The organism is Leptolyngbya iicbica LK (assembly GCF_004212215.1).
Classification (GTDB): domain Bacteria; phylum Cyanobacteriota; class Cyanobacteriia; order Phormidesmidales; family Phormidesmidaceae; genus Halomicronema; species Halomicronema iicbica.
Genome location: NZ_QVFV01000004.1, coordinates 229,793 through 345,135, shown reverse-complemented (window position 1 = coordinate 345,135; position 115,343 = coordinate 229,793). Strand labels below are relative to the sequence as shown.

The 115,343-nt window shown below is 54.6% G+C and carries 105 protein-coding genes, 1 tRNA gene and 2 riboswitches (2 of these 108 running past the window's edge); of the genes, 57 read left to right on the top strand and 49 right to left on the bottom strand.

Annotation, left to right across the window (positions count from 1 at the left end; translation table 11 throughout):
- The 6 genes from DYY88_RS17315 to DYY88_RS17295 form a co-directional block, all read left to right on the top strand.
- Positions 1-661 carry the 3' portion of a glutamine amidotransferase-related protein gene (locus DYY88_RS17315; protein WP_039726556.1) on the top strand. It extends 65 nt beyond the left edge of the window, so only the last 661 of its 726 coding nucleotides appear in the window; the start codon falls outside the window, past its left edge; the stop codon is at positions 659-661.
- Positions 662-738: 77 nt separating this feature from the next.
- Positions 739-1,602: an NAD(P)-dependent oxidoreductase gene (locus DYY88_RS17310; protein ID WP_039726555.1), complete on the top strand. Its 864-nt coding sequence runs from the start codon at positions 739-741 to the stop codon at positions 1,600-1,602.
- 183 nt (positions 1,603-1,785) lie between these two features.
- A complete protein-coding gene (locus tag DYY88_RS24520) occupies positions 1,786-2,355 on the top strand; it encodes a hypothetical protein (protein WP_039726554.1) in 570 nt (189 codons plus the stop codon).
- 105 nt (positions 2,356-2,460) lie between these two features.
- Positions 2,461-2,589 carry a hypothetical protein gene (locus DYY88_RS24930; protein WP_302849254.1) on the top strand — a complete coding sequence of 43 codons (129 nt, stop codon included), beginning with the start codon at positions 2,461-2,463 and terminating at the stop codon, positions 2,587-2,589.
- Positions 2,590-2,694: 105 nt separating this feature from the next.
- Positions 2,695-3,210, top strand: coding sequence for a hypothetical protein (locus DYY88_RS17300; protein WP_039726553.1), 516 nt, complete (start codon positions 2,695-2,697; stop codon positions 3,208-3,210).
- 25 nt (positions 3,211-3,235) lie between these two features.
- Positions 3,236-5,056 carry a peptidoglycan D,D-transpeptidase FtsI family protein gene (locus DYY88_RS17295; protein ID WP_084607041.1) on the top strand — a complete coding sequence of 607 codons (1,821 nt, stop codon included), beginning with the start codon at positions 3,236-3,238 and terminating at the stop codon, positions 5,054-5,056.
- A 296-nt stretch (positions 5,057-5,352) separates the two neighbouring features.
- On the opposite strand, the gene DYY88_RS17290 is transcribed toward DYY88_RS17295, so the two are convergent.
- The gene (locus tag DYY88_RS17290) at positions 5,353-6,573 is read right to left on the bottom strand and encodes an aminotransferase class V-fold PLP-dependent enzyme (RefSeq protein ID WP_039726550.1); all 1,221 of its coding nucleotides are present in this window, start codon (positions 6,571-6,573) and stop codon (positions 5,353-5,355) included.
- 650 nt (positions 6,574-7,223) lie between these two features.
- Between DYY88_RS17290 and DYY88_RS17285 the strand changes: the two genes are divergently transcribed.
- The 5 genes from DYY88_RS17285 to pgeF all read left to right on the top strand — a co-directional run bounded on the left by DYY88_RS17285 (position 7,224) and on the right by pgeF (position 12,123).
- Positions 7,224-8,765: a TM0106 family RecB-like putative nuclease gene (locus DYY88_RS17285; RefSeq protein ID WP_242517636.1), complete on the top strand. Its 1,542-nt coding sequence runs from the start codon at positions 7,224-7,226 to the stop codon at positions 8,763-8,765.
- 73 nt (positions 8,766-8,838) lie between these two features.
- Positions 8,839-8,912 (top strand) — tRNA-Asp (locus DYY88_RS17280).
- A gap of 280 nt (positions 8,913-9,192) precedes the next feature.
- A complete protein-coding gene (mltG, locus tag DYY88_RS17275; protein ID WP_039726549.1) occupies positions 9,193-10,263 on the top strand; it encodes an endolytic transglycosylase MltG in 1,071 nt (356 codons plus the stop codon).
- Between the two features lie 149 nt (positions 10,264-10,412).
- Complete coding sequence (locus tag DYY88_RS17270; RefSeq protein ID WP_039726548.1) at positions 10,413-10,931, top strand: YqeG family HAD IIIA-type phosphatase; 519 nt, start codon at positions 10,413-10,415, stop codon at positions 10,929-10,931.
- Between the two features lie 400 nt (positions 10,932-11,331).
- Positions 11,332-12,123, top strand: a complete 792-nt coding sequence (pgeF, locus tag DYY88_RS17265) for a peptidoglycan editing factor PgeF (protein ID WP_039726546.1) — start codon at positions 11,332-11,334, stop codon at positions 12,121-12,123.
- On the opposite strand, the gene DYY88_RS17260 is transcribed toward pgeF, so the two are convergent.
- Entirely contained in the window at positions 12,113-14,239 is a 2,127-nt protein-coding gene (locus DYY88_RS17260; RefSeq protein WP_063776175.1) for a cation:proton antiporter, read from the bottom strand. The genes pgeF and DYY88_RS17260 overlap by 11 nt on opposite strands.
- An 832-nt stretch (positions 14,240-15,071) precedes the next feature.
- Between DYY88_RS17260 and DYY88_RS17255 the strand changes: the two genes are divergently transcribed.
- The gene (locus DYY88_RS17255) at positions 15,072-16,184 is read left to right on the top strand and encodes a histidinol-phosphate transaminase (RefSeq protein ID WP_039726543.1); all 1,113 of its coding nucleotides are present in this window, start codon (positions 15,072-15,074) and stop codon (positions 16,182-16,184) included.
- A 4-nt stretch (positions 16,185-16,188) separates the two neighbouring features.
- Here DYY88_RS17255 and DYY88_RS17250 read toward each other — a convergent pair whose 3' ends face one another.
- Both DYY88_RS17250 and DYY88_RS17245 read right to left on the bottom strand, forming a co-directional pair.
- On the bottom strand, positions 16,189-16,665 hold the full coding sequence (locus DYY88_RS17250) for a hypothetical protein (RefSeq protein WP_044151173.1): 477 nt from the start codon (positions 16,663-16,665) through the stop codon (positions 16,189-16,191).
- Positions 16,666-17,442: 777 nt separating this feature from the next.
- A complete protein-coding gene (locus DYY88_RS17245) occupies positions 17,443-18,198 on the bottom strand; it encodes a HEAT repeat domain-containing protein (RefSeq protein ID WP_039726542.1) in 756 nt (251 codons plus the stop codon).
- 156 nt (positions 18,199-18,354) lie between these two features.
- Between DYY88_RS17245 and DYY88_RS17240 the strand changes: the two genes are divergently transcribed.
- Both DYY88_RS17240 and DYY88_RS17235 read left to right on the top strand, forming a co-directional pair.
- Positions 18,355-19,047, top strand: coding sequence for an SH3 domain-containing protein (locus tag DYY88_RS17240; protein WP_039726541.1), 693 nt, complete (start codon positions 18,355-18,357; stop codon positions 19,045-19,047).
- A 657-nt stretch (positions 19,048-19,704) separates the two neighbouring features.
- Positions 19,705-20,181, top strand: coding sequence for a hypothetical protein (locus tag DYY88_RS17235; protein WP_130199493.1), 477 nt, complete (start codon positions 19,705-19,707; stop codon positions 20,179-20,181).
- Between the two features lie 75 nt (positions 20,182-20,256).
- On the opposite strand, the gene DYY88_RS17230 is transcribed toward DYY88_RS17235, so the two are convergent.
- From DYY88_RS17230 to DYY88_RS17220, 3 genes are all read right to left on the bottom strand, one after another.
- Complete coding sequence (locus DYY88_RS17230; protein ID WP_039726538.1) at positions 20,257-21,888, bottom strand: dipeptide ABC transporter ATP-binding protein; 1,632 nt, start codon at positions 21,886-21,888, stop codon at positions 20,257-20,259.
- 124 nt (positions 21,889-22,012) lie between these two features.
- Entirely contained in the window at positions 22,013-23,098 is a 1,086-nt protein-coding gene (mraY, locus tag DYY88_RS17225) for a phospho-N-acetylmuramoyl-pentapeptide-transferase (RefSeq protein WP_367889305.1), read from the bottom strand.
- Positions 23,099-23,437: 339 nt separating this feature from the next.
- Complete coding sequence (locus tag DYY88_RS17220) at positions 23,438-23,683, bottom strand: DUF3134 family protein (protein WP_044151172.1); 246 nt, start codon at positions 23,681-23,683, stop codon at positions 23,438-23,440.
- Between the two features lie 250 nt (positions 23,684-23,933).
- On the opposite strand from DYY88_RS17220, the gene DYY88_RS17215 reads away from it, so the two are divergent.
- Positions 23,934-24,533, top strand: a complete 600-nt coding sequence (locus DYY88_RS17215; RefSeq protein WP_039726535.1) for a PAP/fibrillin family protein — start codon at positions 23,934-23,936, stop codon at positions 24,531-24,533.
- A gap of 121 nt (positions 24,534-24,654) precedes the next feature.
- On the opposite strand, the gene gifA is transcribed toward DYY88_RS17215, so the two are convergent.
- Positions 24,655-25,104 (bottom strand): glutamine synthetase inactivation factor IF7A, encoded by a 450-nt coding sequence (gifA, locus tag DYY88_RS17210; protein WP_039726534.1) that lies wholly within the window; start codon positions 25,102-25,104, stop codon positions 24,655-24,657.
- 44 nt (positions 25,105-25,148) lie between these two features.
- Positions 25,149-25,222: riboswitch (Glutamine riboswitch) on the bottom strand.
- A 199-nt stretch (positions 25,223-25,421) separates the two neighbouring features.
- Entirely contained in the window at positions 25,422-26,018 is a 597-nt protein-coding gene (locus tag DYY88_RS17205; RefSeq protein ID WP_242517635.1) for a 2'-5' RNA ligase family protein, read from the bottom strand.
- A gap of 183 nt (positions 26,019-26,201) precedes the next feature.
- Here DYY88_RS17205 and DYY88_RS17200 point away from each other — a divergent pair, with 183 nt between their 5' ends.
- Both DYY88_RS17200 and smpB read left to right on the top strand, forming a co-directional pair.
- Entirely contained in the window at positions 26,202-26,468 is a 267-nt protein-coding gene (locus tag DYY88_RS17200; RefSeq protein WP_039726533.1) for a YciI family protein, read from the top strand.
- 9 nt (positions 26,469-26,477) lie between these two features.
- On the top strand, positions 26,478-26,948 hold the full coding sequence (gene smpB, locus DYY88_RS17195; protein ID WP_039726532.1) for an SsrA-binding protein SmpB: 471 nt from the start codon (positions 26,478-26,480) through the stop codon (positions 26,946-26,948).
- 212 nt (positions 26,949-27,160) lie between these two features.
- Here smpB and DYY88_RS17190 read toward each other — a convergent pair whose 3' ends face one another.
- The 7 genes from DYY88_RS17190 to DYY88_RS17160 form a co-directional block, all read right to left on the bottom strand.
- A complete protein-coding gene (locus DYY88_RS17190) occupies positions 27,161-28,090 on the bottom strand; it encodes an isoaspartyl peptidase/L-asparaginase family protein (RefSeq protein WP_039726531.1) in 930 nt (309 codons plus the stop codon).
- A 137-nt stretch (positions 28,091-28,227) separates the two neighbouring features.
- Positions 28,228-28,755, bottom strand: a complete 528-nt coding sequence (locus DYY88_RS17185; protein WP_039726530.1) for a VUT family protein — start codon at positions 28,753-28,755, stop codon at positions 28,228-28,230.
- 67 nt (positions 28,756-28,822) lie between these two features.
- On the bottom strand, positions 28,823-29,866 hold the full coding sequence (locus DYY88_RS17180; protein WP_039726529.1) for an AI-2E family transporter: 1,044 nt from the start codon (positions 29,864-29,866) through the stop codon (positions 28,823-28,825).
- 121 nt (positions 29,867-29,987) lie between these two features.
- Positions 29,988-32,321: a Tex family protein gene (locus DYY88_RS17175; protein WP_039726528.1), complete on the bottom strand. Its 2,334-nt coding sequence runs from the start codon at positions 32,319-32,321 to the stop codon at positions 29,988-29,990.
- 250 nt (positions 32,322-32,571) lie between these two features.
- Positions 32,572-33,543 (bottom strand): glutathione synthase, encoded by a 972-nt coding sequence (gshB, locus tag DYY88_RS17170; RefSeq protein ID WP_039726526.1) that lies wholly within the window; start codon positions 33,541-33,543, stop codon positions 32,572-32,574.
- A gap of 139 nt (positions 33,544-33,682) precedes the next feature.
- A complete protein-coding gene (locus tag DYY88_RS17165) occupies positions 33,683-34,720 on the bottom strand; it encodes a DMT family transporter (RefSeq protein ID WP_039726525.1) in 1,038 nt (345 codons plus the stop codon).
- A 112-nt stretch (positions 34,721-34,832) separates the two neighbouring features.
- Positions 34,833-36,269 carry a dihydrolipoyl dehydrogenase family protein gene (locus DYY88_RS17160; RefSeq protein WP_039726524.1) on the bottom strand — a complete coding sequence of 479 codons (1,437 nt, stop codon included), beginning with the start codon at positions 36,267-36,269 and terminating at the stop codon, positions 34,833-34,835.
- 206 nt (positions 36,270-36,475) lie between these two features.
- On the opposite strand from DYY88_RS17160, the gene DYY88_RS17155 reads away from it, so the two are divergent.
- From DYY88_RS17155 to DYY88_RS17120, 8 genes are all read left to right on the top strand, one after another.
- Complete coding sequence (locus DYY88_RS17155) at positions 36,476-36,865, top strand: allophanate hydrolase-related protein (protein WP_039726523.1); 390 nt, start codon at positions 36,476-36,478, stop codon at positions 36,863-36,865.
- Between the two features lie 174 nt (positions 36,866-37,039).
- Positions 37,040-38,014 (top strand): class I SAM-dependent methyltransferase, encoded by a 975-nt coding sequence (locus DYY88_RS17150; protein WP_044151171.1) that lies wholly within the window; start codon positions 37,040-37,042, stop codon positions 38,012-38,014.
- 380 nt (positions 38,015-38,394) lie between these two features.
- Positions 38,395-38,640 (top strand): hypothetical protein, encoded by a 246-nt coding sequence (locus tag DYY88_RS17145; protein WP_039726521.1) that lies wholly within the window; start codon positions 38,395-38,397, stop codon positions 38,638-38,640.
- 1,229 nt (positions 38,641-39,869) lie between these two features.
- Positions 39,870-41,066, top strand: a complete 1,197-nt coding sequence (locus DYY88_RS17140; RefSeq protein ID WP_039726519.1) for a sodium-dependent bicarbonate transport family permease — start codon at positions 39,870-39,872, stop codon at positions 41,064-41,066.
- A gap of 85 nt (positions 41,067-41,151) precedes the next feature.
- Positions 41,152-41,484 (top strand): P-II family nitrogen regulator, encoded by a 333-nt coding sequence (locus DYY88_RS17135; RefSeq protein WP_039726518.1) that lies wholly within the window; start codon positions 41,152-41,154, stop codon positions 41,482-41,484.
- A gap of 287 nt (positions 41,485-41,771) precedes the next feature.
- Positions 41,772-42,095, top strand: a complete 324-nt coding sequence (locus DYY88_RS17130) for a Mo-dependent nitrogenase C-terminal domain-containing protein (protein ID WP_039726517.1) — start codon at positions 41,772-41,774, stop codon at positions 42,093-42,095.
- A 50-nt stretch (positions 42,096-42,145) separates the two neighbouring features.
- Positions 42,146-42,718, top strand: coding sequence for a phosphate-starvation-inducible PsiE family protein (locus tag DYY88_RS17125; protein ID WP_044151170.1), 573 nt, complete (start codon positions 42,146-42,148; stop codon positions 42,716-42,718).
- Positions 42,719-43,097: 379 nt separating this feature from the next.
- Complete coding sequence (locus tag DYY88_RS17120; RefSeq protein ID WP_039726516.1) at positions 43,098-43,973, top strand: DUF6671 family protein; 876 nt, start codon at positions 43,098-43,100, stop codon at positions 43,971-43,973.
- A gap of 113 nt (positions 43,974-44,086) precedes the next feature.
- Here DYY88_RS17120 and DYY88_RS17115 read toward each other — a convergent pair whose 3' ends face one another.
- Positions 44,087-44,353 carry a hypothetical protein gene (locus tag DYY88_RS17115; protein WP_039726515.1) on the bottom strand — a complete coding sequence of 89 codons (267 nt, stop codon included), beginning with the start codon at positions 44,351-44,353 and terminating at the stop codon, positions 44,087-44,089.
- A 357-nt stretch (positions 44,354-44,710) separates the two neighbouring features.
- Between DYY88_RS17115 and DYY88_RS17110 the strand changes: the two genes are divergently transcribed.
- Together DYY88_RS17110 and DYY88_RS17105 are read left to right on the top strand one after the other, a co-directional pair.
- Positions 44,711-46,444 (top strand): diflavin flavoprotein, encoded by a 1,734-nt coding sequence (locus DYY88_RS17110; RefSeq protein ID WP_039726513.1) that lies wholly within the window; start codon positions 44,711-44,713, stop codon positions 46,442-46,444.
- A gap of 211 nt (positions 46,445-46,655) precedes the next feature.
- Positions 46,656-48,410 (top strand): diflavin flavoprotein, encoded by a 1,755-nt coding sequence (locus tag DYY88_RS17105; protein ID WP_039726512.1) that lies wholly within the window; start codon positions 46,656-46,658, stop codon positions 48,408-48,410.
- A 128-nt stretch (positions 48,411-48,538) separates the two neighbouring features.
- On the opposite strand, the gene DYY88_RS17100 is transcribed toward DYY88_RS17105, so the two are convergent.
- The 5 genes from DYY88_RS17100 to rimI all read right to left on the bottom strand — a co-directional run bounded on the left by DYY88_RS17100 (position 48,539) and on the right by rimI (position 54,094).
- The gene (locus tag DYY88_RS17100) at positions 48,539-49,213 is read right to left on the bottom strand and encodes a Mo-dependent nitrogenase C-terminal domain-containing protein (RefSeq protein WP_039726511.1); all 675 of its coding nucleotides are present in this window, start codon (positions 49,211-49,213) and stop codon (positions 48,539-48,541) included.
- A 122-nt stretch (positions 49,214-49,335) separates the two neighbouring features.
- Positions 49,336-49,845 (bottom strand): YdcF family protein, encoded by a 510-nt coding sequence (locus tag DYY88_RS17095; RefSeq protein ID WP_236146343.1) that lies wholly within the window; start codon positions 49,843-49,845, stop codon positions 49,336-49,338.
- Positions 49,846-50,130: 285 nt separating this feature from the next.
- On the bottom strand, positions 50,131-50,580 hold the full coding sequence (locus DYY88_RS17090) for a hypothetical protein (RefSeq protein WP_052288365.1): 450 nt from the start codon (positions 50,578-50,580) through the stop codon (positions 50,131-50,133).
- A gap of 274 nt (positions 50,581-50,854) precedes the next feature.
- Entirely contained in the window at positions 50,855-53,323 is a 2,469-nt protein-coding gene (locus tag DYY88_RS17085; protein ID WP_039726508.1) for an ATP-dependent Clp protease ATP-binding subunit, read from the bottom strand.
- A 237-nt stretch (positions 53,324-53,560) separates the two neighbouring features.
- Positions 53,561-54,094 (bottom strand): ribosomal protein S18-alanine N-acetyltransferase, encoded by a 534-nt coding sequence (rimI, locus tag DYY88_RS17080; RefSeq protein ID WP_236146342.1) that lies wholly within the window; start codon positions 54,092-54,094, stop codon positions 53,561-53,563.
- A gap of 143 nt (positions 54,095-54,237) precedes the next feature.
- On the opposite strand from rimI, the gene lysA reads away from it, so the two are divergent.
- The 3 genes from lysA (at position 54,238) to uppS (ending at position 57,495) form a co-directional block, all read left to right on the top strand.
- Positions 54,238-55,659 carry a diaminopimelate decarboxylase gene (gene lysA / locus DYY88_RS17075; protein ID WP_039726504.1) on the top strand — a complete coding sequence of 474 codons (1,422 nt, stop codon included), beginning with the start codon at positions 54,238-54,240 and terminating at the stop codon, positions 55,657-55,659.
- 160 nt (positions 55,660-55,819) lie between these two features.
- Complete coding sequence (gene cdaA, locus DYY88_RS17070; RefSeq protein WP_039726503.1) at positions 55,820-56,749, top strand: diadenylate cyclase CdaA; 930 nt, start codon at positions 55,820-55,822, stop codon at positions 56,747-56,749.
- Positions 56,746-57,495 carry an undecaprenyl pyrophosphate synthase gene (gene uppS, locus DYY88_RS17065; RefSeq protein WP_039726502.1) on the top strand — a complete coding sequence of 250 codons (750 nt, stop codon included), beginning with the start codon at positions 56,746-56,748 and terminating at the stop codon, positions 57,493-57,495. Before cdaA ends, uppS begins: the two co-directional genes overlap by 4 nt.
- Before the next feature lie 246 nt (positions 57,496-57,741).
- Here the strand turns inward: uppS and DYY88_RS17060 are convergent, their stop codons facing one another.
- Both DYY88_RS17060 and DYY88_RS17055 read right to left on the bottom strand, forming a co-directional pair.
- Complete coding sequence (locus DYY88_RS17060; protein ID WP_039726500.1) at positions 57,742-58,293, bottom strand: META domain-containing protein; 552 nt, start codon at positions 58,291-58,293, stop codon at positions 57,742-57,744.
- A gap of 231 nt (positions 58,294-58,524) precedes the next feature.
- On the bottom strand, positions 58,525-58,992 hold the full coding sequence (locus tag DYY88_RS17055) for a tetratricopeptide repeat protein (protein WP_039726499.1): 468 nt from the start codon (positions 58,990-58,992) through the stop codon (positions 58,525-58,527).
- Positions 58,993-59,507: 515 nt separating this feature from the next.
- Here DYY88_RS17055 and DYY88_RS17050 point away from each other — a divergent pair.
- A complete protein-coding gene (locus tag DYY88_RS17050) occupies positions 59,508-59,702 on the top strand; it encodes a hypothetical protein (protein ID WP_039726498.1) in 195 nt (64 codons plus the stop codon).
- Between the two features lie 51 nt (positions 59,703-59,753).
- Here the strand turns inward: DYY88_RS17050 and pyrR are convergent, their stop codons facing one another.
- From pyrR to DYY88_RS17035, 3 genes are all read right to left on the bottom strand, one after another.
- Positions 59,754-60,299, bottom strand: coding sequence for a bifunctional pyr operon transcriptional regulator/uracil phosphoribosyltransferase PyrR (gene pyrR / locus DYY88_RS17045; RefSeq protein WP_039726497.1), 546 nt, complete (start codon positions 60,297-60,299; stop codon positions 59,754-59,756).
- 160 nt (positions 60,300-60,459) lie between these two features.
- Positions 60,460-61,455 carry an adenosylcobinamide-phosphate synthase CbiB gene (gene cbiB / locus DYY88_RS17040; RefSeq protein ID WP_039726495.1) on the bottom strand — a complete coding sequence of 332 codons (996 nt, stop codon included), beginning with the start codon at positions 61,453-61,455 and terminating at the stop codon, positions 60,460-60,462.
- Positions 61,436-61,879 (bottom strand): Rrf2 family transcriptional regulator, encoded by a 444-nt coding sequence (locus tag DYY88_RS17035; RefSeq protein ID WP_039726494.1) that lies wholly within the window; start codon positions 61,877-61,879, stop codon positions 61,436-61,438. The genes cbiB and DYY88_RS17035 overlap by 20 nt, the downstream gene beginning before the upstream one ends.
- Before the next feature lie 639 nt (positions 61,880-62,518).
- Between DYY88_RS17035 and DYY88_RS17030 the strand changes: the two genes are divergently transcribed.
- The 3 genes from DYY88_RS17030 (at position 62,519) to DYY88_RS24280 (ending at position 65,517) form a co-directional block, all read left to right on the top strand.
- The gene (locus DYY88_RS17030) at positions 62,519-62,911 is read left to right on the top strand and encodes an AbrB family transcriptional regulator (RefSeq protein WP_039726492.1); all 393 of its coding nucleotides are present in this window, start codon (positions 62,519-62,521) and stop codon (positions 62,909-62,911) included.
- Between the two features lie 331 nt (positions 62,912-63,242).
- Positions 63,243-64,784: a hypothetical protein gene (locus tag DYY88_RS17025; protein ID WP_130199492.1), complete on the top strand. Its 1,542-nt coding sequence runs from the start codon at positions 63,243-63,245 to the stop codon at positions 64,782-64,784.
- Positions 64,785-65,245: 461 nt separating this feature from the next.
- A riboswitch (Glutamine riboswitch) is annotated at positions 65,246-65,337 on the top strand.
- 33 nt (positions 65,338-65,370) lie between these two features.
- Complete coding sequence (locus tag DYY88_RS24280) at positions 65,371-65,517, top strand: hypothetical protein (protein WP_165390129.1); 147 nt, start codon at positions 65,371-65,373, stop codon at positions 65,515-65,517.
- 435 nt (positions 65,518-65,952) lie between these two features.
- On the opposite strand, the gene DYY88_RS17020 is transcribed toward DYY88_RS24280, so the two are convergent.
- On the bottom strand, positions 65,953-66,114 hold the full coding sequence (locus DYY88_RS17020; protein WP_130199491.1) for a family 2 glycosyl transferase: 162 nt from the start codon (positions 66,112-66,114) through the stop codon (positions 65,953-65,955).
- Positions 66,115-66,473: 359 nt separating this feature from the next.
- Between DYY88_RS17020 and DYY88_RS17015 the strand changes: the two genes are divergently transcribed.
- Complete coding sequence (locus DYY88_RS17015; RefSeq protein WP_039726489.1) at positions 66,474-67,598, top strand: geranylgeranyl reductase family protein; 1,125 nt, start codon at positions 66,474-66,476, stop codon at positions 67,596-67,598.
- A gap of 129 nt (positions 67,599-67,727) precedes the next feature.
- Here the strand turns inward: DYY88_RS17015 and DYY88_RS17010 are convergent, their stop codons facing one another.
- Complete coding sequence (locus DYY88_RS17010) at positions 67,728-68,225, bottom strand: GNAT family N-acetyltransferase (RefSeq protein ID WP_039726488.1); 498 nt, start codon at positions 68,223-68,225, stop codon at positions 67,728-67,730.
- 416 nt (positions 68,226-68,641) lie between these two features.
- Here DYY88_RS17010 and dnaK point away from each other — a divergent pair, with 416 nt between their 5' ends.
- The 3 genes from dnaK to DYY88_RS16995 all read left to right on the top strand — a co-directional run bounded on the left by dnaK (position 68,642) and on the right by DYY88_RS16995 (position 73,152).
- Complete coding sequence (gene dnaK, locus DYY88_RS17005; protein WP_039726487.1) at positions 68,642-71,188, top strand: molecular chaperone DnaK; 2,547 nt, start codon at positions 68,642-68,644, stop codon at positions 71,186-71,188.
- Between the two features lie 77 nt (positions 71,189-71,265).
- Positions 71,266-72,252 (top strand): DnaJ C-terminal domain-containing protein, encoded by a 987-nt coding sequence (locus tag DYY88_RS17000; RefSeq protein ID WP_039726485.1) that lies wholly within the window; start codon positions 71,266-71,268, stop codon positions 72,250-72,252.
- A 126-nt stretch (positions 72,253-72,378) separates the two neighbouring features.
- Positions 72,379-73,152, top strand: a complete 774-nt coding sequence (locus DYY88_RS16995; RefSeq protein WP_039726484.1) for an ADP-ribosylglycohydrolase family protein — start codon at positions 72,379-72,381, stop codon at positions 73,150-73,152.
- 105 nt (positions 73,153-73,257) lie between these two features.
- Here DYY88_RS16995 and DYY88_RS16990 read toward each other — a convergent pair whose 3' ends face one another.
- Entirely contained in the window at positions 73,258-74,016 is a 759-nt protein-coding gene (locus DYY88_RS16990) for a tetratricopeptide repeat protein (protein WP_044151169.1), read from the bottom strand.
- 202 nt (positions 74,017-74,218) lie between these two features.
- Between DYY88_RS16990 and DYY88_RS16985 the strand changes: the two genes are divergently transcribed.
- Positions 74,219-74,824 (top strand): peroxiredoxin, encoded by a 606-nt coding sequence (locus tag DYY88_RS16985; protein WP_039726483.1) that lies wholly within the window; start codon positions 74,219-74,221, stop codon positions 74,822-74,824.
- 83 nt (positions 74,825-74,907) lie between these two features.
- Here the strand turns inward: DYY88_RS16985 and ybaK are convergent, their stop codons facing one another.
- Both ybaK and DYY88_RS16975 read right to left on the bottom strand, forming a co-directional pair.
- On the bottom strand, positions 74,908-75,384 hold the full coding sequence (ybaK, locus tag DYY88_RS16980; RefSeq protein ID WP_039726482.1) for a Cys-tRNA(Pro) deacylase: 477 nt from the start codon (positions 75,382-75,384) through the stop codon (positions 74,908-74,910).
- Between the two features lie 364 nt (positions 75,385-75,748).
- Positions 75,749-76,786, bottom strand: a complete 1,038-nt coding sequence (locus tag DYY88_RS16975) for an aromatic ring-hydroxylating dioxygenase subunit alpha (RefSeq protein WP_039726481.1) — start codon at positions 76,784-76,786, stop codon at positions 75,749-75,751.
- 267 nt (positions 76,787-77,053) lie between these two features.
- Here DYY88_RS16975 and DYY88_RS16970 point away from each other — a divergent pair, with 267 nt between their 5' ends.
- On the top strand, positions 77,054-78,919 hold the full coding sequence (locus tag DYY88_RS16970; protein WP_242517634.1) for an ArsA family ATPase: 1,866 nt from the start codon (positions 77,054-77,056) through the stop codon (positions 78,917-78,919).
- A 190-nt stretch (positions 78,920-79,109) separates the two neighbouring features.
- Here the strand turns inward: DYY88_RS16970 and DYY88_RS16965 are convergent, their stop codons facing one another.
- The 6 genes from DYY88_RS16965 to DYY88_RS16940 all read right to left on the bottom strand — a co-directional run bounded on the left by DYY88_RS16965 (position 79,110) and on the right by DYY88_RS16940 (position 86,184).
- Entirely contained in the window at positions 79,110-79,592 is a 483-nt protein-coding gene (locus DYY88_RS16965) for a DUF4079 domain-containing protein (protein WP_039726479.1), read from the bottom strand.
- A 65-nt stretch (positions 79,593-79,657) separates the two neighbouring features.
- Positions 79,658-80,545, bottom strand: coding sequence for a glycine--tRNA ligase subunit alpha (gene glyQ, locus DYY88_RS16960; protein WP_039729775.1), 888 nt, complete (start codon positions 80,543-80,545; stop codon positions 79,658-79,660).
- 129 nt (positions 80,546-80,674) lie between these two features.
- Positions 80,675-82,015, bottom strand: a complete 1,341-nt coding sequence (locus DYY88_RS16955) for a D-alanyl-D-alanine carboxypeptidase (protein ID WP_039726478.1) — start codon at positions 82,013-82,015, stop codon at positions 80,675-80,677.
- Positions 82,016-82,208: 193 nt separating this feature from the next.
- Entirely contained in the window at positions 82,209-82,952 is a 744-nt protein-coding gene (locus tag DYY88_RS16950; protein WP_052288364.1) for a DUF4114 domain-containing protein, read from the bottom strand.
- 540 nt (positions 82,953-83,492) lie between these two features.
- Positions 83,493-84,317: an ATP-dependent sacrificial sulfur transferase LarE gene (gene larE, locus DYY88_RS16945; RefSeq protein WP_039726477.1), complete on the bottom strand. Its 825-nt coding sequence runs from the start codon at positions 84,315-84,317 to the stop codon at positions 83,493-83,495.
- Between the two features lie 337 nt (positions 84,318-84,654).
- The gene (locus DYY88_RS16940) at positions 84,655-86,184 is read right to left on the bottom strand and encodes a peptidoglycan-binding protein (RefSeq protein WP_039726476.1); all 1,530 of its coding nucleotides are present in this window, start codon (positions 86,182-86,184) and stop codon (positions 84,655-84,657) included.
- A gap of 506 nt (positions 86,185-86,690) precedes the next feature.
- On the opposite strand from DYY88_RS16940, the gene DYY88_RS16935 reads away from it, so the two are divergent.
- From DYY88_RS16935 to DYY88_RS16925, 3 genes are all read left to right on the top strand, one after another.
- Positions 86,691-87,473: a M15 family metallopeptidase gene (locus DYY88_RS16935; protein ID WP_242517633.1), complete on the top strand. Its 783-nt coding sequence runs from the start codon at positions 86,691-86,693 to the stop codon at positions 87,471-87,473.
- Positions 87,474-87,714: 241 nt separating this feature from the next.
- On the top strand, positions 87,715-88,419 hold the full coding sequence (locus DYY88_RS16930) for a M41 family metallopeptidase (protein ID WP_039726475.1): 705 nt from the start codon (positions 87,715-87,717) through the stop codon (positions 88,417-88,419).
- Between the two features lie 473 nt (positions 88,420-88,892).
- On the top strand, positions 88,893-89,636 hold the full coding sequence (locus DYY88_RS16925) for a substrate-binding periplasmic protein (RefSeq protein ID WP_084607037.1): 744 nt from the start codon (positions 88,893-88,895) through the stop codon (positions 89,634-89,636).
- Between the two features lie 90 nt (positions 89,637-89,726).
- Here the strand turns inward: DYY88_RS16925 and DYY88_RS16920 are convergent, their stop codons facing one another.
- Positions 89,727-90,053: a hypothetical protein gene (locus DYY88_RS16920; protein WP_052288363.1), complete on the bottom strand. Its 327-nt coding sequence runs from the start codon at positions 90,051-90,053 to the stop codon at positions 89,727-89,729.
- A gap of 76 nt (positions 90,054-90,129) precedes the next feature.
- On the opposite strand from DYY88_RS16920, the gene DYY88_RS16915 reads away from it, so the two are divergent.
- On the top strand, positions 90,130-90,597 hold the full coding sequence (locus DYY88_RS16915; protein WP_044151166.1) for a GNAT family N-acetyltransferase: 468 nt from the start codon (positions 90,130-90,132) through the stop codon (positions 90,595-90,597).
- A 46-nt stretch (positions 90,598-90,643) separates the two neighbouring features.
- On the opposite strand, the gene DYY88_RS16910 is transcribed toward DYY88_RS16915, so the two are convergent.
- Complete coding sequence (locus tag DYY88_RS16910) at positions 90,644-91,336, bottom strand: NUDIX hydrolase (RefSeq protein WP_039726471.1); 693 nt, start codon at positions 91,334-91,336, stop codon at positions 90,644-90,646.
- Between the two features lie 126 nt (positions 91,337-91,462).
- Here DYY88_RS16910 and DYY88_RS16905 point away from each other — a divergent pair, with 126 nt between their 5' ends.
- From DYY88_RS16905 to DYY88_RS16860, 10 genes are all read left to right on the top strand, one after another.
- Entirely contained in the window at positions 91,463-92,281 is an 819-nt protein-coding gene (locus tag DYY88_RS16905) for a protein phosphatase 2C domain-containing protein (RefSeq protein WP_039726470.1), read from the top strand.
- An 11-nt stretch (positions 92,282-92,292) separates the two neighbouring features.
- Complete coding sequence (locus tag DYY88_RS16900) at positions 92,293-94,176, top strand: hypothetical protein (protein ID WP_044151165.1); 1,884 nt, start codon at positions 92,293-92,295, stop codon at positions 94,174-94,176.
- A 64-nt stretch (positions 94,177-94,240) separates the two neighbouring features.
- A complete protein-coding gene (locus DYY88_RS16895; protein ID WP_039726468.1) occupies positions 94,241-95,260 on the top strand; it encodes a cysteine hydrolase family protein in 1,020 nt (339 codons plus the stop codon).
- A gap of 203 nt (positions 95,261-95,463) precedes the next feature.
- The gene (locus DYY88_RS16890) at positions 95,464-96,261 is read left to right on the top strand and encodes a hypothetical protein (protein ID WP_039726466.1); all 798 of its coding nucleotides are present in this window, start codon (positions 95,464-95,466) and stop codon (positions 96,259-96,261) included.
- A gap of 133 nt (positions 96,262-96,394) precedes the next feature.
- Complete coding sequence (locus DYY88_RS16885) at positions 96,395-98,737, top strand: tetratricopeptide repeat protein (protein WP_052288362.1); 2,343 nt, start codon at positions 96,395-96,397, stop codon at positions 98,735-98,737.
- 62 nt (positions 98,738-98,799) lie between these two features.
- On the top strand, positions 98,800-99,039 hold the full coding sequence (brnA, locus tag DYY88_RS16880; protein ID WP_039726465.1) for a type II toxin-antitoxin system BrnA family antitoxin: 240 nt from the start codon (positions 98,800-98,802) through the stop codon (positions 99,037-99,039).
- A gap of 64 nt (positions 99,040-99,103) precedes the next feature.
- The gene (locus DYY88_RS16875) at positions 99,104-99,583 is read left to right on the top strand and encodes a cupin domain-containing protein (protein WP_052288361.1); all 480 of its coding nucleotides are present in this window, start codon (positions 99,104-99,106) and stop codon (positions 99,581-99,583) included.
- A 128-nt stretch (positions 99,584-99,711) separates the two neighbouring features.
- Positions 99,712-100,581, top strand: a complete 870-nt coding sequence (locus tag DYY88_RS16870) for a hypothetical protein (RefSeq protein ID WP_160299536.1) — start codon at positions 99,712-99,714, stop codon at positions 100,579-100,581.
- A 178-nt stretch (positions 100,582-100,759) separates the two neighbouring features.
- Positions 100,760-102,151, top strand: coding sequence for a threonine synthase (thrC, locus tag DYY88_RS16865; RefSeq protein ID WP_201278983.1), 1,392 nt, complete (start codon positions 100,760-100,762; stop codon positions 102,149-102,151).
- A 162-nt stretch (positions 102,152-102,313) separates the two neighbouring features.
- A complete protein-coding gene (locus DYY88_RS16860) occupies positions 102,314-102,577 on the top strand; it encodes a DUF2584 family protein (protein WP_039726463.1) in 264 nt (87 codons plus the stop codon).
- 226 nt (positions 102,578-102,803) lie between these two features.
- On the opposite strand, the gene DYY88_RS16855 is transcribed toward DYY88_RS16860, so the two are convergent.
- On the bottom strand, positions 102,804-103,079 hold the full coding sequence (locus tag DYY88_RS16855) for a gas vesicle protein GvpG (protein WP_039726461.1): 276 nt from the start codon (positions 103,077-103,079) through the stop codon (positions 102,804-102,806).
- 419 nt (positions 103,080-103,498) lie between these two features.
- On the bottom strand, positions 103,499-103,819 hold the full coding sequence (locus DYY88_RS16850; RefSeq protein WP_039726460.1) for an STAS domain-containing protein: 321 nt from the start codon (positions 103,817-103,819) through the stop codon (positions 103,499-103,501).
- Between the two features lie 313 nt (positions 103,820-104,132).
- On the opposite strand from DYY88_RS16850, the gene DYY88_RS16845 reads away from it, so the two are divergent.
- Positions 104,133-104,339 carry a hypothetical protein gene (locus tag DYY88_RS16845; RefSeq protein ID WP_039726459.1) on the top strand — a complete coding sequence of 69 codons (207 nt, stop codon included), beginning with the start codon at positions 104,133-104,135 and terminating at the stop codon, positions 104,337-104,339.
- A 156-nt stretch (positions 104,340-104,495) separates the two neighbouring features.
- Here DYY88_RS16845 and cphA read toward each other — a convergent pair whose 3' ends face one another.
- The 4 genes from cphA to DYY88_RS16825 form a co-directional block, all read right to left on the bottom strand.
- Positions 104,496-107,189 (bottom strand): cyanophycin synthetase, encoded by a 2,694-nt coding sequence (cphA, locus tag DYY88_RS16840; protein WP_039726458.1) that lies wholly within the window; start codon positions 107,187-107,189, stop codon positions 104,496-104,498.
- A gap of 477 nt (positions 107,190-107,666) precedes the next feature.
- On the bottom strand, positions 107,667-108,500 hold the full coding sequence (locus DYY88_RS16835; protein WP_039726457.1) for a cyanophycinase: 834 nt from the start codon (positions 108,498-108,500) through the stop codon (positions 107,667-107,669).
- A gap of 118 nt (positions 108,501-108,618) precedes the next feature.
- Entirely contained in the window at positions 108,619-110,790 is a 2,172-nt protein-coding gene (recQ, locus tag DYY88_RS16830) for a DNA helicase RecQ (RefSeq protein WP_039726455.1), read from the bottom strand.
- A gap of 142 nt (positions 110,791-110,932) precedes the next feature.
- The gene (locus DYY88_RS16825) at positions 110,933-111,295 is read right to left on the bottom strand and encodes a tetratricopeptide repeat protein (RefSeq protein WP_052288360.1); all 363 of its coding nucleotides are present in this window, start codon (positions 111,293-111,295) and stop codon (positions 110,933-110,935) included.
- A gap of 555 nt (positions 111,296-111,850) precedes the next feature.
- Here DYY88_RS16825 and DYY88_RS16820 point away from each other — a divergent pair.
- Positions 111,851-112,033 (top strand): DUF2256 domain-containing protein, encoded by a 183-nt coding sequence (locus DYY88_RS16820; RefSeq protein ID WP_242517631.1) that lies wholly within the window; start codon positions 111,851-111,853, stop codon positions 112,031-112,033.
- A 10-nt stretch (positions 112,034-112,043) separates the two neighbouring features.
- Here DYY88_RS16820 and DYY88_RS16815 read toward each other — a convergent pair whose 3' ends face one another.
- The 3 genes from DYY88_RS16815 to DYY88_RS16805 form a co-directional block, all read right to left on the bottom strand.
- A complete protein-coding gene (locus tag DYY88_RS16815) occupies positions 112,044-113,696 on the bottom strand; it encodes a glycoside hydrolase family 3 N-terminal domain-containing protein (protein ID WP_044151163.1) in 1,653 nt (550 codons plus the stop codon).
- Positions 113,693-114,142, bottom strand: a complete 450-nt coding sequence (gene rbfA / locus DYY88_RS16810; protein WP_039726453.1) for a 30S ribosome-binding factor RbfA — start codon at positions 114,140-114,142, stop codon at positions 113,693-113,695. The genes DYY88_RS16815 and rbfA overlap by 4 nt, the downstream gene beginning before the upstream one ends.
- A gap of 104 nt (positions 114,143-114,246) precedes the next feature.
- Positions 114,247-114,450, bottom strand: a complete 204-nt coding sequence (locus DYY88_RS16805) for a DUF751 family protein (RefSeq protein WP_039726452.1) — start codon at positions 114,448-114,450, stop codon at positions 114,247-114,249.
- Between the two features lie 219 nt (positions 114,451-114,669).
- On the opposite strand from DYY88_RS16805, the gene DYY88_RS16800 reads away from it, so the two are divergent.
- Positions 114,670-115,343, top strand: the 5' portion of a protein-coding gene (locus tag DYY88_RS16800; protein WP_039726451.1) for a DNA adenine methylase. Its footprint extends 178 nt past the window's final position; the window shows 674 of its 852 coding nt (coding positions 1-674); it begins with the start codon at positions 114,670-114,672; its stop codon lies beyond the right edge, outside the window.

Sequence of the window (115,343 nt, the reverse complement as noted above, 5' to 3'; positions counted from 1 at the left end):
CGATAAGCTGCGATCGCAGGGCTATCACCTCGATATTCGCTGTCCGGCCCTGGGCGATCGCCTCCCTCACACCCTGGCTCATCATCGCGGCGCGATCGTCTTTGGCGGGCCGATGAGTGCCAACGATGACAACACGTTGCCCTTTATCCGCACCGAGTTGGACTGGATTGCCCTGGCCCTCGCCTCCGGCAAGCCCTATTTGGGCATCTGCTTGGGCGCTCAGATGTTAGCCCGCGTCCTCGGGGCTCAAGTAGCCCCCCATCCGGCCGACCAGCGCGAAATTGGCTACTGTGACCTAAGTCCGGTGACGACGGGCCGCCCTTACTTTACGCAGCCCATGGCGGTGTATCAATGGCATAGCGAAGGGTTTGATTTGCCTAGCGGTGCCGTGCATTTAGCCACGGGGCAGACCTTTCCCCACCAGGCCTTTCGCTACGGTGATGCGGCCTTTGGGCTGCAGTTTCATCCCGAAATCACGACTCCCCTGATTGATGAGTGGACGACCCGCGGAGCCGATCAACTCGACTTGCCGGGTGCCCAACCCCGCGATCGCCACTTTGCCGCCCACCACCACCACGGCTCCCACGTCGATCGCTGGTTAGAGGGATTTCTATCCCGCTGGCTAGACAGCGCGGCTTGGCCAGCATCCAAGTCGGCTTAGAGAGGCACCACAACCACTCGCTGCCTCGACAGCAGCACGAAGTTGGACTGCCCGAAACATAAACAGGAGGCTACGGCATGAAAATAGGCATGATCGGCACTGGCCTGATGGGGGCCCCCATGGCGCTGACGTTACAACAGGGCGGCCACACCGTCGTGGCCTACAACCGCTCAGCAGACAAGTTGCAACCCCTCGCCGCGCAGGGAATTCCAACAGCTTCGACGCCAGCAGCGGTGTTAGCGGCTGGTGACTGCACCATTTTGATGTTGGCGGATGCGGCCGCGATCGCGGCCACCCTTTTCACCCCCGAGACCCAAGCCGCCCTGAGCAATCACACGATCATCCAAATGGGCACCATTGCGCCGGACCAGAGCCGGGATTTGCAAGCACAATTGCAAGCCGCTCAGGGGCATTACCTCGAAGCCCCCGTGCTGGGCAGCCTGCCCCAAGCCCGTGACGGCAGTTTGATTTTGATGGTGGGCAGCACCCCAGACGAATTTACCCAGTGGCAGCCCGTGTTCCAGACCTTAGGCGAACAGGTGCTCCACATTGGCCCGGTGGGGACGGGCGCGGCGGTGAAGCTGGCGATGAATCAGCTCATTGGCTCGCTCACCACCGCCTTTGCCCTCAGTTTGGCCCTCGTGCAGCGCGAGCAGATTCCCGTCGAGACGTTTATGGAAATCGTCCGGAATAGTGCGCTGTATGCGCCCACCTTCGACAAAAAACTCAGCCGCATGTGCGATCGCAACTTTAGCAATCCCAACTTTCCCACCAAGCATTTGCTCAAAGATATGCGGTTGTTTGCCCAGGCTGCCGAGGCTGCGGGTCTGGAGCCCGCTCTAGCCGACACCGTAGCGACTGTGGTGCAACAGGCGATCGCCCAAGGCCTAGCCGACGCCGATTACTCCGCCCTCTACGCAGCGGTGAATCCTGACTCCTAATGAGGCGGTCAGCGATCGCCTCATTGCGCCTTGAGGGTCTCCCCGCATTAAACCAACCTTGAGGAGACCGAACTTTTTGCGACCAATGACGTCTACCGCCTTGTGAAGTCTTGGGATCCGCCGGAAAAATTCCGCGCTAAACTGCTAACCCCATAACCATGATCCAACGATCAGGAGGCTGTGATGTTGACTCGGGCAATGACTGTACTACCGCTGTTGGTGACCCCATTACTCCCCTTGGCGCTGCCGCTCACCGCACGGGCGCAAACCTCCACCGTGCAAACCACGAATCAATTGCGGGTGGTGGCGCAAACGGAGGAAACCCTCTATTTCAATCCGGATACGGCGTATGAATTGCCCCTGGTCGTCGAGTCGGCCACCACCATTAACGGGCGTCAATTTCCTGCTGGCACGGTGATTCAAGGACGGCTTGATCCGGTATCGGGGGGCTTGCAGTACACCGCGACAGGCATTGCTGCCGGGGGCCTGGTGGAGCCCTTTGCCGCGCTGTCGGATTTGCTGCCCGATGTCAAAGATCCGCGAGAAACATCGGGCGGCGCGATCGCCACTGATGCGGCCATTGGGGCAGCGGGCGGTGCCGTACTGGGAGCCGTGATCGGCGACGGCGTGAACTGGTGGGAAATTCTCGGCGGTGCCGCCGCAGGCGTGGCAGTCGGCAATGTCACCGCTCAGCGGGTCGTCATTGTGGAACCTGACGTGCCTATCGTGCTCAACGTCCCCACCCCCCGCTAATGGCCGCCCCTGGATCGCCCATTCACCTTGATTGATCGTCAAGCCGCTCGGCGAGGTTGAGCGTTAACCCCGCCGAGCGGCTTGGTGTATGGCGATGCGGACACCATGAGCAAATGGAATGCGGGCATGGGCGCGATCGCAGCAAAATATTTCGCAAAAGCGTCGCAATTTTTCACCCTTGAGCTATTTTATGGAAGCCAGTGGCAGAATCTTGGCCAAATAGTGGCAAAATAACTTGCTGACTGCGGTTGAGAGCGCTACTATGTCGCTGAATCTAGGGTGAACGGACAAGCTGCTTCCCCTAACGGTAGTGTGCATGTTCGATGTGAGAGTGAATCTATGTCTGCGGCCTTAAAATCTGAACCGTTAGAATTGCGACCCCGGTCTGCCCCTGCCGCGACGGCTCAACCGCGAGAGCGACGGCTCACCGTCGTGCCCACGACCCCGGCATCGCCCTTAGCTTTTCCCCCTGCTGACCGTGCCCATCGGCCCCTGTGGCTCAAGCTCCTGTCGGCGGGACAGCGCGTTTCGGTGGTGGTGGCTGGGATGACGATCGCGGCCGCCCTGTCGGCCTATGCCGTTACGGTCGATACCAATCGTCGCCTCGCCGTCGCGACCACCTCTCTGGGACAGTTACAAGACCAGCAGCAACAGCTTGTTACTGCGAATGCTGTGTTTAAGAACCATCTGGCCCAGACGGCACTCGCGGCCATGGATAACGGGACTCTGCATCCCAAAGATGTCATTTTTCTGGAAATCACAGAGCCATCACCAGCGGCGGTGGCGTCGCCCCCAGCCACTCCTGCGAAAGCCGCGATCGCCCCTGATCGGCGTTTTTTCCCCAAGGGCTACTAACTGTCCCTGCGCTTGAGGTTTGCCCATGGGATCTGCCCATACCGCTAGACGTCATCGCCGCCCGCCATCGCGAGTCGGCCAACGGCGACCATCGACCCCGCCTCCCCCAGTGACGCGATCGCGCTACAAGCGTCAGCAATTGATGCGCCGGGTGGCTCTAGTGTGGTGCCTGTTGCTGTTAGCGGTGCTGGGCCTATCGGTTCGCCTCGGTTATTTACAACTGGCTCAGGGTGCCATTCTTAGCGAAATGGCCCACACCCAACAAGCGCGGCGGCTCAATTTGAACGAGACGCGCCGCCCGATTGTTGATACCCAGGGCACTCCCCTGGCGGTCGATCGCGTGGTGTATACCCTGTACGGCCATCCGGCCCTGTTTCGGCAACCGATTGGCGTAGTGGCCCAAACCCTGGCCCCCGTACTCGACTTGCCAGCGGCGGCTCTAGTAGACGAGCTTAAGAGCCAGCAAACGGGCGTTCGCCTGATCGATGATTTGTCCGAAGACACCGCTCGCCGCATTCAACAGCTGCGCTTAGATGGCTTAGAGCTGATCCCCGTCCAACAGCGCTTTTACCCGCAACAAGACCTGTTTTCACAGGTGGTCGGCTTCATTAATGTCGAAGGCGAAGCTCAAACGGGTCTGGAAGCCGAGTATCGCGATCGCATCAAGCTGCCCGAGCCCAAACTGCCCAGCGTGATCGGACCGGCCTTACCAGTCTCCAACTTGCCCACAGAGTCGGCTCCGCAACAAATGCGGCTGACCCTCGACAGTCGGCTGCAACGGGTTGCCCAAGAAGGTTTACGCAAAACCCTGCGGCAGTTTGCGGCCAAACGCGGCACCGTCATGGTCATGGACGTTCACACTGGGGCGTTACGGGCCTTAGCGGTCGAGCCCACCTTTGACCCCAATCGCTACTTTGATGCAGATTTAGCCTGGCTCAAAAATTGGGCGATCACCGATTTGTATGAACCGGGCTCGACCTTTAAACCGATCAACATTGCGATCGCCCTTGAAGCCGGCGCGATCGCCCCCGACGATACGGTCTATGACGAAGGCCAAATTCAAATTGGCGAATGGACCATTCAAAACTCTGACTATGAAGCGTCAGGTCGTAGCGGCACCCTGAGCATCACCGAAGTGCTGAAATATTCCAGCAACTTGGGCATGGTGCACATCATGGAGCAGATGCCCGCCGCAGACTTTTATCGCTGGTTGGAAAAACTGGAGCTCGATCAGCCCACGGGCATTGGCCTCTCAGCCGAAAATGCTGGGCCGCTCAAAGATCGCGATCAGTTCGTCAACAGCTATGTTGATGCCGCCACGGCAGCGTTTGGGCAAGGAATTGTGATTACGCCGATTAAACTGCTGCAACTGCAAGCAGCCCTGGCCAATGGCGGCTATTTGGTGACGCCCACAGTGGTGGAGGGTATGACTGACGACCAAGGCAATCTCACCTGGCAGCCCACCCCCAAAACCCCCAAACCAGTCTTTTCTAGCGAGACGACGGACGCCGTCTTGAAAATGATGGAAGCTGTCGTGGCTGACGGCACTGGCAAGCCCGCCCAGATTCCCGGCTATCGCATCGCTGGCAAAACCGGGACGGCTCAAAAGGTGAATGAATTTGGGGGGTATGGGTCCGGTCGGGTCACCAGTTTTGTGAGTCTGTTGCCCGTTGAACAGCCCCGTTTTGTCGTCTTAGCAGTCATTGATGAACCCGCTGGGGATGATGCCTATGGCTCTACCGTAGCCGCCCCGCTGGTGAAAACGGTGATGGAATCGCTGGTGGTGTTGGAAGGTGTACCGCCTTCAGCTCCGCAAGCCTTAAACGGCGTCCTGTCGCCAGACTAAAAAATGGGCATCTCTAGCCGTTATCGCAATCCGCAGTCAGGTGCCGAGAGCCCAAAAGTTTAAAGCATGGGTACTGAATCTCAGTGTGGACAGCCGTCTCGGCTGTCCTTAAGCAAGCAAGATGCCTGCCCAACAAGGCTTGTAATTTGATCAAGTCCTGCTTCCCGGGTCTGTCGTTTTTCTGCCAAAGCGATGAACGGAGCTATCTACACAACGCTATGACAGTGAGATCCCGACTGTTTGCAGCCAGGCAATCGGGCGAATTTGGTGATGAGCGGTGATGTCGGAATCGACACTCAGAGGGCATCAACCCATTGGCAAAGGCGATCGCCCAACGCCTGCACCTCAGATTCCAGCGTGAAATAGTGGACACAGGCCCGCACACAGTGGGGATGCAGCAAAGTCCGCAGTAGTATATTTTCGGCTTCCAAATCTTTGACCAGTTGGGTGTGATGCATTGGACTCGGCTGTCCACTGCCATCCAAAATTTCAAACGAGATGAGGCCCGATGGCGGCGGCGTAGCGGAAACCGGCCGAATTTTGGGATGGGCTTGCAACCGTTCCCAAAGCGCGTGACTCAGGTCGCAGAGACGTTGCCAACGCTCGGCGGCGGTGCCCCATTGCTGATGCCGATCCAGCGCCGCTTGCAGACCCGCCATCAGCGGATAGTCGGAAGTCGCGACTTCGTAGCGCTGGCCGTTAGGCTGCCAACCTGTCGGATTGGCCTGGGCGTCGGTGTTGATGCTGCGCCAACCGATGAACGTGGGGGCGATCGCATCCCTCACTTCAGGCCGCACGTAGAGGCCGCCCAGACCCGCTGGCCCGCAACACCACTTGTGCCCCGTAAAGGCATAGAAATCCACCTCGGTGGCCGTCAAATCAAGGGGCATCATCCCTACCGACTGGGCCGCATCCACCAATACCCAGACGGGTTCAGGGGTGTGGGCATGGCAGAGCTGCACGATTTCCGTCAGCGGCAACAGTTGCCCCGTATTCCACAAAATATGGCTGACCACGAGCATCCGAGTGCGGGGCTGCAGCGCCGCCTCAATCACCGCCACCGGATCGCCTCCCTGCGCCGTGGCCAACACCGGGCACACATCCACCGCGACCTGAAAGCGACGGCTGATTTCCTGCACGGCAGCAATCACACCGGGATGTTCACAATCCGTCAGCAAAATGCGATCGCCCGCCCGCCAGTCCACCCCCCAGAGGGGAATGTTGCAGCCCACCGTCACATCTTCCGTCAGGGTCATGGCCTCAACAGGCACCGTCAACAACTCGGCTAACGTTTGCCGCATTGCCATCGCCGACTGCTGAATCCACCGATTCACGCCGTTGGAAAACGGGCCTTCGGTTTGCAGCGTCAAGTGGGCGTCAGTCATCGCGGTAAGCGCACTGTGTGGCATCGGCCCCTGCCCCCCAAAGTTGAAATAGCGCTTGTTGGCCAGGGCCGGAAACTCCGCACGGAGGGTCTGCAAACGGGCGGTCAGGTCAGAGGAAGCGCTCAACACCATGCTGCTCAGAAGAATCGACTTATTTACTCTACCAGGCGAATTTGGCCGACCTCGATGCGGCGATCGCACCCCCGTCACCCAGCGCCATGCCGACACCCAGCCCCCACGGACTGATGTAGCTCAGAGCTGAGAGCGGTCATCAGTCCCCAGAGCAGTCAAGGACCAGTACGGGTTGGGCAGTGCCCAACCCCAACGATTGCAGCGGCGATTGGCCGGTCACTCCTTAGTCTCGCGATCTCTGGGCCGTCATCCCGCTCAAGGTTCGTCATCCGGGCAGCGGGGAGGATAAAACCAGCACGATCGCCCGCAGCCAACCCATAATGCGGTATAACTGTCAATAGATTGGATTCCACATCTCAAATGAATCGGGATGCGGAAATCGGGCAATCTTTCAGTTTTGTGTCAATTCAGTGTTGTCATGGTGCTTTGGAAGCGATGCGATCGCCAAACTACGGCTCATCGGCCTTGTCAGGTCACGATGACAGTGGTGTGTGGGCAACCGAATCGCCCATTCCGCCTGCCTCAGCTCCGGCTGCAACGCTTGAAATCATTCCACCCTCATCAGTTTCACTTTGTCAGCTAGCGGCCCCTTTTTACACCACATGATGGCGGGGGGTGGCACCTTAAGGCCCCTCGTTGAGTCGCGTCGCTTGACTACCCATCCTGCCCCCGTGCTGGCCGAGCCCAAGTCCTATTGGGTCACTGACTTTTTGATGCTGCAATATCAGCGCTGCTCACGCCGGGCCTATCTCGACACCCATCGCGATCGCGCCGAGGCCGATCCGCCCAGCGATTATTTACAAAAAATCAAGCAAGACAGTGCCGAGCATCGGCAGGCAGTGTTAGAAGACTACGAAGGCTTTCAGCGGCCTCAATATGCTCCGGGAGACTGGCGTGCTGGAGCCCAAGCCACGGCTGCGCTGATGGCCGCTGGCGTGGAATATATCGTCGGTGGGGTACTGATTGGGGCGATCGAGCCCGACATTTACCTCGTGAGCTGCCCTGATCTGTTGGTCAGGCAGCATGGCTGGTCGCTGTGGGGCGACTGGCAATATGCCCCGGTAGACATCAAACTGGGCAAAAAGCCCAAGCTCGACTATCAAATTGTGGCCACCTATCACGCCTACGTGCTGGCCCACACCCAGGGCAACTGGCCCCACGAAAGCTGGTTGGCCCTGCGTGAAGGTCGATATCACTCGGTGGATCTGGAACAGCAGTGGCCCAAGTTTGGCACGGTGCTGCATGACTGTTTAAGCGATTTGCGCAGTCCCGCCGCCCCGGAAGTCTTTATCGCCCACAGTCGCTGTGACCTGTGTCATTGGTTTAGCCAGTGCTATCAAGCCGCGACCACTACCGCCCACCTGTCTTTGCTGCCAGGGGTGACGCCCGCCCGCTACACCCATCTCAAATCCCAAAACCTCACCACTCTCAGCGAACTGGCCCAGGCCCATCCCAAGCAGCTCGCCTACTTGCCCGGATTTGGCGATGCCGTAGCCGAAAAGCTGATTCACCAGGCCCAGGCTACGCTGTATAACCAGGCGATCGCCCGCACGCCGCCCAACGACGACACCTTTATTCTGTCGCCCCACGACCTGCCCAGCAGCGAGGTGGAGCTGTACTTTGACATCGAAGCAGCGCCCGACGTGGACGTCATTTATCTGCATGGCGTGTTAGTGGTTGACCATCGTCAGCAAACTGAACAGTTCCACGCCCTATTGGCCGAGTCACCGGAGTATGAGCAAGACGCCTGGGAACAGTTTTTGGCCCTAGTGCTGCAATATCCCCAGGCCCCGATTTATCACTTTTGTCCCTATGAGGCGCAGACGGCCCGCAAGCTGACCCAGCATTACAACTGCTTGGGGTCGGCAGACTTACAAAAGCTGCTGCGACGCTTTGTGGATATTCACTGGTGCGTTACGGAGGCCGTAACCCTGCCGGTCGAAAGTTATGCGCTGAAGCATATTGCCCGCTGGATGGGCTTTGAATGGCGCGACAGCGAGGCCAACGGTGCCCAGTCGATCTGCTGGTATAACGACTGGCTGACGACGGGCGATCGCACTCATTTGGACGCGATTCTGCGGTACAACGAAGACGACTGCCGCGCTACTTATCACGTCAAACACTGGCTGGCAGAATTCGCCAAACCCCACTGGCAAGCCGCATCCATCTCGGATCTGACCGTGTCGGCATAACCCCCCAAAAATCTTTTCCAAAACGTTTGACAAAGTGTCCATTCAAAGACAAGATATAGATCGCCCAATCCAAGGGCCTGTAGTTCAATTGGTTAGAGCACCGCCCTGTCACGGCGGAAGTTGCGGGTTCGAATCCCGTCAGGCCCGTTTTCAGAACTCACTTTCTCTTACACGTTTAAGCTATCGGCTGGTTTTGGTTGTCTAGCTATATTGCTTTGCGAAGGTGACCACAAAGGTCGGTAATTCTTGAACGATCTGCAATTATTTAGCTGCCGATCGTGTCGGTTCTCAGAGAGATTTGGAGCGATCTCCCCCTCATATATCGTCTCACAGCGCCCCCATCAACAGAGTTGCCTTGATTAGCCCCTATAACGGGCTAAAATAGCCGACGTTGGCACGTCGCATTCATTCGCTAACGGCAAACGCAATGGCTTCTCGTCTTCCCAAGCTTCTATTTTTCTTTTTACTGCTGCCTGTGGCCTTGGGCTTGGCGGGTTGGCAGGGCTGGGCTTGGTGGAGCTGGGCCACTGCACCGATCGCCCCGGCAACCGAATCCGAAACCGACAGTACCACTGATACCGTACAGATTCAGATTTCGCCAGGCACCTCTGGTCAACAAATTGGTCGTGATTTAGAGGCAGCGGGGCTGATTCGCTCTCACGTCGCGTGGAACTTTTGGAGCCGCTGGCAAGATTTGCAGCAAGATGTCACCTACCAGGCGGGCACTTACGCCCTATCGCCCACGCAATCGCTACAAGAAATCGCCAGCCAAATTCGCTCCGGCGATGTGTTGCAGACGGCGTTTACCATTCCCGAAGGTTGGACGCGCGAGCAGATGGCGGCAGCGTTTGAAGAGCGCGGTGCGTTCTCGGCTCAAGCTTTTCTCACCGCCACCGAGCAGGTGCCCCGCGATCGCTTTCCCTGGCTGCCCCAAGCCATCCCCCATTTAGAAGGGTTTCTCTATCCCGATACCTATTTGCTACCGGCAGAATCCGTCACCCCCGAAGGGATGCGCGATTTGATGTTGGAACGGTTTGAGGCGATCGCCCTGCCTGTATACCAACAAGGCAACTCCGACTTTTCGTTGCTGGAGTGGGTCACCCTGGCCAGCATTGTCGAACGCGAAGCCGTGATTCCTGAAGAGCGGTCAGAAATTGCGGCAGTCTTCAATCGACGTCTCGCCGAGGAAATTCCACTGGGGGCTGATCCGACCGTAGAATATGGCTTGGGCGTGACGCAAACGCCGGAGCAGCCGCTCACCCTGGCCCAAGTCAACACGCCTTCGCCTTACAACACCTATATCAATGTCGGGTTGCCGCCGACGCCGATCGCCAATCCGGGCCTACCCAGCCTAGAAGCGAGTCTGAATCCGCCCCCGACGGAATTTTTGTATTTTGTGGCTCGTTACGACGGGACCCATGTGTTTAGTCGCACGTTGGCCGAACATGAGGCGGCTCAGGCCCAGATTCGGGATGCGATCGATGGCATCAATCCTTAGTGTCGGTCAGGCCATGAGTCGATATGCTGAGGACACACATGGTCAACAACATTTCGTTTTTGGAATTTAATCAGTTAGAATCGCCGTCGCGGCCATTCACTGACCAATTTTATGTATTCTTGAGTCCTTAAGATGGGAGCCCGAGTGTGATGTGCAGTCATAAATTGCAGCCTAATCTGGTGCTGGGTCAGCCAGTGTTAGGCATTAGCCTGGAGCTAATTGAACAGCATCGCCTCAAAGGGCTCGTGCTCGACGTTGACGAAACTCTGGTCCCCATTCGAGAAGCTGAGACCACCGACGAAGTTCAAGCCTGGTTTGCGACGCTGCAGGCACAAGTGCCCATTTGGCTCGTCAGCAACAACTTAAACGAAACCCGCATTCGCCGGATTGCCGAAAGCTTATCCGCGCCTTACATCACTGGGGCGCGCAAACCCTCACGCCGCAAGCTCAGACGCGCCGCCGAGGCCATGCAGTTACCCATCGAACACATTGCCATGGTCGGCGATCGCCTCTTTACCGACGTGTTGGCGGGGAATCGCCTCGGCATGTTTACGATTCTGGTCGAGCCGATGGTGCCCCCTATGGGCAAACCGGGCAAATATTTGGTGCGATCAACAGAGGTGTGGCTCTCTCAAATTCTTGGAGTATCCTTGCATTCCGAACCTTGAATCTTGACTTAAGAAATCTTAAGAGCCTTTGCAGTAAGTCACCGATCTTTGCAAACCTTCGCAAAGGCGAAATATAAAGACAAAATTACAAAACCTTCGACACACGGCCAGCATCGGTGATTATAGGGTCAATAATATGGAGTCAAGCGCAATAAAGACTCTAGCTCATAAGAAAAGTTTGATGGGGATGCAGCCTAGTTTCGGCGGTGTCCCCATCACTATTTTAAAGTTAGGCCTCAGCCATCCGTTAACTGCGATGATGCCTTTGAAGAAGACTGGCCCCTTGCTATCACGATGGCGGCAATTGATAGCCCAACAGTGAGGCAGGCGGCGATCGCGACTGGTCAGGTGAGCAGCAAGATTACCGTTACACTGGTGAAGTTTTGATTTCCAGGGGTTTATGAATCATTCGTGGCATTGGTCTGAAGACACTGAACATGCTTACCTGACCACATCCCTGCTGAGTCGTTGGCCCCATGGCTTTTTTACGCGGCAATCTTGGCCTCACCTGCCCGATGCCTTGAGTCAGCAGTTAGGCAGCGATCGCCCGGCCTATCGCGCCAAACAGGTGCATGGCAATCATGTTTTAACGCCGCCAGAGTTGCCCGCCGTCAGCGACGAGAGTGAAGAGTTGCCGGCTGCTGATGCGGTCATGAGTTTGGCACCCCACCAAGCGGTTTGGGTCTGCACCGCCGACTGCACCCCCGTCTTAATTGCCGATACACAAACGGGACAAGTCGCGGCCGTTCATGCGGGTTGGCGTGGCACTGCGCTCAGCATTGTGCCGACGACGATCGCCAAAATGCAGGCCCAGGGCAGTGAGCTGTCACATTTACGCATTGCGATGGGTCCCGCGATCGCAGGCACGGTGTACCAAGTGACCACCCATGTCGCAGCTGAAGTCGGGCGATCGCTGGTGGGCCTGGATACCGAGATCGCCTCGCTAGATGACCAAGACCTGATCGCTTATTTACAAGATCTCCCAGAGCCGCCAGTGTTGCCAGATCCCCAGGAAGGACGGGTGCGGCTTGATGTCAGACGCATCAATGCGTTGCAACTTACGGCCCTGGGCATTCCGGATGAACACGTGGCGATCGCCCCTCACTGCACGTTTCAGGAGCCTGAGCGCTTCTTCTCTTATCGCCGCACCCGTGAAAAAAAGGTGCAGTGGTCTGGCATCGTTAGCTGCTAGGGTCTGGCGTCTTTTCAGCTGATGACGTGTCCGGGGGCGGCGGCGGTGCCCCCCCATTCCCAGCATTGGTTTCCCCGTCAACATTTTTGTTAGCGCGAGCGATTGCCGCCTTCGCCCCATTCGTCGACTTGGCCTCAGCCCCCATCACAGCGGGGTCAGGCGGTGGCGCTTCGCTCACTTTAGTCGGCAACGGCACGTCTTCCACCGCAGGCAGAATTTCAACATTGAGTGTGTTGGGTCGGCTGCCCCCCGAGAGGCGCTGCAGCAGCTTCGGCTTCGGATCATGCAGCAGATAAATCAAGCGATCGCCCGCCTTCCAGTTATCTTCTTCCGTCAGGGCCACCCACATGCGGTTGTTCCGCTTCACCACCAGGGGAATCAACTCGCCACTGCGAATGAGCGCCCGCAGGTGAGCGCGCTGCATCAACGCCCCATCCGATCGCAGCTGGGTCTCTCCTAACCGCACCGCACCAGTCCGCAAGTGATTGTTCCACAGCTTCAGGGCGATGGTTTTGGGGGCGATCGCTTTGCCTGATGCCGCTTTTTGAGCGCTACTGCTTTTACTCTTTTTCGCCGACGCATTCGCCGTCGCCCCGTCTTTCTCCAAATCTTCCTTGGGCATCACCGCCACAATGCGCGGCAGCTGAAACTCTTCCTGGGCTTGCTGAGCCACTAATACATTGACATCGCCATTGTTCGTAATGGTCAGCAAAGTTGCTGCCGAACCGATCCCCGCCTCCTCCAGCACTTCAGTATCCAGCGCACTATTCACAAAGACCGGCAGGTTTTCTTGCGCTGCCGGTTCGCAAGCCTCGGGATTGGTGTCAATGAGCGTCACCGTTTCGCCACTTTCTTTGAATAACCGAGCGATGAGCAAACTGAGGGGATTGCACCCGACAATAACAGCCCCGCTGCCATCACGATGTCCGGTTAGCCCTAACCCTCTGGCCAAAAGCCCTGCTGTGAGGCCTTGCGCCAGCACCGTAATAATGATGGTCAGAAACACTAGCGCCTTGATGGCATCTCCACCGCTAATACCCCGCTCCGTCAACAAGATGGCAAATAAAGACGCCACCGAAGCGGAGACGATGCCGCGAGGCGCGATCCAGCCTAAAAAGGCTTTTTGCCGCCAGTTGAGGTCACTCGGGGCCGTGCAGATGGCGATATTGAGAGGACGCACCACCAGCATTAACACGGCCACAGTCAACACAGCGCCCCGACCCAGCGCAAAGATACTGGCGATCGACAAATCTGCCGCAAGCAAAATGAACAGCACCGAGACGGCCAAAATGGTCAATTGCCCTTTGAATCGTCGCAGCAATCGCTCATCAGGAATCGACAGGGCTCGCAGAATAATCCCGGCCACCACCGCGGCCATCAAGCCCGATTCCCCCTGAATTTCTTGCGCCAGGCCATACAGGCCCCAGACGCTGGCTAACACCAAGAGGTTGCGGAGCTCTTCTGACAAAAACAGCGTTTGCTTGAGGAAGATTCCCAATAACACGCCCCCCAGGCCACCGATGAGCGCACCTGTGCCCAGGCGAACGGTCAACCCTGTGATGATCAATAGCGGATCGGCATCCCCGTTCAAAATAATGTCGAGCACAACCACCGCTAAAATCGCCCCGACGGGGTCGATGAGCACCCCTTCCCCTTCGAGCAGAGTGGCGACTTTGCGATCAACGGGCACTTGTCGCAACAGCGGGTTGATCACTGTAGGTCCTGTGACCACCACCAGCGAAGCGTACAAAAATGCCAGAGACCAAGGAAACTCGCCTAGCCAATGGGCCGCCATGCCACCCCCCAGCAGCGTCACGAACACACCCGTAGTGACCAAATTCCGGAGACTCGTGGAAACTTTGTCGAGTTCTTTGAGTTCTAAACTCAGGCCCCCTTCGAAGAGAATCAGGGCAACACTCAGAGACACCAAAACTTCGAGACCGATGCCTAAATCTGACGGTCGGATGAGGCCAGCACCATCAGTGCCTAACCCAATCCCAAACAGCAGCAAAAAAATAATGCTGGGAACTTTGAGGTACTCACCAATAACCTGTGCGCTGATGCCTGCCAACACAGTTAGGACAATTTGAATCGTAATGGCAAATGAGTTGTCCATAAGGGGGGTGCTGCCTGGGCTAGAGACCGACTAGCGGCAGCAGGTGGCAGAACGATCAATAATCGGAGCGGTCACTGCTGACCATTCCGATCTCACCCCGATGGGCAATTCAAAGCCAATTGATTGATGTCTCACAAGCACAATCCACATTCATCAATGCCAGCCAGTCGCGGTCAACTTAACTGTAATGTTTGGTCCGGTCGGGCGGCATCCCCCTGCTGGAATTAGATGAGTCTACTGATGTCGCTGTCAGCGGATCAGCGATCGCTTTATTGAGTCACGAGTGCTTCGTCAAGACGGCATTTTAGGGTGAGTCAGCCTCGCCAATAGCCGTCAACCAGCCAAGATGAGCGGACTTTATGCATTCGGGCTAAGCCCGTTGCTGCCCCAGTTGATCGCCTTGACGCCACACTAGGCGGTTTCAACAAAGTCTACCTAGCATAACATTTGATTTCAACGGCCCCAGCAATGCCGCCTTGGGATGCGGCTTCCAAAGGTGGTTTTGCCCATGGTTTACAACTTAGGAGATTGCTGGAAAAGCATGGCCCACTCGTAGGGGGTCATGAGCGCAGCGTCATACACCGCAGCCGAGTATTTTGGTTTCTGGAGATCTCCCTAAGCAGTGGGAATATCCTCAGTTAGCCCCCTCCTCTCAGCCATTCACTAGCAGATGCTGTTATTTTGCTAAACGGAATTAGATTCCAGATCATCCGGCATAGCCTATCTGCCACTAGCATGAACTGAACCTCAGCAAATGCCACCCCGACAAAAGCATCTTGGTCGGGTGAGGGGTGAGCGATAATATAACTCTGCTGTCCGTCACCTTTGTTTTATGTCAGCCTTTATTCGTCCTGATTTGCAAGCCTTTGCCGCCTACAGTGCTCACGCAATCACTGACGTCCAAACCCAACCGGCCAGGGTTGATCATCTCGATACCAACGAGTCTTCTTATGATTTGCCCACGCCGCTCAAAGAAAAGCTGGCCTGGGAATATCAACAGGTCATTCAGGCAAATCGTTATCCCGACGGCGGGCATGAAGAATTGCGGGCGGCGATCGCCAACTACGCGAGTCAGGCCATTGCTGAGACCAAACTGCGGGTGACGGCGAATCAAGTCACGGTGGGCAACGGGTCTGACGAACTGATCCGCTCATTGTTGATTGCCACTTGTGTGGGGCGTTCAGGGTCAATTTTGGTGGCTGAGCCGACTTTTTCGATGTACAAGGTATTGGCCCAAACGTTGGGGGTGGATGTGGTGTCGGTGGGGCGCGATGCCGCAACGTTTGAGATGGATCTGGCGGCAGCTGACACAGCGATCGCCACCGCCACCACCCCAGTACGGATGGTCTTTATGGTCTCCCCTAACTCCCCCACGGGCAATGGCTTAACCCCCGCCGAATTAGACTGGCTCCGCAATTTGCCCACCGACATTCTCGTCGTCGTCGATGAAGCGTATTTTGAATTCAGTCAGGCCAGTACCTTGGCAGAGGCGTTGAACCGCCCGAACTGGCTGATTACCCGCACGTTTTCCAAAGCGTTTCGGTTAGCCGCTCATCGGGTGGGCTATGCGATCGCTCCGTCAGAGATCATCGCCATTCTCGAAAAAGTACGACTGCCCTACAATCTGCCTAGCTTTTCGCAAGCCGCCGCCCTGATTGCCCTACGCTACGCCCCCGACATCCTGACGACCGTAGCAGAAGTGCAAACTGAGCGCGATCGCTTATGGCAAGCTTTGCAAAGCCTACCCGGCCTGCAGACCTGGCCCAGTGCTGCTAACTTTCTCTATTGCCGCCCAACGACTCAGCGTCTCGATGACCTGTTTCAGCAACTCTACGCTCGGGGGACGCAAATCCGACAAACGGGGGGTGGCTTACGCATTACGATCGGGACTCCCGCCGAAAATGAACGCACCTTAGCAAATTTGCACCAAGCTTTAGAGTCCTGACACCCTATCGACGACGGGCTTGACGCACCGTACGAGGAAACACCCCCACCAACATCGAAAACGCCTCATCCGGCACGCTATCAACGATGGCCTGGTCGAAGTAGGTCTTAAACTGCTCCAGAATCATCTGTGCCCGTTCTACTGGAATAGGTTTATCCGTAAAGTTTTGAGTTAACCGCACCCACTGCAACCGGATGCGGATCGCTTTTTGCTGCTCTTCGTAAGACTTTGGCTCCACCAAAGACAAGTTACCCAGGGGAGCGATGCCCTGACAGTTTGTGTCCAGTGCCCCTCCCACGGCGGCTCCTGGCCCAGCAAACTCAGCATGAAATTTTTTATAAACAACAATACCGTTGCGTCGCCGACTATTAACGACCCAAAGCTTGCCACTGTTAATTTTGTCCAAAACGATGTCTAGATCAGAATCAGATTGCTGCTTCACAGGGGGGGTAGCCACATCGTCTCGATAAGTCTGGGGCATGGTAGCTAATTCGAAGAAACTAGGGCTATGGGCAAATGAGCTTCACATGTAACCTAACAAAACTCTAGTAGCGATTTTCAGGTAGCAATAAGCCAGGGAGTTAAACCGTCCGGCTTAAAGTTCCACACTATTTTAGGGGACACAGCTAAGAAAACCGCGATGAACTCCGTGTTCTCTCTAAAGTTGCAGTAAAGTTCTGGTCAAAATTTGATGATGTCTATGTAAATCTGTCGAAAGCATTTGCAGGTCAGTCTATTCATCGCCATTTCGACGCGGCAATTTCACAATCCTGATTGTGGCTGCGAAGACAACAGCAAACCAACCAACATCAAGCCCTTGAGCTTGGCCCAACCAGACTGACAGCCTCCGGGAACAGCGGGTAACGGGTCTAGGGGATGCATCCCTACGGGAATTTGCGGTTATATTGCCCAAGGAACACCAAGCAGTAACAGTCAGCGCGCAATATTGATTTTGCATTCCCTGACAATGACAGGGCACCGGAGTCTTGTCACAACTGGCTTAGCGTCTCAACAGCAAACACACTCAGTCGATAAAAGTCTCTCACAGCCAAGGCTGCTGTAATCCCACCTGGCTGCCAAGCGTCCCTCACGGATAAGCCTAAAGCTGAAAAAACAGCTGACAGTGTTCATCGCGGCCCCGCGATTTGCAATCAGTAGCACGCTTGAGAGGTTCATCGAGACTTTATTGACAACTCAGGGGGCTTGGGTCACCATCACGACGTCACATCATTGGGTTTACACCAGCTCTTAGCAGCGGCTAAAACCAGCCGTCTTGTTCCAGTTCTTCAATAATTTGCAACCCCCGTGGATCACCGACATTTAAGATAGCGGTGCGCGCATCTTCCCGAACGCCGAGGTCATCTTCTTCAGCAAAGGTCTCAATCAATGCATCGATCGCAGTCGCATACACCACATTGGACGGTAATTCGCGACAAAGTTGCCCGATCGCCCACGCACAGTTGCTCCGTACCGCGGCGATCGGATCGCGACGCATCACCTCAATAATCGGCGGCAAGGCAGCCACCACAGTTTCATAATTCACGTTAATCATTTGCGCCAGGGCACTCGCCGCCCAGAGTCGCACCGCCGGAATATCATTTTTTAGCGCTTCGATTAAAGGCTGCAAAGCGGCGGGGGTATGACTATTGCCCAAAGCCCAAACCACGCCTTTGCGGACATAACCATTCCAGTCATAGAGTTGTTCGATAAGGGGAGCGATCGCGGTTGCATCGGAGTTGCGCCCCAGGGCATAGGCTGCACTCACCCGCACCAACGGACAGCTATCTTTCAGCAATTCAATTAAACGAGGCACCGCCCGGGGCTCTTCGAGCTCACAAAATGCCCGGGCCGCTAACATCCGCTGCTGGGCCTGAGACGAATTCAGCAACTGCAACATTTCCTCAGGATCGACCTGAGGCTCTTCAGTGGCTTCCCCAGCTGGCGCAATCTGATCAAGCGGATCGTCAAACTCAGCGTCTGGATCAATGATTGTGAGTTCGTCTTCGTCATACATATGACCACTTTACAGCACTGTTTTACGTCAATCGAGTCCCTCGATTGGGCAATTAGGGCTGACACCCACCCGCCTTAAAAAAGTGTCATCTTTGCCCCTCATTGACCGCAAAGTCTGCTTCACTTAAAAACCGTCACCCTTAGAGGAACAAAAAGCATGGCTGGGATATGGGGAAAAATCGGACGGAGTGGTAGTGCGATCGCGATCAGTTGCCTGCTGCTCACCAGTGCGTGTCAGTCATCTACAGAGCCCGAGACGACCAGCTCAACCGATGACACCGCAGAAGAGCCCACCACAGACTCCTCAGCATCTTCCCCAACGACGCTCGACACAACACCAGAAAGCAACGATGAGACTGGCCCCAGTGATGCTGACACCCCCCCGGTTGCCACCACACCCGCTCAGTCCTGTTCTGCCAGCGCCTTTATCGTGGATACCGACCCGGCTGGCTTGAATGTGCGCGGTGGTCCCAGTAGTGATTACGCGGCGCAGGACACCCTATCCACAGCGGAGCCGATCCAGGTCTCAATTGTCGGAGCCACAGGAGACTGGTTCTTAATCAACGAAGCCTGGAGTCCGGAGCAGCAGGAATTGCAGCAGCCCGGATGGGTCTATGCGCCTCTTTTGGGCGTCAGCACCACCAGCTTGAATATCAACAACCCAGAAGCCCCGACGACCCTTTATGCAGAGCCGGATGGCAGCGCCGCAGTCGTGGCTGAAATCCCTAAATATTCTGAAGTGACGCTGCTGAGCTGCTCCGGCAATTGGCTCCAGGTGCAAGCGCCCGATACGACGGGTTGGCTCGCGGTGGGCGAACAGTGCAGTAATCCGGTCTCAACCTGTCCGTAGATAACCGGCACAGCACTCTAGCTCAGGACTCAGGGTTTTATTAAATACAAGATTCGTCGGGCAGGCGTCTTCCCTAATCTTGAACAGCCTTCTCGGCTACCCACACTTAATTCAAACCCCATTGCTGAGTACGCTAATCCCTCCTGAACATTCCAAGGGTTCGGTCGATAAAACAGAATTACCGGATTAATTGCGTGGAAGCTAGACATGATTGAACTCTTAGCGATGCCTAACGATCGCGTCATCGGGATCAAAATCGACGACACCACCACAAACAACTTGACCAGCAGTCATTTGAGGACACAGACAAGCATTCAACATTGAGCCTTTTCTTGGCAAGTCATGAATAGAAGTCAATAATTTCAAATGTGTTGATAGGTGCTTTGCCTAGGGCGTGTCATTAATTCATTCCAGAAAGCTTGAAAGACCAGCAGTTCCACGCCCGCACTCGCCGAATAAACTAGGGGCTGGAATCCTTACAGGAAGAGTATTGCATCGATAATTGATGACAGCCCCTAGTATTTGGCGTCACAATGGAAATATTAGGGAGCAGCTAAGTTACTCATGGCGACTGACAACGGCTCGCGGCAGCGATCGCCTGACAGCAGCACGCATCGCAACTCAAGATGATCACTAGTCTCTAGGAGGAGGTGAATGATGACTCGGTTAGGTTTCTGGTCGGCACTGATGGTCGTCGGGGCAATCTCGGGTTCAGCAGAAATCACCCAGGCCCAGTGTATTCGCAGCAGCAACTCAATCCTTAACCGCAGTGCGGTCGAGGAGGATACTTCCTTTGTGAGATCCAGCCCTGCGAATAGTGACTCCAATTTCAAGCTAGAACTCGACCTCAACAATGGCCTCGATTTTCTGGAAACCGAGCCAGAAGCAGATGAGATGACCACTGAGGGAGGCATGGAGACGGATACGGTTGCCGTTGAGGAAAATGCCGCAACGGATGAGTTAGCGACTACCAGCGAGATTGACGAAGAGGCAGCTGAAGCCAGTGCAGTAGGGGCAGATAGCAGCAGTTCGGCAGCAGACTTGGACACGATCGATCTGCAAGCCCAGATCGAGATGTCTCGCGCAGATTATTTGAACTCACGCGCTAGTGAAATTAACGGCTGCGTTGAATAAGGCAGATATCTCGGCTGTTGAGATTAGCTCTGCCGACGACGTTAGTTGCTGCATAGTTGGGTTATTGTCGCTGGGCTAGGCAGACTGGGCAGCTAAAAAAGGTGCCGCTCCTAACAACTCTTGGGTGTAAGGATGCGCAGGCTGGTTGAAGATCTTTTCCGTGGAACCCATTTCGACAATTTTGCCTGCCTGCATCACGGCAATGCGATCGCATAAATACCGCGCCACCCACAGATCATGGGTGATGAAAAGATAGGTCAGGTCAAATTCGTCCTTGAGTTCCAGCATGAGGGAGAGCACCTGAGCTTGAATGCTGGCATCTAACATGCTGACGGGCTCGTCACAAATCACCAATTTAGGGCGCGTGATCAGGGCTCGGGCGATCGCGACTCGCTGCTGCTGTCCGCCGGAGAGATCGCCGGGATAGCGATCAATGTAGTCATCCACCGGAGTCAGCCCCACCCGTTCCATCATGGCGCGGACTTGCTGGTCAATTTCAGCGGCAGTGCCCAGCTGATGAATGCGCAGGGGATCGCCAATGCCTTGCCCCAGGGTCATCATCGGGTTCAGACAAGCATGGGGATCTTGAAACACCATTTGCATATCGCGCCGCTGCTTTTGCAACTGCGATCGCGATAACTGGGTGATGTCTTTGCCCAATAGTCTGACTTGCCCCGCTGTCGGGGGCACAATCTGCACAATCGTGCGAGAGAGAGTACTCTTGCCACAGCCCGACTCACCCACCAGGCCAAACACCTCACCGTGATACAGGTCAAAGGACACCCCATCGACCGCTTTGATCACTTGATTCGACTGCCCCCCTAAGAGGCGAGCCAGTGGGTTGGCGGAGAGGGTGTAGTGTTTTTGCAAGTTTTGCACTTCGAGCAGGGGCGCTGCGGTCTGTTCGACGACATCGCGAATGGCGGCCTGCTGCAAATCTAGCGCCGATTGCAACAGCGACTTGGTGTAGTCATGCTGAGGCTGCTGCAGCACCTGCTGCGAGGTGCCCAGTTCGACCAATTCGCCTTGGTACATGACGGCAACGCGATCGCAATATGCCGCCACGAGTGCCAGATCATGGGAAATCAGGATCAGGCCCATGTGGCGATCGCGGCACAGCCGGGTGAGTTCATCCAAGATTTGCGCCGAAACAGTGACATCCAAACTGGTCGTCGGTTCGTCAGCCACAATCAGCTTGGGATTCAAGACTAATGCAAGGGCGATCGCCACCCGTTGGCGCATACCGCCACTGAATTCGTGGGGATACTGCCCCCAGCGATCGGCGGGAATGTGAACGGCTTCGAGGGCCGCCAGCGATCGTGCTTTCGCCTCCGCTTTCGACAAGGTCGGCTCATGGGCCAACAGCGTCTCCAAGCAGTGATCTCCGATCGTCATCAGCGGATCGAGCCGCGTCATCGGATCCTGAAAGACTAGCGATACCGCCTCACCCCGAAAATGGCGCAGTTCTTGAGCCGACATCGCCGGAATCGAACGGCCTTCAAACGTGGCGTCTCCCGCAATGCGCGTGCCTTTGGGCAAGAGTCGCAGCGCCGCACGGCCCAACGTACTTTTGCCGCAGCCCGACTCGCCCACCAGGCCCAAAATATCGCCCGGTGCCAAGCTCAGCGACACATCATCCACCGCCCAAGCTAACTGTCCGGGATAGGAGACACGAAACTGATTCAGCGACAGCAAGCTTTCAGGCATCGGGGTTCAGCAGTCCAACAGTTCAACAAGCAAAAAGAGCAGGGAGGCTAACACTCCTTGCTCTTTTTGCAGTATGCCATGGTGTTCGGATGATTTAGGCAGTGAGGATTTAAGCAGTAAGGATTTAAGCAGTAAGGAGGGCGATCGCGACCAAACCAGCCGTGACCGCATAAAAGACGCCCACCACCTGTAGTTCTGACCAACCCGACAGTTCAAAGTGGTGGTGTAAAGGAGCCATGCGGAAAAAGCGCTTGCCTTTACCATCAGGGCCTTTGGTCGCCTTGTAATAACTCACCTGAATGATGACCGACAGCGTTTCGGCAAAGAAGAGCAAGGTCACAATCAGCAAACCGAATAGGTTGCCACTCAAAATACCCACGGCAGCCAACGCGCCCCCCACGGCCAATGAGCCCGTGTCGCCCATGAAGACCTTGGCCGGATTGTGGTTGTGAACCAAAAAGCCCAGGCAAGCGCCGCTCATCGCCGCGCAGAAAATCATCAGATCGGGATGGGTCGGCGCAACCAGGGCACCGAGGCCGAGCAAGGCGATCGCCGCCGTCCCCGCCAGCAGGCCATCCAAACCATCGGTCAAATTGGTCGCGTTACTCTCAGCGACCAACACAAAGCCCGCCAGCGGCCAGAAGAGAATGCCCAGCGGCAGAGTGAAGCCCAAAGGCAATGCGATGCGCGTGAGTTCTCCCGGTTGGGTGACCATCGCCCACAGACAAAATACCGTGGCGAAACCAATCAGTAGCGCCAGCTTCATCCGGGGCGAGATACCTTTGTTAGATTTGCGGCGCAACACCTGCCAATCATCGAGCCAGCCCACAAAGCCATAGGCCAAAGTCAGCAACCCAACTGCTACAGCTGTGGGAGACAACCCCGTTAGCAAGACCGCCACGAAAACCCCAACAGGCACAAAGAAAATGCCGCCCATGGTGGGAGTGCCCGCTTTCTTAAAGTGGGCTTGCGGCCCTTCTTCACGGATGAACTGTCCGGTTTTCCAGGCCCGCAGAATGGGCAACAGGCCAAAGCCTGCGATCGTCGCCGCGCCCCAGGCGATGACCAATGGCACAGTGAGAGACGATACCTGACCTAATCGATTAGCTCCGTCATCTAAAAACAGGCTGGTTAGTAGCGCCCCTACCGTCATCACAACCAACAGCATTTTTCCCGACAGGACGGATGTCCCCAGGGGTCTGTTGGTCAAAAACTTTGCATCCACAATGAATCCTGCTCCTCACTGCCTCTACACCACGCGGTTTCAGCGTTGACGGCTGTCGCCTTGCTGAATTGCTCACTCACCACTCAAATGGGGCAAACCCCAACGCCACTAAGATTAGCAGCCCATCATTGAAATTTCGGTCTTCTGTCTTCGATCTCCAAAGAGTCGAGCCCCCTTTCAGCAACCGCTAAGATTCTCAACATTTGCCCCGGCATTCATCAAACGGCTGAACAATCTGACTCCGGCACGGGGCTGAATATTGAGTGCTGAAAGGTTGGGCATACTTTAATCGCTACTTCTCTTTAGTTCAAGTAGAAAAACGATTTAATCGTCATCCCCGAGGCTGAGGTCGTCGTCATCGTCGAACCCTTTGCCTGAGTCGCCCATGAGATCATCAATCTCTTCACTTTCTTCTTCTTCTTCCTCATCATCAGCCACCGCCACCTCTTCACGGGGCTTGAGGCGACCGGTGCCTTCGAGCCAGGTCAAAATTGACGGCTCTTTTTGTGTGGGTAAAACGTCAGCAGTTTGATCACGGGGAACAATGCGTAGAGACGGGTTGTATGTCATAAGAAATCGAGTTCCAAAAAGCAAAGCTTTGGTTGAAGGTGGGCGCTGGCAATCAGCAGGATCGTAATCCGCATCATCCGCGACTGATATCCTGAATGAGGGTTGCCATCGCGCGGCTTTTTAGCCCAGCTATGAGTCTAACATCGGAGTGATAACTGACAAATGAGAGATTGTCAATTAAATCTCACGTAACCTTACACGCGCTCGCGATGGCGATCGCCACTGCAATCAATCCTCACATCATTGGCATATGCTTGGCAAAACTGACCTCTTGGAAGCGATCGCCTCGACGAACCGGGGGCTGTTAGCGTCGCCCACCGATCAGCAAGCCATTCAAAGTCTGGCGGCAACCCTCGAAGACCGCACTCCCCATCCTGAACCGCTCACCGCTACCGCACAACTAAACGGCATCTGGCGCTTGCTTTACACCACCAGCGATGAACTGCTGGGGATTGACCGCTTTCCCCTGTACAAGTTGGGACAAATTTACCAATGTATCTATATAGACGAGGCGCGAATTTACAATATTGCGGAGGTGGTGGGGCTGCCGCAACTCAGCGGCTTGGTCTCAGTCGGGGCAAGGTTTGAAGCGGTGTCCCAAAAGCGGGTCAATGTGGCCTTTGAGCGGGGTGTCTTTGGGCTGCAAACGCTGCTCGGCTATGAGAATCCATACCAGTTCATTCAAAAATTGCAGGCACAAGCCAAGTTTCCCTTCTGGCAGGGCATTGATTTTCGGATCAATAGCGATCGCCAATCGGGCTGGCTAGAGGTCACCTATCTCGACGATGATTTACGCATTGGTCGAGGTAACCAGGGGAGCCTCTTTGTTTTGCGCAAGGTCAAGGTCTAGCGATCTTGGTTAGCGGTTATCGCATCACCAGCATTCCCAGCGATGCCAACAAAAAAGGGGGCAAATGCCCCCTTCAGACTCAACTCAATTGCCAGTTAGTCACTGACTTGCGGTTAACCGCTTAACTCGCTGCCGAGCCACCGCGATCGTAAGTCGCCCAAAAGCTCGGATGTACCTTGCCCTGAATGCGGCTCCAGTATTGGTTGACATCACCCTCGAGACCGACATCAGCCGCTAGGCGCGTCATCATTGCTTGCTGACGACGCTTAACGTTGCGATGGTGCCCCATCAATAGGGTGCGAGCTTTGAGCTCGAGGTCAGCCAACGTCGCAGGAGCATCGGCAACCGTTGCCACCGGAGCAGCCACAGGAGTGGTTTCAACCGCAGTTTCACCCGTGCGATAAGCCACACCCCGATAGACGAGATCTAAAGTGGGTTGCTGCACTGGGTTCTTTTTCACCGAGCGAAAACGAATATCAACGCCACGGTATTTACCAACCTCAGCGGTGTTGTTCATTTCCACCACAGGTGGGTTGTAGTCGTACTGAATACCACGATAAGTCAGTTTCATGAGTCGCCTCCATACAGTTCCATGATGAGCCGGAATGTATTGTCGGCGCGTTCCTTCGGAGTCCGGTGCCCCCTACTTCCGTCCTCATCTCCTGAATGGAAACAAGAGGATGAACGATTTATCCTTCACTTCTGTATTATACGTTACCGTTTTTGAAAGTATCAATGAACCATTACGAAATTGTGAGGTTAGGTTCCCACACTTGCCGTGCCTAAAGTCAGGCCGTCATCTCTAGAAACGCTGTGTCAGCAATCATTATCGGGGAAATCTACCTGAAGCTTGAACGCACATTGAGAGCCAGATCGCAACTTCAAGATTTATGACATTTCAATGTCTCTGAGGGTGATCCATGTCTTTCCTGTGTGACGCAAGAGGGTAATTGCGCTGGAGGTAAACCGATAATCCGCCGACCGCTGCTCAAATTCCGGCCAAGCATGACGAAAGGCGGCAGGTTTCAAATCGCGAAAGGCCACTGTGAGGTGGGGGCGAAAGGGCCGATCGCGCGATCGCCGATCCACAAGGTCGAGGGTGGCGGCCAGATATTGACTCAGCTCTGCCTGTAACTGCATGAGCGCTGGCGTCGGCTGGACGGCCAGAAAAATTACTCGCGGCGGAAATGCTCCAAACCCTGATAAATGAACCGGAATCGGTAATGCCGAAGGACGAAAGGCCGCCAAGGTAGCAAACAAGCGATCGCGCTCCTCATCCGGCCAGGTAAACGGCGCTTGTAGGGTGATGTGGGGCGGCGATTTGAGCGCGGCTTGGCTGCGGTAATTTTCGCGGAAGTAGTGTTTCAGAGCCGTGGCTGCGGCTTGAATGTCTGGCGGCGGCATCAGGGCTAAAAAGTAGCGCGACTGTGAAGCATGAGTAGCAGAAGCAGTAACATCGGTCATCAGGCAAGCAGTAGAAACCATGGGGCAGAGGGCGATCGCGCTGGCGGGTGTGGCTTTCCGTTACGATCTATCGGGCAAGGCGAATGGGATCAGTATGCTAGTAAGACATGCCAACCCCCAGCCTGGATGGCCGGATGAGGTGTACAAACCGACCTTTTAACAGGTTAATGAATTTCGCTAACGTGAGGTTTATAGATAATTTCCATGCCCTGGTTCGTCAAAATTGAACGAGGAATCATCCACAAGGCGGCTTTTGACCAGCATGTGCCCGCCCATGTCGCCTATGTGAAAGACTTGATTGCCCAGGGACATCAGGCCCGTACCGGGTATTGGGCTGAACGCGGCGGCGGCATGTTGCTGTTTCAGGCAGCATCGCTGGCGGAAGCGGAGGCGATCGTCGCAGCCGACCCGCTAATTCAAAACGGATGTGTGGAATACGAATTGCACGAATGGTGCATTGTGGTGGAGTAAAAGAGCGCTATGGCGGATTCGGATAACGGCTACAAAATTCTGAGTGATAATCGCCAGGCCCGTCATCAATATGAGGTGCTGGAGACCTTTGAAGCGGGAATTGAACTCAAAGGCACCGAGGTGAAGTCGATTCGGGCAGGCAAGGCCAACTTGAGAGATGGGTTTGCCCAGGTTCGAGACAGCGAAATTTGGCTGCATAACGTCCATATTTCGCCCCATAGCACCACGATTCAGCAATACAACCATGACCCACGCCGTACGCGCAAACTGCTCTTGCACAAGGGCGAAATCCGCAAGCTGATTGGCAAGGTTGAGCAGAAAGGGCTGACTCTGGTGCCGCTTAAAATTTATGTGGTGCGGGGCTGGATTAAGGTGACGCTGGCTCTCGCTAAGGGTAAAAAACTGCACGATAAGCGCGATTCGCTAAAACGCAAGCAAGAGAAGCGAGAAGTTGAGCGGGCGCTGAAGAGTCGGTATTAATTCGGTATTAATAGCGAAAGGGCAGGGGAGCCAAGGAACTAGTAGAGTTCGCAAGGTCAATGGGTCTTGGTGGAACCGTGCGAATGGTCAACAGGCTGAATGCCGGGATCTGATGTGCTCTGGCTGTATCGAGGGCGATCGCTCAGACTATCGCCCAATCTTTCCCGGCTTTGAAAGTTGGCGAGGAGGGGAGAGCGATCGCCGCTGTCGATTTACCCCAACGTGCAGTGAGCTTCGCCGCCGTGCTCAATCCAGCCGCAGATCAGCCCCGTGGTCGATTGGGCAGAGGCACAGCGGCCATCGGCATCAACGACGATGACGCCGCCTTCGCCCTGTACGCGGTTGACCAGATATTCGATGCCCGCTTCAGCGGCAGCGGCCACATCCAAGCCACGCCACTGCATAAACATGGCGATGGTTTTACCCAACACTGTGCGCAAAAATTCTTCGCCGTAGCCCGTAGCCGACACCGCACAAGATTCGTTATCGGCAAAGACACCCGCCCCAATGATCGGCGTATCGCCCACGCGGCCCCAGTGGTTATTCACCAAGCCCCCGGTGGACGTCGCAGCAGCAAGATCGCCGTAAACATCACGGGCCACTGCGCCCACGGTGCCAAGCTTTTCGGCCATAGTGACGCGCTCATGGTCAAGGGTGATGCGCCCGGCCGCTTTGGCTTCTTTCAACTGTTCGATACGGGCGGGGGTGATGAAATAGTCTTCGTGGCAGCGCTCCAGCCCGCAAAGGTTGGCAAATTCCATCGCGCCTTCCCCCATTAGCAGCACGTGTTTGCCATGGTTGAGCACGTGGCGAGCCAGGGCAATCGGATTTTTGATTTCGCTGACACAGGCGACGGAACCCGCCCGCAAATCGGCCCCATTCATCAGCGCCGCATCCATTTCGACTTGGCCTCTGGCATTGAGCACGGAACCGCGTCCGGCGTTGTACAGCGGATCGTTTTCGAGCAGCGTGACGCAATATTCCACCACGTCGAGGGCGCGATCGCCCCGGGCTAACCGCTGGCGACCTTTTTCCAAAATGGCGTGAATGCTTTGCTTAAATTCTGCTTCGCCTGCTTCGTACTTCAAATCTTCGAGGGAACCGGATCCACCATGGATCATTAGGGAGTAGGAGTTAGACATGGATGAGTATGCAGCCCGTTCTACAAGGAAAAGTTTGCTTAGATTTACTTTCTAAAATAAATCTTAAGACACCTTCATCCTCATCGAAACCCACCCGGACATATCTGGCTTAGTCACTGCCCCCAGCCTGACAGCCGCTAACTCTCTTGCCAGATGAATTTGCCTTCGCGCCAGAGGGCGACCAGAATGCCGATCGCATATTTGGTAATCGTTTCGCCGAACAGTAGCGACACGATCTCGGTGGTCGAGAGCACGCCTGCAAAAGCCACCAGGGTAAACAGCAGCGTGTCGAGGGGAATGGACACCGCATTGCTGCCCGCCACCCGCACCAACCAGGGATAGCGCAAGAGCTTTTGATAAATTTCGGTGTCGGCGGTTTCGGCCAGGACGATCGCCAGAAAGCTAGCGGCAATAATCCGCAGGGGCACCGCCAGCACCGCGCTCATGATCACATTCGCCAGGGCCGCGATCGCGATCGTGCCGTAGACCCATTTGCGTCCAGCTCCGTGCAGCTTGTCGCGCTGGGTAAAGGTGATGCCAAAAATGAACGTACCGACAGCAACCTGACCAAAGATGGGGAAGGGGATGAACCAGGCAGCGGTGTAGTTGGCTCCCAGCGTGGCCAGGATGTAGATGAGGGCGTTGATAACGTATTTTCTCGACATAGCAATTTTGAGGGGACAGTCAATCGTGAGTTAAAAGCGTCTAGTGAGCAGCATGGGCAGCAAACCTTTACGAGGCTTCTGACATCGCCGTGGGCGATCGCAGGGCATCGACCACTTTTTTTATGAAACTGGAGGTGGGCACTGCCAGTAATAAGCCGAGAAAGCCCGCAAATTTAGCCCCTACCAACAGCACAACCACGACGACTGCCGGATTGAGACCCGTGACACCTCCAATCAGTTTGGGAGCAATGACGTTGTCGTTAATCTGGCCCAGAATGGCGGCGACGACTAGCACCTCGAGCCCCAGAGTGATGGACTGGAAACTCAGCAACACGCTAATGCCCAAAACCGCGACGGTGCCACCAAAGGGAATCAGGCTAGTGAAGCCAATCACAATCCCAAACAATAGACCATAGGGGACGTCTAGCAGGACGAAGGCGATCGACTCGGCGGTCGCCAAAATCAGCGCCAGGGTCGCCTGTCCCGAAAAGTAACCCTGAAAGCTGGGTTGCAGCGAATCGCGGGTTTCTTGTTGCAGGTTGGGAGGTAGCCAGCTGAGCAGGCCATTCCACAGGCGCTCGCCGTTGAGCACCAGCAACAGACTCAGCACCAGCGTGATCAACAAATTGAGGGTGCTGTTGATGGTGCTCAGGGTGACGCTAATGACCTGACTAGTGGCCGATTGCAGCGCCGACGATAGCCGATTGGCCGCCTGAATCGTGATTTCCTCTAAATCGAGGGGCAGGTTTTGCAGAAAGGGCTGTTCGTTGAGCAGCAGCAACTGGTTTTTACCGAGTTCAATCAGCCGGGGCAGGCTCTCGGCAAAGTCATTGAGCTGTTGCCACACCAGCGGTCCCAAAAAGATGACCAGCACGATCGCCGCGGCTAAAGCAATTAGCAAGACCGCCGCTGTCGCTAGCGCCCGTGACAAGCCCCGGCGTTGCAGCAAGGCGATGGGATAATCCAGCAAAAAGGCGATCAGGCTAGCAGTGGCAATGATGCTGGGGACGGGCTGTAGCAGTGATCCCAGGCGATACAAGAGCCAGCCATTCAACACAATTAGGGGAAACGCGAGGCCCGCGATCGCCCACTTTGGCAAGTTTGACAGCATTTTTTCTCATCCCGCCTTGGCTTATCCTCTCACTACATTAAACTGCCGAGTGGCCGGAGACCGTCGGCAGGGCGACGATTTGCCAGGAGGATGGGACAACGGGATTAGAGAGCGGTTAGATTTAGCGTTTGTTGAATTTGGCTTTCAAGTCTTGCAGAGTGGGCGCGGCCGTCGTGGTCGAGTTCGGGGGTGCAGCTTTGGACTTGCCTTGGCCCGATCGCCCTTTTTTGCTTTGGGGCTTGGCGGTGCCAGACTTTTGGGACGGGCGAGATTGACTACTCCCGTCACCATCGGGCGATCGCATCGACAGGCTAATGCGCTTCAGCTTTTCGTCTACCTCCATCACCCGGACAGTCACGACTTGGCCGACTTTGACGATGTCCTTCGGATCTTTGACGAAGCGATCGGCCAGTTGCGAAATGTGGACGAGGCCGTCCTGGTGAACGCCGATATCCACGAACGCGCCGAAGTTGGCCACGTTGGTGACGACTCCCTCCAGACTCATGCCGGGTTGCAAATCGGCCATGGTCTGAATATCGTCGCGAAATTGGGCGGTGACGAACTGCGATCGCGGGTCGCGACCGGGTTTTTCTAACTCTGCCAAAATATCGCGCAGCGTCGGCTCGCCTACTTCATCGGTGATGTAGCGTTTCAGGTTCACCTGTTGGAGCGGTAACCCTTGCAGTTCTTGGGTCGTGCCTAATTGCTTCGGATTGACCTGCAAATCTTGGAGGATTTGCGCGACGATGCCGTAGCGCTCGGGGTGAACGGCGGTGTTGTCGAGGGGATTGTCGCCGCCGCGAATGCGCAAAAAACCTGCCGCCTGTTCAAAGGCTTTGGGGCCAAGTTTGGGCACTTTTTTCAGGGCTTTGCGATCGCGAAATGCCCCGTTCTCGTTACGGTACTGCACGATATTGTTCGCCAACGTCGCGCTGATGCCCGACACGTAGGTCAGCAGCTCCGTCGAAGCGGTGTTGAGATCGACGCCGACGTAGTTCACGCAGCTTTCCACCGTATCCGCCAGCTTTTGTTTCAGCCGCTTTTGATCCACATCGTGCTGATATTGCCCGACACCAATGGATTTTGGGTCGATTTTCACCAGTTCCGCCAGGGGGTCTTGCAGGCGACGACCGATGCTGATGGCTCCGCGCACCGTCACATCCAAGTTAGGAAATTCCGCGATCGCCACCTCACTGGCGGAGTACACCGACGCCCCAGCCTCATTCACCATCACCTTGGTCGGCTTTTGGGACAGGGGCTGCAACACTTCGTTCACAAAGGCTTCCGTCTCGCGTCCGGCGGTGCCATTGCCGATCGCAATCAGCGCCACCTCGTATTTTTGAATCAACCCCGCCAATGTCGCCGCCGCTTTTTCTCGCTGGGCTTGGACCTGATGGGGAAAGATCGCTTCGTAGTGCAGGAACTGCCCCGTTTGGTCAATGACAGCCACTTTGCAGCCGGTGCGAAAGCCGGGATCAATCGCGATCGTCGGCTTCATGCCCGCCGGGGGAGCCAGCAGCAGATCCCGCAAATTCGCCTCAAAGGTTTGGATCGACTCCTCATCGGCCCAGGCTTTTTTCTCGGCAATGACGGTGTTCACCAGCGACGTTTTCATCAGCCGCGCAAAGGCATCTTGAATCAGGTCTTGGTAAAACTGGCGGAGTTCCGGTTCGCGGGTGCGAATCACGGACGACTCCAAATGGCGCAGCACTGCATCCGTGTCAAAGGCCAGCTCCAGGCTCAGCACGTCTTCCCGCTGGCCCCGCAGCAGGGCCAGCAGATTGTGAGGGGCGATTTTGCTGACGGGGTTGTCGTACTGGCGATACAGCTCGAACTTGGTGCTGCCTGCGGGAATTTTGTCGTCAATGCGCGATTGAAAGACGCCCGACTTCAGCAAATAGTCCCGCACCCACGCCCGCAAGTCGGCCCGCTCAGCCACCGCCTCGGCCAAGATGTCTGCCGCCCCTTTTAGGGCATCCTCGGTATTCTCAACGCCAGCTTCGGGATTCACAAATTCCGCCGCCGCTTGGGACAAATTCAACACCGGGGCGTCGGGTCGGTTGTGGTCAGCAAGGCGATCGGCCAGGGGTTCCAGCCCTTTTTCTTTGGCGATGGTGGCGCGGGTGCGACGCTTCGGTTTGTAGGGCAGATACAGGTCTTCGAGTTCGGTCTTCTGGGTGCAGGCCCGGATTTTCGCTTCCAGTTCCTTGGTCAACTTGCCCTGATCGGCAATGGATTTGAGGATGGTTTGCTTCCGGTCAGCGAGTTCCGTCAGGTAGGCGTAGCGCTCTTGCAGCGATCGCAACTGCACCTCATCCATCCCCCCGGTGCGCTCCTTGCGGTACCGCGCAATGAAGGGCACCGTCGCCCCCTCGTTCAACAGGGCGAGGGCAGCATCAATCTGGCGAGCCGGAAGGTCTAATTCGGTTGCCAGCAGTTGAGTCAAATCGGCCATGAACGCACTTAGAAAACAGCTATCAGGGCTGTAGTCTAGCATTTGCGTTGGGGTGCGATCGCCCTACCCCTCACGTCCCCGCGACCCAACTAAAAGCGTCGTTAGTTCGGCAATGGCCTGGCGCAGAGGAGGCAGGGGAGCTAGAGAGCAGGGGAGCCAGGCATCTTGCCTGACTTCTCGAACGTTGTATGACTGAGGCAAGCCCTCGACTCCCAACCACCCAACGCCCCAACTACTCAGCCACTCAACCCTAGTTTTGGGCCAGTTTTTTCTCGATCCATGCCACCACCTGCTTACCCAGGCTGACATTATCGAGGCGATCGATTTCGCGAATGCCGGTGGGGCTCGTGACATTCACCTCAGTGAGATAGCCACCGATGATATCGATGCCCACAAACATGAGGCCATCGCGGCGCAGGGTGGGGGCGAGTTGGTCGCAGATTTCGCGATCGCGTTCCGTAATTTCGACCTGGGCCACCCGTCCGCCGACCGCCATATTGCCGCGAAACTCGTTGCCCGTAGGAATGCGATTCACCGCACCAATGGGGTCACCATCTAGCAAAATGATGCGCTTATCGCCGTCTTTGGCAGCGGGCAAGTAAGTCTGGATCATGACCGGCTCGCGACCCTGCTGGGTGCTGATCTCGATCATCGAGTTGAGGTTGCGATCGCCCTGTTCTAAGAACAAAATGCCCTCGCCTGCTTTGCCCCCCAAAGGTTTCAGCACGGCGCGTCCCCAGCGTTCCACCGTTTTCGCAATCACCGCTTTATCACGACTCACAATGGTTTCAGGAATCGCCTGGGTGAATTGGAGCGCGTACATTTTCTCATTGGCGGCTCGCAATCCCTGAGGCGAGTTCATCACCAGTGTCTTCGTCGGGTCCACATAGTCCAGCACATAGGTGGTGTAGAGGTAAGGAATGGTCACCGGCGGGTCGGTCCGCATCATCACCACATCCATGTTTTCCAGCGGCTGGTAAACCATCTCGCCCAGACTGTACCAGTCTCGTTCCGCCAGCCAACGATTTTCGCCCAGGGTGACGGGCTTTAGGGTAACGGGTTGCATCCGCGCCATCGCCCGCCCCATCTCGACCCCGAGCCATTCAGCCGCCGTCACCCACACCTCATGACCGCAGGCTTGGGCAGCTTCCATCAGGGCGACGCTGGTATCGTGCCCCGGATCAAGCAAATGAATCGGATCAATGATGAAGGCAAATTTCACAATAAAGTCCTTTGGCTAACCCTGGTCGATTGTGGCACGTTTCACGCTGACTCAGCCCATCACGGGCCGGTGTCTGCTGCCGTTGGCGGCGGCGGTGGCCAGCGTTGATGCTGTCTCCATAGCGCCGGTCCCGCCATGGCTACACCCCTTTGTAGAGCACTTTGTCGTTCATCGCTGCGGGCGTCGGGGGCTTGGGCAATGGCGTGGCGCGATTCAGTTGTTGCACGCCGATTTGGTTCAGCACAATCCCGACGACAATGACCGCGCCGCCCACATACTGCGCCACGGTCGGCACCTCACCCAAGATGAGATACGCCGCCAAAACGCCCGCGATGGGAGTGAACGCAGTCGCCAGGGAAATTTCGCTCGCGGTGCTCTTTTTGAGCCCCGCAAACCAAGCTAGTTGACCGCCCACCACAATCACCGCGCTGTACAGCAGCATCCATTGCCACAAAAAGGGAGACGTCACATCCATAAAATGGCTCGGCTCGAACAGAACGATGGTCGCCACGAAGAAGAACACGGTGCCGACCAGGGTGCGATAAACATTGAAAAAGCCGAGCGGCACGGTCTGGAGACTAATTTTGCTAATCAGGTTAGCGATCGCCTGCAAAACCGCCGCCACCAGCACCAAGAGGTCGCCTTTGCCAATCGTGAGCCCCATCGTCGTCTCCACAGAATCTGGGCTAGCGGTGGGGAGCAATACCGTCAGCGCCACCCCGACAAACGCCACGATCGCCCCCAGCGCGACCGCCACATTGACTCGCGCCCCAAGAAAAACCGCCGACAGCGCCAGGGCTAGAGGCGCACTGAGCTGACTGATCAGCACCACGTTATTCACCGCCGTAATCGAGAGCGCCGTAAAGATCAGCATGGGCACCAAAGCCCCGCCCACAATGGCAATCAGGGTGAGAATCGCCCACTGCCGACCCGCCATCTGCCGCAACACCCCAGGCCGTAACTGCCGGTGATAGAGCATCCCTAGCAAACCTAACGCACACACATTCCCCACAAACAAGACATTGCAAGCCGAGACCGGATTATGACCATCGACAAAATGCGCGGCCCCTAGATCGGTGAGTTGTCGCGTCACGGCGTTGGCGGCCCCAAAAATCAAGACAGCAATGATGAGATAGACTCGCCCCGATACCAGAAAACCCTGACGTTGACGGTCCATGAAGGCAGATCCTTGACAGTTGAGCAGTTGAGGTAGCAGTCACCAGAGCGATTGCCCCCATGATGCGGGTAGGGCGACTGATGGCACTGTATCCCACGATGGGCAGCGGCAGTTAGCGGCCCAGCGATCGCCGAAAATCAAAAAATCGCCGCAGCAAATTTTGCAACCGCGTATTCTTGGCATAGGTTTGCTTAGTGAGCTGTAGCGCCGTTTTGCTGTTGATTTCGGCCAGGGTGGGATAAATGTGAATGATGGATTTCAGCGCCCCGACTTTGAGTTTGTAACTCATCGCCAACACCACTTCGTGAATCAGTTCCCCCGCCGCTGGCCCCACCATATGTGCGCCTAAAATTTCGCCGTTTTTGCGGGTGATGAACTTGGCAAAGCCGATGCCAGCCCCTTCGGCCAAGGCGCGATCGACATGGTCAAAGTCATGGCGCAACACCATCAAATCGTCGCCATAGCGTTTACGCGCTTGCTCTTCGGTGAAGCCGACGCGCGCAAGTTCCGGCTCGGTAAACGTAGCCCAGGGAATCACGCGATAATCGGCCTTCTTGGTCGGCAAAATCAACGCATTTTGCATCGCCACCGCCCCTTCATAGCCCGCCACATGGGTAAACTGATAGCCGCCAATCACATCCCCAGCCGCATAAATTTTGGGATTGCTGGTCTGCAGTTTCGCATTCACCACAATGCCCTCTTTGCCCACATCGACTCCGGCAGCTTGCAGGTTAAGCGATTCAACATTGGGCACGCGCCCCGCCGCCACCAGGATTTCGTCAACGGTGACGCGATCGCCCGTATTCGTCACAATCACCTTCTGTCCATTCTTGACCAGCACTTCCTTGGCCCGAGTCTCCGTCAAAATCTGAATGCCCTCAGATTCCATCTGGGCTTGCACGACCCGCGCAGCTTCCGGCTCCTCTTGCGGCAAAATGTGGTCGCGACTGGCAATCATCGTGACCTGACTGCCCAACCGCGCAAAGGCTTGCCCAAGTTCGCAACCAATGGGGCCAGCCCCAATGACCGCCAGCGACTGTGGCCGCTGCTCAATGCTAAACACGTTGACGTTCGTTAAATAGCCCGCCTCTTTGAGTCCCGTAATGGGCGGCAGACCGGGACGCCCACCAGTCGCAATCAAATAAGTCCGTGCTTTGAGCTGGCGGCCATTCACCTCAAAGGTTTGGCGATCGCGAAATTGGCCTTCGCCATAAATCACCTCCACCCCCAACGACTCAAACCGCTCGGTGGAATCATGCACTTGAATCGTATCGATCACCCGATGCACATGCCCTAGCGCTTTGCGAATATGAATATCGTGAATCGAGGCATCAATGCCATAGGTAGCAGCCTGGCGAACCTCGTGGGCCACCCGTGCCGCATGAATCAGTGACTTGCTGGGCACACAGCCATAATGCAGACAATCGCCCCCCAAGCGAGGCTCCTTTTCCACCAGGGCCACCTTGGCATTCAACTGCGCCCCGGCACTGGCAGCGACTAACCCAGCAGACCCGCCCCCGATAATCACCAGATCATACTCAACTGCCATGAGTTCTCCCTCGCTTGTGCTGTCTCTAGTTGTAAGCCTATTTAGAGGATGTGCTGCCTAACTGAGCGAGGGCTGAGAATAATGTTTAGAATTACCGAGCAGATGATGATGGATGGCGATCGCGGTCAATGGGCTAGCGATCGTCACTGGATAAAACTGTGTCTAACATGCCACATCTGCCGTGCCCCTTTGCCCCCTCTTAACCCATGACGGAAACTCTGAAACTCGCTGTAAATGGCACCCTGATGCGTGGTCTCGCGCTTAATCCGAACCTCTTGAACGTCGGGGCCACGTTTGATTGCGAGACCCAGACCGAACCTGCTTATCGCCTCTGGACCATTGATGATCAATATCCAGCCATGATTCGCGTGGCGGAAGGGGGAGCCGCGATCGCAGTAGAAATTTGGCAAGTACCCCTGGCGGGTCTCGGCATTGTATTGGGCCAAGAACCCCCTGGATTAGCGATCGGCAAAGTCAAACTCGCAACGGGGGAAACCGTGCTAGGCGTCATTGGCGAACCGCTCACCGTCAAAGACAAACCCGAAATCACGCAATTCGGCGGCTGGCGCGCTTACCAAGCCAGCTTAAAGCAGTAGTCACACAAAAACATCGCCGGGGCATCAATATCGACTCCCAAAAACGCAGTCTGATAGCTAACCTTAGCTAAATTAATAGATTGACTAGGGTGCTATAGTTTTAGGCAATTTAAGTTTCCGCATATGGTCACATCCTTTTTTTCAAGGGTCGCTCGGCGTCTTAAAAAACCGTTTTTGGCTGCTGCCGAAACGCCCACTTCTGCTGTTACAAACAACCCCTGGAATGCCAATGAACCCGTCAGTTATGACGGTATATGGTTAGGATGTGACACCTGCGTTAAACACATCCAACGCAAGGTTTCTGGGGATGAAAATATCCACTGGCTGACCTACGCCGTGGAAAAGTATTTCGGCGGCGCCATCGGACAATCGCCCACGGAACAAGACCGGGCTGAGTATCGTTGCCTAATCTTGGGAGCGAATGAAGGCCATGTCGAACGAGAGCTATGTAAGCATGGGTTCATCGGCGAAATTGTCGCTTCTGACATTGCGGATAAAGCCTTGGCCAGAGCCGCCGAAAAATCGCAAGCATTAGGCTACGAAAACATTACATATATAGTTGCCGATTTAAATCAAGACCTCACCGATATTCCAGGCACGTTTGACTTCATCATCTTTGAGGGCGTTTTACACCACATTGTCAACATCGAGCAGTGCTTACAACGTCTCCAAAGCAAGTTGCGACCAGCAGGATTAATGTTGGGTGTGGAATTCCATGGCGCTTTCCGCTTTCAACTCCCTGAGCATCAGGTCAGGTGGATTAACGCGGCGCTGGCAACTCTACCCAAATCTTTGCGACCCTTTACCCGTGACGAATTTGGCACTCACCCAGCATCACCTCAAGAAAATATGCGGGTTCACTATGTCACGCCCACCGCAGAATCTATTGAGCAATCAGATCCCTCTGAAGCCATCTGTGGTTTCCGACTTAAACAACTGTTTACCGAGCATTTTGACGTATTAGAACAAAAAGGCTTTGGGGGCGTCTTGCTGTCTTACATGACAGGGCATTTTGACTTTAAGCGAGCCAATGAAGATGCCTTTGCCAATACCTGGCTCAAAACCCTCATACAAATTGAAGACACATTAATTGAAACCGGGATTTTGGAAGACGAGTACGTTTTCTGGGTTCTCAAAAAGAAGGATTAGTCAATAGAACTGCCTTGAGATGAAGCCTTGAGGCGATCGCTGAGATCGATACAGGCATCTAGAGAATCTCCTAGAGCTGCCCTAATGAGTCAGGGCAGCTTAAATAACTCCAACTTATCGATGAGTTCAGATTATTCTGCTGTTATTAGGCAGGTAAACCTGGCAGTCAAAAGAAATCTAAGTATAAACTTAAGAATATGGTTCGAACCAAAAGCATAGATATCTATCTTGTCTTAAAGATGTCTTGGTCGAACCCTAGCGACCTCGGCTTTTTGGCCTAGGCGTTCTCTGTCACAGGTGACTTTCAACAGGTGTTTCCTTCACAGGTGGCGGTTAAACACCCACCTCAATCGACAACTAACCAACATGAAACGGACACCATGAATAAGTTTGACTCGTCTCAATTACGTCCCCGTCTCAACCACACGAGCGAAGGTTGGCTTGTGCAGGTATACAGTCGCGATCGCCGCTTGCTCTGCGTCCTCGAAGCTTCTCACGCCTGGACATTTTTGCTCGGCTGCGGGGTTGGCGTGCTGGTCGCGATCGGGTGGTTTAACCTCGCACGACATACTCCATCGGCGACCTATGTGCCCTCCACAATGCCGCCCCAAATGATGGTTGACTAGCGTTCAGCATCGTCACCCCCGGTGAGTCGCGCCAAAGACCTCGCCAACATAGACGCCCCACTTCGCTGACTCAGCTCCGACGTCGAGCCTCGCCGGAGTCAATTGTCGACGATGGACCGTTGACACCATTACAGGCATTAAACCCGCAGTGGTTTGCCGTCCCCCCACAGACCTCTCATGCCACACGCTATCCATCCCAGCGAGAGCCGAGGATGAGGGCTTGGGAAATTTCCCACCCCAAAATCCTTGGCAATGTGCGCGACACGAGTTGCTGTCACCGTCGGAGAAACTGCAAAACCCAGGCTTTGAGCCGTTTGGGGTTAGTGTCTTGACGCCCACCTACGAGGAGCATTCATTTAGAACAGCTCTAAGTTCCCATCTATATATAAGAAGGGTTTTAGAGCAGCGATACTGTCTCAGTTTGGCAAAAGGACCGACTGCAAGGGCAACACTCCGCAAGATAAAAAGCGCATCCTCACTTATGCAGAGGTCCCCGATCCCTTAGTCACACCCTTAAATCCCTGAGGAGGGCTGATCGGGACCGGATGCCTGAAGCGATCGCAAGAGCCCTGTTCAAACGGCTCAAAGATCGGGATGAGCCATTGCAGCAGCAAGAGCACAATTGAATGCTCAAGGCACCTCATTCACATTGAGGTCAGCCTGGCTGCCGAAATCAATCAGGGGCCAGAGTCATCAAATGCCGCCGCATTACCAAGTCGGCCGACTCTTGAGAACGGGCATCTTGGCAGCGATCGCCATCAACCCAACCAAGCTTTGGACAACCGCTTGCAGTGACTTGCAGCGCCATCCAAGAAAGAGAACACCTGCAGCTATATAGAACTCTGAATGAACGATGCCGCGATCGCAATTTACATCACCCAGAGATATGTCGACATCGACAAATAAAAGTAAAACTTATATTCCGGATTTAACATCGCTTTCTAAATCCGTGCCATTGAAACGCTGAAACTCGAACATTTCAGGATAGACTTATTCACATAGAGATTGAGTTCTTGATAGAGCTAAATCTATTGAAGGGGATATCAGACAGCTATCACCTTTCAACACAGTTCAGAGAACAGCGATCTCTGGAACAACTCTGTCGACAGGCTTTTGCGTAACACCTGTGCTGCAGGGGTGAAGCGCTTCACCCCTACTTTCTTCAAATCATTGAAGCTCATTTGTCATTATCATCACCCCTCGTTAAGAGGCGGCGGAAGGAGGTTTTCGTGGATTTTTTATCCGAATTTTTGACGCTCTTCTTATCCAAGTTGCAGTCCCCAACCCTTGGCTTTCTGATCGGGGGGATGGTCATTGCGGCTCTCAATAGTCGACTAACGATTCCTGACTCGATCTACAAGTTCATCGTCTTTATGCTGCTGATCAAGGTTGGCCTAAGCGGTGGTATTGCCATCCGCGAAGCTAACTTGGCAGAGATGCTATTGCCCGCTTTATTTGCAGTCATCATTGGCATCTCAGTCGTCTTTATCGCCCGCTATACACTAGCCCAACTGCCGGGCGTCAAAACTTTGGACGCCATTGCAACTGGTGGCTTATTCGGAGCCGTGAGTGGCTCGACCCTCGCCGCTGGTATCACCCTGCTAGAAGGGCAAGGCATTGAGTATGAAGCTTGGTCTGCTGCCCTTTATCCCTTCATGGATATTCCAGCATTGGTGACGGCCATTGTTTTAGCGAGCGTTTATGCCGGTAAGCAAAAGCGTGAAAAGTATCGCAAGAATGCAGAAGCCATTAGCAAGGGTGAATTCAGTGGCATGCAACCCGCTGCTGCGGGTGGATATGCCAGCGAAGCGGCGGTGCCTTCCGGTGGATATCCCACCAGTGATCAGCGTAGTGCTGAAGGCAGCTTTTCTGGTGGGACTGGTGGCGGTGCTGGCGCGGCTGGCATGCCTGAAGATGAGCGGGTGAAGATCTGGCCCATCATCAAGGACAGCCTGCAAGGTTCGGCCCTTTCCGCTCTGCTGCTTGGTTTGGCATTAGGTATCTTTACAAAGCCTGATAGCGTCTACGAAAGCTTCTTCAACCCTGGTTTCCGCGGCTTGCTCTCGATTTTGATGCTGGTGATGGGTATGGAAGCCTGGGCGCGACTGGGTGAATTGCGCAAAGTCGGTCAATGGTATGCCTTATACGCTGTAATTGCGCCGCTGCTACACGGTTGCATTGGTTTCGGTCTTGGCTACATCGCTCACATCGTTACGGGCTTTAGCCCTGGCGGCGTTGTACTTCTGTCCGTCATTGCGGCTTCTAGTTCCGACATCTCTGGCCCGCCGACGTTGCGCGCTGGTATTCCCAAGGCGAATCCTTCCGCCTATATCGGTTCTTCCACAGCGGTTGGCACACCAATTGCTCTGGCTGTCTGCATCCCGTTCTTTATTGGGCTTGCCCAAGCGACGATGGGTGGGGGCTAAGCTCAGACGGGGCGCATCAATAGATTGTGCCCTTCGTCTGACAACCCTTTAGTTCAATGAATACATGCGCAAGGAGGTACATTGCATGTCTAAGCCAGCTAAAAAGCTTGTGATCATCACCGAGAAAGTATTGCTGAAAAAGGTCGCCAAAGTTATCGAAGCAGAGGGGGCTACTGGTTACACCGTTCTCGAAACTGGCGGTAAGGGCAGCCGCAACGTGCGGTCTTCAGGCCAGCCCAGCGTGTCTGACACTCAATCAAACATCAAGTTTGAGATTTTGACCGACACTCGAGACATGGCGCTGAAAATCTCGGATACGGTTTCATCGAAGTATTTCGAAGATTATTCCGGCATTGCCTATATCTGCGATGCAGAAGTGCTGTACGCACACCAATTCTGTGGGCCAGATGGCTGTTAAATCGAGAGACATAACTCGTCTAAAAAACCGGGGTTAAGCCCCGGTTTTTTAGTGGCTATTTAGCAAATGCCAGCTCTTAACACAGCAAAACTTTAGATACTTCAAACAATAGAAAATCATCACATTTTGATGCATTAATGCCCATAACTGATACGAGCGATCGCATCTAATTAAGAGTTAAGCCAGCATTATCAAACATAAACTAAACCTATATCAAAACAGCATTGCTATTCACTCAAATTATGAGTAACTTGTAGATAGCAGTTATCTATCCAGCCTCAAAAACCATGTTGAAGTCATTTATCTTCAGCCTTGCGCCGAATAAAAAGTCACCCCAACAGCAGTCGCCTTCACCAGATATTCTCAGCCCATTGCGCCAGCGACTCAATCGAATTGAAATGCAACATCCCGCTCAGGCGCACTTGATTTGTCAGCTCATTCCCACCCAATGTCCCTTTGCAAAGAACATTCGACTGGGAGGAATGATGCAGTTCAACATACCGCCCCTTTGCAAACTCAACCCGCTATATGAAGAGGTGGTTAGCTTACGCTTTCGCGCGCTTTGCTATCTCGCAGAAGAATGTTCGGTTGATGTCTGTCGCTATTGCTGATCTAGTCTGCTCTGCACCACTCTAATGAAGCTCTGTGCTTCTTAGTTACTATGGACAACGCAACTTCTCCACTGCCTTGGTACCGTTGGCTCAACAGTGGCCGAGTCATTCGATTATTAGAAACCGTTCAAGATTTGATCGTAGTCTGCTTGTGCATTGGCCTATTTAGCTTTATGGTCTTGCAACTCAGAGAGATGGTGCTGTCGTTACTACCGCCTTTACAATTTCAAACGGTCACCTCTGACATTTTATTCCTGCTAATTTTGGTCGAGGTTTTTCGCCTACTCATCATCTATTTACAAGAGCATCGAGTTTCGATCGGCGTAGCAGTCGAGGTTTCCATCGTCTCCGTGCTGAGAGAAATTATTGTTAGAGGGGTATTAGAAACTCCCTGGATACAAGTGTTAGTGGCCTGTGTATTTTTGCTCGTATTAGGTGCCTTACTCGTGGTTCGAGTTTGGCTACCTCCCACATTTGATGGCGTTGATCCAGAACAAGTGATGTCTCGGCGGCATCGCTCCCGTGTCCAAAATTTTGAGCACAGTGATTTATCCCCTCCATCAAAAAAATCAGAGAATCTGACCGTTTTTGAATCCTATAACAATGGAATAATTCCGGAATAAAGCGTATCTCTGTTCAGCCTCTCATCCCCTTATTAATTAGCGAGAAATGCTAGAGCGATGAGATGAGTCTAGGCTTTGATCCCTGCCTTTCAATCTGAACGAGTTTGCTAATCAGCACTGGGGAGAGCTCCCTTCTGACTCCATGATCCTGCTATCATCTCTCCCCTTTTCTCTTGTACATAACGTATGACGAGGACTTTTTTGTTACGAAGTAAGTCGCCCCTCAGCATCCTATTTGGTTAAACGAAACAGACGTGAAAATAGCACCTTTGTGAGTGAACTCAAGGCTTCGTCACTGGGACCAACTAAAGGGCTCAATCGTCAAAGAAATGCGGTATGGTCAAACTGATAAAGATTTGTTTGTCACTCTGCTTTGTTTATGAGGGAAGCGACTAATCAGGCTTCAGAATTTATCGGGAGGCAGGCCGTTATTGCGACGATGCACCGCAAAGAGCAGGCGATCGCGCCCCTCCTACAGTCAAGCCTCGGCGTCTCCATCCACGTCCCGCCTGATTTCAATACTGATCGCCTCGGCACCTTTACCCGCGATATCAAACGTCCTGCCGATCAACTCGCCACGGCTCGACTCAAGGCTCAAGCCGCGTTAGACCTGACCGGCGGTGATTTAGCGATCGCGAGCGAAGGTAGCTTTGGCCCGCATCCCGAGATCCCCTTTGTGCCCTGCGATCGCGAACTCGTGCTCCTTCTTGATCGCCAGCACAATTTAGAAATCGTCGGTCAGGCCATCAGCACTCAGACTAACTATCGCGCTCAAACCGTTCGCTCTGTTGACGAAGCAGTGGCCTTTGCAACCGCAGTCGGCTTTCCTAAACATGGGGTAGTCGTGATGCCCACAGATGGAGCGATAGAGTCAGCCGCGATCGCCAAGGGCATCACCACAAAGCAGGAGTTGACCCAAGCCGTGAGCAAAGCGATCGGGCAGTCCGAGCGGGGCACCGCCCATATAGAAACTGATATGCGAGCCCACTACAACCCCACTCGTATGCAAGTCATTGCCGCCGCCACGGAAAATTTAATCCAGTTGATCAGTCAGCGGTGTCCGTCTTGTCAATGCCCCGGATTCAGCATTGCGCGACGGAATCCTGGCCTGCCCTGCGCGTGGTGCCACACCCCAACCCTGTTACCCCTTTCGGTGACCTATCGCTGCCAGCGCTGTGACTTTGGGCAAGCCAAAAATTTTCCCGATGGTCAGCAAACCGCCGACCCAGGCAACTGCGCCTACTGCAATCCCTAATTTGATTCATCGCCTTACGGCACAGCGGGAGTAACAGAGAAATCTTTCCGAACTGTGACGGGTTAGATCGCGCCGAGACTCGAAGACTGGAGATGCGATCGCTCAGTCACGTCTCAAACACCACCTTGCTTGGTTGGCGCTGCTTGGTCCGTACTCACCCCAGCTCCGAGCCGATTTAACGCGGCTAACACCTCATCCAATAACTCACCGGGGCCTTCACCCATATTCTCTTCGGCAGCAACCTGCAACTCTCTCGCATCGTATTCCCACTGCCGCAAGACTTCGATTTTCTCAGCGGTTGTCAACGTTTGAGTCGTTGCCACTGCAGCGGGTGAGTCAAATACGCTGCTGGGGTTGAGCTTGGCTTGTTCAAAATCCACGGTTTGTCGAGCGATCTTCAGACCCCAAACTAACGCGCCCAGACGGGCATTTCATCCATCCTTTGACTTGGATTGAGCCACAACGTCAACCTTGATCGCCGTAACCGCTACTGGCTCTTGGATAAACAGCAGGTATCAGCAAAATGAATCCCACCCGCCTAGAGGACAACATTATGGAACCCGAGACACCATCGAAGGGCTCAGGCAAGAATATATGCGTGGCTTAACTATTTTTCTTTGATTATACAAATAAATTATGTTTTGGTTTTGGAATTGACATTTTACATTCCTTCGTGCTGCTGCCACTATTTATTTAAGTTTCGTAAGAAAAAATGTCATTTAATTGAGGGCAATCTCATGGTTGCACTAGTTCATTCTTCTCCCACCTTAAGTCCGGCTGGACGTTTGACTTTGCAGGTCGAAAACATTGCGCCAGATACCACGACGATTCGCTGTTTAGATTGGGATCGCGATCGCTTCGACATCGAGTTTGAGCTCCAAAACGGGACGACCTATAACTCCTTTGTCATTCGCGGCGACAAAACTGCCCTGATCGACACTTCGCATCGTAAATTTCGCGACCTCTACCTCGACGCTCTGGAGCAACAAGTTAATCTGGCGGAGTTGGATTACCTGATCGTCAACCACACCGAGCCCGACCACAGTGGCCTCGTACAGCAAGTGCTCGATCGCGCCCCCCATGTCATTGTTGTCGGTTCTAAGGTGGCGATTCAGTTTTTAGAAAATATGGTGCACCAGCCCTTCGAGTCGATGGTGGTCAAAAGTGGGCACACACTCGATTTGGGCAAAGGTCACGAATTGTCCTTTGTATCAGCCCCCAATCTGCACTGGCCCGACACGATTTTCACCTACGACGCGGGTACCCGCATTCTCTTCACCTGCGATGTGTTTGGCATGCACTACTGCGACGATTGCCTGCTGGATGAAACGCCTCATCTACTAGAGCCCGATTTTCAAACTTACTACGACTGTTTGATGGGGCCAAATGCCCGCTCCGTCCTCATGGCGCTCAAGCGCATTGCCACCTTAGAGGTAAACCTAATCGCCACCGGCCATGGCCCCCTGTTATGGCATCACCGTTGCGAGTGGGTCGAAAAATATCGGACCTGGAGCGAAAACCAAGCCCAAACTGACACGCTGGTGTCACTGTTTTATGTCGATGAACACGGCCATAGCGATCGCCTCGCCCGCGCCCTTGCTACCGGCATCGCCAAAACTGGCGTCACCGTTGAGCTCGTCGACTTAGCCGTCGCCGATGCCCACGAAATCCGAGAGATGGTGAACTGCGCTGCTGGCATCATCATCGGCATGCCCCCCCAACAGGCCGATAGCGGTACCCATCCTGGCCTGAGCACAATCTTAGCGACGGCCTCTAGCCACCAATTGATGGGCCTATTTGAAACGGGCAGCGGTCAAGACGAGCCCATCTATCCGCTCCGCGCCCAACTGCAAGAACTCGGACTGCCAGAGGCGTTTCTCCCCATTGTGCTCAAGACCGCCCCGACCGAGGTGATTGATCAACTCTGTGACGAGGCGGGTACCGACTTAGGTCAACAACTCCTCGAAAAGCAACGGGTCAAGCCAGGTCACACCCTCGATTCCAGTCTTGATCGCGCCCTTGGTCGGTTGAGCAGTGGACTTTACATCATTACCGCTCGCAAGGGCGAGGTCGCCAGCGCCATGTTAGCCTCCTGGGTCATTCAAGCTAGCTTTGAGCCCCTCGGCGTCGCGATCGCGGTTTCTAAAGATCGGGCCATTGAGTCACTGCTCCACGTGGGCGATACCTTCGTGCTCAACGTGTTGGAAGAGGGCCGCTGTCAACCGCTGATCAAGCATTTTCTCAAAAGGTTTCCCCCCGGCGCCGATCGCTTTACGGGCATTGACACCTACCCAGCCCAAAACGGTTCCCCGATCCTGGCGCGCTCGCTGGCCTATCTGGAATGCGAAGTCACTGGCCGCCTGGATGGCAACGATCACTGGCTCGTATCCGCTACCGTGCATACCGGCCGCGTCGCCAAACGCGATGGCCTGACTGCCGTTCACCATCGCAAAGTCGGCAACCATTACTAGCAAAATTCAGCGTTGCTGAATCGCAGGATGAATTCGGTCCTTTAAACCGCGGGCAAGATGCCCGCTCTCCACGATCGATGGTGATCAATTCGTGTCGTTCTTTCTGTCCGCGATTCAATTCATCCCCAAAATCAGCAACGCCCAAAGTTCAACATTCTAAACTCCCTCACTCCCTTACCCACTCATCCACCCTCACACCCACCCATCCACCATGCAGCCATCCGCTCTCAACCCGACTCCCCTCACCACCACTCGCCCACGCGACGTACAAATTGCCCCCTTAGGCAACCAGACGACGGTATTGCGATCGCGCACCTGGGAACGGCTCAAATTTGAAGTCGAGTACAATCTCTGCCAGGGCACTACGGCCAATTCTTATGTCATTCGGGGCGATCGCACGGCCTTGATCGATCCCCCTGGTGAGTCGTTTACTCACCTCTACTTGCAAGAGTTACAACAGTTCCTCACGGGAACACCGTTGGATTACATCATCATGGGCCATGTGAATCCCAACCGGATGGCCACGCTAGCGGCCCTGGTGAAACACCATCCCCAGGTGACGCTCGTCTGCTCGCGCCCGGCGGCTCAAGCGCTACGAGCCACCTTTCCTGAGTGGGGCGATCGCCTCCACACCATTTGTCCTCCGGAAGGATTGCTCGACCTGGGCCAGGGACATGTGTTGCAGTTGCTGCCAGTACCGACCCCGCGCTGGCCCGATGGCCTGTGCACCTACGACCTCAAGACCCAGATTCTCTTTAGCGACAAGCTCTTTGGCGCGCACATTTGCCAAGATGCTCTCTTTGACGAAGACTGGCGCAAGTTAGAAGTCGATCGCCGCTACTATTTCGACTGTCTCCATGCCTCTCAATCTAAGCAGGTGCAGACCGCCCTAGCGCAGCTTGCGCCCCTGCCGTTGAAATATATTGCGCCGGGCCATGGTCCCATCGTGCGCTATAGTCTCAGCCGCTTGCAAAATGACTATCGTCAGTGGTGCCAGCACCAGACCCACCAAACTATGCGGGTGGCGCTGCTATATGCCTCAGCCTACGGCAACACCGCCATTTTGGCGGATGCGATCGCCCAAGGATTGATCGAAGCCGGCCTCGCCGTTGAATCCATCAATTGTGAGCAGGCCGATCCGGTCGCACTGGCAAAAGCGATCGAAACCAGCGATGGCTTCATCATGGGGTCACCAACGTTGGGCGGCCACGCCCCTGTCCAAATCCAAACGGCGCTGGGCACCGTCCTCTCATCTGCCGCCAAAACCAAGCTAGCAGGCGTTTTTGGTTCCTACGGATGGAGCGGTGAAGCGATCGATCTGATTGAAGAAAAGTTGCGCGACAATAACTATCGCTTTGGCTTTGAGACCATTCGTGTCCGCTTCAGTCCGACCGCTAGCGTCCTACAAACGTGCCGAGATGCGGGCATACAGTTCGCACAACAACTACGGAAGCAAAAAAAACGCCAATCGCCTCGTCAGTCGATTACCGAAACTCAGGCTGATCGCACCGAACAGGCGGTGGGTCGGGTGATTGGTTCCCTGTGTGTTGCCACGACCTGCCAGGGCGATACCCACAGCGGCGCCCTCACGTCTTGGGTCACCCAATCCAGCTTTACACCTCCTGGCATTATGATGGCGATTCCGGCCACCCCCTATGCCCAGCGCTTTCTACAGCCTGACGCCAAATTTATCCTCAATGTTTTAACTGAGGGGCGCACGATTCGGCGTCACTTTGCCCATCAGCCCCAACCGGGCGAAAATCCGTTTCAAGCGATCGCGCATTATGCCGGGTCCAATGGCTGCTTGATTTTAGAAGAGGCCCTGGCCTACCTCGAATGCCGAGTTCAGCGTTGGATGCAATGTGGCGACCACTGGTTGGTATATGCGATCGTGCAGGCGGGCGACGTGTTAGTTGACGATGGCGTCACGGCCGTGCAACAACGCACTTCAGGCAGCCAATACTAATGCGCCGTTGCTCGGCTGTCGGCCATGGGGTGTCCACTATTCGCATGGCGCTGATTTCGTCAGCACGTTGCTACTCACCCAGAACCGATGGCTGAGCACTCTCGTGAAACCACTGAAACGTGGTCAAATTACAGGTAAGGCGTCACATCTTCACCACAGTCGTCGGCCAGGTAAGACAACGCGCGAAAGCGCAACCCGACCAACTGGTCGTACAGCGGATTAAGCTTACACATCGCGGGAATATGGACAATCTTTTTCTTAAACAACGTCACATCCCGCTCAAACGGACATTGCGAAGGCACCATCTTACAGATAAAACGGGCCAATCGCGGATCCTTGACCTCCAGTTGGTCCAGCCATTCGCGAGCCGGTTTGAGCGGTTCGAGACCATGTTCATCATCCGTAGGCTGAACGGGAGCCGTCTCTTTCAAATCGTAGAGGGTGGCCCGCACCGAATCGAGCACCTGATTTTCCAGCCCTAACGCAGTGCAAAAACTGTGCAGTTTTTGGTCTTCTTCGGTGGAATAGACACCATCGGCCAGAGCCACCATCACCGCCGTACGCAAGAAATCTTCGGCAGCTTCCGTTTGTTTACCCAGGACGTTCGCCAAATCTTCGGCGGCAATGGGTTCAAGCGCATCAAAAAAATCGATATTAGGAGCAAACTCCTCCTGAGTCATGGAGGTGATTAGGCTTTTTTCTTCTTCATCAAAGTGGCCGTCAGCCCAAGCAATCGTGAGTAGACCGCGAAACCAGACCTTGATTTGCTCCGGCGTGTAAGGAGATTCAATGGTGGAAGGCATAAGACAATTTCAGGCGATAGCGCAACAATAATGCTGAAATGCGACTTAATTGTAGCTTTCTGCACTCTTGAGCGTAAGCATTCCCGCGATCGGTTCACAATTCTCAGGGATGGGCGATCGCGCTAAGACTTACTTAATCGTTGCCCGAGCGACGATCCGGTTTGCCCAGTGAACACCCACAAAACCGCCCGCGCACCATCGCGTAGCCCCCGCAGCAACGGCTCAGCCGAACCGTGGTCAGACGGAACAGGTACGGGTTTAAAGGTAATGTCATAACGTCCCAACACAACTTGGGCAATGATGCTAGCGCGACGCATGTGATAGTCAGAGGTCACTAGGTAAACGCTCTCAACCCCTTCGGCTTTTAAGTCAGTCACCAACGTGGTGAAATTCGTCACGGTATCGACCGCCCGATAGTCTAAGTGGACGCGATCGGGCGGGATATTCGCTTCTTGAAACAGCCACTGGGCATACTCGGGATTCGTTCCTGATGACACCCAGACCTCCAGATCAGGATGTTGCATCGCCAACTCAGCGGCAAAATGTTCTCTTTCGGCGGCGCCGCCGAGCACTAGAATCGCTTCCGGTTCTCTCAGGTTGGCCTTGATGTGGCTTTGGCCCAGCAAAACCATCGGCAATACCGGCAGCAATACCCAAGGACGCCAGCCCCTATTGAACCGCGATCGCCTCCCCATAGCGCAACCCAATACAATATACTGCGGCCGACACCGACCATCATCTGCATTCCTTAGGATAGCGTTTTCGCTTATGAAGACAACGCCGCTTCCCAAAAAAGTCATTCAGGCATACTGCAGACAAAAAATTGGTGGGCTCATTGACTAACATGAACCCACCAGCAACCATGGCAAACTTTCAATTTAAGTTTGATCCCGCTTAGCCTACGCAATTACAGCCCCTCAGCGCCCCATCGACTTGGCCATGTCTTTAAAGGAAGACAAACTGGGGCCGGGACGACGGCGGGGAGAGAAATTGGTTTTGGGGTTCACGAGGTAGTCAGTCGCAAAGTTAGGAACCTGCGGCATTTCAGTCTCAACAGTGGCGACTTGCTGAGCTGGCGTTGACTGAGTTGCGGCTTTGGGCGTCGCCGGAATCTGCTCTTTAAAGGAGGCTTTTTCTGGGGAGGCAGCAGACTCAGGAGGAGCCACCGCCACAGGTGCAGCCGCATCAGTAGTAGCAGGCTCGTTAGCCGTGACCGTATTCGCAATATCAGCAACGGGCTGCGCAGCTTCGTCCAGTTCCATGTAGAACTCGCCCTGCTTGCCCACGCCAAAAATCTTGGCAATGCTGCCAAAGATGCCACCGATGAGGCTAAAAATGCCCCCAAAGATTTTCTTGATCAGACCCATGTCAATACTCCCAACTGCCTATATGGCAAAATTCCTTACCTGACGATCATCATCGTGATGCAGTGAGTGAGACGACAAACAAATGACTCCGCGAGTCCCAATCTCAGCAATCCCTGCAATAAATGACCGTTAACTGTTGTCAATCATTATTAAGGTAGGGGCCTAGTCTCGACAAGATATCTAAGAAGTTGATTAAGGAATGTTTACACAAAAAGCGATCGCTTTTCGAAGCGATCGCTTTTTGTAAGGTTCCTGATGAAATCGCGGCGACTAACTAGTCAGCGGCTGACAAAAGTTCCCGTCTTTCACCCGGCTGAATGACCACCTTGCCGCTGTCATCCACATCGACAGAGGCCGTATTGCCGTCTTGTAGGCGACCCGAAAGAATTTCTTCTGCCAGAGTGTCTTCAAGCAAACGCATGATGGCTCGCCGTAAGGGTCGCGCCCCGTAGCTGGGATTGTATCCCTCTTCCACGAGTCGGTCCTTAAAGCGCTCGGTCACTTGGAGCTCAATGCCCTGCTCTAACAAACGGCTGAAGACTTCTTTCAGCAAGATATCGGCGATATCTTTGACCTCATCCTTAGTGAGCTGACGGAAGACAATAATCTCATCCAAACGGTTCAAGAACTCAGGACGGAAGTACTGCTTCAACTCTTCGTTCACCAACGAACGAATTCGGTTGTACTGAGATTCGGCTTGGTCGTCTTCGAAATCGAAGCCGAGACCGCCACCACCTTTTTCAATGACCTTAGAACCAATATTGGAAGTCATGATTAACAGGGTGTTCTTGAAGTCGACCGTGCGCCCCTTGGCATCGGTCAAACGACCATCTTCCAAGATTTGCAGCAGCATATTGAAAACGTCGGGGTGAGCTTTTTCGATCTCGTCAAACAGCACCACCGTATAAGGCCGCCGCCGCACCGCTTCAGTGAGCTGACCGCCCTCGCTGTAGCCGACGTATCCCGGTGGAGACCCAATCAGCTTGGAGACGGTATGACGCTCCATGAATTCCGACATGTCGAGACGAATCATCGCCTCTTCGGAACCAAAGAAGTAAGCGGCCAATGCCTTGGTCAACTCGGTTTTACCCACCCCGGTGGGACCAGAGAAGATAAAGCTAGCAATCGGACGATTGGGGTTTTTCAAGCCAACGCGGGCACGCCGAATCGCGCGAGAAATGGCTTTCACCGCTTCGTCCTGACCGATCAACCGCTGGTGGAGCGTATCCTCCATGTGCAGCAGCTTCTCAGACTCGGATTCGGTCAGTTTGCTAACGGGAACCCCCGTCCAAGAAGCGACGATTTGTGCAATATCCTCCTCATCCACAGAAGGCATATTGTCTTCGCCGTTTTCGTCTTCCGCTTTTTTGTTCTGAGCGATGCTGCGAATCTCGGCTTTAATCTCCATTTCGCGATCGCGCAACTCACCGGCCGTGTCAAAGTCCTGGGAACGCACCGCATTGTCCTTATCTTTGAGCACTTGGCGCAGCTCTTTATCCAGTTCCTTAGCCGCTGGGGGCAACTGAGAGTTAATCAAGCGCACGCGGGAACCCGCTTCGTCGATCAAGTCGATGGCCTTATCCGGCAGATAGCGATCAGAGATGTACCGATCTGACAGCTTCGCCGCCGCATCCAGGGCATCATCCGTAATTTTCAACTTGTGGTGTTGCTCATAGCGATCGCGCAACCCATGCAAAATTTCAATGGTTTCCTCGATGGTAGGTTCACCCACCATCACAGGTTGGAAACGCCGTTCCAGAGCTGCATCGCGCTCGATGTGCTTGCGATACTCATCCAATGTGGTCGCACCGATACACTGCAACTCACCCCGAGCCAGGGCTGGCTTGAGGATGTTGGCAGCATCAATCGCGCCTTCTGCAGCACCCGCACCAATCAAGGTGTGAACCTCGTCAATGACCAGGATGACGTTTCCGGCAGAGCGGATTTCGTCCATGATCTTTTTCAGCCGTTCTTCAAACTCACCACGATACTTGGTGCCAGCAACTAGTAAGCCAATGTCCAGGGTAACGACCCGCTTTTCTTCCAAAATGTCGGGAATGTCGCCATTGGTAATGCGCTGAGCTAATCCCTCAGCGATCGCAGTCTTACCTACTCCAGGTTCACCAATCAGGACGGGATTATTTTTCGTCCGACGGCCCAAGATTTGAATGACTCGCTCAATTTCTTTTTGACGACCCACTACGGGATCAAGCTTGCCCTCACCGGCCATCTGGGTCAGATTGGAGCCAAACTCATCCAGAGTCGGGGTTTTTGTGCGACCTTGACTGCCGCCGGAGGAAACCTCAGCGGTTTCACCCAACATGCGAATGACTTGAGTCCGAACTTTTGATAGGTCAACGCCCAGGTTTTCCAAGACGCGGGCAGCGACGCCTTCGCCTTCGCGAATCAGCCCTAACAACAAATGCTCTGTGCCGATGTAGTTGTGTCCCAATTGGCGAGCCTCTTCTAGAGAGAGCTCTAGCACCCGCTTGGCACGGGGCGTAAAGGGAATCTCAACAGCGACAAATCCAGAACCGCGACCAATGATTTTTTCAACTTCGATTCGAGCATCTTTGAGATTGACGCCCATCGATTTGAGCACTTTGGCGGCGACGCCTGTACCTTCTCCTATAAGGCCAAGGAGAATTTGCTCAGTACCCACGAAGTTATGACCCAGACGGCGGGCCTCCTCCTGGGCAAGCATGATGACTTTAATGGCTTTTTCTGTGAAGCGTTCAAACATTAGTGGAATTCCAAATACCTGCTGGGCGCTGGTTACGGTGATTCTAGCACAGGGGTATTGGCGATCTGTGGCACGGGACACAGTGATGAAAACCGTCCGCTGCTCGCTGGTTTTGCGAAATCCCGCCTAAACCTACAGCGATCCCACCCTTAAACCTTCATTGCGTTCTCTTAATATTTCGCCATCCCCACCCCATTGGGGATCATCCCAGAACTAACGAGGATGGCGCCTGAGCAATCATGATGTGGTGGGCGATGCCGCAGGGGCGGTGGTCGCCTGCAATTTTTGGTTGAGTTGCTGTTGCTGGGCTTGTAATTCGCTCAAAAAGGACGAATCTTGGAGGTGACTACACCAGAGAATCAGCGCGTTTTCGTCATCGGCATAGTAGCGTCGCCGTTCACCCGCCACTTGAAAACCCAAGGATTGATATAGAGCAAGAGCGACTTGGTTCGATTGGCGCACTTCTAAAGTGGCGTGAGTGAGGCCGCGATCGCCCGCCGCCCGCAATAGATGGATGAGCAACCAGCGCCCGAGTCCTAACCGTTGATATTGCGGCTCAATGCCTAAAAGCGTGATGTGGGCTTCATCCAGGATGGCCCACAGGCAGCCGATCCCAATCATTTTTTGTCGAGTCCCTTGCGCAGGGGTTTCCACCACGAGTAAATCACTGTTCGGGCTGTGCACCTCGCGACTATAGGCAGCTTCGTTCCATAGCCCCCCAAAACATCGATGGTCTAACGCCACAACATTCGCTAAATCTGAAAGGGTCATGGGACGGCAGACAACATGCATAGAAGAAACTCTGCAAGGCAGCAAGGACGCAGTTGTCGATTGTACACTAGTGTTTTGGGCTGCTTTTGACCCTCCGCTCTGCCGCCCTCGGTTTCTTGTTTGTTCACCCATTTGCAATTTCTATGGTTTCTACAGTCGATTCTCCGCGCACGAGTTTGAATTATTTAGCAGCCCATGCCGCTACGCTATCGGCCCGTAGCCCTTCTCCCAACCAAAACCTGCTTCCTTTAACAGCTCAAGTGGCAGAAAACGATCATTTAGTTGTCGGGGGCTGTGATGTGCCGCAGTTACTCGAGCGCTACGGTTCCCCACTGTATGTGTTGGATGAAGACACGCTGAGAGCGGCTTGCCAGCAGTATCGCGACGCGATGCAGCAGTATTACCCTGGCGAATCGTTGGTCATTTACGCATCCAAGGCGTGGAATTGCTTGGCGGTATGTGCCGTGGTGAATCAGGAAAATCTGGGCATTGATGTGGTCTCGGGGGGCGAGTTGCTGACGGCTGTTAAAGCAGGAGTGCCCAGTGATCGCCTTTACTTCCACGGCAACAACAAGTCTCTGGATGAATTGCAACAGGGCATCGAGTCGGGTTGTCGCATTGTGGTGGATAACTGGTTTGAATTGAAATCTCTCCGCCAACTCGCCCAAGCCGCCAACAAAACTGTACCTATTCTGCTCCGGCTGACGCCGGGGATCGAATGCCACACCCACGAATACATTCGCACTGGGCACCTGGACAGCAAGTTTGGGTTTGATCCTGACCAAATTGAAGAGGTGTTTCAGTTTGTGGCGCAGCAACCGCAGTTAAGCTGCTTGGGACTGCATGCCCACATTGGCTCACAAATTTTTGAACTTCAGCCTCACGCTGACTTGGCCGGAGTCATGGTGCAGTGGCTCAAGAAAGCCGCTGAGTATGGTCTGCCCGTCTCAGAGCTGGATATCGGCGGCGGACTGGGCATCTGCTACACCGAGCAAGATGATCCGCCAAGTATTGAAACCTGGGTCAAGACGGTAGCGGAAGCGGTGGCACAAGCCTGTGAAACGCAAGGGGTGCCCCTACCAAAATTGATTGCCGAACCGGGGCGATCGCTGATTGGCACAGCGGCAGTGACTGCGTATAAAGTGGGCAGCCAAAAAACCGTGCCGGGTATCCGCACCTACGTGGCGGTGGATGGCGGCATGTCAGATAATCCCCGCCCGATCACCTACCAGTCTGTGTATCGAGCCCTCGCGGCCAACCAGATGTCAGCGCCCCTGACGGAAAAAACCACCCTGGCGGGCAAACACTGCGAGTCTGGCGATGTCGTGATTCAAGAAGCCTACTTGCCCGCGTTAGCCGCAAATGACGTTATTGTTGTGGCAGGTACGGGTGCCTACAACTACAGCATGGCTTCTAACTATAATCGTGTACCTCGACCGGCGGCGGTTTTGGTAAAAGCGGGAGAAGCTCATCTCATCATTCAGCGCGAAACGTTACAGGATTTGATCCGTCATGACTGTTTACCCGCCAGCTTGACGGCGACCGCTGGGGCCGATTCTGAATAACGCAACTGCGTGTAACGATCATTATCATTGGCTCGGTTAGAGATGCGATCGCGGCTCCACTAGGCCAATGATATGAAAGGCTTGGCACCTTACAGGGCGCTATGACTTAGCGTCAACTAATCGTCCGCCATCCGTTGGGAATGAAGCTACGGCACTGCACATGGGGCAATTCTGGGAGCAAGGGCAGATAATCCTCGAATTTCTGGGGGGATGGCCATTGAGACTCCTAGACGGAGTACTGGTCGTGCTGCTGGTTTATACCCTGCTCGTGCTCATTGGCGAACGCCGCACCTTGTGGATGGTGCGCGGATTCATTATTTTGCTGCTGGCCGCCACGATTAGCCGCAATGTGGGACTGGCGCTTTTAGCCTTTGTGTTAGATAAGTTGGTCATCGGCTCAGCCGTAGCAATGGCGTTTATCTTGCAGGGAGAATTTCGGCGCTTGCTAGAGCAAATTGGACGGGGCCGATTAGGACAACTCCTGGTCATTGCCGATCGCGAACTTGTCCCACAACCCAACAGCGCCATTGATGAATTAGTAGATGCCGTTAAAGAACTGTCGCAAAACCGGATTGGGGCACTCATCATTGTGGAGACTGATCGCCCAATCGACGAACGAGATTTTTCGGTACCGGGAGTACGTCTGAATGCGGAGATCTCCCGTGAACTGCTGCAAACTATCTTTCAAACGAGTACGCTGCTGCACGATGGAGCCGTCTTGGTGCGGGGGTCGCGAGTGCTCGCGGCAGGGGTAATTTTGCCGATTTCCGAGCGCTCGGCGTCGCGACAACTGGGCACCCGGCATCGGGCGGCGATGGGCATCACCGAACGGGTAGAGGATTGTATCTGTATTGTGGTTTCTGAAGAAACCGGCTCAATTTCGTTAGCCGAGGGGGGAAAGCTAAATCGACCCCTAACGAGCAGTAAACTAAGGGAGTTGTTGAGCGATCGCCTCTCTCTGTCAGTTGATCGAGACTCGGTCAGCCCGCAACTGCGTAGTTTGAGCAAACGGTTGCTTAGACAGGGGCGTGTGTTTTGGCAGCGCCTTCCCTTTGTCCCGTCGTCGTCTGCCCCGCGTGGAAAACAATGACCGCTGAGCCACTTGTGACCGCTTCCTTACCATCAAATCTTGACCGCGACCGGTTGCCACACCATGTCGCCGTGATTATGGATGGCAATGGTCGGTGGGCGCAACGCCGTAGCTTACCCCGCATCATGGGCCATCGCCGAGGGGTTGATACCCTGAAAAAGCTGCTGCGCACCTGCAATGACTGGGGCATTGGGGCGCTGACGGCATATGCGTTTTCGACCGAAAATTGGGGCCGCCCTCATACCGAAGTCGATTTCTTGATGACGCTGTTTGAGCGGGTGTTGCGTCAAGAACTGGCTGAAATGGACGCAGAAGGCGTGCGCATTCAATTTGTTGGGCATCTAGAATCGTTACCAGTTTCCCTGCAAACGGAGATCGATCGCGCCGTTCAGCAAACTCGCGATAACCCCGGCATTCGCTTTACCGTCGCGACAAATTACGGGGGGCGGCAGGAAATTGTGCAGGCTTGTCAGGCGATCGCGACACAAGTACAGTTGGGCAAGCTCGCGCCTGAAGACATCGACGAAAATTTGTTTAGTCGTCATCTCTACACCGCAGGATCGACCGATCCTGACCTGTTGATTCGCACCAGTGGCGAAATGCGCATTAGCAACTTTTTGCTCTGGCAACTCGCCTACGCCGAGCTGTATGTGACGGATACGCTATGGCCAGACTTTGATTTGGCAGAATTTCAGCAAGCTCTAAGCGACTATCAGCAGCGACATCGCCGCTTTGGCAAACTCTAGTTAATTCAGATAGCAACTGCGATCGCGCTCAAGTTTGCCTATGAGGAATTAGTCGTCATTCATACTTTTGACGCCATCTAACAGCATCCACAAGCCGCCCAGCAAGATGGCGATCGCAATGCCTCCCAGTAGCCAGTCCAAATTAGGTAATGTATCCATCCGGTGGTGTGTTCACGTCTATAAAAATAGGCCAGACATACGCCTTTGATCTCGGAGTCGGCATATGTCTGGCGATCAGGTGACTTTTTACCAGAGACCCGGCACTGGTTCCGTCATGTCTGCTTCCATATCCTCCTCGACGACGACGTCTTCCTCTTCCATCTCTTCTTCCACAACGACGTCTTCTTCCATGTCTTCTTCAACCATCATGTCATCGGTCATAAACCGCATGGTGCCAGTATCAAAGGGGAGATCCATCAATAGATCGCCATCGACGAAAAAGTAGTTAACGGCATCGCTCAGTCCCCGACGAAACTCATCATCGAGAGAATCGGGGCCGCAAGCGGCGAGGGTAAATGCTTGCAAGGTAATAAAGTCAGGGCTCTCGGTATCAAACACGCCGTTACCCACATTGCAGTCGGCGCGGACGCCCAGAGTGCCATCTTCAAAAAATTGGATGGAATACAGTTCGGGATCGTCTGGCACGGTCATCGTGTCATTGTTGTAAACGATCTCTTCTAACATCCACAGGGGGCCTACGAGCATGGGCTCTTCTTGGGCCATGGCAGTGGTTGCAGTCACGCCACCAATCGCAACGGCTGAGGCGATCGCCCAAGCAACGGAATTATAGGATTGCATAATTATCCTCCACACCTAATCGGGTGATTAATCACAGTCTGCGTAAACGGATTGAAACTCGCGGGGAGCAGCCTGATTGCTCAGATCTTGGAGATCCTATGGCACACCATACCGTCCAGTTTTATGAATAAAAGTAATTTTCACACTTATTTAAGTGCGAAGACTCCCTAGCTCAAGCTGACAGCTGAGAGATTTCACAGCACCGTAGGGAACAGGGACGGCCCCCTCTCATCAACTTAATTGTGCTGTGCACTCCAAAATCAGTCGCTGGTTGGTCGTGGCGTAAGGTTGCACTGCCAGTGCCCGCCGAAAAGTTTGGATGGCAGCGGTGTGGTTGCCCAGGCGCATATGGCATAGTCCCAAACCATGCAAAGCACCGAAATGATAAGGCACGAGTTCGAGGACCCGATCGCAGTCGGCGATCGCCGTCCAATAGCGCTGCTGAATGTAGTACAGCACAGCCCGACGATTCCAGGCTTCGGCAAAGTCAGGCATGGCTTCGATGGTTTCAGTCAGGATGGTTTCCGCTTCGTCGGTTTGGCCCCGATCCATCAAGTTTTGGCTGCGAACCAATAGCTGTGCCCCATAGGCCCCTTTTTGGGTGTACCACAGTCGCCACAAAGCTTCTGTAGCCACTTGGCGCACATTCACGTCGGCGTCTTTGAGGTCTTCCAAGAGTGCTTGCGCGTCGGAACCCATAACCTTCCAATCCTACAAAGCGGGGGGCGCTCAGCAGGTCCACGGATTCCCAACATGGAAAATCGGGACGGCTGATGACCTTGCTCTAACAGTAGCTTTATTCTCTGGAAAATGTGAGCGCGATCGCCCCTCATTCGCTTAGGCCAGATTTGCCTGCCGTGCCACCGCCATTCAAGACAGGGGAAAGTCAACGGGCACATCAGTTCCATCATCGGCCCCACGCTTGTGGGCAACTGGCATCAGCGCCAAGACCGCGTCGCTGACCCATCGCGTCACCAACGATCATCCGGACAAAATATTGCATCGCGTTAAAAAATATTCCTCCCTGTTGCAGCGGCGCTGTCAGCGCGGCCTGCCTCCGTAGACTTGAGATATAGAGTCCAGAGCCAATTTTTAAAGGGCGGCTCCAGTCGGTTGACAGGCCATATCGATGGTGTTGCTCTGCTCGTTCTACTTGATGTTCGTAATTGGCGGGGCTCGATTGAGCTTGACCTTTGACGACCAGGAGGACTGTAATGGCTTCCCATCTCACGATTTACACCCCTTCGCCGCGATCGCAACATCTGATGCAGGCCAGTATTGTGCTGTTGGTGCTGCTCACTGGCATTGCAAGTGCGCTATTGGTGCGATCGCAGTTGCAGCGCTATGAAATGCAGCCCCATCTGATACCTATTGCCAATGGCAAAACTTGGGAAGCATTGGGCCGCTAACCCGCAAGTCCGCGATCTCTAGTGACGGCCACAGTGCTACCGCAGTCGTTGTCAATGATTCGCATCGCGCGGAATGAGATGCACCGCGTCGTATCCATCAATCGCCGCAATAAACACCTTGACGGCTTCGTCTCTCGCGGTGGGTACAACTTTGCCGACAAAATCCGGGTGAATGGGCACCTGACGATGACCGCGATCGACCAACACCGCTAGCTGAATCATCTCGGGGCGACCGTAATCATTGACCGCATTCATCGCGGCGCGAATCGTCCGCCCGCTGTAGATGACATCATCCACCAGCACCAAGGTTTTGCCCGAGAGGTCAAACTCAATCTCTGTGCGCTCTGGCGTGCGGATACCAATACTATCGAGATCATCACGGTAGAACGTGATGTCCAGCGTACCGACCGCCACCGCTTGATTTTCTAACTGCTTAATTTGCTCGGCGAGTAGATAAGCCAAGGGCACCCCTCGGGTATGAATGCCCACGAGCGCCAGTTGATCTAGAGCACTCGTCCGCTCCACAATCTCCGATGCCAATCGATTAAGGGTGCGTCGCATGTCTTCTGCAGACAACAGTTCAACAAAGCTGGTCATAGGTTTTCTGATTACCAGTGTCCTTGGCCGACAGGCAATGACAATGAAGCATCTGCCGATCGCGTTCTCTCAAACTCTAAACTAAGACCGCGAGCCACAGATAGACGCCGAGCGGGGAAATAGCACAATTGGCTCTGCCCATAGAAACTGCAGCGAGTCGCTAACACCCGATCAACGTGTAGCGGCCCCACAGCACTCCGCAGCCCACTAACAGCCACAGCCACACCGCCCATCGCGTAAACCGCAACCCCTGCTGAATCACGGCAGGAGTAATGGGTCGCAACGGTTCCGCCAAGAGCGGTTTGTGCTTCACCTCGCCCCGATAGGTGTTGCGCCCACCAAGTTGCACCCCTAGAGCCGCGGCATAAGCGCATTCACTCCAGCCGGCATTCGGACTCGGATCAGCAGCGGCATCGCGGCGACAAAGCTGCCACACCCGACGCGGTCGGCCTGACAGCAGGGCAATCGTCATCACGGTGAGGCGACAGGGTAACCAAGTGACGACATCTTCACTACGGGCGCTAAACCATCCTAGATCTTGGTAAGGCGGGGTTTGATAGCCAATCATCGAGTCCAACGTGCTGAGCGCTTTGTAGGCGATCGCAGCCCCGACTCCCCAGGCGGGGGCGATCGCGAATCCCACAAGTCCATAGAACAACGGGGCCATGACGCCATCAGTGGCATTTTCGCTAATGGTTTCCACCACGGCTCGCAGCACTTCAGCTTCAGTTAACTGGTCGGTATCGCGACCCACATACAGCCCGAGGCGATCACGAGCCGTGACCAAATCACCGGTTTCAAGCGGCTGGAGCACTTCTTCGGCGGCGCGTCGTAAACTACGCGCCGCGAGACAACTGGCCAAGATGATGGCGGCGATCGCGCCCCCGATGAGGGGATGGATAGCCCAGCCCATGAGCACCATCGCCGCCGCGATCGCACCACTCAACAGCGGCAAACCGACGCCCAACATCACCCCGGCCCACCGTTGCCCCCGCGCCGACGCCACCGTCTTGAACACTAGCGTTTGATATCGCTGAATGATCCAGCCCATGACCTGTACTGGATGCGGCCAATGCCAGGGGTCGCCCACAACAAAGTCAAGCAGGCTGGCTAATAGCGGAATGGCAATCAGCCAACTACACCACAAAACTGGCATTCTCTCCTTGGGATGCTTGCCAACTGCGCGCGTCGTAATACAAATCCTCTAAGGAAATGCTGTAGACGGCCTCTTTCATTCTTTCATGGAGCCGTTTCCAAATACTGAAAGTGACCCAGTCCTCAGCCTGGGAAATGTCTGGGGCATAGCTGTGCAGGGGCGAGGCGGTTTCGCCCACTGCCGCCAAAATTTCCCCCAACGAAATCTCGGCGGCGGGCCGAGCTAACCGATATCCGCCCTGGGCGCCCCGCACTGAAACGACTAACTCAGCCCGTCGTAACTCAATGAGCAGCTTTTCTAAATAGGGGGCCGGCAAATTCTGTCGTTGCGCGATCGCCTTGACCGAAGCCAAGTTGTCCGGTGCTTGCAAACTCAAATCCAATAATGCTTTGACGCTGTAATGGCCTCGCTTAGTCAGTTTCATCAGCCGATCGCAGTTACATGAGGGAATACACTAGCCACCGCCAACATCTCACAACCACAAGTCAAGGGCGTCACCCACTGACTGAGCAGCCGCTGGCCCATCACAGTGGTAGAGCATTGACCCCGGCATTGGCTCACACTCAACAACCTATCAGCTAGTTCGCCCGCGATCGCGCCGACCAGAGCATCGGCCCATCTGCACGCCTCCACACCACAAATGCGATCCGGATATGAGCCAGCCGCGCAACCCCACTGGGCTTTTACCACTCCGCCGCCCCACAAGTTATCGGCAGATTTTTTAATCATCGACAATATCGGCAGAAAATCGCCACCAGACAATTGAATAGTTGTCTCCCTAAGTCCTACCCCTAGTTTCATCAATTTCTAGCGTTTATCACGAAATCATCATCCATTCGAGCAAATTTGCGTTAACATTCGAGCCTTGAAACGTGAATCAAATTAGTGGTTAAATCATCGGGTTGAATTTCTCATAATTAACCTTAATGCTAAGAAACCGGATAGAAGAGATCTAAATTTGAATTTTAGGATTACAGTTAGTGGCGGTAGGTGAGATAACTGCACCAACTGCAACTGTTTTTACTCTGCGTGCTGCACTGTTGTAGATTGCGAGACGTCAACAATGGCCGAAAGTCGAAATACCGAAATGCTGACCGGGCAAGCTTTAGTTCAAAAAGTCAAAGAGTTAGAAAGCCTCAGTAAAGAAGAGAAAGCCAGGGCGTGTGGTTACTACACCATCACCAAAAAAGGCACTGAACGAGTCAACATGATGAAGTTCATGAATGCCTTGATTGCCGCTGAAGGCATTGAACTTGATAGTGAGCAGAGCACGAACGGACGGGGCGGACGCAGTGCCAGCTATCGCATTACGGTTCAGTCCAATGGCAACTTATTAATTGGCTCTACTTACACTAAGCAGATGGGACTTAAGCCCGGAGACGAGTTCGAAATTTCCTTAGGGCGCAAACATATTCATCTCAAACAGTTAGGCGTAGATGATGAGAGCGACAGCTAAGTCGGTTTTTATCTGAGCGCCAAGAAAATGGCAGTTGGGTAATTTCTGATCTGCCAGTTACTAGACCCGCATCACTATTGTTCACTCAAAAGTGAACCAGATTGGCATCTTCTCAAACGGGCACTCACGCCTGGGTCCTCATCCCTGACACTCTCATAACAGACTGAGATGATGACGAAATAGTCACAGGAAAATCGCCAAACAATGTTCAAGGCTGTCCATCGTCGAGAAATTGATCCAACGTTGACCGTATTAACGCCGCACCAACATCGCTGAGCGTTATGTTTGCCTCAATGCATCTGTTATTGGGTGTTCGTACCACAGAACTGATATGTCTATCCCGTTCATCCTAGAAGTTGTTCTCGGCTTAGTATTCATCTACTTTGCCCTCAGCCTGTTAGCGAGTGAAATACAGGAAATTATTGGCACGCTTTTGCAATGGCGGGCGGAACATTTGAAGCGGTCAATCGAAGTGTTGATTGCAGGCAACGCCCCCGCCAGTAAAGCCGCAGCAGAAGCCTTTGCCGATCGCCTCTATGACACCCCCTTGGTACGGAGTCTTAACCAAGAAGCGACTGGCCCGATCGCCCACTTCTTTCGACTCATCAACCATGCTGTTGGGCGCCTTTATCGACTGGTGACCCGCACCCGCAACGTCTTTGGGGATAAAACCAGCGGTCCTTCGTACATTCCCGCGCAAACCTTTGCCCAAGCATTACTGGATAACTTGCAAATCGAAGATTTGCGCACCGTATTGCTGGAAAGTCGATTAGGGCAGTTTACCGAAGAGCAATTAATGCTACCGCTAAATCGCATGGTTAATGATTTGCGGGCCAGCACTGCCAATGAGTTTTTGTTAAATGCTGAGTTTCGCACTCTGGAAAATTCCGTCCGTCAATTGATCTACGATTTTCGGGAAAAGCGCACCACCCTATCGGAAACGATTGATCGACTGATTGCTCGCCTGGATGAATTTACCGCCGCTGCGCAGATCGCCCTGCCGGATAATCACCATCTCACCGAAACGTTTATGCGGCGTCTGGAGTTTCTGAAGCAGGCATTGGCGAGTACGACCCTCGACAAAGCAGCCTTGCTAAAGCGGATTCAACCCAGTCTGGCGGAGTTAGTTTCGGTGGTCGATCGCAAGAGCCCCATTTACCAAGAGATCAAGGGTCTGGCGAGTAAGGATGGAGGCCGGATTCAGGAAATATTTGAGCGAATTGACGCCCACGGCCTCCCCAAGAGTTTGCAATCGACATTGTTGTCGTTGGCCGACAAAGCGGGCAGTTCACTCGCGGCCAAAGCCAGCGATACCGTGCTCAACACCATGCAATCTCTGGCCGATGACTCAGTCAGCAACCTCAAGATTTATCTTTCTGACCTTGAGACCGATGTGAAATCGTTGGGGCAAGAAGTCGAAAGCTGGTTTAACCGAGGCATGGCCCGGTCGCAAGGCGTTTATAAACGGAATGCTAAAGCAGTGGCTTTGTTGATCGGGATTGCGATCGCCATTTCCCTCAATGCCGATTCCCTGCACATGTTAGACCGACTGTCACGGGATCCCGCCATTCGCAGTGCCATTAACCAGGCAGCAGAAGAAATTGGCGCTGCAAATCCAGAAGCCATGGCCGACATCGAAGATCAGGTCGATGCCGCCCTCAATGAGTTACCCATTCCCATTGGCTACGGCGAGGCTGTGACCAGTAAACAACAAGAAGCTCAGGCCAATTGGTTTATCCCCCTGGTGCCGCGACGAGTGATTGGGTGGTTTATTACGGGCTTTGCCATCTCCATGGGTTCCAGCTTTTGGTTCAACCTCCTCAAGCGCATCGTGGATGTGAAAAACTCTGGCAAGCTAGACGACTCTAACTAGCGTTGCGGTTCAGGCACACAACGCCGCCCCCAAAGTGCCAGCATTACTGCTAACGTGCACGTCACAGAGATTGTTGGCCGCTCTCCACCTCTTTCATGCTCTGAGCAAAAGACTGGCAACCCTCATATTTGCGGCAATCAACCATCCGCAACAGATACCAAAGCCGCCTTGAATACCCTCAATCTGTCGGGACGAACGACCGTTCGCCCCGACAAAAGACCGACTTTGATTCGGATTTTTTAAAATTCGGTTCACTTTGACACCGATATCCCAAGTCAGGAGCGCTGCCAGAGTGTCCGTCAACTCAGCAGGCGCGAGCTAATTGGCACTAGGGCAAGTTCAGAAAACGACGGCTGAGATATGACAGCCTTCGGCCAATAAACGCAGTATAAAAGTTTACGTTTAAAAAGATTAGCCCACAAAACAGTTGGGAATAGTAATAATAGAAATACATCAAAAACTTCGTTCATCCTCATTGCCCTCACAGACGTTTATTTTGTTGGATTGATGACGAATGAGGACGGAAGTAGGGATTCTCCCGAAGGAACGCGCCCCCATTAACTAATCGCATTTTGGAGGCGATACCATGATGAGTACTTCATTAGTTCAAGGTTTAGAAATTGTTGCCATCGTTAGCATGATGGCCATCGTTGTTTCTCCCATTCTCTGCTGGATTTTGCCCGATCGCGCCGGCAAGCTGAGCGGTGATGCGCCCACCCGGCAAACCGTTTAGCCACGTTCACAAGCTTGATTTGGTGAAGGCGATCGACCTGAATAGGTCTTGATCAGCCGTCACTCACAGATTGAGTCATTGATTAACAACACCTGCAAGTAACCCGGAGAGCCAGTTAAAGGATTGGTTTTCCGGGTTATTTAGTTGCGATTGGATCAGCCAGCTCAGCGAGGAAATCGTAACGCCTCAACCATGCCCAGCCATTTCTCTCCAATCCTTTTTATATATGGGGGAATTACCGAATTAATCAGAGGGATTTCACGACCCTATTTTATTTCTTTAAACTTTAGACAAGGTTGAATCACTCATGCCAGAGTGCAAAATTAACCTATGCGCGCCACTGTTTACGCAACTTTCGGGCGCGTAACTTGATTAGAAAGAAATGGCATTAGACAGAAATAGATTAACGATCTGCCGCATTCAGCCAGCAGTCAATTAAGCCACGCTGCCAGGGCGTATGGTGTAAGCCTTGTGCATAGGATAGCCATCTTGCGCATAGATGCGATCAACGCAGTTCAAGGCAATATCTAAATCTTTGAAGACTGTCAACACTTCTTCTCTGCCATTGGCATAGAGCACGCATAGTTCCCAAAACATAATCGCCTCCTAAACCCCTGTCATAGACGATGCGGGAGGGTTAGCTAGGTTCGGTCACGCCAACCAATTTCAGCATAGATGGGCCGAGAGGCGCTGTAATCCGCAGGACTATCTACTCTGGGAGCTCTGTAGCAGGCATCGGTATCGCCATTTGCGCACAATCTACAGGGTGCCAGCATGATGCGATCGCGGCCCGATCTCCCTTGTTGCAGCAAGATCCTGAGCCAATGCCGTCTATCAGGTCGCTACGACCCGCCGTCTCTGCCTTCAGTACCAGCGATGAATTGCCCCACAGTCTGCCGGGTAGGGGAGCACATTTCGGTAATGTGGGCTATGTGGGTAAGGGAGGAGTAGACACCGTGACTCAATATGACTGCGTGATCGTGGGCGCCGGGCCAGCAGGCAGTAGCACGGCCTATCATCTTGCCCGACAGGGGGCGACGGTTTTGCTGTTGGAACAAGCCGCCTTGCCCCGACCAAAACCTTGCACGGGCGCATTGTCGCCCCGCGTGGCTGAATGGTTTGACTTTGACTTTGCGCCGGCGTTAGCGAACACAGTGCGCCAGGTGCGCTACACCTGGAAATTGGGAGACGAAATCATCTCTGAGCTAGAAACTCAGGAGCCGATTTGGATTGTGCGTCGCGACACTTTTGACCAATTTTTGGCTGAGCAGGCGATCGCTCAGGGGGCGACCCTACATGACCAGACGCCAGTTGCTGGTGTTGAACAGGTGGATGGTCGGTGGCACATTCACACCTCGCGAGGCACTTATCAGGCCCGTTATCTCGTGGCAGCTGATGGGGCAACTGGACCGATGTCGGGCTGGCTGGGATTAGAGAGTGCCAAACCCCGCGCCGCTGCCGTCTTAGAATTGCCCACTCCACTACCGCCGGATAAAGCCGCGTTGAATTTTGAATTTGGGTTGCTGAAAAGTGGCTGCTTATGGTGCTTTCCCCGCGATCGCGATACGGTCATGGGGGGCGTCACCCTGTTGGGCAAACAGACGCCGAATTTTGAGCAAACGTTTGCGACCTATGCCCAAGATTTTGACCTGACAGGCGGTGACTGCCAAGTGCATCCCGTTCGGCTGTGGGATGGTCATCGCAAGCTGCATACTCAGCAAGCTTTAGTCGTCGGGGAAGCCGCAGCGATTGTTGACCCCCTTTCGGCAGAGGGCATTCGTCACGGCATGTATAGCGGCATGAAAGCGGCAGAGGCGATCGCCGCCGCCCTAGCGGGGGAACCGGATGCCCTGGCGGGCTACACGGCTGCCATGCACGAGTGGGGCGACAACATGCAATGGGCCCAACGCATCGCGAGTGTGTTTTTCCGCGTGCCGGGTCTGGGCTATCGGGTGGGCATTAAGCGCCCAACCATGACCAAGCGCATGGGCCAACTGCTCGCGGGCGAAATCCAATACAGCGACATTGCCAATCGCATTATCAAACGACTCACCACGGGCTTCATTCCCGGTCGCTCTTGAAAACGTCAGGCCATACTAAAGCGACTCAACATCTGCGAAACGTTGCAACTCCTAAGCCGCAAATCACCCACCCACTCATCTACCCACCCACCCACATGACCGGGATATTATTCTTCTGCAGATCGCCGATCAAGTGGACTGGGCCAGATTTTCCAGAGCGTCGCCTGTGACCCGGCAGAGTTGCCACTCGGGTTTGATGACGGCTCCCATGCGTTCGTAAAAGGCGATCGCAGGGCTGTTCCAGTCCAGCACGTTCCACTCTAGTCGGCCACAGCCGCGGGCAACGGCAAGCTGTCCCAAGGCTTGGAGTAGGGCTTTGCCAATGCCCTGGCCGCGATAATCCGGCAGCACAAACAGATCCTCTAAATAAATGCCGGGCTGCATCAAAAATGTGGAGTAGTTGTGGAAAAACAGCGCAAAGCCAACGGGAATTTCACCAACGCGGGCCAGCAAAGCTTCGGCATAGGGGCGATCGCCAAATAAGTGTTGCGCCAAATCATCGGCACTGCCCGTCACCTCATGGGCCAGCTTCTCATAATCGGCGAGGGCCTGAATGAGATCAGCGATCGCCGGCACATCGGCAGGCTGCGCTGGGAGAATGGTCACTAGGGAAGCAGAATCAGTCATAGTCATTAGTCGCTTAAATAGACGCAGATCGTGTTGTGGTCGGGACACCGCCTCTCAAGACAAGGTCACCCCGCCAATACGGTTTTCCACCCCCACCAGTCGAGCCCCCTCGGCAGGGGTCAGGGCCAGTCGCCAAGCGTGAACCGTCTAGGCCGACATGAACCGCTGCAATCGCCAGGATTTTGGTAGCGAACGATCAGTGCAACACGAAAGCACAGGTCTACCATATATATTGTTGTTGTAGGGAAGCGACTCAGAAAATCCTGTGAGCGATCGCGAGAGACGACTTAGCGGTTTCTTCGGTAAAGTTGAGGGGTTATCTGTTGCACGTCATACAGCACAGCCCGCCCAGACACCGCAGGCTGACAGAATATCAAAGCAGTTAGGAACGGGACGAACGAGGAGACACGAGTCGAATGGGTAAAGTTGTTGGTATTGACCTTGGGACAACCAACTCAGTGGTCTCCGTAATGGAGGGCGGCAAGCCCGTTGTCATTGCCAACGCCGAAGGTATGCGGACGACTCCCTCGGTGGTGGCCTTCAGCAAAGACGGTGAGCGCTTAGTGGGGCAGATGGCGCGGCGACAGGCCGTACTGAATCCCCAGAACACGTTTTATGGCGTCAAGCGCTACATGGGGCGTAAATACGGCGAACTCAACGCTGATTCCAAGCGGGTGCCTTACACCATTCGCCGGGGCGACAATAATGAAGTGCGCATTCAGTGTCCCCGATTAGAACGGGAATTTGCGCCGGAAGAAGTTTCAGCGATGATTTTGCGGAAGCTGGCCGAAGAAGCCAGTCGCTATCTGGGGCAACCCGTCACGGGAGCCGTGATCACCGTACCCGCTTATTTCAACGATGCGCAGCGGCAAGCCACCCGCAACGCTGGGCGCATTGCCGGTTTAGAAGTGAAGCGGATTCTTAATGAGCCCACAGCGGCGGCCTTGGCTTACGGTCTCGACCAGCAATATAGCCAGACGGTGCTGGTATTTGACCTCGGCGGCGGTACCTTTGACGTCTCGATTTTAGATGTCGGCGATGGCGTCTTTGAGGTGCGATCAACGGCGGGAGACACTCAACTCGGGGGCACTAACTTTGATAAAAAAGTGGTCGATTGGCTGGCTGATGAGTTTTTGGAAAGAGAGGGCGTGGATTTGCGGCGCGATCGCCAATCGCTACAACGCCTGACGGAAGCCGCCGAAAAAGCCAAAATCGAGCTGTCTGGCGTCAATGTGTCGGAAATCAATCTGCCGTTTATCACCGCCACGGCAGACGGCCCCAAGCATTTGGAAACGTCACTGTCGCGATCGCAGTTTGAAGGTCTGTGTGGCGATCTCCTCAGTCGGCTGCGCGGTCCCCTAAAGCAAGCCCTATCGGACGCTGGGTTAACCCCCGACCAAATCGACGAAGTGGTGCTGGTCGGCGGGGGCAGCCGCATGCCCATGGTGCATGAACTGGTGCGATCGCTCATCCGCCGAGATCCCAACCAAAACGTTAATCCCGATGAAGTCGTCGCTGTCGGTGCCGCGATTCAAGCGGGCATTCTCACCCAAGAGGTGCAAGATATCTTGCTGCTCGATGTCACGCCCCTATCCTTGGGGTTGGAAACCATCGGCGGCGTGATGAAAAAGGTAATTCCTCGGAACACCACCATCCCAGTGCGGCGATCGGACATCTTTTCCACCTCTGAAAATAACCAAACGATGGTGGAAGTCCACGTGCTGCAAGGCGAGCGGGAAATGGCCGCCGACAATAAACCGTTGGGCCGATTCAAACTGATGGGCATTCCCCCCGCGCCGCGCGGCGTCCCGCAGGTGCAAGTGGCTTTTGATATTGATGCCAACGGCATTTTGCAAGTCTCTGCGATGGATCGCACTACTGGACGGGAGCAAAGTCTCACGATCCAGGGTTCCGCCACCCTGAGCGAAGCGGAAGTGCAGCAGATGATCCGCGATGCGGAAGAGTATTCCGAAACAGATCGCCTGAAGCGAGAACAGGTGGAAAAGCGCAACCGCGCCGAAGCGTTGACGTACCAGTCAGAACGGGTGCTGCGGGAAGTCGTGCTTGACTTTGGCATGCAGTTTGCCCGCGATCGCCGTCGTCGGGTCGAGCGACTCATCCAAGAATTACGCGAAGCCTTAGCCAACAACGACGAACGGGGCATCGATATTATTCAATCTGAGCTGCAAGACGAAGTCTACGAGCTGAACCGCGAAGCTTATCTGTACGAAGACGACAGCGAAGAAACCGACTTGCTGGGGCAAATTGGCGGCACTCTCAAGCGCACCTTTATGGGCGACGACAATGAGTTCAATCGCTATGAAGATAGCTGGTCGCGCCGTCCCGCTTGGGAAGATGACGCCTGGAACTACGATCGCCCCCGCTTAACCGGCACCCCGCCGGCGAACGACTACTACAATTCGCCGCCACCGCCCCGCTATCAGCCCGATGCGTATAGCGCGCCGCCGCGTAATGGCGACCCTTATGGCCCCCCACGCAGTAACGCTGACTATGGTGCCCCTCCTAGCCGCGATCCCTATGGCGCTCCGGCAGCTGGCAACAATAATTGGCAAGACCCGCGTCCCTATGAGGGGGGGCAGCAGCCACGTCGTCCGACAGCGCCCCCCCCACAAGGCGGGGGATATGGCCGAGAGCGCCCGCCAAATCCGACTCCGGCACCGCGCTATCCTGAGCAACCGGGCTATGGCAACGATGCCTATCGACCGGCGCCTGATCCCTGGGGCGAACCGGATAATTACGGGGCTCCACGCCCGGCAGCACCCCGCAACGATAACGATTGGAATCGGCCGCCAGCGGGGGGAGCGCCAGCACGGTCGCCCCAAGCGCCCATTCCTCGGGATCCGGCGTCGGCCCGTCCCCGCCGCGACGAGTCTGCCGATCCCCGCCGATCCCCTAGCAACGGCTATGATGACGATTGGGGTGATGATGATGAGTGGTTCTAACCGCATTCATCATCGCTAGCGTTGTATCAGATAAACTTGTCGGCTCATCGTGGTGAGCCAGCGCTTTGATTGCGTCTATGGAAAACTTTCGCAACTATTTTGAAATTTTAGGAGTGGACCAAGATGCGTCAGGGGCCGACATCAAACGCGCCTATCGCCAACAAGCCCGCAAATATCACCCTGACCTGAACCCTGGCGACAAAGCGGCGGAAGAGCAGTTCAAGCTGCTAGGCGAAGCTTACGAAGTGCTTTCTGACCCCGAGCGGCGATCGCAATACGAAGAATACAGCAGCTTTTGGCAGCAAAAAGGCTTTCGGCAGCGGGTCAGCAGCAAGTTTTCCTTCAAAGATATTGACTTTAGCGATCTCGGCGACTTCAACTCTTTTATCGATCAGCTATTGAACCGCCGGGATGAGCCAGCGCGTTCGCCAAATGGTCGAACCGCGCCAGATTCGCGCACCGAACCGCGGCCTGCTTCTCGTCCGGGAACGGCCCGTAATCCGGCGCGGAGCAGTGCTGCTAGTAGCAATCGCCGCGATGCCGAAGCCACCCTGACCGTGCCCCTAGAGCGGGCCTACAGCGGGGGGCAAGAGCGCATTCGCCTAGAGGACGGCCGCACCATTGAAGTGGATATGCCACCGGGCATGGTGACTGGGCAGCGCATTCGCCTTAAAGGCCAGGGCATGGGTGGCGGCAATCTCTACCTGCGCATCGAGGTGCAGCCGCATCCGTTTTTTAAGCTGATTGACAATGATATTTTCTGCCGCATACCGGTGACGCCGAGTGAAGCGGCGGTAGGCAGCAACATCACTGTGCCGACACTGGATGGCCCGGTGCAAATGACTGTGCCCGCTGGCGTACAGGCTGGCAAGCGACTGCGGCTCGCCGGACGGGGCTATCCGGTGGGGCGCGATCGCCGGGGCGACCAGATTATGGAGGTCGATATCGTGATGCCCGCCAAGCTCAGCGATCGCGAGCAAAGGCTGTACCAAGAATTGCGATCGCTCGAGAAATTCAACCCTCGTGCCGATCTGCTGAAATCTTGGCAAGCAGTGCCCCGCTAACCAAATGTCACGTGCATTGTGAAGCCAGCACGTCCAGCAATCGGGGCCGCGGCACCATAATTCATATCCTCAGCTAACCTGTGAGCTAAGGATTGAAAATCGGGTTATAACCGAAGTGAGGAGCCAATGTTAGGGGCGATCGCAGGCGACATGATTGGCTCGGTGTATGAGTTTGATAATCGCCGGAGCAAAGACTTTCCGTTATTCACCGAGGCGACGACCTTTACCGATGACACCATTTTGTCGGTAGCGGTGGCAGACGTTTTGCTGCACGGGGGTGAGTATGCCAAAGCCTTTAAGGATTATTACTGGCGCTACCCCAACCCAACTGGCAGCTATGGTGCCCGCTTTCACCAATGGGCAGCCGCCCCGACACTAACTCCCTATAACAGTTGGGGCAATGGTTCCGCCATGCGCGTGAGCCCGGTCGGATTCGCGAGCACTTCCCTCGAGATGGTACTGCAAGAGGCGGAAAAAACCGCCGCCGTCACTCACAACCACCCCGAAGGTATCAAAGGCGCTCAGGCCACTGCTGCGGCGATCTTTTTGGCCCGGCAAGGCAAAGCCAAGGCCGACATCCGCGAATTTATCACGGAGCAGTTTAGCTACGATTTACACCGCACCGTCGATGAGATTCGACCGACCTACAGCTTTAACGAATCGTGCCAGGGCACCGTGCCCGAAGCGATCGTCGCCTTTCTAGATTCAACCGACTTCGAAGATGCCATCCGCAATGCGGTCTCCCTCGGGGGCGACTCCGACACCCTCACCTGCATCACCGGAGGCATTGCCGAAGCCTTTTACGGCGACATTCCCGAGCACATTCACCAGGCCGTGTGGGAGCGCTTGGACGAGCCATTGAAAAAAGTGGTCGAGGCGTTCCGCGATCGCTACTGCTAACCAGTCCTGCCGACCGGAAATGCCCCGACGCAGCGCCCAAAATACCCACACTATCGCTGTCACCTCCCTCTCAACAAAGCAGCGCAAAGGTGAGTGTGACGGTCCCTAGAGTTGAGTCCGGATTTCCTCTACCTGCTGAATCTGCTCTGCGCTAAACCCCGCCCGCAGCAAATGTTCGAGATGATACGCTTCAGAATAGCGGCCATCGAGTTGTAACGCTTGCCGATAGTTGGCAACCGCAGCGGCTGTATTCTGATCGTTCCAGTGGGCCAGGGCCAGCGCCACCCAGGGGTGGGGGTTGTACGGTTCCAGTTGTGTCGCCTGCTCGGCATGGGCGATCGCCGCCGCCACATCTGGCAGGCGCTGATAGGCCAGGCTGAGGTTGTAGTAAGCAATTTCGTTATCGGCTTTGAGAGTTTTGGCCTGGGTATGGGTGGCGATCGCCGCTGCCAGATCACCTTTGACTAAATAGGCAATGCCCAGCGCATTGAGCCCGGGCACGTGCTCCGGGTCACGAACCAGCCCTTGATTTAGGGTCACAATAGCTGTCTCGCGATCGCCCGCCAAATGTTGCGTCCAGCCCAGCAGCACATAACTGGGCACGTGAGTCGGATCAAGGGCAACAGCCGTTTTAAGCGCCGCGATCGCCCCAACCAAATCGTCTTGTTGTCGTGCAGTAATACCTTGTTGACGGTAAGCAGCAGCCCCACCCGCATCGATGAGAAATTCCGGATAGGCCAGACTTTCCATCACCGTGGGCGACAGTGCCAAGGTCGCTAACAGCGATTGGCGAGCCTCAGTGGGGGCACAAGCCCCCAGATAAGCCGCCCAGAGATAGAGACTGCCAGCAACTGCTAAACGCATCCTTCAACCATCTGATCACCATCCCACCCAGCACTTTACATTGTGACTCTAGTTAACAGCACGTTCTGCCGAATCGGACTACAGTAGACGGGCGGGTATCGCTTGCTATTCCTGATAGCTCAATGCTGATGATCACAGCAGTGGGTTGGGCGATCGCCCCCGCGACACTTTGGCAAAGCATAGTTTGTGAGGATTACCTGAGATGACTACCCCACTAGATGGTTGTCTTCGTGTCGGCCAGTCGGCTCCTGATTTTACTGCGACCGCAGTGGTTGACCAAGAATTCAAAACCATTAAATTGTCGGATTATCGCGGCAAATACGTCATCCTATTTTTTTACCCGCTCGACTTCACGTTTGTCTGCCCCACAGAAGTAGTGGCCTTTAGCGATCGCCACGCCGAGTTTAAAGAACTGAATACCGAAGTGCTGAGTGTCTCAGTTGACAGTGAGTTTGCCCACTTGGCGTGGATTCAGACTGAGCGGAAGCTAGGGGGGGTCGGTGACCTCAACTATCCCCTCATCTCAGATATCAAACGAGAAATTAGCACCGCCTACAACGTGTTAGATCCAGATGCCGGCGTGGCCTTGCGGGGGCTATTCATCATCGATAAAGAGGGCGTCATTCAACACAGCACCGTCAATAATTTGTCGTTTGGCCGCAGCGTCGATGAAACGTTGCGGGTGCTACAAGCGATTCAGCATGTGCAGGCACACCCCGAAGAGGTGTGTCCAGTCGATTGGCAACCCGGTGGTAAAACTATGAACGCTGACCCAGACAAGTCGAAGGACTTTTTTGCCACCGTTTAGAGCGGAGATAACGTCCTCTGAGCAGTGGCGCAAGTATGCACGCGCGCCACATCCCCACCGCCTCTGAACCGCATCCGCAGCGCTCAGCAGAGCTTGTGAGTAATCGCGCCAATAGTGCCCTGAACGGTAATTTGATACGTCGTGGGGGAAACCATCAGCATGTGTCCCCGCTTGCCCGCAGACACCGCAATGCTATTAAACTGGGTCGCAGAAATATCGAGAAATACCGGATAGGGCTTTTTACTGCCGAGCGCCGTCACCCCTCCGCGAATATATCCTGTCAGGCTTTGAACTTCTTTAAGCGGAACGGTTTCGACCTTTTTGTTGTCTGACATCTTGGCTAAAGCCTTGAGGTCGAGGCGGGCATTGGCCGGAATTACCGCAAAACACACGCCGCTGCAATCACCCCTCACCACCAACGTTTTGAAGACTTGCTCGTAGGGTAGCCCTAACTTGTCTGCGGCCCGCTCTGCTGCTAAATCCTGCGGGTCAACATCATAAGTCAGCAACTCGTAAGGCACTTGTTGTTGTTCAAGGATTCTAGCGGCGTTGGTTTTCATAAAGCTGCGAACTCTCTGAGAAAGGCGCGAAAATAGAAAATTAGCCGTTCTGCTCTAAGGGTAACTCTGAAGTTTTATCCTCCCAAACGAGAATAACAAAGTTTGCTGAAATCGTCGTCGCCCTAAAGTATTGTCTCTATTTAGCAACTTAACTATTTGATTTGATTGTCAGAATAACGGCCCCTGAGGTGCCCTGACCAAAGCCAAATCAGCATTCATCCATAATGCTACAACGCGCATCGACGAGACATCTCTCAACAATGCCAAGGCCCCAAGGCAAATGACCGAGAGGGGCGGTATGGCCAACCAGAGGGTATGTTAGTGCGATCGCTTCCCTTGTTCACAATGGCAACTCAGCAGTGCACTAAGCCGTGAACGAGTGGCCGAGCCCCAGCTCCTTCAACCGTTTGCGAAAGGTAATGGAACTCTTATCACCAGCGATGTGGATTTCATCAGATAGCTTGAGAGGCAAATCCTCCGGCCATTGCTCTTGCACGATCGCCTTATCCTCGGCGAACACCTGATGGTTAAAATCGAGGGTGTCTTGCAGCGGGGCATCTTTGTCGAAGTTGCGGCAAATCGGACAAAACACTCGCGTCTTGCGGGCCGATACGGGAGATGCCGCGTTGAGAATATGCAACATCCCGTTGGGAAAGGTGACCGATAGCTTAGCCGTAAACGGCAAGAACACCTCAAACAGTCGTCGCCACTGAAAGTCTGGCGGTGCTAGATGCTTCATGCCGTGAGGATAGTTGCTAACGGTGCTGATGTAATCGGCTTTGAAGCCCGCCGGGGTCAGCTCAACCGGGTAGTCGGGCACTTCAGGATTATCGCTTTCGCCAAAGGACTTGACGTGAATAAACGCAAAGTGGCCCACATCCAGGAACCCCTCGACCTGCCGCCCAGCCGCAGCCTCGAGCTCAACTTTATCGGGAATCACCTGAAGATAATCCGGGTCGTCCCACTCTGCCATTTCGGGAAAGTGCACAGGGCCGTTATCGACTAGCCGGACCCAAACGAGACCGTATTGTTCTCGCACTGGATAAGTCGTTAGCTTGAGTCGTTTGGGAATGGCCGCGTTCGGTTCTGCCGGGATGCAGACACACTGCCCGGCACCGTCATATTGCACCCCGTGATAAGGACACACCAGGCGATCGCCCTCAATCCACCCTTGACTCAGCGGGGCCCCACGATGCAGACACAAATCTCGCGCCGCCGTCACCGTCCCATCGGGCGTGCGGTAAAGGACTAACCGCTCATCTAACAGTCGCGTCCCGTAGGGCTTTTCGGTCGTAATTTCTGTCGAAAACGCGACCGGATACCAGAACGGGGCCAAGGCTTGCCAATCGCTAGGAGTAAAGGTGCAATTGCGAGGCAGCGAAAGGTCAGGGGCGGCAACCATGCAATGAACTCCTGAACTAATTACGATAAAGACACAACGTGTCCTAAACGGTACTCTGCTGTCAGCATCGGTGTTTGTATCAGAGGGTACGCGGACAGGGAGGTAAGCCAGTCGTGGCCGTGATTTGAGCCGACGCTCTCGTACCCCAGAGCCAACATCTGCAACTTCAACAATTTGTAGAGATTGTTGCCGTAGTCGCTGCCACCGCAAGAAAGTTGGGCATGCTGAAAGCAAAGACGTCAGCGCAGCACACTTTAGATGAACTTGATGGAATTACCGCAACTGACGCTCGTGAGCGGCAAAGGGGGGGTGGGTAAAACGACCTTTGCCTGCGCGATCGCCCTTGACCAGGCCCAAACCAACACAGATGAAACCGTGTTGCTGCTATCGACCGATCCGGCTCATTCGCTGGGAGATGTGTTGCTGCTGCCAGTGGATGATGAAGCGCGATCGCATCCCGACCTGCCCAATTTACGCATCCGCGCTTTGGATGCTGAACGCTTGCTCGCGATCTTTAAAGCCGATTATGGTCATGTGCTCGAAACGCTGGTAGAACGCGGCAGCTTTGTCGAAAATGATGACCTGTCTCCCGTGTGGGACATGGATTGGCCTGGCCTGAATGAGCTCATGGGCCTGCTGGAAATTCAGCGCATTTTGCGGGCGGGCGAGGCCGATCGCGTGGTGGTCGATATGGCCCCCAGCGGTCATACCCTCAACCTGTTTGGCCTGATGGATTTTTTGGATACGCTGCTGGCGTCATTGCGACTCTTTCAAGACAAGCATCGCTACATGATCGAGTCCCTATCGGGGCGTTATGAGCAGGATGACGCCGACACGTTTTTGGATGATATGACAGCGGATTTGGCCGCCGGGCGATCGCAGCTACAAGACCCGCACCGCACCGCCTGCTGGGTCGTTGCCATTCCCGAACCGCTCAGCCTGCACGAAACCGAACGCTTTGTTGAAGCGCTGAGCGAGTTGCAGATTCCCCTGGGGGGTATCTTGGTTAACCGGCTGACGGGCAGCGCCCCCCAGCGACACCAGCTGGAGCAGTTTGCCCAAATCACCGCAGCCGATACTTTGGTAGGCTTGCCGCTACAGGCACAAGAACCCGTCGGACGAGCAGCACTACAAACGTTATTGACTGGTCTTGCGCCCACTGAGGTGTGGCAAGATCCTCAAATTCAGACGCAGCCTTTGGCTTGGCCCGAACCGGTGTCGCCGGGACTCCCTGATTTCATCACTGAGGGGCGACGACTCGTGATTTTGGGAGGCAAAGGTGGCGTCGGCAAAACTACCGTGGCTGCAGCGATCGCGTGGGGCCAAGCCCAGCAACATCCCAACGCTAACGTCCGCGTGATGTCCATTGACCCGGCCCATTCCCTCGGTGACGTGTTAGAGACGCCATTGTCGAATGAAGCGATCGCTATTACCGAGAACCTCACCGCCCAAGAAGTAGATGCGGACGTGGTGCTAGAACAGTTTCGCGATGACTACCTGTGGGAACTGGCGGAAATGATGAGCGGCGACACGGGTGACGATCGCCTGCAGCTTGCCTATGGACCCGAAGCCTGGCGGCAAATCGTCGCCCAAGCCCTGCCTGGAATTGATGAAATGCTCTCCCTAATCACCGTGATTGACCTGCTGGAGCAGGATCAAGAGCAGCTCATCATACTGGACACGGCTCCCACAGGACACTTGCTGCGCTTTTTAGAAATGCCCACAGCGCTAGGCGACTGGCTCGCCTGGATTTTCAAACTGTGGATCAAGTATCAAGACGTGGTGGGCCGGACTGAATTAATGAGTCGCCTGCGCGGTCTACGCAAGCAAGTGATGAACGCGCAAAAGCGACTGACCGATCCGGCCCATACTGAATTCATTGGCGTAGTACAAAATCAGTCGGCAATTTTGGCTGAGGCGACCCGGCTCACAGCAACCCTGAATGACATGTCAGTGCCCCAGTACTACATCGTCCACAACCGTTATGCCCCAGGCCAAGACTTACCGCCGAATACGTTCCCCGAACAAACGGTGATCCGCCTGCCTGACTTGCCCGATAGCGTTCATCCCCAGATGCAAGTTGCCGGGGCGTCGCAACTACTCTTCGCGAAGTCCCCCGCCTTGGTGCGGTGAGTAGGGAGGGGACACGGCAGCGAAGACGCTTCCTTTAACCGGAAACGATATCTATCAGCTGATTTCGCCAGGAAATGTCCCCTCACAGGTTTACGCTTGGCCACGAATCCGAGGGGCAAGATTGTTCTCCTTGGAGTCATGATGTTCATCAAGACGCTGACCTTCTAGCCCCCGACGAACAGCGTGGCGCTTAAATCGACAATCCCAGCTTCACACCCAAAGCCGCATGCACAAATAGCACCACCATGGCGATCGTGCCAATGTAAGCATGAGCCGTTCGCAAAGCTGGCTTACCGCCACCAAACTTCGACGCTGAAATTGCGCCATTCACCCCCAACACGCCCAGCGCTGCTGAGCCAGTCCAAAAGTGCGCACTGTGGAGAATCGGATGACCTTGCATGACGAGGGACAAAATGCCGCCCGTATACCCTAGTGCAATGAATAGCGACATCATCGGGGCCAGCTTTTTGTGGTCAGACAAGGCTTTGGCTCGCACCGGCACTTCTTCAGCCTTACGGCCTTTCCAACCAACCGCTGCGGTATAAATTCCCAACACGAAAATGACGATGCCCATCATCAATGGGTGGCCCCAGTGAACAATCGGCTCTGGCATATTGAAGCCGGCGAACCAGTCGGCAATCGGCTGCAGCCAAACAGTGAGTTGATCAGCCACGACAAATCTCCTTTCTGCGACATGTTGACGTCGTTACATCTCTCAACATGCCACATCAGTGGGCGTTACGCAGCCTTTTCCGCCGATTCTTTGAGCAGGGGAAAGCCGAGGGCTTCGCGTTGGTCGTAATAGAGTTGCGCGACTTTACGAGCCAGGCCCCGCACTTGGCGAATGTAGCGGGTGCGCTCCGTCACCGAAATCACGCCCCGAGCATCCAACAAGTTAAAGGTGTGAGAGCACTTCAGCACGTAGTCGTAGCTGGGCAAGACTAGCCCTTTTTCCATCAGCTGTTCTGCCTCTTGCTGATACAAGTTGAAGAGGGTGAACAACAGGTCTGGATTCGACTCGTCGAAATTGTACTTGGAATGCTCGATCTCGCCCTGCATATGCACATCGCCGTAGGTCAGGGTGTCATTCCACTGAATTTTGGCGATCGCATCCACCTCTTGCAGATACATCGTCAGCCGTTCCAAACCATAGGTCAGCTCAATGGAAACAGGGCGACAGTCAATGCCACCGCATTGCTGAAAATAGGTAAACTGCGTAATTTCCATACCGTCGAGCCAGACCTCCCAACCGACCCCCCAAGCACCGACGGCGGCATCTTCCCAGTTGTCTTCCACAAAGCGGATATCGTGATCTTCGGGTTTAATCCCCAAAGCCCGCAACGAGTCTAGATAAACGTCTTGGATATTGGGCGGCGACGGCTTAATTAACACCTGATATTGGTAGTAGTGCTGGTAGCGATTAGGATTTTCGCCGTAGCGGCCATCAGCAGGGCGACGACAGGGTTCTGCGTAGGCCACCGACCAAGGCTCCGGCCCGATCGCTCGCAAAAACGTATGGGGACTCTTGGTGCCCGCCCCTTTTTCCGTATCGTAGGGCTGCACAATCAAGCAGCCTTGATTGCTCCAAAACTCATGCAAAGTTGTGATGACCGATTGAAAATGCACGTCGCTCTCTCCCCAGGCGTGACCGCAAATCTCCATCTATGACTCTAAGGTAGAAAGTCCACAGATTCCAGCCGAGAATCTCCCACTCTGGGCAACACAGCTCAAGAGTCCAGGCAGGAGTCGTGACCATCAGGAGCTAGCGTCACCGCTCACGACCAAGTTTCGGCTCGGATCGCCTAATACATAAGGCGGTTGGTCCATGATGACTTTGGGCACAAAGGTAGTAGGTGATGGGGCAGCCCCCCAATGCTGTTGCAGTGCCAGTAATAGCGCATCTTGCTGCGCCCGGAAAAGGTCTAAATCACCACCCCAGTTGTGGATGGAAAACCATACCGGACCGCGATCGCGGGTCGGAAAATAGCCCGCCAACGAACTCACCGTATTCAACGTCCCGGTCTTCAAGGCGGCTTGCTGCGGCAATTCTCGATAAATCAGGGTGCCTTCATCTTGACCAAAGACCGGCATCACATCCGAAACTGAAAGATCATGGGCACGCAATTCGCGCTGAATACCCAACAGAATCGCCACTACAGCCCGGGGCGAAAGCTGATTTTCTATCCCTAAACCCGAACCGTTGATCAAACGAATTTCTGAGACCGGCACGCCCGTGCGATCAGCCGCTTTGGCCGCCACGGTGTTGGCGCCTCCCAAGGCCCGCGCAAACTGGTCAGCCATGGCATTATTGCTGTAAATATTCATGGCTTTGAGTAGCGGCACCAACGGCAAAGACTGATGCTGCACCAACCAAGTTAGCTGTAAAGGATTGGTGGCGAGAGGTTGCACAATAATCTCACCCGCGATCGCCAAGGTGGGTGCAGGGGTCTCGGGCGGCATCGTGTTGTGAACGTAGTAGACCTCGTCCGACCAAAGATTGACATCGGCAGCTTGGATGAAAAGCTCCCCAGAGCGGTAAGAATCAGGCTCGAAATTCATCGAAAACTCGCCTAAAACCACAAGATTGCCCGTTACCTGCTGAATGCCCTGTTGGTTCAGCGTGTTCGCCAGGGCGATCGCCTCCTCCCACACAAAATAGGGATCCCCCGTCCACTCAATGACTAGATCACCGTTAATCACCCCATTTTCCAGGGTTCCAGTATGGCCGATGCGCGTTTCAAACCGATGATTGACCGACCAAGTTTCTAACGCCGCTAGGGTGGTCGCCATTTTCGTCAGAGAGGCTGCAGGCGACGGTCGATAAGGTTGATTAACGGCGATCGCGGTCGCGCCTGTTTGCACCCAGAGGCCCTGGTCCTCCGGCGCAAACCCAAGTTCCGCTAAATTTGTCAGATAGCTCCGCACGATTTCCTTCGCCTGCGGATCGGGGGCATTCATCTTCAAGACCCACGGCGACTCCCAACCTGCAATGGTGGCCATTTCAGGCCAGGGCATCGGCTCTAGAGCCGTGACCGGAGCAGGTTGCTCACCCAGCAATGACAGCAAACTCAAGGCGACCAGAGCGTGATGCAGCATGATCAACACATCTCATATCGGCAACTATCCTAGCGGACATTATCAATAGTGGCGTTGCTGGAGTGATGGCATTAGTTAAATGAATACTCTCTAGTAGCCGCTGGTCGTGATAGCGACCGCAAAAAAATCCCTCTGATCATCAAACCAGAGGGATTTCCGTCATCCTATTCTCAGTACCGAGGTCAACAAACCGTTACGCCATCTTTTTCTTCAAAGCCCCACCAACGGCTACAGCACCCACTGCCAACACCGCCAAGCCAGAAATCGGCTCCGGCACATCCACCGGCGCATCAGGATTGGTGAAGCCTTTGGCGACCAACACAACGTCGTTGTAGTCGAGATCGCCGCCCCCGACAATATCTTCAAAGCCGATGAAAGTGTAGTATTCGCCTGTCTTTTCATCGGTGTAGCCAAACGCGGTGACATGCTCTAAGCCGTCCGAGTTTTTGCTGGCATCCGTATAGAGCAGCGTATTATTGGGTTTGTTGTAACCGTTAGACCGAATCAAGAACTCAAATTGGGCGATACCAGGAAGTCCGCTAAAGTCACTCAGAATCCAGCCATCTCCTGATTTGAGAGTCCCACCAGAGCCCTGCAATGAAGCATTAGCAATTAGTGTTTTGGGAGCCTGATTATCGGCTGTAAACAATACTTCGTTTTTATAGCCAGCACCTTCATACATGAAATAGACTTCGACGGTTTCACTCGTGTCGAATAGGAGCCCTGTAGCATCTAGAGGCTTCAACTCTGAAGCACTCAGTGCTGCTCTTTCCGTGTTGACATGCGACTTAAAGAAATCGAAGAGTGCCTTGTTCTGGACTTCTAAATTAGTCGCTTCAGTTTGAGTAAACGAGAAAGCTTGTGCCTCGGCGGCCATGAGGCCTGAAATGACTAACGTAGCGGCTACAGCAAAAGGTTTAACAATACCGATTTTCATGATGGAACTCACATGTGTCTATGTACCTACAATACCCAGAGCACAAGTGGCAAGAATTCAGTAGTTATGCGCTACTTTAAGCACTTCAGCGTCTCTTTAAAATCCCAAAATATTTCCTTCAGTTCTTCAAAAGTCGAGAGAAACTATTTTTATTTGGCAATAATTTTTCGAGGCTTTTTCTGAGTCATTAGATGATTTAGAGAAATATCAGTGTACTTCTAGAGAAAATCACTGATTTGGGTTTTGATTCGTCATTAATATGCTCAGAATTCACCCTGAGAATGCTGCTACACCGCTTCCATCTAAGCCGTATTTTCCGAAGGTCTACGGTGTCTGTGATCTCACGGTTCGAAGCCGCGTTCAGGGCAGGCAAAACCATACCCTGCGACGGCGAAGGGGATGAATAACCTCGGGTTCAGACGCCTCAACGAAGTTCTGCGATAGTGCCACCGGGGACTGCGGGGTGGCGCACAGTTTTGGGCGTGACCTCTGAAGAGATTTATGTCATTGTTCGACCAGGCCGCAGTCTTTAGAAGACTGTTATCGCGACTCGACTAAGGGCGGCTGTTGGGTGAGTTCCTGATTGAGCTTGCCGCTGCGATAGCCCTCTAAATCTAAGGTGACGTAGGTAAAGCCGTAGTCTTGGAATGCGGCCACTAGTGTGGGTAAATCGGTCGCCGCAACAAACGCTTGAATATCGTTGGGCGGCAGTTCAATGCGGGCGGTGTCACCGGCCGATCGCACTCGCAGATTACGCAAACCCAGTTGCCGCAGATAGCGCTCACCTCGCGCAACCCGCTGGAGTTTTTCGGGCGTGATGGCTTCGCCGTAGGGAAAGCGCGAGCTGAGACAGGGTTGCGAAGGCTTATCCCACCAGGGCAGATCCAGCGATCGCGAAATTTCTCGCACTTCGAGCTTGCTAATGCCGACCTCGGCTAAGGGCGATCGCGCTCCTCGCTCTTTAGCAGCTTGAATCCCCGGGCGATAGTCGCTCAGGTCGTCGGCGTTAACCCCATCCACCACGTAGGGATAGCCGCGCTCTAGCGCTAGGGGCTTGAGGGTATCGTGCAACTCACTCTTGCAGAAGTAGCAGCGATTGGCCGGATTGCTGGTGTAGTTTGGGTTATCCATTTCGTGGGTGTTCACGATTTCATAGGTGATGCCGATTTCTGCCGCCTGCACCTTGGCATCTTCCAAATCTTCGGGCATCAACGAGGGCGAATCGGCGGTCACGGCCAGGGCGCGATCGCCCAACACATCAAAGGCCACTTTCGCCACGAGCGTGCTATCGATGCCCCCCGAGTACGCTACCAGGGCACTATCCATCTCCGCAAAGAGGGCCTGCAAGGCTGCTAACTTATCCATTTCCCTACCTGTCGCTGCGTCATTCTCTGACCACATTAGCGAATTCTGCCGGTCATTTGAGCTGGCCAAAATAGAGAAACCCGCTCAATGCGTCCGTATCAGGATGGGAGTGGTCACTGTCCTCGGAGCAGCGGGAAAGCACTGCACATACCAGTCGCCCCTGACGCGATCGCATTCCCTAGAAATCGTTGCAGTGGTCGCGATCGCACAACCTTTTAAGCGTGGAAAACATGCGCGGTATTCGCCAGCAACTGGGGGACGGTTCCCTCGAATGGTGCCTGATGTTATCGGTTATGCCGATAGGGAACAGTCCCCTGAAAGCCGATTGTTCTGATCGCTAAAAAACGAGGAAAGAGCTTTCAAGCCAATTTCCATCACTCAATTCATGCCAGTTATTTTCGACCGTGCCAGTCAAGGTGACGATGGTGCCATCTGGGACGAATCCAGCTAGATCGAATTCAAGACCGGGGCCAGTGAAGGCGATCGCATCACTACCATCACGGGTTCTGACCGTGGCCTGCCCTTCACCCGGCTCAGGAGGATTAGGGGGATTGGTCGGGTCAGTGCCATCGTCGTCATTCGGAATGGCCGCGTCACTATAGAGCACGTCTTGCGTACGCGGATCAGCGACGCCATTCACCGGCAAACCATTGCGCTGTTGAAAATTGCGGAACGCGGTTTCAGTTTCCGGGCCGAAGAGGGTATCCGCCACCACGCCACGCAGATAGTTCAAATCTTGTAGCCGAATTTCTAGATTGCGAATTTCAGGATCGCGATCGCCCAAACGGAAGGTAGGTCGTTCGGCGGGCGGCTCAGTGGGCGGTTCTACCGGCGGATCGTCATTGCGAATGGCACTCTCACTAAACAAGACTTCCTGCATCTGCACCGTCGCCACCCCATTGACTGGTAGGCCGTTGCGCCGCTGGAAATTACGCACCGCTTCCTCAGTATTTTGATCAAACAGATCATCGGGAATGAGACCGCGAAAATAGTTGAGGTCTTGCAAGCGAATTTCTAAGCGCCGCACATCAGGAGAGCGCATCCCGAGACGTAATTCTCTGTACGTTGGGGCTGGCTGATAGGGGTTAGCCGTAGCGTTGGCACTAAAGAGGCGATCGTTCGTCGCCTGATCAACGGCTCCCGTTTGCGGCAAGCCATTCCACAGTTGGAAGTTTCTCACTGCCTGCTCAGTATCTGAGCCGAAATAATCATCGGGAATAAATTCCGGCGTAACATATCGCAGCTCTTGCAGACGAATTTCGACTTGCACTACTCGCGGGCTGCGACTGCCTAACCGCAGAACGCCATCATCCACAATGGGCGCACCGATGCGGATCAGGTTGCTAGCCACCCAACTCCGGTCGTCGAGTTGGGCCCAACCATGCTCAAAAAAGCCAGTGATTTGAATTTGGGCACCAGGGGGCAACGTAATCACAACGGGATACTGAATACCGGGGCCAGTGCGGATGTTGACGTTATTGGGACCAACGATATAAGCCACCGAGGGCACACCTTGTTGCTGGCCACCGCCCCCACCTACGGGCTGTCGCGAGTCGATCAGATTGCCCGCCACCCAACTGCGATCGGTCAGCTGTGCCCAGCCGTGCTCATAATGCCCGGTAATCGTGATCGGGGTACCCCGACGCAGGGTATTGACCGCTGGGTAGTGGGTCCCCGGCCCGCTGCGAATATTGAGGTTGTAACCGGGCGGTGGCGCAATGTAAGCCACCCCAGCCGGTGGAAAAATCTTGGCTTCAATCGTGGGGCTGACTAGAATAAGGGCGATCGCGCCCACCAACGCCACACTCGACTGCCGACTTAGCTGCGCAATACGAAACCGGGTGCGACGAGAAGAGGTCGCAGCCATGTCAGCTTTATTTGCTGCCCACAGGTGAGTTGTTGGCAGAAAATCCACAATGGCACCAGTGCTACTCTATGAGCTTACTGTAAAGCCCAGTATCCGGGGCTATTTCCCCGGATTTCGCAAAATTCAGATAGATTACGGTTCTGGAATCGACAACTGCACAGATGACCTAGCCAAGGGGGCCTAATTTTATGGGGGGATACTCGGAGGATTGTCGTGTCAGATGATTTACGAGTTTTACAATAGCCTGCATAATTGCTCACTGAGGGCGCGGAGAGAATCTGTTGAGTAGGTACTTACTGGGTATGTTGCATTCGTTTTAGCGATGTTGGCGAATGCCCCCGAGGGCATCCCAGTTTTAGTCCAACGGTGTATGCTCCATTGACCACCATATAGAAAGAAGACGAACACTTGTCCTGCGGGTGCGATCTGACATCCACCACTATCAGGATGCATTTTGTTCAATTAGTTAACCGGTTTTAGTACTGCTGTAGGGGTTGAGACCAATCGTGAAGCCCAACTTTTATGACCCAGCCGATGACATTCCTGTAGCCCAGCGCGACGGGAGTAGTGCTGCTAGTGTCCGCCGCCGCGGACTGCAAGGCTGGCGGCGGTGGCTGATGTGGTTTGGAGTGGGATTATTGAGCGCGATCGCGGGCCTAGCAGTTTCATGGATCACCTATCAAGAAACCGAAGCAGCATTGCCCGTACCCTTTGAACCCATGATGGTCAGTGCATCTACGCCTGGGATGAGTGCGATGGTCGGCGCTGAGGCAACGCCGTCTCGAACCTCGCTGCTGGGTCACCTGGCCTATGAGGAAGCCGAGCTCTCGGCCCTGGTGCCGCTGACGCTGAACGCAGAAATTTTGATGCAGCCCGAAGCTGCGGCCAGCTTCGAAGCCATGGTGGCCGACGCTCAGGCCGCAGGCATCTCACTGCTGCCAATTTCGGGCTTTCGCACGGTAGCTGACCAACAGTATTTATTTTTTGAAATTAAGGCGGAGCGGGGGCAAACTGTTTCGACTCGCGCCGAGGTCAGCGCGCCACCGGGATACAGCGAGCACCACACGGGTTATGCGATCGACATTGGTGATGCCAATCAGCCTGAAACGGATTTAGCCGTCAATTTTGAAGCCACACCGGCCTTTAAATGGCTCGAAGCCAATGCTCCTCGTTACAGCTTTGAACTCTCGTTTCCCGAAGGCAACGCCCAGGGAGTCCAGTACGAGCCCTGGCACTGGCGATTTGTCGGCAATTCTGAAAGTCTAGAGATGTTTTACGGCGATCGCTAGCCGACCGGCTGCCTTTTGGTTGCCTGGTGACTGATACGGACTCTAAGCCACAGTTACGTCCCGCAAATAGGCTGAAGCACGTGGGTGCAGCTGGATTTTTGCACGCAGTGATGATGACCTCCTAAGCTAAAGAAACGCCATCACGCCCTGCCCATTCAATCGCGCGAATCCAAATACTCTGGTTGATAGGAGCAGGCACTGTGAGGGTCGCGATCGCTCATTTTGAGGAAGTCTGCTAACGATGGGTCAATTAACGCTCAATCTGATTGCCATTTCCATCTTTACCGTCACGATGGGCATGCTCGTCGGGCCGTTGGTGCAAATACCGCAAGCTGTGCCAGTGGTTGCGATCGCCCTGCTAGCAGGCATTGCCGTTCTCGACCAAGCCAGCTTTAACGGCACCATCGGCAATTTGTTGATTAATGGCCTCAATCGCCTGTCCGGAGATGAGCGCGAACGGATTATCCATCATGAGGCCGGCCACTTTCTCATCGCTTATTTGCTGAACATTCCCGTCACGGATTACACCTTGAGTGCTTGGGACGCCTGGAAAAAAGGGCTGCCTGGTCTGGGCGGCGTACAATTTGACACCAGCGACCTAGAAGCCACCCTGAAAACGGGGCAACTGCCAGCTCAGACCCTCAACCGTTATTGCACGGTCTGGATGGCGGGCATTGCTGCCGAACAGCTCGTTTACGGGCAAGCTCAGGGCGGCCAAGACGACCGCCAAAAGTTCTCGATTCTCTGGCAGCAGCTACAGCGTCCCATTCCCGAGGGCCAGATGCGTCAGCGGTGGGCCGCCCTGCAGGCCAAAACCCTGCTCGAAAAGCATCAGGACGCTTATACAGCCCTCGTTGCCGCCATGTCGGCAGACACCCCTGTCAATGACTGCCTAACCCTTTTACAACGCCACGCTGAGCCAACGGCATCCACTGCCGAGGTATAAATCGCGGTCAGAAAATTTTCGGACAACAAGCCCCGACGGTATCTCCCCCCGATGGCGCACTTTAGCAGCCATCTAGCGACCGCCCTGAACCTGTCATGGTCTTTACTTTAGAATTTACGGATAAGCAAGGCGCACGGGGCATGACAGGTTCAGGGCGGCATTTGAGGGTTCAGTAACCTCGCGGTTGAAGCCACTGTCGTCTCACTTGAGAATGGTTGAAGAGTTGTCAACGCACCCATGCATGGGGCTAACGTGTTTTGAGGGATGGCTCGAGTGATTTAAAGCGCTGCCACTGAGGCGGCCTTATGCCAGATTAAGCATAGACAGTCGTTGGGCAACAGGCTGGCATTCATGACAATGCAGGCTCTCGACCAACTTCCCAGAGTCAAAGCTGTCTGTTAGGGTTTCCTAGACTAAGGTTGAATTTAGGCGTGCATCGCTCTTTTCTCCCTCAACGGTGAGAGGCAAACATTATGACTAAGATGACCGGCGTTCAGAATTTGGCAGACTTTACCACTGTTGCGCCAGGCGAGTTGCGGATCATCACCAGTGATATCCCCGTCCGCCCGATGAGCTTTATTCGCGATGGTGAACGCCAAGGTTTTGAACCCGCCTTGGCTCGGGCAGTCTGCGATCGCCTCAACCTTACTCCCGTCTGGTTTGACTTGCCGCTCAAGCAGTTTTATGAAGCACTCGCCTCCGGGGAGTACGACGTCATCTGGTTTAACCAAATCATTACCCAAGAGCGCCGAGCTTGGGCTGATTTCACCCGGCCTTATGGGCGCTTTGACACTGCCGTGCTGGTGCGCGAAGACGCGGAAATTGAAGGCAAAGCACACCTGAGTCATAAACGGGTAGGGGTGCTGCAAGAAAGCGTGAGTCTGCGCCTGCTAGAGTTGCTGCCACCGGATATTGAACCGGTTTACTTTGAGGGCAAGCATCGGGTTGGGGTCGAGATGCTGCAAGCCCTGCGCAAAGGGCAGATTGACGCGATCGTGGAAGATGCAATTGTGTTGTTAGCGGCTGAGGCCCAGGGCAATGGCGTGCGCGTCGCCTTTGAAATGCCCTCGCAACATCCTTTTGGCGTCGGCGTCTTACCTGGCAACCGCGAATTACTCGACGCACTCAATACGGTGATGACGACATTAATGGTGGACGGCACACTTAAACGGCTTTGGGGGCAGTGGATTCCTTTTAAGCCTTATCCCTTTTCGTAGGTCATGGGGGCGATCGCGGCCGGCTGACCCACCAATAGCGACTGCAACGATGGACTCGGATCTGCCAGGCAGGGAGGGCATGGGTGCCGCTTAATTAGTCAGCAGACGTACGAGCAGCAGCACACACGCGATCGCGAGCAACGGGGTAGAAATATTGATCACTTGCCGCGATAACCAGACGGGCAGATAAATATCGGAAACGGGCTGGTCAGTGGGCGTCAGTCGCTCGGCCAGGGTATTGAGGGGACATTTGAAGCCGTTGCTGACGTAAATGGTCACTTCGATCGAAATCAGCACGAAGGCGATCGCGGTCCACCGGGTAAGTTGATTCGTCACGCCGCAATACAGCAAAAAGAGAATGGCCCCAAACATGACCACAAAAACCAGGGTGTGAAGGGCTTTTACCAATGTCAGCATCAGGCCACCCAAATGTGATTAATAGGAATTATTCAGCATGTCGCTGGTCGGTGTTGGCAGTGATTAGGAAACTGAGATGAAGATTGATATTCACGGACCCAGTTTGGGGCAGGCGAGGACGTGCGCACCAATCTTGCGAGCGTTACCAGAGTGGTTTGGCATTGAAGCCGCTACCCAGGAATACATTCGTGACATTGAGCAGCAGCCGACTCTGGTGGCCTGGGTCAATGATCAACCCGTCGGGTTTCTGACGCTGACTCGCCACAATCCGGTGGCGGCGGAAATTCATGTGATGGGCATCTTACCGGCCTATCATCGGCGGGGCATTGGGCGATCGCTGGTCATCCAGGCCGAAGCGCACCTCCGCCAGCAGGGCGTGCAACTGTTGCAGGTCAAAACCGTCGGCGCCGATGTCCCCAGCGAGCCTTACGCCCACACCCGTGAGTTTTACACCGCGATGGGATTTTTGCCGTTGCAGGTATTTCCCACCTTGTGGGGAGCAGCCAATCCTTGCCTGCAACTGGTCAAGTGGCTGGGCGACTGAAGGCACCAGGGGACGAGTCCCTCCTCAGGGACCCGTCCCCTAACCGTTACAGCTCAAAGTTGAAGCCTTGCTGCTTGAGTTGCTCGTAGCGCTGGGGCTCGAATTTGTAGAGGCGGGCAGCGCGGTGAGCGACGCCGGTTTGGGTTTCATCCAGGGCAACTAGCAAGTCCATTTTTAAGAGCTTGTTGCGGAAGTTCCGCTTGTCCAGGGACTGCCCCAGGATCGTTTCGTAAAGCTTTTGCAACTGGGTGAGGGTAAATTTTTCTGGCAAGAGCTCAAAGCCGATGGGCTCGTAGCGCACTTTCCCCCGCAGGCGGGCGATCGCGGTGTCCAAAATTTGCTGATGGTCAAATGCCAGGGGTGGCACCTCATCCAACGCGAACCAAGCGGTGTCTTGGGCGTCGGTGCGAGCTTGCAGGGGGTGTCCGGCCAGGCTGATGAGGGCGTAGTACGCCACGGAAACGACGCGATCGCGGGGGTCGCGATCGGGCTGCCCAAAGGTATAGAGCTGCTCCAGAAACACGTCAGCCACCCCGGTTTCTTCGCGCAGTTCTCGGCGGGCAGCCGCTTCCAACGATTCCTCCAATCGCACAACCCCCCCCGGCAGCGCCCACTGACCTTGATAGGGCGTGAGTTTGCGCTGAATCAATAGCACTTGCAGCGTGGTCTGCGCATCGAACCCAAACACAACACAGTCCACGGTCAGAGCAGGACGGGGGTGGGAATAGGTAGAAGCCATTGACCAACACACTCGGCAGGGAACACGAGATTTATTTTGCCTCAGAATTGACATAGTGTGTTTTCGAAACTATGATGAAGCCAATGAACTTAGTGTTGAAATAACACTAAAGGTTTAGAGGCTTCCATGAAATTAGAAATTGAAGTGGCGGCGGGCTCGGTAGTCGGTCGCGACCACCGTCGTGTCGGCAAAAATAATCAGGATGCTTGGGCCTGGACCCTGTTGCCGCAGGGACTGGTGGCAGTGGTGTGCGATGGCTGTGGCAGCCAGCCCCACAGTGAGGTGGGCGCTCGATTGGGAGCCGCACTCACGGTGCGCACGGTGCAGCGGCAACTCACCCAGCGATCGCTCACCGATGTCGAGTTTTGGCCGACAGTGCAGCAACAGGTGTTAAGGCGGCTGCGATCGCTAGCCCGACAACTGGGTCATGACCTCGCGGCGACGGTGCAGCAGCATTTGCTGTTTACCCTATTGGGGGCGATCGTGACGCCCCAAGACACCGTCGTGTTTGGCTTAGGCGATGGCGTCTATGCCCTCAACGGCGAAATCCAGGTGCTCGGCCCGTATGCCCACAATGCGCCGCCCTATCTGGCGTACCACCTCTTGCCCGCAGATGCGCTCAGCGTTGTGCCGCCACCATTACAGATCCATTGCCAGCAGCCCACAGAGACAGTGGCAACGCTGTTACTGGGTAGCGACGGGGTTGTGGATTTAATGGCGGCGGCCTCTTTGCCCCTACCGGGCAAGACGGAACCCGTGGGCGAACTGAGTCAATTCTGGCAAAACCCCTATTTTCAAAATCCGGATCGGGTGCGGCGAAGGCTGACCCAAATCAACCACGAGCAGGTACAGCCCGACTGGGAGCGTCGGCATGTGGTCAAGCAGCCCGGCTTACTCCCCGACGACACGACGCTGGTGTGTCTGCGTCGTCGGCCCACGTGCTAAAGGAGGCACTGATGGACGTTTACATTCAACACAAGAAAGTCCGGCTCACGCCCCAACAACTGATCGGCCAGGGGGGTGAGGCGGAAGTGTATCGCTGGTCGCGGCAGAGGGCGGTGAAGGTGTTTAAGCCGCCCAGCCATCCCGACTTTGCTCATCAGCTCGAAGCTCAGCAGGCTGCCCAGTGGCGGTTGGCACAGCATCAACAAAAGCTGCGACAGTTTCCTCACAACTTGCCCGCCCGGGTGATTGCGCCCCAAGATCTGGCCTATGACCATCGGGGGCAACAAATTCTGGGCTATGCCATGCCCCGGCTCGATCAGGCGGAATTGCTGCTGCGCTATAGCCAGCGGAGTTTTCGCCAGACCGTTGCCCCCCAAAGGGTGATCGATATTTTTCGCGACTTGCATCAAACCTTGACGCAACTGCATCAGGTAGGGGTAGTGATCGGGGACTTCAACGACCTGAATGTGCTGGTCAAGGGCACTGAAGCTTATCTGATCGATGCTGATTCGTTCCAGTTTAGGGCGTTTCCCTGTCAGATGTTCACCGCTCGCTTTGTGGATCCGCTGCGGTGCGATCCCCAGGCGACCCAGCTCCAGCTCCAGCAGCCCCATACCCCGGACTCTGACTGGTATGCCTTTACCGTCATGCTGATGCAGTGCTTGCTGTTTGTCGATCCCTACGGCGGTGTTTACAAACCCCGTCGAGAGGATCCGCCCGTGCCCCAGGCGGCGCGTCCTCTGCATCGTCTGACGGTGTTTCATCCGGCAGTGCGCTACCCCAAGCCAGCGTTGCCCTACCAGGCGCTGCCTGATGCCCTGCTGCACCATTTTCACCAAGTGTTTGAGCAAGACTGGCGCGGCCCGTTTCCTCAACCGCTATTGGCTTCGCTGGTCTGGCAGACCTGTCCGAGCTGTGGGCGAGAGCATGGCCGCGCCCACTGTCCCCACTGTGCCCAACCCCAGGTGACGCCGATCGCGAAACCGGGACACGTGCAGGTGACGCCGGTCTTTCAGACTGCGGGCCTCATTGTGTACGCCTCCCAGAGTCAGGGGCAATTGCGCTGGGTGTATTGGGAGGCCGGGACGTTTTACCGCGAGGATGGCACGCCGCTATTGCAGGGCGATCGCTTGCCGCACCTCCGCTGGCGCATTCAGGGTGATCGCACCTGGCTGGGCTATGACCAGCAACTCGTCGAACTGGGAGCCTCCGCCAAAGGCCACCGCCAGACCGTCGATCGCTATGGAGCAGTGCCGCAGTTTGACGGGGGAGATCGCACCCGGTGCTGGCTCGCCCAAGGCTATCTATGGCGGCAAGGTGACCTCGGCCCGGCAATCGTCGGCGAAGTCCTGGCAGGACAAACCCAGTTCTGGCTGGGACCGACCTTTGGCCTGGGCTTCTACCGCGCCGGACAACTGCAAGGGGCCTTTGTGTTTGATATCCAAAAGTCTGGCTTGAATGACCAAGTACCCCTGCTCCCCGTCACCGGACAGTTACTGCAAGCCAGTTGCTGCTTTAGTACCGGACTGGCCTGGCTATTTTTGACCACCCAGGAGCAGGGGCAGCGGCACGATACCTGCCAGGTGATTTCGGCCCAGGGACAAGTCGTGGCGACAGCCACCAGCCATCAGCCAGAAGCGACCTGGCTCACGCAACTGGGCAAAACCCTAACGGCACGGCACGACCCTTGCCCTTTTTGTGCCGTTGATGACTTTCTGCTGGCGGCAACGGATGACGGCATCGTCCGCATTCAAATCCAGTCGGGCCAACTCACCCACAACCGCACCTTTCCCGAAACCGAACCCTATGTGGATGCGAGCTGTCAGCTCCTGGCTGGCCCCCAAGGGTTGTGGGTGGTTCGCTATCGCCAAATCGACCACCTCCAACTGCACTAACCCGTCCCTCTCGCCCCCCTGCCCCTCTTAACTCCCATTCCCCAATCCCACAAGGAGACCCACAATGACCACCACCACTCAACTCCCCATTCCCGCTCACTTTGAAGCCAGCCGTGTCGGCGAACTGTGGCGCGTGCCCTATCAAGAGCGTGCCGCCCAGGCCAAGCAATGGGCCAAAACCCACCAGATTGCCCCCGCCGCGCAAGACAAACGCCGCATCTGCCTGATGGCGATCGATGTGCAAAACACCTTCTGCATTCCCGGCTTTGAACTGTTTGTCGGGGGACGATCGGGCCTCGGCGCGGTGGAAGACAACATTCGCCTGTGCGAATTTATCTACCGCAACCTGGGGACGATTACCGAAATTGCCCCCACCATGGACACCCACACCACTCTGCAAATTTTCCACGCTGATTTTTGGGTCAACGATGCCGGAGACAATCCCGCACCGATGACTACCATCACTCTGGCCGAGGTAGAAAAAGGCGTGTGGAAAGTGAATCCGGCGGTGAGCTACAGCTTGGCCCACGGCAACTATGTGGCGCTGCAAGCCTACGCCCTGCACTATGTGAAACGGCTGAGTGACGAGGGCAAATATCCCCTAACCATCTGGCCATACCACGCCATGCTAGGGGGCCTCGGCCACGCCCTGGTGCCCGCCGTAGAAGAAGCCTGCTTTTTCCACAACCTGGCCCGCAACAGCCAAACCAACTTTGAAATCAAGGGCGGCAATCCCCTGACGGAAAACTATTCCGTGTTGCGGCCAGAAGTACTCGATGGCCCCGGTGGGCAAGCGATCGCCCAAAAGAACACCCGCTTTATTCAAAAGCTGCTGGACTTCGACGCCGTGATCATCGCCGGACAGGCCAAGAGCCACTGCGTCGCCTGGACCATTGACGACCTACTGACGGAAATCCAACAGCAAGATCCGACCCTGGCGCGAAAGGTGTATCTGCTGGAAGATTGCTCGTCTCCGGTGGTCGTTCCCGGCGTGGTGGACTTCACCGATGCCGCCGATGCTGCCTTCCAGCGCTTTGCCGATGCCGGGATGCAGATTATGCGATCGACCGACGACCTGAGCTGACGCCGGGTTCTTGTCGACAACGCTACAGAATCTGGGGAAGAGCGGGGGAGCGCGGGAGCAGGGGAGCCGATTGTATGCCTGCAAATGGTCAACCTGTCCCTTTCGCTCCTCCTCTCAAATTCCTCAACTACGCTTTGCCCCCTCGCCCCTCCCGATCCCCAGCCCCCTAGCCCCATTTCCACTTACTCAACCAGGAAACCACCATGAACCCCACCAACTCCACGCCCAACATCAACGACCTCTTCCAATCCGCCCACAACGATGGCGCACTCTCTGCGGCAGCGATGCAAGCGCTGAACGTGACCGACATTGGCCTGCAAATTCAGGCGGGTCTGGGCACCCCCGTCGATGACGTGATGGCTAGCGAAGTCGTCCTCGTGACGCTGATGCCCGACGATTCCGGCTCGATTCGCTTTGCGGGCAATAGTGCCGTGGTGCGGGCCGGGCACAACACCGTGCTCGATGCCCTGCTGACTTCCCCCCAACAAGAACAAATTTTGATCCACAATCGCTATTTGAACGGCCACGTGCTCTATCCCTACTGTCCCGTGACTCAGGCGGTACGGATGGATAGCCAAAACTACGACCCCAGCCAGGGCACGCCGCTGTACGAGCAGACGGTGGTGCTGTTGGGCACGGTGCTCGCCAAGACCCAAGAGTTTATCGACAATGGGGTACCGGCGCGATCGGTCACGCTGATTATTTCGGACGGAGCCGACTGCCACTCGCGCCGCACTGCTGCGAAGGACGTGAAGGTGATTGTGGACGATATGCTGCGCAGTGAGAACCACATCGTTGCAGCGATGGGCATTGATGACGGTGATACCGATTTTCACCAAGTGTTTCGCGAGATGGGCATTCGCGATGAGTGGATTTTGACACCGGGGAATAGCCAAACCGACATTCGTCAGGCGTTTGCGCTGTTTTCTCAGTCAGCGGTGCGGGCCAGCCAGAGTGCAGGCAGCTTTAGCCAAACCTCTCTCGGCGGCTTTGGCACGTAGGACGAGCACAGCGGTCAATTGCCCCCGTCAGCTTTCTTGCGGGTGATGGGGCGCGATATCGCACCCTTCTCATCATCTGTGCGGCGGTTGCTGACTAGGGGGGCTGCTGAGTTTTCGCTCCAAAGCTAAAATTGTGGCAGCTTTTCCCAACCTGACCTCTATGCCCCAGCAGCCCTACGTCTCGCGTCCCGAAGCCGAAGACTTTCTCGCTGCTTTGGAAGCTGCATTCAAATCACCGCAGAATAGCCCCACCGTCTTTAATGCCTGGGGCATTGGGGGCGTGGGTAAATCGACCCTGACGCGCAAAGCTAAGGAAATCCACGGGGAAACTGCCAAGATTGCGACGGTGTCCTTTGGCCTGACGGAAGGCATTGATGAGCCGATTCCGCTGATGGCGAAGCTGTATGAGCAGTTGGCCGTCAAAGATAGCTGGAGCCGCGATCCGTTTTGGGAAGTCCATGAGCGGTATTTTGACACCGTACATCAGCTCTCGACCCAGGCAGCAGCGGGATGGGGCGCGGCGACACCGGAACAGGTGACCCAGGTTAAACAACTACTGAAATTTGGGGTCGATACTTTCGGTGAGTTGGCACTGCCAGAAACGGGTAAAAAAGCGGCAAATGCGCTGGTGGATAAAGGGATCGATGCAGCAGTGGCCGGATTGTCGCTGAAGGATAGTTTGCAACAACTGTTGCAACAGCACAAAGCAACAAAGCGCGACCAAGCCTTGCAGCGGCTGATGCTGGAGCCCTTGCCGCAACTGACCCAGGCATTTGCTGAGGGGCTGAGCCAGCAGGCAAACCAGCAACCCATCCTGCTGGTGCTGGATACCTATGAGAAGGTGCCGGGGGTGATTGATACCTGGCTGTGGCGCACGCTGCTGGGGAATACCGACCTATCGGCGCAGCGTGTGCGACTGATGGTGGCGGGGCGACACAGCCTATTGAAAACGGAGGGCTGGCGTAAGCTACACCAAGATCGGGATGTGGTGCGAGACCTGACGGTGGAGCGCTTTACGCCAGAGCAGACGCAAGCTTATTTGGCGGAAATTGGCATGACCGATGACGCTCAGGTGGCCAATATCGGTCGGGTAACGCGGGGGCTGCCCTACTACCTGAACTGGATACGGGAGCAGAGCGAGAAAGGGCGGACGCTGGACTTTGACCAGGGCAATCAAGAGATTGTACGGCTGCTGTTGCAGGGACTGAACGACACGCAAAAGCGGGTGGTGCAACTGGCGGCCTGCTGTCGCTGGTTTGACTCCAAGCTAATTCGCTATTTGACCGAGCAGCAAGGGCTGGATTTTGCGACGGCGGTGGATGAAGGGCAAAACTGCTATGGCTGGCTGACGCAACTCTCGTTTGCCGAACCGATTGGCAAACGCTGGCGGCTGGACGATGTGGCACGAGATGTCTTTCGGCAATCGTTAGAACGCGATGAGTTAGAAACTATTCACAGCAATTTGGCAGATTATTTTGCCGCTTTATCAGAGTCAATGGTGCTGCCGCATAGCTCGCCAGAGGACAATTACAAGAATCCAGCCTGGCTAGAACTGCGTTCAGAGTACTTATATCACTTGCTCTTTTCTGGACAAGTTGATTTCCAACGGCCTTTTGCCACTCACATGTTTAATGCTCACTTTTACGATGCAAGTGAGCTTGTGACTATCCCGTTTCAAGCGATTAGAGCAGAGTTCGAATTAGACGAGCACCCGTTGTTGGGCTACCAGCAACGGCAGTTTTTGAAGAAGGTGCGTCCAAAAGTGCTTTCCCATTGGGCTATGGAGATCTCTGTTTTGGACACCATCTTAGCGATTGTCAGCCCTAACTTACGCCACGAAGCACTTTATCAAAAAGGCAGTGCGCTAGCTCGGCGAGCATTATATCTCCGACAGAAAGGATGTGAAGAAGAGGCCTTAGCGAAACTTACTGAAGGACTCGAGACCTACAGCGCTGCATTAAACCTCAAACCCGATTACCTCGAAGCGCTCTCCGAAAAAGGAAATACATTAAGTTGGTTAGGACGCTATAAAGAGGCGATCGCGGCCTATGACGCGGCCCTGAAAATCAAACCCGACCGCCACGCAGCGCTGAACAACAAAGGCGTTGCGCTGTGCAATTTAGGCCGCTATGAAGAGGCGATCACCGCCTATAGTGCTGCCCTAGTGATCAACTCCACCGATCCTGATATCTGGGATGGTCAAGCCATTGCTCTGCTTCATCTAAAACTTGCTGATGAAGCGATCGAAAGTTGCAAAAAGGCTTTAGAGATTGACAAGAACCATGCCGGAGCTACTTACGATATGGCTTGCTCTTACGGGCTGTTGAGTGATTCTAATCAAGCCTGTTCTTGGTTAGCACAAGCCATTCATCTAAAGCCTGACCGATATCGCGAGATGGCGAAGACCGATCCTGACTTTGACACAATTCGCCACGATCCCCGCTTTCAGGCACTTTTGGAAGGGGGCGAGGAGTAGCAGGGTAGTTGGGTGTGAGGGTAAGAGGGTGGCTGGGTAGCAGGAAGAGGAAATATCGCTCTATGAACGCTGAAGATTTAGACCGCCAATTTGATGATGGCGAAGACGTATTGGAGCATTTTGATCTCTCGACCCTCAAACGCCCAGAGTTAGCAGCGCGATCCGTGGAAATCAGCTTTCCGCAATGGATGATCGCGGCCCTCGATCGCGAAGCCCAGCGTCTGGGCGTAGAACGCGATGCGGTGATTAAACTGTGGCTGAGCGAACGCCTGCAAAATAATGCAGTAGCTCCCGTCCAGTGATCATCGTTTGACCCCAGGTGAGGCTATGCTGTGAGGCAACTTTTGCCCCGCTGAGGAAAACACCATGAAAACCTGGGCGATCGCGCTTTCTGCTTTACTCATCACCGCTTGCTCGGCTCCTCCAGTCGCCAGCCCCGAACCTACCCAACCAGAGGTCTGTGAGCCGGGCGCGTCCGACCCGCCCGACACCGCAGCAGCCACGGAGGCTCCCCCGGCGTTTTATCCGCCCCCCGGCTCTAACGAGATGCTGCGGCAGGCGTTGTCCGGGGCGGAGGGGCTGGAGGTGATTATCTCCGACGTGGTGATTCCCCCCAACGCCGAAGTGCCGCCCCACTATCATCCTGGCGAAGAATTTGTGTACATCATCGAAGGTTCCGCCATACACGTGGAAGAAGGCCAACCGGAACGCATGGTGCAGGCGGGCGATGCCCTCGTCATTGCTCCTGAAGCTGAACATGCCCCGCGCGGTGGCCCCGAGGGGGCGCGGGCGATCGTCTTTCGCGTCCATGTGGAGGGAGAACCCGAGCGCATTGTGGTCGAGTAAGGTAAGCCTGCTTCAGTCCGCGATGGTCACTGTGGGAACTGTCTGCCCCGCGATCGCACCGCTACCCACCTCGCTATCGTGGAAGAGACCGACAGGATCAGCCACCCTGGCTGACAACCTTCCCAGCGGTGATAGCAGTGCAGGTCAACTTGGTGGCTCAGCTCAGTTCCCAACAACTTATCAAGACGCGATCGCGTTACTTTTTGGCCGTAGTGGCGTTGTCTGTACTGGCCCACGGCATTGTATTGGGATTGCCCTGGCCAGAGCCAGAAATCCGCCCCGCCCCACCCGCTCCGCCAGAGCCAGAAGCCACCGCGACAATGGATGTCGCCATTTTGCCCAGTGACACTCTGCGGCCTCCTACTGAGCGGCCTGTCGAGACCTCTGGGTCTGAGCCGCAAGACCTATCCCGACCAGTGGTGGAGCGATCGCCCGTCCCCCCGCCCTCACCGACCAATGCGCCACCACCACCCATCGATACGCCCCCGCCAACATCACCCGAGCCCAGGACGGAACCGAGAGCACCAGGGCCAGATCCGGTAGGTGAGCTGCCTCCAGAACCTGGTTCGCCCGGGCTGACAACACCTCCGCCCCCGCCGACCCTCCAGGAGCGTTTGCAAGATCCTGGTGAGTATCAATACGACGGCACCCAACACTTTGATTTAGAAGAAAATCCCGTTCAAGCCTTAAGCATCTATGACGCTTGGACGGTGCCGGGACAAACTGTGCCGTCCCTCGCCGACCCATTACAGCTCCCCTATGAATTAGGAGCCGCCTGTTTAGATGCGCCGCCGCTGCGGGGAACGCTGATGGTCGTCGTCGATGAGGTGGGCAACTTTCGGCGCTTGCCAGAAGTCGTCAGCTCGACCGGATACGCCATTTTGGACGAACAAGCAGAAGACTGGGTGCGTACTGGCCAATACCGGCTCCCCAATGACAATGAGGCCAAAGCATACGCCGTCAACGTCGAGGTTGTGTACCCCCGCCGATGTCTCTAACCACCCCGGCTCTTCATTAGCCTGACCTTGCTGCTGCCTTTCAGGGCCTTAATGCAACCATGCAACCATTCCAATCTTGCTTTTAGTAGCCTGAGACACTGATTTTTTACCTCTCCAGTCAACCTTCACGGCTTACCCCCTAGCCCTGAGGTGCTAACTCGGAACATAATGACAACTGATGACCCATCCGAATAAATTACCCACCATGCTGTCGTCAGCTGTCGAGCCCAAACAAGCGATCGATAATCAAACCGTCTATTTCCGCTGCATTGCCGGTTGTTCTGCCAAGCATTCGCTCTTTGATGTGATTTACACCTGCCCTTCCTGCGGCAGCTTGCTAGAGGTGCACCACGAGCGTGAGCCGTTGAAAGAACGCAGTGCCGACCAGTGGAAGCAGCTGTTTGATTCTCGCATCAGCACGACCCGGTGGCCCTACGGCAGTGGCGTATGGGGCTTACGAGAGTGGGTCATTCCCGCCCTCGCTGACGAAAATGTGGTCAGCATGTTTGAGGGCAACACCAACTTGTTTTGGGCCGATCGCTTAGGCAAGCAACTGGGCGTGCCCGACCTCTGGATCAAACTCTGCGGCAACAGCCATACCGGCAGCTTTAAAGATTTGGGGATGACGGTGCTCGTCAGTGTGGTCAAACAAATGATTGCCCAAGGCAAGCCCATCAAAGCCGTTGCCTGCGCCAGTACCGGCGATACCAGTGCCGCGTTAGCAGCCTATGCCGCCTATGCCGGTATTCCTTCGGTCATCTTTTTGCCTGCGGGTAAAGTCAGCACCGCACAACTCATTCAACCGGTCGCGAACGGCGCCCAAGTGCTGGCTCTCGACACTGACTTTGACGGCTGCATGAAAATTGTCAAAGAAGTCACCCAAGACAACTCAATTTATCTTGCCAACTCGATGAATAGCCTGCGGATCGAAGGGCAAAAGACAGTAGGCATCGAGATTGTGCGCCAATTTGACTGGGACGTTCCCGATTGGATCATCATTCCTGTTGGCAACCTGGGCAACATCAGCGCCCTCTACAAAGGCTTCAAACTGATGATGGATTTGGGGCTCATTAACCGGATGCCGCGACTCGTCGCGGCCCAAGCGGCTCAGGCCAACCCCTTCTACGAAGCCTTTAAGCAAGGCTTTAAGGCGAAAGTCAGTAAAACTGCAGGCGATACCCTCGCCAGCGCCATCCGGATTGGTGACCCGGTCAGCTATGACAAAGCCACCAAAGCGATTTTAGAAACCGATGGAATTGTGGAACAGGCAACGGAAAACGAACTCGCGGCAGCGGCGGCGGAAGCTGATTTGACTGGTATGTTCACCTGTCCGCACACGGGCGTCGCATTGGCCGTGTTGAAAAAGCTCATCCAACAAGGGTTGATCAAATCGAGCGATCGCACCGTCGTCATTAGTACCGCCCACGGCCTCAAATTCACCGACTTCAAAGTCAAATACCACGAGTCACGCCTAGCAGACGTCACCAGCCAGTACGCAAATCCGGCAGTCCACTTACCTGCCGATGCTGATGTGGTGCAAGCCGAAATCCAAAAACGGTTGAGGCATTAAATTCGGTGCCACCCTCCAGTTCAGAAAAGTTAGCCGAGAAGCGCACTTGACCGAGTGACCACTCTTCGCCGTAACATACCTGAGGACGGGTGCGATCGCGATGACAGCGGTCATCCATGCATGGGAATCGGCCACCTAATCTTCAGCTGAGGAAACTCCTCTATGGGAATGCCCTGCCAAGTCAACAGCATTCTTAAACTCAAAACTGCCAAAGGATATCCAGCCGTGCTGGAGCTTGGGAGTCGCCACGAAGTCAACAAACATGGCTATCGTATATTTCCGATCGATGTTCCACTCTGCTTAGTCAACGAGCATTGGCAAGCCCATGCCGACGTCGTCATCGATAAACTAACCTGGCAACAACAGACAACCTCTCTCCAGTTCCGAATTGTTCGCGTCTATGAGACCCCATTTATGATGCAGTAGCCACCCGTCACGAGAGCTTTGGCGCGAGCTTTTTATCGACAATGCCTCAGGTTCCAGAGACGACAGTTCACCCGCTGACATTCAAAGCACCGATATTCAAACAAGAAAATAGTCTGGCAGGATACCTGTCTCAACGATCCGGTTTCGTTCCTCAATCGCCTTCTCATTACCCAGCCGTTCCTGACTGGTTGAAAAGCCGATTGACTGATGTAGCACCTGCATCCAATCAGAGTTCCTCGTCCACAGCCTCAGCTTCGGCTTGCTCAGCGGCGCGCTCATCTTGAATGGCTTGAATACGCAAGAGCAGCTCTTCTTCTTCGTCTTCAAACTCTGCTTCAGGAATGTCACCCATATCAAACGCGAGTTGCAGGGTCAGCAGTTGCTTCTGCAGCGCCTCCAGCTCATCAGTTTGATCTTCGACTTGGTCGAGAATTTTTTCAGCAATCCAGGTGACCCCGGTAAATGGCCCTGTGATTGGGGCTAAGAGTAAACGCAAAACCATGACCTGTTTGCTCCCGCTGTAAATCGCGCGCTGCCTGTTCACTCTACTGTGACGAAGCCCAACATGAATCAGCACTTCGCTTCAAAAAGCTTAGTAAAACGTGAGTCGCCCAAGGCTCAATGCACAGCAGGCCACCACGCAGGAGTAGGCTACGGTCAAGGCTGAAGCGTTAAAGCGATCGCTGATCTCGTCGCCGTTAGCTATTGAGGCAACTCAGCAATCACCCATGACCACACCCAGCTGTAGTAGCGCTCAACTGGAACACCAAGTGACATCTGCAACTGTATCAGGTGCGTGGCCGTACAGGTCATGGGATCACTCACACAGCCATCCCACCCTGATGCAATGTGCTTGCTGCATCCGTAACTATCGAAAAGACTTTTCCGCGATCGCGGAAAAGTTGTCTGACCGCAGTGTCGTTAAGCAGCCTTGACAGCAAAATCACCAGCGAATTCAAAGACCTGATCTAACTGCGTCAACTCAAACACAATTTGAATCGAAGGAGGCACCGAGCAAAGACAAAAGCGCTTACTCAAACTACGCGCCATCCGCAGAGCCGAAATCAACGCAACTAAGCCAGCACTATCGAGGGACTCAACACCGCTCATATCGACCATCAGACCCGCTGAGTGATCGGCAGTAATGTGTTCAACGAGTTGGGCCTGCAGGGTACGCGCGTTAGCCGCATTAAGCGCACCACTCAGTTGAACGATCGTTAAAGCGGATTGAATACTTTGCATCACTAAGGACTCCAAGCCATTGACGTGTGCTGACGAAGAAGCATTTAAAACTAATGCTCTGAAAATAAGCCAGGCAGCAAAGGTCTGAACACTGCATTAGCGCCGATTTCTTACAATCTTGATGACGCTTTGCTCTTATATAAAGTTTCAGTTAAGTATTTTCACGCACAGTATCCTGGCGCACAAAATTGGCTAGTGACTAGAATCACCGATCTGTAATTGTCACGATCACTTTTTAAGAAAGGAGTTGATCACAGAGAATCGCCATCATTTCAACGAAAATTAGAGCAATAAACTTAAAGGGCTAGTAAATATGAGGCCTCATAGTAGTATTCGTACACTGGTCAGCAGAGTCTTGTCGATTCATCAGCTCACCCCAGATTTAGAACAAGCTATCAATAACGAACTGACGCGACTGGGGTATCTTCCAGAAGGGGACGCAGAAGTTTTAGAGCTTTTGATGGAAGCCCTTGATTCCGGTTTAGTGCGACTGGTGCCGAGCAACTGTGTCGTCAGCTAGAACCCGAGTACACACAGCAATTTTCTGCCGCGATCAAGACGAGCTAAGACAGCGTCAAAATTAAAGTTGTACGACAAAGCCTCCCCTCAAGAGCATCGTTACGGTTCGAGAGGAGAGGCTATTGTCATCATATTGTCAGAGAGTCTTCCCGAGTAGTTACTGACCGCCGACCGACATCGGCTCCAGTGGAGAAGCATCAAATGACAAGTCAGTGGACGTGTCTTGAGCAGGCTCCGTCACGGGATTACGCGCCATGATTAGCTCGATTGCTCGGCTCACCTGCTCAGGAAAGATCACCACCAAGGCATCTTTAGGCGCGTTGTCCAAGGCTGATTCGATCGCGGTCACCTCATCCAATTCGACCGTGTAAGGCAGAGATGATGGGGCGGTTGCAGTGATGCCTTGAACAATGAAATCAGCGGCTTCGCCAGCCGGACGTCCGCGACCATCGTCGTCTTCTTTCACAATAATTTGATCAAAGAAGCTGGCAGAGAGCTGTCCTAGACCGATCAGATCCTCATCGCGGCGATCGCCAGGTCCACCAATCACACCAACCGTAGGGCCAGCCCAATTTTTCACAAAGCTGCCGACGGCTTCATAACCAGCCGTATTGTGGGCATAGTCCACCAGCACATGGTAATCGCCAAGATTAAAGAGGTTCATGCGCCCTGGAGTTTGCTTGGCCGAGGCTTCAAAACTACGCAAGGCAGCGCGAATCTGATCAATCTGAATGCCTTGTACGTAGGCCGCCAAACTAGCGGCTAACGCATTGGCAATCATGAAATCAGCGCGCCCCCCAAGCGTTACCGGAACCTGTTTGGCATCTTCAATCCGAAGGACCCACTCTTGCTGCAAAATGACCAGCTGACCGTCACTGTAAACCGCAGCAATGCCCCCTTCCTTGACATGCTGCTGCACGATGGGATTGTGAGCATTCATTGAGAAATAGGCAACTTTGCCCGCCACGCGATCGGCCATGGCAGCGACGCGCTCATCATCTGCATTGAGAATGGCATAACCGTCAGGATGAACTGCTTCAGCAATCACAGATTTAACCCGAGCCATTTGGTCAATGGTGTCAATGTCACCTAATCCGAGGTGGTCGGCCGCCACGTTCAATACCACGCCCACATCGCAGTGATTAAAAGCGAGGCCCGATCGCAAAATGCCGCCTCGAGCCGTTTCCAGCACCGCCATATCGACCGTCGGGTCACGCAAAATGACTTGCGCACTCTGCGGCCCAGTGGTGTCACCTTTCTCAATCAAATGATCGCCAATATAAATGCCATCTGTCGTGGTAAAACCGACCGCACTATAGACCTGACGGGCAATGTGAGCGATTAAACGCGTGGTGGTAGTTTTACCGTTGGTACCCGTAATCGAAACGACAGGAATCCGGTTAGGCGTCCCCGGAGGGAAGAGCATTTGCAAAATCGGTGCTGCCACATTGCGGGCAATCCCTTCACAAGGAGCCAGATGCATCCGCAATCCGGGAGCAGCATTAACTTCGACAATGACGCCATCGGCCTCGCGTAACGGCTTAGTGATATCGGTGGTAATCACGTCAATGCCCGCAATATCCAAGTCGATGATGCGGGACACTCGCTCAGCCAACCAAACAGTTTCAGGATGGATATCGTCAGTGCGATCAATCGCGGTACCACCGGTACTCAGGTTGGCTGTAGCTCGCAGATAGGCGACCTGCCCGGCTGCTAGCACGGTATCCAAGTCAAAGCCCTGACGACTCAACATTTCATCAGTAGAGTCATCGAGCTTAATTTGGGTCAGCACGTTATCGTGACCATCGCCCCGGCGGGGATTGCGATTTTCGGTCTCGACTAACGCCGCGATGGTTTGCTGACCGTCGCCGATGACGCGAGCCGGGATCCGCTCAGCCACCGCCACAACTTGGTGATTCACCACTAGAATGCGGTGATCACGCCCGGTATAAAAGTGCTCAACAATAACGCCTTTGGAAATTTCTTTGGCGCGATCGTAGGCCGCTTCAGCATCCCGCCAGGAACGGATATCGGTGGTAATGCCCCGGCCATGATTACCGTCCAAGGGCTTGATGACGATGGGATAGCCGCCCAGACGCTCAATGGTGGTTTCCAACTCATCAAAAGCAAAAATAACTCGGCCCGCTGGAACCGGTGCCCCCATTTCTTCTAAGACCGCCTTGGTCCGCTCTTTGTCACAAGCCAGTTCTACCCCAAGCACGTTACTAGAGGAAGTCAAAGCAGCTTGTACTCGTTTTTGATACTTGCCGTACCCTAGTTGGAACAAATCACATTCTTCGAGTTCCATCCAGGGAATGCCGCGCGCTTCGGCTTCCGCGACTAGCGCTTCTGTCGTTGCCCCCAGAGATACCTCAGCGCGGAGTTCCTGCAAATCAGCTAAATCAGTTCTCAATTCGCGCTCTGGATAGCTGCCAGTTTCCACAATGCTTTGGCAAAGTCGCACCGCCGCCCGAGTCGCATAACGCCCAGCGGCCTCATTTTTATACTCCACGACGACCTGATAAACGCCGGGGGTACCTGTTTCACGGGTGCGCCCAAACCCAACTTCCATATCTGCCAGCACTTGCAGCTCTAGAGCAACATGCTCGACGATGTGACCCATCATCGTGCCTTCACGCACTCGGCTCAAGAAACCGCCGCGACAACCCGGCGAACAATAATGTTCTTCGAGGCTGGGCAACACTGCCACTAACCCTTCGTAGAAACCAGGCAAAGTGTCAGAGGGGCGATCGGCCAAATCTTCTAAATCCAGGCGAGCCACAATCAGCTTGGGGCGACGAATGCTCCAGTAGTTAGGGCCACGCAGGGTACGAGTTTGCAGAATTTTCATAGGCGGAGAAGGGGTATTTTGGCGGACTTTGACAGCGTAAAAGCTTTCACAGAAGGTGTCACCTGAGGTACGCAGAGCTTGCTTGCTCCTTCAGGTGCAAGTACCAAGTAAACAAGCCTGTAAAAACTAGCCTAGCGATTTTGACTGATTCACAGACTTAACCTGATTCATTTTGTAGACGATTCACAGAGGAAAAAAATTCACTTGAAGACAGAATTTTGATAGTCAAAGAATAATTTCCAAATCGACGCTGCTGGATAAAAGCACTAACGGGATGCCGAACAATGGAATTTGAAGGGGATTCAACAACTGTAGTCGATAATACAGCATTCATCTGAGAACCACAAAAGCTCGTGGCACTTGTCAACAGGTGATGACATTTCGTTAGAGAAAGTCAGCGATTATGGCAACGGAGTTAGCTTGACAGGAGTGATTTGGTTCCAGACAATTTGAGCCGCCAGCCTAACATTTCAGGACTTAGAGAGATGGGGTCATTTCAATCACTGAGGCACAAATTGAGCGACTTTTGTAGTTGTAGCGATCGCCCGCGCTTAGCACGTGTACTTGCAGGTCATGCAGGCTCAGGGGAGAGGTAACATCAGACAAACGATGATTCGTATGGGTCAGACCACCGGGATCAATAATCGTGACCGCGCCTTTGCCGATCACCTCGAACGTGCCGTCGCCACGAAACGCTGCACAGGTGTCTTCGTCAATACCGATGCCCAACTTATCGGGATAAGCTGCGATCGCGCTCAACAGTCGCGCCATACGATTGCGGTTATGAAAATGCTGGTCAACCAGTAGCTCAGGAATGATACCCAGGCCATCCATCAGGTCAACTAAAGAACGGTTGGGCGATTCACCGCTACTACCACCGGAAATCATTTTTTCGCCCATCACTGCAGCGCCCGCACTGGTACCTGCAACCACTAGTGTCCCCAAGTGCAGACGCCGCATAATGGCCGCCATAAACGTGCTGTTGTTGATGAAGTCAAACAATCGCACTTGATCCCCGCCGGAAAGAAATACCCCTGTGCAGCCATCCAACAGTTCTAACCAACGATTTTCATCGCACTCTCGGGGACTGCGAATGTCTAACACTTGAACGTTTTGGGCACCAAGTTCGGTGAAGATTTTGTAGTAACGAGCACCAACAACACTGGGCTCTTGAGAAGCACAGGGAACGATGCCAATCGTGGCTTGCTGACCGCCCGCGCTCTCAAAAAAAGCCGTCAAGATGGTAAGCTTACCGACCTTATCTTCTGCCCCGCCAATCGCCATGATGGGGTATCGGGTCGGAGTCGTCATAACCTAACAATCAAAGAAGTTTATTCACAGCAGTGCATAAGCACTCATAAAGAATAGCTTAAAATCTGACGGCAATACGACATTTAGAACAGTTAGCTGACGGATTGGCAGCGGCGTCTTAGGAGGCATCGCTGAGATGCCGCAGAGCCCCCTGCACTAAACGAATCTCGTCATAGGAATAGGTGTCTCCTAAGTGATCCCGCACAGCATTCAGATAGGGACTGTCTACCGTTTCAAGGGCTTGTCGAATGGCCACCTGACGGTCGGTCGGCACGAGGTCATCTAGGTTGACGGGAGCGCCGGTGGCCAATAAGGCTACTAGGTGGCCGACGATGGTGCTGTGGCGCAGATTGCGCAAGCGAGCAATCTCATCTAACGAGTGACCAGCCTGGTAGAGTTCGAGGGTTTGGGTCTGGGTTGAGGTGGGCGCCGAGGCACGCTGGGGCTGGGCTGCCGGGGACTGCACGCCATGCTCTACGCAGTAGGCGTTGATGGCGGTGACAAAGTCTTGACCGTACTGCTCAAGTTTGCGACTGCCCACGCCGGAAATGCGGCTGAACTGTGTGAGCGATCGCGGCATTCGTTGCGCCATTTGCCGAAGCGTGCTTTCCGTAAACACGATGTAAGGGGGAATGCCCTGAGCATCGGCCAGGCGTTTGCGGAGCGATCGCAGTTGAGCCAGCAGTCCAGCCGCTTCAGCAGAGGTTTCGACGCTGTCTTCGCTGCCGCCTTTGAGGGTATCGGGAATCGCAATCTGCACGACGAGTTGCTTACGGAGCACCTGCCAACTTGCTCCGTTGAGCTTTAGCACCGGAAAACCGTCAGTGGTTTCTTCCACTAAGCCTTGATGCAGTAGCGATCGCCCCAGGAGTTTCCATTCTTCGGTAGAACGATCTTTGCCAATGCCGTAGGTCGAGAGCTGGTCATGCTGGAGTTCCAAAATCCGCTTCTTTTGCGACCCGCGCAGCACGTCGATGATGTGCACCATGCCAAAACGCTCACGACAGCGAGCCACGCAGGAGAGAAACTTTTGCGCCTCAATGGTCCAATCTTCAAGCGGCTTGGGATAACGACAGTTGTCGCAGCGATCGCACTGTCCCGGAAACATCTCGCCAAAATAGCTGAGCTGAATTTGGCGACGGCAGACCGTGCTCTCGGCGTAATCGAGCACCTGACGCAACTGCTGGCGGGCAATTTGTTGCTCTTGCTCGTCGGCCTTTTGCTCAATGATGTAATTGATCAACGACACGTCGCCATAGCCAAAATACACCGTGCAGTGGGCGGGCTCACCATCGCGTCCGGCTCGACCTGACTCTTGGTAATAGCTTTCGAGGGTACGGGGGAGGTCGTAATGGGCGACCAGTCGCACGTCGGGCTTATTGATCCCCATACCAAAGGCGATCGTCGCCACCATAACTTGCACATCGTCTCGAATGAAGCGGTTTTGATGCTCACTGCGAGTGTCGTCGGACAAGCCAGCATGGTAAGGGAGCGCCGCGACCCCATCTTGCTGTAAGCGACTCGCCAATTCTTCCACGTGCTTGCGGCTGAGGCAGTAGACGATCGCTGCCCCCGTCAGGGCTTTAATGTGACGCAGTAAATGAGCATAGGCCTGTCGATCTTTCGGCAAGACCTCGTAATACAAATTGGGCCGATTAAAACTTGCCACAAAGGTGGCAGGCGTTTGCAGGGCCAATTGTTGACAGATGTCTTCTCGCACGCGGGTGGTGGCGGTGGCCGTTAGGGCCATCATCGGCACTTGGGGAAAGCTTGTTCGTAATTGATGCAGTTGCCGATATTCCGGGCGAAAATCGTGGCCCCATTCCGAAACGCAGTGCGCCTCGTCAATGGCAAATCCGGAAATCCCGACCTGCTGATGCAGCCGGGACAAAAAGGGCCAAAATCCTTCACTCAATAGCCGTTCCGGGGCGACATACAGCAACTTGATTTCCCCGGCCAACAACTGCCGTTCTCGCTCTCTGACGTCAGCTAGATTCAGGCTACTGTTCAAAAAGGTGGCGGCAATACCGTTGTTGCGGAGCGCATCGACCTGATCTTGCATCAGCGCAATGAGGGGCGACACCACCACCATGATCCCCAGCCGCAATAGGGAAGGGAGTTGATAGCACAGCGATTTGCCTCCTCCGGTCGGCATCACAACGAGGCAATCTTGATGATTCAAAAAGGTCTCAATGACGGCGCGTTGATCCAGCCGAAATTCGTCGTAGCCAAAAAAGTGCTTGAGAGCCGACTCTAAAGACGGAAATTGGGTAGAGGCAGGGGCAGACATGTCACACAGCTAGCAGTTGCTCAGGCCCTAGTGTACCGAGAGGTGCCAATGAGCGTCGTGAGTGGTCTTAACAACAATCTGCCCCGGTGGATGATGCACTCGCTGCTCGCCACCGAAGAGTAGAACTGTGGGCGAGGCACCGTCACGCGGAAAAACGCTTGGTTACGGTCTTTAATGCTTGCCAGCAGCGTGCCCAAGGACGCTGAGTGGGGTGAGGAGTTTGCTGATCAGCGATCGCTGCCGCCTGAGCATAACAGGCATAGGCTTCGTCATATTGCCCCAGACGATACAACGCCACGCCCTTAAATAGCCAGGCTTGAGGATGAGCGGCACTCAATTCGAGGGTCTGATTGCAGATTTCTAAAGCGGCTTCGGGTTGGTCGAGGTGCAACAAACAGACGGCTTGGTTGACCGAATCATCCAGGGTGCGATCGCGATCAGCCACCTGCTGAAAGACTTGCAGTGCCTGGTGATAATTGCCCGATTCAAGCAACGATAATGCCATCTGGGCTGTCGATGTTTGGAGCGTAATAGAAGGGAGCTGTTGTGACATTATCAACTGGAGGCTAGGGGGCACATCGGCAACGAATTTTCAGTACACTAGCGGCCTTTAAGGTACCCAAGAGTGGAGCAATTATCGACATCAACAAGTCAGAGAAAGCTCTAACTAGGAGCGAAATCAATACCTTGTATGTTCGCCGTTGAATCGCCTTAGGCAGTCACTTTGCTGGTCGCAGTTGACGGCTAAACATATGGGCCACTCAACATCTATACAGAAGTTCGTTGAGGCCCACAGTAAAGATCTGCAAAAATTTACTGTAGTCAACTAATATTTATTTTCTGCACTTCATCAAAAGTAGTTTGCAGCTGGGCTTGTAGACGCTTTCAACGCCATAGTGAGTACTGGCCCGACCAAGAAGACTGTCCCCTCATTCAGGCACCGACACGGCCCCCTTTCGTAGCGCGTCAGCGTCATAAGCCATTGCCTGGTCATAAGTGGCGTGATGTAACCGAGGTGGCACTAATCAGCGGTCGGCATGGCTAGACATTTGGCGTCATCATGAGAATTGAAGCATGTAAGGCAGTGATGGGACGGCAGCGATCGAAATCTGATTTACCCACCAAGATGTGTCCAGTGTGTCAGCGCCCATTTACCTGGCGTAAAAAATGGGCCGACTGCTGGGACGACGTGAAATATTGCTCCGAACGGTGTCGGCGACGGCGATCGCAAGCCTCCAGTTAGTCTCACGCCATCAGTTGGTAAATGTGCGATCGCCAACCGTGCGGACCTTAGTCGCAAAGAGTTGCGTCAGCAGCACCGCTTGGCCCTCAGGCGTCTGGCTATATGTAAAACCGTAGGGGACAGTGGGCGGTAACTCCGCTAGCAGCGACTCCAGCACATAGGGGCTGCCATAAACCACCAGTCCCACCAGAGAGTTTTGGGCATTTAACTGGGTAAAACACTGCGCGGCAAAATCGCTCAATCCCGCCCGCCCACGAAAGGGATTGCCGCGGCTAAAAATTTGCAGCAGGGTCGGCGGCAGAGAATCGAAATCGAGTGGTGCCAGGGGACACGATCGCCCGTCCACCAAGCGGGTGCAATAACCCTGGGCAGTAGGAATCGCGATCGCCCCGGCTTGCGGACTCAGCCAGTCCGCCATCAGCACATCATCGACAATCACCAGGGACTGGGGCGCTGAGTCCAACCGATCCGTAACCGTACCGCGCACCGTCATCGATGCGGTCAAAATGTTGTGCAGGGTCTGCCTCGCGGTGGAGGTCGCCAACTGCTCCAACTGCACGGGCGGCGGCGGAATATGTTCCCAAGCGTGGCAGGTTTCAGGGGGAATGGTCAGGGCATGGCTGACTTTTTGCTTGGCTCGCCAAATCCGTGCCACTGCCGCCTGAATCACGGCGGGATTTAATCGCCCTATACGCACTGCCTCCGCCACAGCTGCAATCGTGCCCGCCGGATCAGCGGGCATGAGTAACACATCGGCCCCTGCTTCCAAAGCCATTACGGCCGCTTCGTAGGGACCATAACGCTCAGCGATCGCCCCCATAATCAGCGCATCCGTGACAATCAAGCCCTGAAAGCCCAAATCGCGCCGCAGCAGTCCGGTCAAAATGGCGGGGGAGAGGGTGGCAGGCAGTTGCGCATCAAAGGTGGGCACTCGCAGATGAGCCGTCATCACGGCATCCACTTGCTGAGCGATCGCCGCCCGAAACGGAGCCAGTTCGACCGCTTCCAGACGGGCCAAATCATGGGGAATTTCGGGCAAATGCAGGTGCGAATCGACGGCGGTGTCGCCATGCCCCGGAAAGTGTTTGGCCGTAGTCAATATGGGAAACTGCTGCGCTCCCTGGATAAAGGCGCGACTGAGTTGACTCACCCGTTCCGGTGTGTCGCCGAATGCTCGCACATTGATCACCGGATTGTCAGCATTATTGTTGACATCCACCACGGGCGCTAACACCCAGTTCAAGCCGATGGCGATCGCCTCTTGGGCGGTGATGGCCCCCATTTGTTGGGCGTAGTCACACGCGAGGGCCAGATCTCGATCAGCGATCGCCGATAACGCCATCGGCGGGGGAAAGTGGGTGGCTCCGGTAAACCGCTGGCCCACCCCTTCTTCAATATCGGCGGCAAGGAGTAGCGGAATGTCTGCCCAAGCTTGGAGTTGCTGCGATCGCACCCCGACCTCGACGGCACTGCCCCCCAGCAAAATCACCCCGCCAATCCCTAACGTCTCTACGCAATGTCGCAGACTCGTCTGATCCAGCTCCCACTGGGGATAGCGGCGCTGATGATCAAATAAATATCCCGATGCCCGGACCACGACGAGTTGAGCAATCTGGGCTTCTAGCGACAATGACTCGAAATCGGGCAAGCCGAGGGTCGTCACTCCATTTCCTCAGTCGCTGCCGGCACGTCAGTATCGCCCTCCAAATCAGCGGTCTCATCACTGCTCGGCTCTTCATCTGGCTCTTTTGAGTCGCGTTCGGCACTGAGCTGGTTGATCAACGACAGCACCCGAGTGCCCCGTTCGACCCCCAAGTCTTCACGAAATAAAACTTCGGGGGTGCGCCGCAGCCGAATGCGCTGCCCCAACTCGTGCCGCACAAATTTGGTAGCGGCCATCAACCCCGCCATGGTTTCCGCCCGCGCTTCCTCAGTGCCGTAAATGCTGACAAACACTTTGGCGTGTTGCAAATCGCCGGAGACTTCCACATCGGTCACGCTGACCATGCCCGCCCCCACGCGATCATCTTTGATGTCAGACATCAGCATTTGGCTGACCTCCCGCTTGATAAGGGAAGCCACTCGGGCGACTCGCCGATCGTTAGCCATGACAATACTTCTCCCAATAATTCAAAAACTGACCATCCACCGGGGGTCAGTCGGGTTGCACGAGTCTTCTGATCTCGTTGCTGGGCTGAGGCCACTCGAAACGGTTAGGCCACCGACAACCCCAACATGGCCCTCAGGGTAAAGGTCAGAAAGACGAAGACGGAAATCACTAGACCCACCAACGCGATCGCCGTCGTCGGACGCTTGAGTAGCGGCATCAGTGGTTCAATCGCGTTGAAAAAGATCCCCAAACTAAAAGAAATCAAATATCTGGGGTAACGTGAAACATTTTGAAAAAACTCTTGCATAATTCAACCCAGCGCCACTGTGCGTTGACTGGCAGCGCGATCGTTGCTGCGATATAACTTCGGTTTTATCCTATCGCAGTTCAGGAGTGAATCATTGATTTGGCCGATGACCGACAGCGTTTACAATGAGTACATCTGTATCAAAGCGGGACAAAGGTCGAAACCGCTGGTAGAAACCGTTCACTGCCAGGGTTGGGCGATCGCTCCCGACATCGCTTCATGACAATAGCTCTGCAAACTCGGTGTCAGCCTCGGCCCTTTCTCAAATGGGCAGGGGGCAAAGGGCGGCTATTGGAACAGTATCGTCGCTATTTTCCGGCTCAGTTTCGCCGTTATCACGAGCCCTTTTTGGGGGGCGGAGCCATCTTCTTCCATGTGCAGCAGTTCTGCGATCAGGCGGTATTAGCCGACTTGAATGAGGAATTGGTAAATGTCTATCGCTGTGTACAAGCGGATGTGGAAGCGCTCATCGCCCTCTTGCAACGCCACCAATCGGCGCACTGCCGCGAATACTACTATCAAATGCGGGCGCAAACTCAACTGCGATCGCCCTTATCCCGGGCTGCCCGTCTGATTTATCTGAACAAAACTTGCTTTAACGGCCTCTACCGCGAAAATCGTCAGGGCCATTTCAATGTCCCCATGGGTCGCTACAAAAATCCTAAAATCTGCGACGAGGTCACCCTGCGTCAGGCCGCGATCGCCTTGCAAAACACCGACATCGTCTGTGGAAAATTCACTCAGGTGCTGGATCAGGCGACAACAGCCCAGGATTTTGTTTATTTTGACCCGCCTTATCATCCCATCAGCGCCACCAGCAGCTTTACCGGCTACAACCGCTATGGCTTCCGGGCCGAAGATCAACAACGGCTCCAGCAGACCTTTGTAGCCTT

Bases quoted from the DNA above. Each gene is read 5' to 3' on its own strand.
- DYY88_RS17180 (WP_039726529.1), bottom strand. From the start codon at position 29,866: ATGCTGTCAAACTTGCCAAAGTGGGCGATCGCGGGCCTCGCGTTTCCC.
- DYY88_RS16995 (WP_039726484.1), top strand. From the start codon at position 72,379: ATGTTAGGGGCGATCGCAGGCGACATGATTGGCTCGGTGTATGAGTTT.
- DYY88_RS16950 (WP_052288364.1), bottom strand. From the start codon at position 82,952: ATGAAAATCGGTATTGTTAAACCTTTTGCTGTAGCCGCTACGTTAGTC.
- DYY88_RS17130 (WP_039726517.1), top strand. From the start codon at position 41,772: ATGTTGAAGTCATTTATCTTCAGCCTTGCGCCGAATAAAAAGTCACCC.
- mltG (WP_039726549.1), top strand. From the start codon at position 9,193: ATGGCTTCTCGTCTTCCCAAGCTTCTATTTTTCTTTTTACTGCTGCCT.
- larE (WP_039726477.1), bottom strand. From the start codon at position 84,317: ATGGATAAGTTAGCAGCCTTGCAGGCCCTCTTTGCGGAGATGGATAGT.
- pyrR (WP_039726497.1), bottom strand. From the start codon at position 60,299: ATGACCAGCTTTGTTGAACTGTTGTCTGCAGAAGACATGCGACGCACC.
- DYY88_RS17200 (WP_039726533.1), top strand. From the start codon at position 26,202: ATGCCCTGGTTCGTCAAAATTGAACGAGGAATCATCCACAAGGCGGCT.
- DYY88_RS17120 (WP_039726516.1), top strand. From the start codon at position 43,098: ATGAGGGAAGCGACTAATCAGGCTTCAGAATTTATCGGGAGGCAGGCC.
- DYY88_RS17100 (WP_039726511.1), bottom strand. From the start codon at position 49,213: ATGCCTTCCACCATTGAATCTCCTTACACGCCGGAGCAAATCAAGGTC.
- cphA (WP_039726458.1), bottom strand. From the start codon at position 107,189: ATGAAAATTCTGCAAACTCGTACCCTGCGTGGCCCTAACTACTGGAGC.
- DYY88_RS16915 (WP_044151166.1), top strand. From the start codon at position 90,130: ATGAAGATTGATATTCACGGACCCAGTTTGGGGCAGGCGAGGACGTGC.
- dnaK (WP_039726487.1), top strand. From the start codon at position 68,642: ATGGGTAAAGTTGTTGGTATTGACCTTGGGACAACCAACTCAGTGGTC.
- DYY88_RS17055 (WP_039726499.1), bottom strand. From the start codon at position 58,992: ATGGGTTCCGACGCGCAAGCACTCTTGGAAGACCTCAAAGACGCCGAC.
- DYY88_RS17175 (WP_039726528.1), bottom strand. From the start codon at position 32,321: ATGGCCGATTTGACTCAACTGCTGGCAACCGAATTAGACCTTCCGGCT.
- cdaA (WP_039726503.1), top strand. From the start codon at position 55,820: ATGGGGCAATTCTGGGAGCAAGGGCAGATAATCCTCGAATTTCTGGGG.
- DYY88_RS17030 (WP_039726492.1), top strand. From the start codon at position 62,519: ATGGCCGAAAGTCGAAATACCGAAATGCTGACCGGGCAAGCTTTAGTT.
- DYY88_RS17310 (WP_039726555.1), top strand. From the start codon at position 739: ATGAAAATAGGCATGATCGGCACTGGCCTGATGGGGGCCCCCATGGCG.
- lysA (WP_039726504.1), top strand. From the start codon at position 54,238: ATGGTTTCTACAGTCGATTCTCCGCGCACGAGTTTGAATTATTTAGCA.
- DYY88_RS17095 (WP_236146343.1), bottom strand. From the start codon at position 49,845: ATGGTTTTGCTGGGCCAAAGCCACATCAAGGCCAACCTGAGAGAACCG.
- DYY88_RS17270 (WP_039726548.1), top strand. From the start codon at position 10,413: ATGTGCAGTCATAAATTGCAGCCTAATCTGGTGCTGGGTCAGCCAGTG.
- DYY88_RS17230 (WP_039726538.1), bottom strand. From the start codon at position 21,888: ATGCCTGAAAGCTTGCTGTCGCTGAATCAGTTTCGTGTCTCCTATCCC.
- DYY88_RS17125 (WP_044151170.1), top strand. From the start codon at position 42,146: ATGGACAACGCAACTTCTCCACTGCCTTGGTACCGTTGGCTCAACAGT.
- DYY88_RS17145 (WP_039726521.1), top strand. From the start codon at position 38,395: ATGAATAAGTTTGACTCGTCTCAATTACGTCCCCGTCTCAACCACACG.
- DYY88_RS16890 (WP_039726466.1), top strand. From the start codon at position 95,464: ATGAACCCCACCAACTCCACGCCCAACATCAACGACCTCTTCCAATCC.
- DYY88_RS17105 (WP_039726512.1), top strand. From the start codon at position 46,656: ATGCAGCCATCCGCTCTCAACCCGACTCCCCTCACCACCACTCGCCCA.
- DYY88_RS16860 (WP_039726463.1), top strand. From the start codon at position 102,314: ATGGGAATGCCCTGCCAAGTCAACAGCATTCTTAAACTCAAAACTGCC.
- DYY88_RS17245 (WP_039726542.1), bottom strand. From the start codon at position 18,198: ATGTATGACGAAGACGAACTCACAATCATTGATCCAGACGCTGAGTTT.
- smpB (WP_039726532.1), top strand. From the start codon at position 26,478: ATGGCGGATTCGGATAACGGCTACAAAATTCTGAGTGATAATCGCCAG.
- cbiB (WP_039726495.1), bottom strand. From the start codon at position 61,455: ATGCCAGTTTTGTGGTGTAGTTGGCTGATTGCCATTCCGCTATTAGCC.
- DYY88_RS24930 (WP_302849254.1), top strand. From the start codon at position 2,461: ATGAGCAAATGGAATGCGGGCATGGGCGCGATCGCAGCAAAATATTTC.
- DYY88_RS16820 (WP_242517631.1), top strand. From the start codon at position 111,851: ATGAGAATTGAAGCATGTAAGGCAGTGATGGGACGGCAGCGATCGAAA.
- thrC (WP_201278983.1), top strand. From the start codon at position 100,760: ATGACCCATCCGAATAAATTACCCACCATGCTGTCGTCAGCTGTCGAG.
- DYY88_RS17165 (WP_039726525.1), bottom strand. From the start codon at position 34,720: ATGGACCGTCAACGTCAGGGTTTTCTGGTATCGGGGCGAGTCTATCTC.
- DYY88_RS17035 (WP_039726494.1), bottom strand. From the start codon at position 61,879: ATGAAACTGACTAAGCGAGGCCATTACAGCGTCAAAGCATTATTGGAT.
- DYY88_RS16845 (WP_039726459.1), top strand. From the start codon at position 104,133: ATGAGGCCTCATAGTAGTATTCGTACACTGGTCAGCAGAGTCTTGTCG.
- DYY88_RS17155 (WP_039726523.1), top strand. From the start codon at position 36,476: ATGACGGAAACTCTGAAACTCGCTGTAAATGGCACCCTGATGCGTGGT.
- DYY88_RS17250 (WP_044151173.1), bottom strand. From the start codon at position 16,665: ATGCCCCAGACTTATCGAGACGATGTGGCTACCCCCCCTGTGAAGCAG.
- DYY88_RS17090 (WP_052288365.1), bottom strand. From the start codon at position 50,580: ATGGGTCTGATCAAGAAAATCTTTGGGGGCATTTTTAGCCTCATCGGT.
- DYY88_RS16905 (WP_039726470.1), top strand. From the start codon at position 91,463: ATGAAATTAGAAATTGAAGTGGCGGCGGGCTCGGTAGTCGGTCGCGAC.
- DYY88_RS17190 (WP_039726531.1), bottom strand. From the start codon at position 28,090: ATGTCTAACTCCTACTCCCTAATGATCCATGGTGGATCCGGTTCCCTC.
- DYY88_RS16805 (WP_039726452.1), bottom strand. From the start codon at position 114,450: ATGCAAGAGTTTTTTCAAAATGTTTCACGTTACCCCAGATATTTGATT.
- DYY88_RS16920 (WP_052288363.1), bottom strand. From the start codon at position 90,053: ATGCTGACATTGGTAAAAGCCCTTCACACCCTGGTTTTTGTGGTCATG.
- DYY88_RS16855 (WP_039726461.1), bottom strand. From the start codon at position 103,079: ATGGTTTTGCGTTTACTCTTAGCCCCAATCACAGGGCCATTTACCGGG.
- DYY88_RS24280 (WP_165390129.1), top strand. From the start codon at position 65,371: ATGATGAGTACTTCATTAGTTCAAGGTTTAGAAATTGTTGCCATCGTT.
- DYY88_RS16835 (WP_039726457.1), bottom strand. From the start codon at position 108,500: ATGACGACTCCGACCCGATACCCCATCATGGCGATTGGCGGGGCAGAA.
- brnA (WP_039726465.1), top strand. From the start codon at position 98,800: ATGAACGCTGAAGATTTAGACCGCCAATTTGATGATGGCGAAGACGTA.
- DYY88_RS16925 (WP_084607037.1), top strand. From the start codon at position 88,893: ATGACTAAGATGACCGGCGTTCAGAATTTGGCAGACTTTACCACTGTT.
- DYY88_RS17260 (WP_063776175.1), bottom strand. From the start codon at position 14,239: ATGGACAACTCATTTGCCATTACGATTCAAATTGTCCTAACTGTGTTG.
- DYY88_RS16990 (WP_044151169.1), bottom strand. From the start codon at position 74,016: ATGCGTTTAGCAGTTGCTGGCAGTCTCTATCTCTGGGCGGCTTATCTG.
- DYY88_RS16930 (WP_039726475.1), top strand. From the start codon at position 87,715: ATGGGTCAATTAACGCTCAATCTGATTGCCATTTCCATCTTTACCGTC.
- DYY88_RS17025 (WP_130199492.1), top strand. From the start codon at position 63,243: ATGTCTATCCCGTTCATCCTAGAAGTTGTTCTCGGCTTAGTATTCATC.
- DYY88_RS17205 (WP_242517635.1), bottom strand. From the start codon at position 26,018: ATGGTTTCTACTGCTTGCCTGATGACCGATGTTACTGCTTCTGCTACT.
- DYY88_RS16985 (WP_039726483.1), top strand. From the start codon at position 74,219: ATGACTACCCCACTAGATGGTTGTCTTCGTGTCGGCCAGTCGGCTCCT.
- DYY88_RS17240 (WP_039726541.1), top strand. From the start codon at position 18,355: ATGGCTGGGATATGGGGAAAAATCGGACGGAGTGGTAGTGCGATCGCG.
- DYY88_RS17290 (WP_039726550.1), bottom strand. From the start codon at position 6,573: ATGGTGTTGAGCGCTTCCTCTGACCTGACCGCCCGTTTGCAGACCCTC.
- DYY88_RS17220 (WP_044151172.1), bottom strand. From the start codon at position 23,683: ATGACATACAACCCGTCTCTACGCATTGTTCCCCGTGATCAAACTGCT.
- DYY88_RS17185 (WP_039726530.1), bottom strand. From the start codon at position 28,755: ATGTCGAGAAAATACGTTATCAACGCCCTCATCTACATCCTGGCCACG.
- DYY88_RS16850 (WP_039726460.1), bottom strand. From the start codon at position 103,819: ATGCAAAGTATTCAATCCGCTTTAACGATCGTTCAACTGAGTGGTGCG.
- DYY88_RS17215 (WP_039726535.1), top strand. From the start codon at position 23,934: ATGCTTGGCAAAACTGACCTCTTGGAAGCGATCGCCTCGACGAACCGG.
- rimI (WP_236146342.1), bottom strand. From the start codon at position 54,094: ATGACCCTTTCAGATTTAGCGAATGTTGTGGCGTTAGACCATCGATGT.
- ybaK (WP_039726482.1), bottom strand. From the start codon at position 75,384: ATGAAAACCAACGCCGCTAGAATCCTTGAACAACAACAAGTGCCTTAC.
- DYY88_RS16970 (WP_242517634.1), top strand. From the start codon at position 77,054: ATGGAATTACCGCAACTGACGCTCGTGAGCGGCAAAGGGGGGGTGGGT.
- DYY88_RS17160 (WP_039726524.1), bottom strand. From the start codon at position 36,269: ATGGCAGTTGAGTATGATCTGGTGATTATCGGGGGCGGGTCTGCTGGG.
- DYY88_RS17135 (WP_039726518.1), top strand. From the start codon at position 41,152: ATGTCTAAGCCAGCTAAAAAGCTTGTGATCATCACCGAGAAAGTATTG.
- DYY88_RS16955 (WP_039726478.1), bottom strand. From the start codon at position 82,015: ATGCTGCATCACGCTCTGGTCGCCTTGAGTTTGCTGTCATTGCTGGGT.
- DYY88_RS16940 (WP_039726476.1), bottom strand. From the start codon at position 86,184: ATGGCTGCGACCTCTTCTCGTCGCACCCGGTTTCGTATTGCGCAGCTA.
- DYY88_RS16900 (WP_044151165.1), top strand. From the start codon at position 92,293: ATGGACGTTTACATTCAACACAAGAAAGTCCGGCTCACGCCCCAACAA.
- gifA (WP_039726534.1), bottom strand. From the start codon at position 25,104: ATGAAACTGACTTATCGTGGTATTCAGTACGACTACAACCCACCTGTG.
- DYY88_RS17050 (WP_039726498.1), top strand. From the start codon at position 59,508: ATGGCTTCCCATCTCACGATTTACACCCCTTCGCCGCGATCGCAACAT.
- DYY88_RS17235 (WP_130199493.1), top strand. From the start codon at position 19,705: ATGACTCGGTTAGGTTTCTGGTCGGCACTGATGGTCGTCGGGGCAATC.
- DYY88_RS17010 (WP_039726488.1), bottom strand. From the start codon at position 68,225: ATGACTGATTCTGCTTCCCTAGTGACCATTCTCCCAGCGCAGCCTGCC.
- DYY88_RS17000 (WP_039726485.1), top strand. From the start codon at position 71,266: ATGGAAAACTTTCGCAACTATTTTGAAATTTTAGGAGTGGACCAAGAT.
- DYY88_RS16825 (WP_052288360.1), bottom strand. From the start codon at position 111,295: ATGGCATTATCGTTGCTTGAATCGGGCAATTATCACCAGGCACTGCAA.
- DYY88_RS16975 (WP_039726481.1), bottom strand. From the start codon at position 76,786: ATGGTTGCCGCCCCTGACCTTTCGCTGCCTCGCAATTGCACCTTTACT.
- DYY88_RS17255 (WP_039726543.1), top strand. From the start codon at position 15,072: ATGTCAGCCTTTATTCGTCCTGATTTGCAAGCCTTTGCCGCCTACAGT.
- DYY88_RS17085 (WP_039726508.1), bottom strand. From the start codon at position 53,323: ATGTTTGAACGCTTCACAGAAAAAGCCATTAAAGTCATCATGCTTGCC.
- DYY88_RS17295 (WP_084607041.1), top strand. From the start codon at position 3,236: ATGGGATCTGCCCATACCGCTAGACGTCATCGCCGCCCGCCATCGCGA.
- DYY88_RS17300 (WP_039726553.1), top strand. From the start codon at position 2,695: ATGTCTGCGGCCTTAAAATCTGAACCGTTAGAATTGCGACCCCGGTCT.
- DYY88_RS17060 (WP_039726500.1), bottom strand. From the start codon at position 58,293: ATGCAATCCTATAATTCCGTTGCTTGGGCGATCGCCTCAGCCGTTGCG.
- uppS (WP_039726502.1), top strand. From the start codon at position 56,746: ATGACCGCTGAGCCACTTGTGACCGCTTCCTTACCATCAAATCTTGAC.
- DYY88_RS17110 (WP_039726513.1), top strand. From the start codon at position 44,711: ATGGTTGCACTAGTTCATTCTTCTCCCACCTTAAGTCCGGCTGGACGT.
- pgeF (WP_039726546.1), top strand. From the start codon at position 11,332: ATGAATCATTCGTGGCATTGGTCTGAAGACACTGAACATGCTTACCTG.
- DYY88_RS16875 (WP_052288361.1), top strand. From the start codon at position 99,104: ATGAAAACCTGGGCGATCGCGCTTTCTGCTTTACTCATCACCGCTTGC.
- DYY88_RS16895 (WP_039726468.1), top strand. From the start codon at position 94,241: ATGACCACCACCACTCAACTCCCCATTCCCGCTCACTTTGAAGCCAGC.
- rbfA (WP_039726453.1), bottom strand. From the start codon at position 114,142: ATGGCTAACGATCGGCGAGTCGCCCGAGTGGCTTCCCTTATCAAGCGG.
- DYY88_RS16910 (WP_039726471.1), bottom strand. From the start codon at position 91,336: ATGGCTTCTACCTATTCCCACCCCCGTCCTGCTCTGACCGTGGACTGT.
- DYY88_RS17020 (WP_130199491.1), bottom strand. From the start codon at position 66,114: ATGTTTTGGGAACTATGCGTGCTCTATGCCAATGGCAGAGAAGAAGTG.
- recQ (WP_039726455.1), bottom strand. From the start codon at position 110,790: ATGTCTGCCCCTGCCTCTACCCAATTTCCGTCTTTAGAGTCGGCTCTC.
- DYY88_RS24520 (WP_039726554.1), top strand. From the start codon at position 1,786: ATGTTGACTCGGGCAATGACTGTACTACCGCTGTTGGTGACCCCATTA.